Genomic DNA, 115,343 nt, shown 5'->3' with positions numbered 1-115,343 from the left:
ATAGCCAAATCAAACTGCATGCAGAATATGGTGGTGTGGTACCTGAGTTAGCATCTCGTGATCATGTGCGTAAACTTATTCCTTTGATTAATCAATTGCTTGAAGAAAGTAAAATTGAAAAATCAGAAATTGATGCGATTGCCTATACACGTGGTCCGGGCTTAATGGGTGCATTAATGACAGGCGCATTGTTTGGTCGAACTTTGGCATTTGCACTAAATAAACCAGCAATTGGTGTGCATCATATGGAAGGTCATATGTTGGCACCTTTGTTGTCTAAAACTCCGCCAGAATTTCCATTTGTTGCCTTATTGGTTTCGGGTGGGCATACCCAATTAATGGCGGCTTATGGTATTGGTCAGTATGAATTACTGGGCGAATCAATTGATGATGCGGCAGGTGAGGCTTTCGATAAAGTCGCGAAAATGATGGGTTTGCCTTATCCGGGTGGTCCTAATATTTCAAAATTGGCTGTGGAAGGTGACATCAATGCATTTGCATTCCCACGTCCAATGTTGCATCAAGGTTTAGATTTTTCATTTAGCGGCTTGAAAACTGCTGTTTCTGTGCAATTGAAAAAAGTGACAGGCGAAGGTCGTGAAGCTGATATTGCTGCATCATTCCAAGAAGCTTTGGTTGATACTTTAGTTAAAAAATCAGTGAAAGCCTTGAAACAAACAGGTTTAAAACGTTTAGTGATTGCAGGTGGTGTAAGTGCCAATAAACGTTTACGTGAACGTCTTGAAGCGGACCTAGCCAAAATACGTGCAACTGTGTTTTATGCTGAACCTGCATTGTGTACGGATAATGGTGCGATGATTGCGTTTGCTGGCTATCAACGCTTAAAAGCAGGGCAACATGATGGTTTGTCTGTTACAACGACACCGCGCTGGCCAATGACTGAGCTAAGTAATCCAAATGAAGCTTAATTACTTCTAAAACGTTAAATGCATTCAAGCAAAAAAGAACCGCAAATGCGGTTCTTTTTTTGTCTAAGAATCTAAATTTGAAAATAATTGTGCACTGCTCACTTTTCGCATAAATCCTGCGCGTTTTAAGGCCAAAGTCACCATGTTGGTATTACAGGATTGAATTCCTTCAAAATTGCCAAGATCTTCAGTAATGAGCTTCCATAAATCACTTAAATCATTACATAGGACATGCCAGAAAAATTGTGAATCTCCACTAATGCCAAATAGGCAACGGGTGTTTTTAAGTTCCGACAAGGTTTTGGCAATTTGATTTGCCGCATCAGGACGGGCTTTAATCAAAATAATAGCTTCGGATTTAAAACCCATCAAACTGGGTTCAACATCAACACGAATATTGAAAATGCCTTCTTCCAATAAATCATTTAGTAATTTCTGCGTTTTATGTTCACTGAGTTCAATTTGATCTGCCAAACTTTTAATGGATGAACGCCCATCAATCGACAGAGCCTGAATCAGTTTTAATTCAGTTTCAGTCAAGCTTCTAAAATTGACGTTTTTATCGCTTGTACCATCTAAAGCTTTGGGTTTACTGGCCCAAGTAAAGGGTTTTAACACGGCTTGTGTTTCTACGGTTTTAATATCTGGGATTTGCGTAACAAAATCATGCATCCAAACAGAAAGATCAGCGGCTTTTTCTAATCCAATTTCAAGGAAAATGTCGGCAAGTCCAGTGGTTAGAAAGACAATACGCACTTCTGGACGATTTGCAAAAAATTGCGCAACTTCTTTTTCCTTGCCAAATTTCACACTGATCCACACATGAACCGTGTAGCCCTTGTTGGCTACCACTGGATTCAACTCAATCGCGGTGCGTATAACTTGATCATCTAGCAATTTACCCAGACGTCGAGACAGCTTTTTTTCAGGGACATCACTAATCTGACTCAATTCACGCCATGATCCTCTCGGATTGGAAATAAGAGCTTTGATGCATGCAGTATCGATTTCATCGAAACTAAAAGATTCACTCATGATGATTGACTTGTCTAAAAACTAATTATAATCTTAATTTAAGTCTAGAAAATAAAATACAACCCGTATTTATGTCTAAATATTAAATGAGACGCTTATGGAAGAGTCAAAAATGCAAAACTCAATTTCCACTCAGGGAAATGTATCACAAAAGAAAGTTATTCTTGCAGGAACTGTAGGAAATGCCATTGAATGGTTCGATTGGACGATTTATGCAACTTTTGCGGTATTTTTCGCGAAACAATTTTTCCCATCAGATGATCCAACGGCATCATTGCTTGCGACCTTCGCAATTTTTGCTGTTGGTTTCTTTATGCGACCACTGGGTGGAATCGTATTGGGCATCTTTTCTGACCGCTATGGTCGAAAAGCCGCTTTAGCCGCAACCATCATCATGATGGCAGGCGGATCATTAATGATTGGTCTTTCACCAACCTATGAATCGATTGGTATTTTTGCGCCGATTATTTTGGTGTTAGCGCGATTACTTCAAGGTTTATCATTGGGCGGTGAGTTCGCCTCAGCGGCAACCTATCTTTCAGAGATGGCACCAAAACATAAACGTGGATTCTATTCGAGCTTTATGTTTTTTAGTTCAGCAATTGGTATTTTGATGGCATCAGGTCTTGCTTGGGGCTTAACTAGTTCTTTGTCTGAATCGCAAATGAGCGAATATGGATGGCGTATTCCGTTTATTTTAGGTGCGATTGGTGGCTTAGTAGGAATGTGGATTCGTAAATCAGTACCTGATAGCGAAATGACCCATAAAAAAGAATCTGTGAAAAATCCTTTGGCCGTACTGATTAAACGTCATCCGAAAGAAACGCTTCGTATTGTCGGTATTTCTATCTTAACGACATTTGCATTCTATATTTTTGTGGTTTATGTCCCGACCTATGCCATTAAAGTTTTAGGTGCAGAGCCACAAACAGCCTTTGCTGCAAATACTGTTGGCTTAATTATTTTCATGCTGTGTCAGCCTGTATTTGGCTGGCTATCAGACAAAATTGGTCGTAAACCGCAGTTGATCGTATTTGCCGTGGGATATTTAGTTTTCTTTTATCCAATCATTAAATGGATGGATGGCACTTTTGCATCTATTTTATTGGTCGAGCTTTTTGGATTGGTTTTATATGCTTTATATACAGCCATTGGCCCAGCGGTCATGTCTGAACAGTTTCCGACAGAAGTTCGAGCAGTTGGCATTGGCGCACCTTACAATTTGATGGTGGCTTTACTTGGCGGCACAACACCTTATGTACTGACTTGGCTACAAAGTATTGGTAAACAAGATTACTTCTACTTTATGGTATTGGTTGGCGCATTATTAACATTAATCACATTTATTAAAATGCCTGAAACGGCAGGAAAAGGTTTGGAAGATATAAAATGAATATTGTGAATTTATCTGCACTTGAGCTAGGTCGTCAGATTGCCTGCAAAAAGATAACTTCAGTAGAGACAGTTCAATTTTATATTGATCGAAACCAAACATTTAAACATCTAGATTGTATTTCAGAGCTATTCGAAACCGAAGCTTTGCAACAGGCAAAATATTTAGATGAGTTGCTTCAGCAAGGAACACGATTGAGTCCATTTCATGGTGTTCCAATTTTATTGAAAGATAATCTGGATGTGGCGGGTCATATCACGCATGCAGGTACGGTTTATCTCGATCAAAAAGTGCAAGCAAATTGTGCGCTGGCTGATCAGTTACAGGATTTAGGTTTTGTGATTTTAGGTAAAACCAAAATGACCGAGTTGGCATTTGGTTTGTCTGGGCAAAATCCAATGCAGGGCACACCTAAAAATCCGTGGGCAGAACAGCAATTTGCGCCGGGTGGATCTTCTTCAGGTTCAGCTGTTGCTGTTGCTTGTGGACTCAGTCCGTTGGCATTTGGTGGTGATACAGGTGGTTCGATTCGTACACCAGCAGCATTGAATGGCATATTTGGATTTAAACCTTCAGCCCATAAAATTGCCGACACGGGTGCAGTGCCTTTATCTAAAACTTTAGATACTTTAGGGCCATTTGCTCGTTTTGCAGACGACATTAGTGCATTAGTGAATTTATTGACGGATGCAAATACCGATACGGCATCAAGTGAAAATGTAATTTATGCCTTAGATGAATCTGCATTTCCATATCCGCTTGAGCCTGGAGTATTAACGCTTTGGCGCGAAGGGCTAAAACGTATTGAGTCTTTAGGGGTTGAAATTAAAAACTGGCAACCGCCTGCACATTTTGATTTTCATGATCTTTCAGATCGAACATCTGACATTATTGCCTATGAAAGTTATTTATATCATGGCGATACAGCTGAAAATGCTGAAACAACGATGTGGGAATTGGTTCGCCAACGTGTGCTACGCGGTAAGAGTATTTCACAGGAAAAATACGAGTCATTGATTGCTGAACGAACTAAATTTCAGCAATCGTTTAAAGCCTCGTTAAACGGTCAATGTTTACTGTTTCCTGTAAGTCCATTCCTTGCAGCTATATCGAGCTCAACGGATACCGAGTTTAGTCATGTGGGTGAATATACACGTCCATTTAACTATTTAGATGCACCAAGTTATGCTTTTCCGATTGCTCAGAGTGTAAGCGGCTTGCCAATGGGTATTCAGTTGGTTTCATATCAAGCGAATGATGGTGATGTGATGCATACCGTGCAGAAGATTGCCAATGGTTTAAATATTCGTTCTGTGCTGCCACCGATTTGTCAGGATTAAGAATTAACGAGTCATTTGTAATATTCAATAAAAAAGAACCGCTATTGCGGTTCTTTTTTATCTTTAGTCTGCATTAAGATTTTTTAAGTTGCTCTGACCCAATCCAATGCTTCGAAAATTGATATGCCGCACGGCCAGAACGCTGTCCGCGTCCTTGCGACCATCGTAGCGCTTCGGCACGGGCTTCTTCAGTCCAAGGCATAGATGCTTTCGCCAAATAGTGCTCAACAATTTCTAAGTAGAGCTTTTGATCCATAGGGTAGAATGACAGCCACATACCAAAGCGATCAGATAAAGAAATTTTTTCTTCAATTGCTTCTTGAGGGTGTAACTCAGTATATTGCGGGACATCAACCTTAGTAACTGGGGTATTTTCATGCATGAACTCAGGCAGTAAATGACGGCGGTTACTGGTCGCATAAATAATAAAATTAGTTGAACCCGATTGTAATGAACCATCAAGCACACTTTTTAAGCTGCGATAATTTTCATCTTCTGCATTAAATGCCAAATCATCACAATAAACGATAAATTTTTCAGGACGGTCAGCAATCAGTTGCTGAATTAATGGTAAATCGGATAAATCATCACGTTCAATTTCAATTAAACGTAACCCTTTTTCAGCATACTGAGTCAATAAGGCACGAACAATGGATGATTTTCCTGTTCCGCGTGAACCTGTCAATAAGACATCATTGGTAGGCAGACCATTTAAAAACTGTAAAGTATTTTGAATAACTTTTTCTTTTTGACGTTCAATGCCTTTTAAATCATCCAAATACATAACTTTAGGCTGATGGATGGCTTTAAGTTGTTGATCTTGCCACTTGTAAGCAATACTTGAAAAGTCGGGAGACTGTTTTAAAGCAGGAAGGTTTTGCTGTAATTGTAAAAGTACAGTAGAAAGTGTTTGCAGGATGTTGTCAGGTAAATCAATTGTTGCCATGATGATTCAGCTTGTGCAGTCTTGTTGTAGGTTGGTGTATATCATTCAGTGTACATCAAATAGGCTGCTATATTATGCAAAATATGTCAAATTTAACTGATTTTTCGGTCAGATCTACGCTATTCGAACAACGAAAAAGTTGTTATAAAGCTAGCGTAGTAAACACATAAAAATGCGCTGAGGGATAGTCATGTTGTTTAACGATTTTTCAAGAAATATTAATCCGCATCAGGCATATCGTATAAAAAAATTAAAACGTCAGCTTGAACATGCTGAATGCTATGAAGAATGGAAAAGTATCGCACTGAAAATTGATGAGCAATCGGGTGCACAAGAGTGGAAACTAGATAATTGTTCACCTTATTTTGATGCAGAAATTATTTCCCATCGCTTAAGTTTACTAAAACGTTACCGCTCGCAAAAACGTACCCGCGACCTCATGTACATTTTAAGTGAAGGGCTGACTTATGATGTAGGGAATATCGCACATCCTTTATTGTTTACAGAAGCGTATGTGGGGACCAAAAAAATTATTGAAGATTATGTAGAAGAAGTTAGTCAAAGTTTGGCTTATATCGCATCAGCCGAATGTACCTGTTTAAATGCACAGCAAAAAATTGAATTCTTTGAACAAAGTCAAAAAGCTTATGGGCAACCTGTTTTAATGTTTTCGGGTGGATCTACTCTCGGGTTGTTTCATACAGGGGTCTGCAAAGCGCTTATGGAACAAGATTTATTGCCCAAAGTGCTCTCAGGCTCAAGTGCTGGCGCAATAATGACAGGGATGTTGGGTGTTTCTAAGCCGTCAGATTTTGTAAATTTAATCAATGGACAAAACTTCTTTAGTGAAGCATTTCATTTTCGAAAATTAAGTGAGTTGATCCATGGCAATGGTGGCTTGGCAGATGTGAAGTATCTTAAAAAATTCTTGGTTGAGAATTTAGGTAATCTCACTTTTGCTGAAGCTTATAAGCAATCTGGTTTACATATTAATATTGCTGTCGCACCTTATGATGCATCGCAAGATGCAAGAATCATGAATGCCTATACCTCACCAGACTTATTGGTGTGGAGTGCTGTACTTGCATCATGTGCAGTCCCTATATTATTTCCTCCTGTTCGTTTGACCAGTAAACGCTATGATGGGCAATTAACCCCATATATGTCTGCAACACGCTGGGTAGATGGTAGTGTACGTAGTGATTTTCCTCAGGAGAAAATGGCACGCTTGTATAATATTAATTACAGCATTGCCAGTCAGGTCAATCCACACATTGTGCCGTTTATGCAAGATGATGCAGCACGTTTCCGCAAAAGTATGTTGAGTTGGCCAGAGCGCATTGTCCGTCGTCAAGGCAAGGTAATCAGTAAAGGGGTGATGGATTTTGCACGTGAGCGTGCAGGCAGTATTCCACCTGTGCGCCGCTTACTCGATCATGGTTATGGCGTAGTAGATCAACGCTACTATGGTGATGTAAACATTGTCGGTAAATACGGTTTGCGACATTATAGTTATATGCTGCAAAACCCACGCCCGTATTTATTTAAAGTCCTTCAGCGCGAAGGTGAGCGTGCAACATGGCCGAAAATAACGTTAATCGAGACACAGGCACGAATTGGCAAAACCATTCAGCATTGTCTTGAATTATTAAATTATCAAAATGAACCCAATCAGCAACATGCCGAATTTATTGCAGTTTAAGCTGCAAGAACTTCAGCAATTCAATTACATTCCAAAAGCCAAGCCGCAAAGCTTGGCTTTTGGTCGTCAGCAATATCAATTTCAAGTTGGGCAAAATCTGTATTGGCTCAAAGCACAAGTGCCAGGGATCAGTGATGCTCATTCAATCAGTTTTCAGCACGAGTTAGAACGATATAAGCAATTTGATAAGAATATAAGTTCGAAAAGCATCCTTTTGCCATTTCAAATATTTGAACTGGTTCAGTTGAAGCTTCAAGATGAACTGGTATCTCAAGTATTGATACTTCCACATGCAAGCGGTTTATTTTCAATGCCTGCAGAAACTTTACATTTAAAGCAAATAAATCACATACTTTGGCAAGCCATAGATGCTTTGGAGTTGCTGTGGCAGCAGAATTGGATTCATGCAGATCTGAAACGTGAGCATTTTGTTATATGGCAAGGGCAGTGCAAGCTCATTGATTTCGAACAGGCTATGCCGCTGCATTCTGAAACTCTGTCTACTTTAACGGCAACCCCACGATATATGGCGCCTGAACTATTTCATGGTGACGCGAAATCCTTGGCAAGCGACATCTATGCCTTAGGAATTATTTTTCTGGAATGGCTAAGTGCAGCGCGTTTACAGGCTAAAACTTATGAAGAATGGGCATATTTACATTGCCAGCGCTTAAAAGTTGAACTTCCAGCGCAATACCTTGTATTTAAAGACTTAGTCAGTGGCATGCTTTGCAAACAAAAAGAAGCAAGATTAGTGGATTTTTATCGCTTAAAAAGCTGCTTAATGACTGAATTTGTTTAAGAAAAATACAAAAAACAGCACATTGTTTTTTATTTAAACAAACGAGTGGCTTTTTTATAAAAAAGGCTTGTCATGTACAGGTGATCTCTATAATATACACAGCCATCGGGGACGTGGCGAAATTGGTAGACGCACTGGATTTAGGTTCCAGCGCCGCGAGGTGTGAGAGTTCGAGTCTCTCCGTCCCCACCACTAAATTATCAATGAATGATTTGATAATGAAGGTTACAGAGGATTGGTGTAATGGTAGCATGACGGTCTCCAAAACCGTTCGTCAAGGTTCGAGTCCTTGATCCTCTGCCAAGTTTTAAAAAGTCTGATTTATTCAGCAACCCTGTTGGGGACGTGGCGAAATTGGTAGACGCACTGGATTTAGGTTCCAGCGCCGCGAGGTGTGAGAGTTCGAGTCTCTCCGTCCCCACCACTTAATTTATTAAGTCGTAACAACAGTTTAGAACTTAAAAAGTCTGATTTATTCAGCAACCCAAGATGGGGACGTGGCGAAATTGGTAGACGCATTGGATTTAGGTTCCAGCGCCGCGAGGTGTGAGAGTTCGAGTCTCTCCGTCCCCACCATTAGATTAAGCAAGGTTTGTACCTTGCTTTTTTGTTTTTGGGGTTTGAAAATTAAAAGATTTATCACTTGATTAAATCTATGATGAATTTCAATGACAGTTTAATAGTCAGATTATGTTAATAGTAAGATTATGTGGTAATGGAATGAAGCAGGGCTAAGCCTTGCTTTTTTATTGCTTGAAATAAAGTGTAAAACTTTTAATGAAATGGATAATAAAAAGCCCGTTAGAACGGGCATTTAACATATTCAAATCAAACCGAGCTAAGTCATTTATTTCAGTTTCATTGATTCTATTTGATTGGTCGTATTAAAAGTGCAAATCAGGCTTTTAAATGATCCTCAAATTCTTCACCCAATTGCATGGCTAAAGCATTACCTGATAGGTCAACCGTTACAAGACCATATTCTTTTTTAAAACTAAAGGTGAAACCACGGTTATCTGCGAGCGTACGAACCGAGTAGCCTAATTTTTCTAACCATAGACGGAATGCAACCAAATTTTTTGCTTTAACCACTTTTTTCACGAGCGAACTCCTTATCAATCATTAAAATAATAAATAGGGGTGTCTAAATATTTTTTAAAGGGCAAAAACCTAACTTTTTAATAAAATATGAAATTTTGATGAATAAATAAACATTTTTTAAATTATAATTTTAGATAAGTTCATTTAAGGCTTTGTTTTATAGTGTAATTTGTTTAATGTAAGGAATTGTGAATATTTAAAAATTTATTTTTATTAAACGCCATATTTTGAAGTCTATAAATGTAGCGAGTATTAGTTCTATAAAATTCATCGCATCACAAACAGTTTTCTTCTCCTATTGTTTTCTTAATTTGCGACCGATGTTTGAACTGAAACGATCATAAAAGGCGACCTATAAGCCACTTGATAATGTTGGTTTGAAGTATTAAATATATTTAAAAATTAAATACTTAAATTGTAATATAAGCATTAACTCAGTGATTATCATGCGGTGTTTTTTGCTTCACATACATATTTATGTTTAATAATTTCGCGCTTAGATGTTTAGGGTTATTTCTAATTTTTAGCGTTTCATCCCCATCATTTGCAGCAAGCATCAAAAAAGATCCGTTAAATAATTTAATTGAGCAAATTTCTACTCAGGCCTCTTATTCTGTCAACAAAACTTTAAATAGATCTTTGTTAGGACGTGCCAGTTGGTATATCCAATGTGAATTTCAAGCACAAGAAAACTCTAAAATGTGTTTGATGCAAAAGAATCAGATAACCGTGATCCTTTTGAATGACGATTACAGTATTAATGTAGGTTCAGATCATGTGAAAAATTCAATTTCTGTACTACGTGTTGACCAGAACCACGTACTACAAACACGAGAGGGGTTGTACCGTGACGCGCGAAATATTATTGATCAATTTAGAAATGGTTTGATTGTCAAAACTCGATATGAATCAAATTTATATGAAGCTCCATAGTATCACGAGTTATCTTTAGTCGGTTTTGCTGATGCTTTTGACGATATGCAGATGCAGTACCAAAATTTATCAAGTGCCTCGAAGCAGCGAGCTTTATTCTAATACTGTGAATTTTCAGTCTAATGTGAACGTTTTTAAGTATGAAGGTTTCATAATGAGTTCAGTTAAAATAAATAGACCATAGCAAATGTTGATAAACCGATATGCAAACGATTGAGCAATTCGTAAAAGTGCAAATTGAACGCATGCTACAGCAGGGACAAACACCTGTAGCAGTGATGTTGGGGCATGAAGATTGGTTGATTTTTGCTGAGCAATCAAAAGTGGCCTATACGCCATTTGGTAGTGCAAGACGTTATCAGCCAGCTTTAGGTGGGTTGTTACTTGTCAGGATTGATGAAATACAGGCAGTGCGCGTAGTGACTCAAACTGAGCTAGATGCATTTGCAGCCACGAATCAAATTTTATAATTGACTACATTCAGAAGTGAGTCAGATCATTACACCATCATTTGAAGTAATGATCTTTTCTAGACAATTAGAAATTATCCTTCAACTCCCGTAAACGTTGAAACTCCTCCACACTCTCTGCACGTAGAAATGGATTAGTTTCAAGTTCAAGCGCGATTGTGCTTGGCAAAGTGCATTGACCTAACATGCGTAGGGATTCAACTTCATCAAAACGCTGTTGAATGGCAAGGTTGTCAGGCTCGACATGGCGCGCAAATTTCGCATTTGAAAGGGTATATTCATGCGTGCAATACACTTTAGTATCTGCGGGAAATGCAGCGATACGTGAAAGTGAGTGGTACATTTGTTGGAATGTGCCTTCAAAGACTCGGCCACAACCCATTGCGAACAATACGTCACCGCAAAATAGCGTTTTAATTCCATCTATAAAGTAGACGATATGTCCAAGGGTATGACCTGCGGTTTCGGTTACTTCAATATCTAAACCATGAAATTCAAAATGGCTATCATTGTCCAGAGGGATATTGATCCATGGAATGCGACTCAGTTCATTACGTGGACCATAAACTGGAATATTACGTGATTGAATCAATTCGGGTACACCACCAACATGGTCTTTATGCCAATGTGTCAGCCAGATTTGCGCCAGATTTAAACCGTGTTCTTGGCAATACGCTTCAACGAGACCAGCCTCAGTCGGGTCGACTGCAACAACATCATGACTCTCGGTATGTTCAAGGAGCCAGATGTAGTTTTGCAGATTATTTTTTACATCCAATGTATGTATTTTAAACGTCATATCCATCAATTCTGAGTTTAAAGATTAAGCTTACGTTAGCATGAAACCATTGCTTGCGTGTAATTGAAAATACACTAAATATCATCAAATCTACCTACGATATTTAGCAGCCATAGATCAGGTCAAGCAGTTGGGTTTAAATTTTTAGTCTGTTAAATTCGTTGCAGAAACAGGATCACCAATCGTATAAAAATGTCCACCCGCAACATGATGTAAACTTTTCCATTCCTCGGCGACGTCTTGGTAGAACCAATGACCGTCTCGGAAAACACGATCATCGGCATAGGCTGCGATTACTTCGCCAATAAATAAATCATGCGTCTGTTGATTATGGGGTTCAGGTATTAATTTACATAAAATCCATGCAGAGCAACCCTCAACCACTGGGATTTCAGATAGATTAAATTTAAACAATTCTACGCCGCATTGGCGGAGCTTTTCGGGCGCATCGCGTTGACTGATCATGCCAAGTGCATAAACCATTTTAAGTTGTTTGAGTGTTGGTACTTGTAATGCGAAATAACCAGAATTTTCGATAATTTCACGGGTTTTGGTGGTTTTATCGAGAACAACAGTCACCTTGGCAGGATTAAACTCCAAAGCGCATGCCCAAGCAGCGGTCATGACACCTGTAGAATGTGTATCCTGTGCAGAGACCAATACAGTCGGACCATGGTTGAGTAAGCGATATGATTTTTCAAGAGGAACGGGGCGAATATGTGCTTTCAAAATATTTCCCTTATGATCAAGTGATCAAAAAATGATGAATTTTTTAAAGATATCTGTCATAGCATATAACGTAGAAAATAATTTCCAAAGCCTTTAATTGAATTGACTAATTTCGGAGTTCAAACATGAAAATGTATCAGGTCGATGCGTTTACCCAAGAATTATTTAAAGGCAATCCAGCAGCGGTCATTGTCTTGGATGAGTGGTTGGATGAGCAGCTTATGCAAAACATTGCACTTGAAAATAACTTATCTGAAACGGCTTTTGTGAAAAAACAGGATGCTGAAAATTATCAAATACGTTGGTTTACTCCAACAACCGAGGTTGATTTTTGTGGACATGCAACCTTAGCCAGCAGTTATGTGTTATTTAAATTTTATACTCAAGCCAAACAGATACAATTTCATGTTAAAAATTTAGGAATCTTTACTGTTCAACAAGCCGCTGATGGAAAAATTTTAATGAATTTTCCAGTTCGTAAAGCGACATTGGTAACAGAATATCCGGACGAATTGACTCAAGCTCTGTCACAACCATTTAAAAATGTGTATTTGAATGCTCAAGCATATATCGTTGAGTATGCTTCTGCGCAGCAGGTTTTGGATGAAAAACCAAATTTTGAAATATTAAAACGCTTGGGTAAAATCCGTACTGCAATCACTGCACTAGGTGCAATCATTGATGTTGCAATTACTGCACAAGGGGCTGAATATGATTGTATTTCCCGATATTTTGCACCCGGCAATGGCATTAATGAAGACCCAGTTACAGGTTCTATTCATACGGGTATCGTGCCAATTTGGGCAGAAAAATTGAATAAAAACGAAATTTTGGCTTATCAAGCTTCAGAGCGTGGTGGTGTACTTCACTGTGTAATGCAAGAAAATGATCGTATTGAAATTTCAGGTTATGGTCGTTTGTATATGCAAGCTGAGATTGTTATCGAATAATGCAACCATCATTCACATGCTGCGATACAAAGCAGCATGATTTTTAATAAAAAGTAACTATCAATCAATAACGTGTACGCATAAAATCAAGTGCGATCAACATCGAAATATCGCGTCATTTCGATGCAATAAATATAGGACAAATGAATTACATGCGTATTAAACACCTCACGCTTTCACTTTTTTTTGCGGGCTTAAGTACTTCAATTTTTGCACAACCTGTTTTAGTCAAAACTGAGCAAGCGATTGATGAATATAAATTAGACAATGGTTTTCGCGTAATTTTGGCGCAAAATAATAAAGAAAGTAAGGTCTTTATGAATACGGTGTATTTTACCGGTTCACTTAATGATCCTGAAGGTAAAGGTGGTTTAGCACATTTATTAGAACATCTGGCATTTAAAGGCACGGAGAATGTCAAAGGAGATGAGTTTCAGCGTCGTTTAGACCAATTCACGCTCATGACCAATGCCAGTACCAATTATTATTCAACCAAATATACCAACGTGATTCGCCCTGAGCAGTCTGCAATTGATCAAGTTTTACTGCTTGAAGCAGAGCGTATGGATAAATTGGTACTACAAGAAAAATTTGTCCCAACAGAAATTGATATTGTAAAACGGGAGCGTGAAATACGTTTAGATCAACCGTTTTCAGTTTTGATTGACCAAGTTTGGAAATCTGCTTATGGCAACCAATATTTGGGTCGTTTACCGATTGGTGATTTAAAAGAACTTCAATCTATTAACATGAAAGAGCTGAATCAGTTTTATCGCACTTGGTATGCACCGAATAATGCGGTCATGGTGATTTCAGGTAAGTTCGATAAGGCTGCAGTTTTAAAGCAAATTGATAGCCAATTTAGCCCCATTGCTTCGCGCCAAATTCCAGCACAGCCTAAAGTTCCTCAGTTAGACTCTTCAAAAATAAAACAACGTGAATTTACCGTACATAAGGGCAGTGATTTAGCCAAATTCAATATCTATTTAAATGGTTCAAATGAGTCCATTAAAACTGCATTAGCGGTTTCGCCAACCTTGTTTACCTTACAACCAAGTGGACATTTGTATCAAAGCATTGTGGAAACGGGTACAGCGACAAATGTTCAGGCATCAACATGGTTAGACAAAGACTTTAATTTGGTCTTTATGGGTGCAATTTATGGACCAAATCAAGATGCGAAGAAGGTGTCTGATAGTCTGAATAAGGGGGTAGAACAAGCCAAAGGATTTGATGAAACAGAACTGAATCGTGTGAAAAGTTTGACCCGTAATATGGCAGACAATATTAAAAATAATGCAGCAGCTTTAGGTGATCGTTTAAGTGATTATACCGTGGCATACAATGGTGATTGGGCGCAGTATTTCCATGATTTAGATAAAGTTCAGAAGTTGAATGTCACTGATTTAAATAAAATTTATAAAGAGTTTTTGACGCCTGAACATCGAGTGATTGGTAATATTTTGCCAACACCTGAAGATCAAAAGAAAGCACAGCAACAAGCAGAAGCCGCTAAAAAACCTGCTGAAACTTTAGCACAACAAGCTCAAGCAGAAGAGCCGTTAAAAGATGCAAGTATTTATCGTGCCGAAGTAAAGCAATATGTCGATGAATCGAAGCAATATTTAAATCAAAAAGAAAAGCAAATTCAACGTGGCAAGTTTAAAAATGGCATTCAATACGCGCTTTTCCCTACACAAACACGTGATGATAAAACCTATGCCACTATTGCGCTTGATTTTGGTACTGCAGAAAGCTTAATGAATAAAGGTGAGCTTTTGGACTTAACTGCTTACCTAATGCTACGTGCTTCTAAAGACCAAAGTTTGCAACAAATAGCAGATAAAATTATTGATGTCGGTGGTGGCGCAACGGTCAGTGCCAATGGCAATGGTTTAAGCATTAATGTTGTGGCACGCAAAGAAAAATTTGCTGAGTTCTTGAAATATGTCATTGATGTTGTGAAAGCACCCGCTTTTGAACAGTCACAATTCGATTTGATTAAATCGCAAAGTTTGTCCAGTTTAGACCGTCCTTATACTGAGCCAGACACTGTTGCAGCTATGACTTTATCGCGCTTAGTTGAGATTTATCAACCGGGTGATATTCGTTATCACTTTGAGCCTGAACTTGTTAAAAAAGAATTGAATGCTGCGACACGAGATCAAGTGCAGCAGCTGTATCAAAAGTTCTTTAAAACTCAGCATGCGCAAATTGCGGTGACCGGTGATTTTGATGCGAAGCAAATTCAAAAATTATTGAAAAATGAATTTTCGGATTGGAAAACCCAAGAACCGTATCAACGCTTAGACTCAAAATTTACTCAATATCCGGCACAAAAAGTGCATGCACTTTCTGAACAACGTGAATTTGGTAATTACCAAGCGATTATGACTTTCCCTGTTGGTGTAGAAAATGCAGATTCGCCAGCATTGCAGGTATTCCGCCATATCCTCGGTGATTCGCAACTATCATCTCGTCTTGCACAAGAATTGCGTGAAAAAAATGCGTTGGTCTATGGTTTTAGTGCCAATGTAGATTTTGATGAATGGGAAAATTCGGGTGTACTCAGCATCGGCGCGAATTATACTGCGGGCAAATCTGCACAAGTTTCTCAAACAGTGCATCAAGTTCTAGAAACATTGTTGAAAAATGGGGTAACAGAACAAGAAGTTGAAGCTGCGAAAGCCAGCATTTTGAAAAAGCGTTTAACCGTTTTAGAAGATGATCGTCGTATTCATAGTCTGTTAATTCCACAATTGGAAAAAGGTCGTGATATGAATTTCCGTGAAAAACGTGATCAAAATATTGCCGCACTGAGCAAAGCCGATGTTGATGTAGCGATTCGCAAATACATCAAGCTTGATCAATTGGTTGAAGTGATGTCTGATCAATACGGACAAGCGCCGAAAAGCAACTCAAAATAATTGTGGATGTAAAATCAAAAAATCCTCCATATGGAGGATTTTTTTATGCATTTCTTTCAATCAATGTTGGTTGATTTGACTCAATATTGATAAATAACAGCGGAATTAAAGTCGATAAAATTGACGTGCATTTTGTTGGAAAACCAATTGCAATGCATCTGGATCATAACTCACCACTGCATCTGAAAAGGCATCAATAATATTGACGAGTGTTGTGCTGACACTGTCCATTGGGAAGTTAGAGCCAAACATCACACGATATTTGCCGAAGCATTCTAATGCATGGCGAATTAATGGTAGGGAAAGGTCAAACACTTGCTGTTTGGATGCCAATTTTTTCTGTTTATGAAATTGATGACCTAAAACAGGCATAAATAAACCTGACATTTTAGTGTAGACATTAGGGCAGCTTGCAAGTTCAGCCAAATCATCTTTCCAGCGGAAAATGATGTTATCTCGTGAAGTCTGAGTCAGCCCTGTATGGGAGCCAACTTCGCCAAAGGCACCCACAGGTGTACCAAAATGATCGAGTACAATTGAAGTCTCAGGAAATGCTCTCGCCAATGCAGTCACATCGCGGATTTGGTCTGAATAAACCCAAGCATCAAAACTTAAATTCATTTGTGCCAAAGCTTCAAAGCCTTTCATAAATTTTTTATTGGTATACAAATGTGGCTCATTTGCCCAAGCATGAATTTTAGGGTCTTCATGCACTGCGGCCATTCTACGAATACCGCGAAAATGTGGTGACGCTTGTTTATGTAGTTTGAGGATTTTCTTAAAGCTGCTGTCGCAGGGGTCTGCTGTCCCGATAATGCCGCCTAGTTTTACGGTACTTTCATTAAATGGTAATGACTCAATAAAGCGAGTTTCTCCGACAACGCCTTTACCTTTGTGGTCATGCCAACTTGCTTCAATATGGATAATCTGTTCAATATCGTATTCACCTGCATCTTGCTTATAATTTTCAGGTAAATAAGGTGCAGTCACATGCGTCGTTAAACCCACGGTATCAATTAAATCTTGAGGTTTAACCATGCGCACCATTTTATCCAGCAAATAAGGGTGTTTGCCGAGAAGTTTGACGGCCAGTGATGCTGCATGTGGGGTGTTATATGGATCCCATTGATGGATGTGTGAATCGACGATGGAGAAATCGAGTTGCTGCATGACTATCCTTGAACTATATCCATATGTATATAAGAAGATTATTGTATTTGTTAATGAAAAGGGAAGGTGTATTTCAAAATTCGACGAAATGCATACCAATGCCCATGAATGAAATATTAAATCAAAGCGTCATTGAATAAAAGTTCTTAAGAAAAAAGCCCCGAAGGGCTTTTATTAATGCTTGTGGTCATGGTCATGCTTATTGGCATGGAACTCTTCGTTATGACGGAAGCGTAGGTAGTTTTCAAACTGTTCGCAGTATTCATCATAATTATCTTCGAGCATCATTTGAAATTGCTGAAGAATATACGACATAACTTGGTCTTTGGCTTCACGCATCTCTTTACCATCTTTAAAGCCGTTAGCAGCAACCCAAGTATTGAAACGGGCAGTACCAAAGAGCATTGCAGCACTGACTTGACCACGAATTTCGGTTGGTTTAACCGCTGAGCCTTTTTCTAGACGACAAAATTCATTGGCTTGCTTAATAAATTCATCAGCACGTTCAAAGAAAGCAGCATTTAACGCTTCTTCTTCGGTTACATCAGTAGCTTCAATCTTTTGAACCATGAATGAGTCCTAACTTAAAAATCTAATCCCGTATTATAGGCAAAGCCTTGCAGAAACTAAACCTTTCACTTAATCTAAAAATAGCCTAAGTCTAAATTTGGAACAACCGATGCAAGATGCAATTGCGGTACAGAGTTTGAAAAGTGATATCGCTCAACTTAGGCAGAATGTTTGGCCACCAGCAAATCTTGCCAATGTCGAAGGCTTGCCTATTTATTACGGCACTCAATCTGAAGTTGCTGAATATTATGCGCAGTGGACAGGGCTGATTGAGCGTGCACAAGAATTGTTTCAACCGTTTATGGAAGATGAGGTACTCGATGCAATTCATTTGCCGAGTCATCTTAATCTACCCTTATTTTATTTTCATGTAGATCGGATACGCATTAATAAAACCCGTGCAAAAGAATCGAAAACATTTCGTGGCATTGCGAGTTTGATGGAAAAGTGCGGTCAATTTGAACCCGACCAAATCCAATCAATGCGTCTGTGGCTTGATAGTGATGATACGGCAGCACTGGTTGCGCATCGTGAATTTATTGATTTAAGAACTTACGTGTTTCAACACGGCGAAAGTGATTACACCCGCACCCGATTTTATGTCAACGGGATTGTATTGAGTGTGGAAAATGATTTTGAATTGGTAGATGCGCGTGACAAGCCGAGAAAGGCACGTAGTGATAGCTACAGTGATCCACTAGCAGATAACAAAACATGGAAAATTTTTGGAAAATATCGTTAAGTTATAAAAGAAACATAAGCAAAAATATCAGCTAAATTTGATGGAAGTTACCTTCAAATTTAGCTTTTTACTCTTGGTCTTTATTTATCTAGGTCAAATAATTTTCAATAATCTTTAAACAATAAGAGATATGCGTTATTTACATGGGTGAATTCGAATTTCACCTAATTCCATTACGCTAATATAGCCATCGACTGGGATAAAATTGTCGCTTTGACTGGATAGGGTTAGACATTCGCCAGCCTTGACACTAGACAGTAGTTTCCCTTGAGCATGATTTAAGTTCAAACTATAAATACTTAAATTCCCTTCATTGGTTTTGATTTGATAGGACTCTTGACCATAATCTTCTGGGTTGTTTCTAAGTACTTTAAAAGTGTGTTGTGCTAAGTCTAGGTTCTGGTTAGATGGCGTTTGAATTTCCGCTGAGGTGGAGGTAGTACGCCTAATTTCAGTATTCTGTACAGGTTTGTGTTGTTCGCTACAGGCAATAAGCAACATGGCAGAAGTACAGCCCAAAATGATCAGAAAATGCTGTGGTGAAATAAAAGCAGGTATGTGTCTCTTTATCATGGAACCACCCTGAACAATCTGTTTCAGATACCATATTTTAAGAGTTTTTTCGGATAAAACAAAAAAATAGCTTCTCAAAATATTTCAAAGCGAAACCTATGAATGACGTGGGTTCCAATGTCTTGAGAGTAGATTTGAAGATAAATGTATGAAAGTTTTAAAAAATGAATTATTTAATGATATTTAAATAAAAGGGGCTTAAGGATGAGCCCCTTTATCAATGATGAGTCTATTGAATCAAATTAATTATTTGATGAGCTTGCGGCTGACCAAGAACTGTTCAGTAGCATCCAGTAAACGTTCCGCATAAACCTCTTGTTTCGCTGTAAGCCAACCCAATACAAACCAATCACTCGCTTCAAGTTCAGTTTGTTGAATATATTGGGCAGAAGAAGAGAGTACTTGGTATTCCTGAGCAGCTAGCTGCGCATCATTCAAGGCCTTACTATATTTCTGTAAGTTTTTAACATCGTAAATTGAAGTCAAAATTGGAAAGCTAAATTTAAGTTCTTGAATGCGAATTGATAGCGTATCGAGGCTGTCAAAATTACTGATGTCTGCATCGGTTAATGCTTCTTGCAAGGCCTTATATTGGTTTTGCAGCGTGGTTTGCGCATACCATTTAAAGTCATGTTGTTGAGTCGCATCTTCAGTGTTCAGGCTAAACATCAACAATTCTAAATAATGATGTACGTTTTGCGTCGATTTGACTAAGTTACCTAGCTTTTCTTTGGCATACAAAATGTCTTTGGTTAAGGTTTCTGAAGTGGTTGGGTTTTGTAGAAAACCACCCAAAGTACTTTGCATATGCTCAAAATGATGCAACTGTTCAAATTGCTGTTTGAATGCACCTAATTGCATAGCCCATTTTTCAACAATATCGCTATTCCAATCTTTAAATAAAGAAATAGATAATTGCAAATGATGTAATGCTTTTTGTGCTTCCAGTATATGTTCAGATTCAGCGACACCTGCTGAAATGGCTGCAATATTGGGCAAAAGGTGCTGCATGTGCTGCGCAATCAAGATACGAAGATTTTTACTTGCAGGATCTTTTTTGCTGAGTTGACATTCTTTGGCTTCGGTCGCTGGGCTGACCGCTGACTCGATAGCCAATAGATTACCGATTTCAGCTTTACTGCGCACATCAAGCCAAAGATGGTATTTTTTCACCCACTCAAAGCAAAAGGCTAAAAGTGATTTGATTGAACCACTTTTTAGTTCAAATTCAACTTCGTGAACTTTTGTTTCCGATGTTTCCGTACGAATACAACCAACATCGAGGCTGACCTCAATTTCTGCATCTTCAAAATGAATTACGCGATAAGTCCGTAAAATATCAGTTTCAAACTGAAGCTTAAGTTGGTCTTGTTGATTGCCCAATGTATTTTTGAGGACGGTCTGTGCTTCAGGCTCAGTTGCGTAAATGGTTAAATCCAGCGGAGGTGCTTGTTCAGATTCACCAAGATCAATATTATGCTCAAAGCGTTCAATATGGCTTTTTCCAGCCGCTTTAAGGGTTTGAATCCAACGTGTGCCTTCAAGTCGCTGGCGTAATGCAGCACGGTTTTCCGCCATTTGTCGGTCTGGCGTATCGAAATATTTTGCCTTTAGTTGAATTTGTTCCGATTTTTTAGGGTCAATTGCTTTGAGTAAAGCCATACGACGTGCATCTGGAATCTGAAATTTTAATTCAACTTCAACCATTATCTATTGTCCTGAGCTGATAACTTTATGCAAAGTACATAAAGACATCGCAATTAAATTTTTTATGAAATAAAGGGTAAATCTAAAACTGATATAAAGCATATTCAATTTATAGCGTGTCGATTGTAAACAAAAAGCCCTGAGATGTAAGTCTTGACGAAGCAAGAAATCTAGAATTAATACTTAGGAATAAATCTAAAAGTCTGTTATTCAAACAAGAAACTAGATATGAAAATCTCCACATAAGTTTCAATTCTACTTGCAAAAAGGTGAAGACTTTAAAATGTGTAAAATTTAAGCTATGTTGATAGAAATCAGTTCAGGATGAACATAATGAATGCATCTATACAGCCAAAGTTCGACAACGAGCAGCAGCCAGAATTTCAACTGCCAATTCGCGATTATCCAACGTTCTATCGATTTTATTTGACTGAACATCGCAATATTATGAGCCGTCGTTTACATGCAACGGGGAGTAGTATCGGTTTGTATTTTTTCTCTCAAGCGATCTTAAAAAGGAAACCTCGTTACTTTGCCTACGGTTTACTTTCAGGATATGCCTGCGCATGGGTCGGGCATTTCATGTTTGAAAAGAACAAACCTGCAAGTTTTAAGCAACCGTTCTATAGTTTCATTTCCGACTGGCGTATGTTGTCAGATATTGTGAAGGGTAACTTAAGCTTAAAAGACCGAAATTTAGATAAAATTGATAGTTAATTAATTATTAAACAAATGGTTATATTGAGAGAATTTTATTCTTGTATTTTGGGCTAAAAAACTTGCAAATTTAGAGTGATTAGTCTAATAATTGAGTTATTGTTTAATGCAGGCGAAGTGAAATAACTGAGTTGCCGTTAAACCCAAGTTTTCCGAGCCTAGAGTGACCTTCTCTAGGCTTTTTTTATACTAGAGAGAAAATCTCCTTCATAAAAATAGGTAGACTTTTTGATGCTCTGAACGCTCCCCAAAGCGTTTCTTACCAAGCACCAAAAAGTCTAATACGATTACCACTTTTTTATTATGTAGTGTTTTTATGCGCTGTGTTTTTGTGTTCTTCTGTAGTTGTATTAAACAATTTGTATCAGTTTTGTTCTATACCTGAAAATAGGTATTTTTTGCCAAATAATGCATAAATTTCATTTATCTACTTCTCTAAGTTGGCGACTAGAAAATAAAACTGATCCTATACCGTCTTCGTGGATGAAATAATACAGTTGAGGCAACATTTCATAGACCTAATTGTTATAATAATCAAAAGTTTTTAGATGTGATTCTACTATGTGTGGTTTATACCTCATTACCAATGATGATCCATTGGAACTCCTCTTAGCAAAATTAGAAGGCGCAATGTCCAATGGTGGTATTGCTGTACTGCAATATCGACGTAAAAAAGTCGCAAAAGAAGATCAAATTTACGAAGTGGAATACATGAAGGCGATGTGTGCTGAATATGGCGTACCTTTTGTGATTAATGATGATCTTGAAATGGCGGTGAAATACGGTGTTGGTGTGCATCTTGGTCAAGAAGATGGATCAATTGTGGATGCGGTAGCACGTTTGCCTAAAACGGTATTAATTGGTCGCAGTTGTAATAATTCTCTCGAATTGGCTGAACAAGCAATTGCAGATGGTGCTAATTATGTGGCGTTTGGAGCAATTTACGCGACTGATACTAAACCAGAAGCTGGCGATATTGGGCTAGAAACTTTAAAACAGGCAAAAGCAAAGTTGAACGTGCCGATTTGTGCAATTGGTGGTTTAACAGTTGAAAATTCCAAAATTGTGATTGAGTCTGGCGCCGATTATTGTGCAGTGATCAGTGATATATTAGGACGTCCAATGAACCACATTCCTGAACGTCTAGACGAGTGGTCTGAACTTTTTAATGAAGTTGCATAATCAGCATTGTTTTTGCCATTAATTTGTTCAAAACACCTGATTTAGTATGACGAAATTTCATCGTTGGCGCTTCATAGCTGCAAAAAATGCGTAGTCGTAAACGTAGATGAATTATCATTAGACCCTAATTTAATTTGAATTATTTTTTAAGTTGAGAGCATTCATGAGCTTATCTCCAAAGCAAGAACAGTTGTTTAAACAAGCCAGTAAACACATTCCGGGTGGAGTGAACTCACCTGTGCGTGCTTTTAATGGTGTCGGTGGAACACCTGTATTTATTGAAAAAGCTCAAGGTGCTTATTTATACGACGTAGACGGCAAACGTTATGTTGACTACGTGGGTTCATGGGGCCCAATGATTTTAGGTCATGCGCAGCCAGATATTATTAAAGCAGTGCAAGAAGCTGCGGTAGATGGTTTAAGTTTCGGTGCACCAACGGTACATGAAACGACTTTGGCAGATATTATTTGCGAAATTATGTCGTCAATTGAATTGGTACGTATGACCAACTCTGGTACGGAAGCAACCATGACGGCAATCCGTCTTGCACGCGGCTATACTGGTCGTGACAAAATCGTGAAATTTGAAGGCTGTTACCATGGCCACTCAGATTCGTTATTAGTTAAAGCTGGTTCAGGCTTGTTAACGAAAGGTGAGGGTGAGGCAACTTCGGCAGGTGTTCCAGCAGACTTTGCTAAACACACTTTGACACTTCCATACAATGATATTGCTATGCTGAAAGAATGCTTCGCCAAATTCGGCTCTGAAATTGCGGGCGTGATTGTAGAGCCTGTTGCAGGCAACATGAATTTGGTGAAACCAATTGAAGGTTTCTTACAAGCCATTCGTGATGTATGTGATGAGCATGGTTCAGTTTTCATTATTGACGAAGTGATGACAGGCTTCCGTGTTGGTTTAGGGGGTGCACAAGCACATTATGGCGTGACACCTGACTTAACTACTTTAGGTAAAATCATTGGTGCAGGCTTACCCGTGGGTGCTTTTGGTGGTAAACGTGAAGTGATGGAATGCATCGCGCCGCTTGGTAAGGTATATCAAGCGGGTACATTGTCAGGCAACCCGCTTGCAATGCGTGCCGGTATCGAAATGTTTAAACATCTTCGTGTAGAAGGTTTCTATGAAACTTTAACTGAAAAATTGGCAGGCTTGCTTGCAGGTTTACAGGCTGCAGCAGATGAGGCGAGTATTCCGTTTTTTACTCAGCAAGTGGGCGGCATGTTTGGTATATATTTCACAGATCAAACTGAAATCACGGGTTTTGATTCAATTTTGAAATGTGATGTAGATGCTTTCCGTACATTCTTCCACGGTATGCTAAAACGTGGTATAAACCTTGCACCTTCAGCTTTTGAAGCAGGTTTCTTCTCAAGTGCGCATAGCGATGAAGATATTGCATTTACCATTGAAATGGCGAAAGAAGTATTTGCTGAAATGAAGTAATTTTCATTTTAATGAGTAAATTCTGATTTAGAATAAAGCCCGCAGCTTGCTGTGGGCTTTTTTGTGGTCCCATGATTAAACATGTATTGAAAAAAGGATTTTTTAAATGAAAACCAAACATTATTTAACTTTGGAAGATGCAGAATTTTTATTAAACACAGCGCATGCTTATGCTGTAGAAAATGGATTTAATGTCAGCATTGCGGTAACGGATGAGACAGGTAATTTGTTGGCGATGAAACGTATGGATGGCGCATCGCCAATGACAGCAAATTTATGCTTAGAAAAAGCCAAATGTTCAGCCATCAGTAAGCGTCCATCTAAATTGTTTGAAGATTTAATTAAAGGCGGGCAGATGGGTTTTCTAACCATGGAAAACTTTAACGGTATGCTCGAAGGCGGTGAGCCAATTCTCTATGAAGGGCAGTTGGTGGGTGCAATGGGTGTGTCTGGCGTGAAGTCTTTTCAGGATGCTGAGATTGCACAGCAGGCGATTGAGAAGTTTTTGGCGCAGGTATAAAACTTCCTTAGAGATTTGTAAGTTTAGCTTTAGTAAAAATTCTTAGTTTTATAGCCAATGATGCGTGGAACGTAAATAATCACAAAAAAGCCGTTTCAGTGCGCTGTTTACTGGAACGAATTTAGTTAAGATATTGATGCTTATAAGAAAAATTCAAGAATTTCGTATAATTGGTATTATGTTAATTTTAGAAAATCTTTAAGATTGATCTGAATGCTAAACTATTTCTACAGACACATACCGATCTTGTCCAGCCTTAAAACCAACATAAATTAAAGCAAGTGCCACGCAGGCTAAAAAGATTTCAACCTTTATAAAATGGCCCGGTGACTGATACAGCAGTCCTACCATCAACGGTCCAAAAGCACCAAATCCAAAACCGACACTTTGCACCATACTGGATAATTGTGCTGCCACATGTGTATTCTCTGAACGTAAAACAATCATGGCCATCGCAATAGAGGTTAAAGCCCCTTGTCCCAGCCCCAGGATCACCGCCCATAACCAAATTGTGTGTAAGGGTGCCATCAAACAGCCGATAAAGCCAATCACAGTCAGTAAAACCACAACGACATTAAACCATGACTGATGTGGAAGACGGGTAGCAATGACCGGAGCCAGAAAACAGGCGATAGTTTGTAAAAAGATAGAACTCGATACAATCAGGCTGGCATCAAAAACAGCAATTCCCCGATCCCTAAGGAATGGTGATAACCAGCCAAATACAGTAAATGAGTACATTGATTGGAGTACCATAAACAGCGTGACTTGCCATGCCAATTTGCATTGCCACAGACCACGAATTTTAGGAGCAATGATTTTTAGGGGGACGCTATGTTGTGGATATTGAAATAACCAGAAAAGCCAAGCCAATATCGCAGGGACTACCCATATCGCTAAAGCGCTTGACCAGTCCCCATGAAAAAATTGCTGTAAAGGGAGCGTTGTTCCTGCTGCAATAGCTGCACCTCCTAATAGAGCCATCGCATACAAACCTGACATTAGCCCAATAGATTGAGAAAAGTCCCGTTTAATCAGGCTAGGTAGTAAAACATTAATAATCGCGATTGCGCCACCGGCCAAAATCGTACCGATTAATAAACCACTAAGCTCTCCTGTTCCTCGTAAGAGAATACCGACGATAAGAACAAACATGATGATAAATATTGTTCTTTCAATTCCCAGTTTTTGTGCCAATTTCGGTGCAAAAGGTGCAAATAAACCAAGACAAAGTACAGGTAATGTGGTGATTAAACTGGCCAATCCCGAACTGAGATTCAGTGATTGTCTAATCTCCGGCATTAACGCACCAAAACTAGGAAAGATGGTCCGTAAATTAAAGGCGACCAAAATTAAACTGCATGCCCAGAAAATCAATGTCTTAGGATGGGAGTAGGATGGTGATGCTGTTGAATAAATCTCTTGTGTACTCATGCCTATTCCCTATATAAAACGCATACAATCCATATATTAAATATATATGTTAAATAATATATATTAGATTATCATATAGGTCTGAAATTAAACAATGGATGAAAGCGTGAAAGATTTAGAATTCAAGGATCATTTCTCTAAAGGTTCTGAAGGCTATGCAGCCTACCGTCCTATATATCCTATCGATTTGGTAGATGAATTAGCTTATCTATGCCCAGCGCAAAATCGTGTACTGGATTGCGGTTGTGGTACAGGGCAGCTTTCAGTGCTATTAGCAGAAAGATTTGATGAAGTCGTTGCAACAGATGCAAGTTCTGCTCAAATTGAAAAAGCCAAAAAATGGGAAGGTGTAATCTATCGAACAGCTTTAGCTGAAGATAGCGGGTTGCCAGATGAATCAGTCGATCTGATTACGGTTGCACAAGCTGCACACTGGCTGGATCTGGATCGCTTTTATCAGGAAGTGCAGCGTATTGCCCGACCCAATGCGATTTTAGCCCTCATTACTTATGGTGTTTTGCATGTAGAAGGCTCTGTCGATACGCTTATTCAACAATTCTATTATCAGACCATTGGTCCATATTGGCCTGCCGAAAGAAAACATGTTGAAGACGGATACCGAAACTTGTCTTTTCCATTTCCCGAAGTAGAGGTTCCTGAGGTCAACATGCAGGCATTTTGGAATCTAGATGAATTAATGGGCTATTTTAATACTTGGTCTGCAACAAAAGAGGCTGAAAAAGTGCTCAGTTTTAATCCAGTTGGTCAATTTAGAACAACATTATTAGCTGAATGGAAAGATCCTGCTATCAAGAAAAAAATTACCTGGCCTTTATCTATCCGAGCTGGAAAAGTAAATGCTGCATAATTTAAGGAAAAAATATGACAAACAATATTCCATCTAGCTTGACCTACACACAAGAAATTATAGTTGATGAATCCTTAACAGTTCCTCACGTCTCAACGAAATTTACTGGCTTTGCCGATATGCCACTGGTATTTGCCACAGCCTATATGGTGGGTTTTGTAGAATGGGCTTGTGTAGAAGCGCTGCATCCCTATCTTGAGCCTCAGCAACGAACGGTCGGCACACATGTCAACCTCAGTCATAGTGCTGCCACTCCAGTTGGCATGAAAGTCACTGTTGAAGTTACGTTGAAGCATATTGAAGGGAAAAAATTAACCTTTGCTGTAATATGCCGAGATGAAGTGGATGTGATTTGTGAAGGAACTCATGAGCGTTTTATTATCGATCATGAAAAATTCCTGACCCGTGTTCAAGCCAAATCAACAGCGACAAATGGGCCTTAATTAAACATTTTAGAAAGGTGAAGAATAACTTTTTAGGAACTCTAGTAAAGTTTTTGCAGCACTGCTGAGAGGTCGGTCAGATGACCAACATGCACCGACCTTTAAGGAGTCACCTTTCTGGTAAGGAAGTTTTAGTGGAATAATACCTGACTCATTTTCAAGCGCAGCCAAAGGTAAGGTAGTTATGGCCAAACCTGAACGTACAGTAGATAAAATAAGCGCTGGATTTTCTGACTCCAACACAATATTCAACGGAATGCCTAAAGTGGCTGAATGGCGTTCAAGTAAATCCCGTTGATGGTATCCAGTTGGATAGATCGCTAAAGGCTGTGTGAGTAGTTTTTCCCAAGAAATGCTTTCAGCTTTACCAAGTTGTTGATGGAGTGAGGCTGAAACACAAGCCACATTTTTTAAATCCCAGAGATATTCCGTCTCAACTTGAGGTTGTATTCCTTTATAGACAGTTAAGCCTAAATCCAAAGCTTCTTTCTTCACCAAAGTTTCAATTTCCAATGCACCTGCTTGATAAACTTTAATATGGATTTTGGGATATAACGCCATAAACTTCGGCAACACTTGAGAGAGTGCAAATTGAGTCACCATTGCTGGGGCTGCAATACGTAATTGACCAATAGAAAGATTTTCCAGATCCTTGAGTTCATCCTTCACATTCATTAACAAGCTCATTACGGGAGCTGCACGTTCCTTGAGAAGACGACCACTTTCTGTTAGTTCAACTTTACGGTTAGCTCGAATAAAAAGCTGTGTACCTAATTCTTTTTCTAGCTCTTTGATGCTAATACTGACCGCAGATTGAGCAACATCCAATGCATGTGCGGCAGCAGAAAAGCTACCGTTTTCAATAACGGCCATAAACACTTCAATACGACGTAGTTTTATCTTCATTTTATATGTAAGAAAAGGGTTGCATAAGTTAATTATATAATAAAATCTGATTTTTCTTTAGTTAAATCCTTCTATTAACATCATTACAGTTAAACGAAATCAATATATAAAGCCCTAATCCAAGCTCAGAGTTTCCTATAATTTCTACCATATTAATTTTAGAAAAAGTAAAAAATTATTGATATTTTAAGTAATAGTTTTTAGAATCTAAGCACAAAGGAGATGGTACTCCTCCTTACACAAACCGCCAATTCTGGCTGATGATGCCTACGTTTCCCTCAAGCAGGGTACGTAGGTGCGTGCTCTGTTTTTACAAAATGGAGCCACAATATGTTTTTCTCCCTTAAAATACCCTATCTTCCTCCTACTGCTGTACAGTAGGAGTAATCATGTATATATCTCTTTTATCAATTGCTCTTGGTTCTGTGCTTGGTGCATGGCTACGATGGGGTATTAGCCTAAAATTAAATAGCATCTTTGCAAATATTCCTTTTGGAACAGTAGTCTCTAACTTAGCTGGTGCTTTTGTCATTGGATTCGCAGTATCTTTTTTTGCAAATAGTTCAATAAACTCAAATTATAAATTATTTGTTATTACAGGATTTTGTGGTGCATTAACTACTTTTTCAACGTTCTCAATAGAAGTTGTTGGATTATTACAAAGTTCAAAATTTGGATATGCTCTTTCAACTATAGCTATACATGTCATTGGCTCATTAATATTCACTTTGCTAGGAATATTAACGCATCAAACTTTCACAAACCACTAATAATCAAAAGGAAAAATTATGAGTTTTAAAAATATACAAGCAGGTATTAATCCACCAGATGACTTTTATAGCATCATTGAAATTCCTGCAAATGCAAAACCAGTTAAATACGAAGTGAACAAAGAATATGATGCCTTATTGGTTGATCGTTTCTTAAGTACAGCTATGTCATATCCATATAATTATGGTTATATCCCGCAAACATTAAGTGAAGATGGTGACCCCTTAGATGTATTTGTAATAGCTCCACATGCTGTTGCAATAGGTGCTGTAATCCGTAGCCGACCTGTTGGCATAATGTATATGGAAGATGAAGCGGGTATTGATGCAAAAATCATTGCAGTACCTCATTCTAAGCTCACCCCTCTATATAACAATGTTAAAGATATTAGTGATCTTCCTCAGCTACAGTTAGATCAAATGAAACATTTCTTTGAACACTATAAGGACTTAGAACAAGGTAAATGGATGAAATTTAATGGCTGGGGCAATCTTGAAGAAGCTAGAGCTGAAATTTTAAAATCGATTCAGGCATATAAATAATTTAGATAAAAATGGCCTCAAATCTGAGGTCACTTTTGTCCCATTTAACATAATGGCTGTTATACGAAATGAAAAAACCTAGACTCTAGGTCTAGGCTTTAAAATTAAAAAATTATGAAACTAAATAATATAGTGATAATTCTTTAGCTTCTTATAATATTTATTATGTTGATTTTAGAAAAGCTTTGAAGCTCATTTCCTGCTTGTTTACATAAAGATAAACACCAAATTGCAATATTACAAAGTAGCATACGTTTCTTAAAGTAGCGAAAAACAAGTCCATATTGCCAAAAATTAAATCAGTAGCGAAGAGCAAAATCACGAATATGGAATGTAGGAATAAGGTTTGCTTGGTCTTATTTTTAGGTGCTGTGGCTGCATTCAAATAGCCAATGAGTGTTAGTCCTACTATCATAAGCAGGATTCCACAGATAATCACTGGGATATCATAAGCCTCGGATTTGTTAAATTCAAACAGCATTAACATAGCGCCAGCAAAAGCTGATAAACCTACAAATGAGCCTAAAAAATTTCTCAAATAATACGTCATTATCTATGTGGCCTCTTATCGTAAAGGTTTAATTTTTTCGTTTTGTGAAAGCTTGCAATTATTTTAAATATAACTCAATTATTGTACAAATACATTAGAGTGATGGCACTTTAATTTTTAATAAGACTGAATAAAAATAAACACTAAATATAGCCAGTATCTACATTAAACTATGCCTATTCTGCTTTTAAGAGTTTGTCATGCTGTACCCCATGCCCAAGAAAATCCAATTTGCACCTTCTCTATCAAAATGGCAGTTATCATCAACACAGTCAGTATTGGTACTTGTGGGATTACAAAATTTACGGGCGCAGCAGGGTATGCAAGAAACTGCTCTCATGGAAAATTTAATCCAATTGAGTAATAAAGCCAAAGCCTTGGAAATTCCAGTTGTTGATTTATTACAAGGCATGCAGCAACTTGGTGAATATGCCACAAGCCATCCACAGTTGATCTTTGCAGGTCAAATTACCCCAATGCTCAGGCAAATTCTGCCTCATTTAAACAGTGTGACTGAACAAATATGTGTAGTGGATGATGCGATATTATTAGCCAATCAAGAGCAGCATATACAATGGGTGGATAGCCTGACAACACAGGGATTTCACCACATGAATAGCTATAGTGTAACGCGACTATGGAGTTTGAGTGCACCGACTGAGTATGTGTTGTCTGCTAAAGGCATATTACTTGCAGTGGCTGAGCAGTTGGATATGGAAGCTTTAGAAATTGATCCATTGCAAGATCTACGTGGTTATGGTCTGGATTCTGTTGCTATGGTGAGTCTTGTTGGATTATGGCGCGCCAATGGTGCAAATATTCGCTATGAGGATCTTTTAGACAACCCAAACCTAAACAGCTTACTGAAAATTTTGCTGAATTCAGATTAAACTGAGTTTATTGGAATTATTTTTGTTCTAAATCGGAAAATACGTCGGGAAATAGAGCTTTGTGCATTGTAATTGTTGGCTAAGCTTTTTATCATTGCCGCCTTGTTTTTCGAGATCAGACAGGATTGAACTTTGAGTAATTTTCTAACCGAACACCTGATACATCGTGACACCGACTTTATGGTGATTCATAAACCTGCAGGTTTACTCACAGTTCCGGGAAAAACAGCAGATTTACAAGATTGTGTGATCAATCGTTTATTGAAAATCGAAGCTAAAACCCTATTGATTCATCGTCTAGATCGAGACACTTCAGGTATTTTAGTTTTCGCATTAACCCGCCAAGGACAAAACCGTATTTCACGGCAGTTCCAAGAACGTCAAACCTCGAAAACATATCAAGCTTTAGTTGCAGGAACTTTAGAAGGTGAAGGTACGGTCGATGTACCTGTGATCTATGATCCTGAACATCCACCATTACACATTGCAGATCCTGCACACAACAAACCAGCATTGACACATTGGAAAGCCACTGAACACTTTGAAATTCAGGGCAGCCCCGTGACCCGTGTTGAGTTGACTCCAATTACTGGGCGTTCACATCAACTTCGCGTGCATATGCAATATTTAGGTCATCCAATAGTCGGTGATACGCTCTATGCAACGCCTGAGCAACAACAGCTCATGCCGCGATTATGTTTACATGCTGAACGTCTGAGTTTTCTTCATCCTGAAACTGAACAAATGGTCGAATTTCATTGCCCAGTTCCGTTTTAGGAAAATCATTTAAATCCCAAAGAATTCTGCTCACTTTTTAGTGGGCTTTATGTCAAAATATATTGCTTAAAGGTCTAGATTTTTGTTCAAATAACGGTCAGAGTTTGAGCTTAAGATTTTCAGACCTAACTTGAGAAAAAAGGTGGAAAAATTGCAGCAGTTTGCTATTGGTCAACGTTGGTTATCAGATACAGAAACAGAACTGGGTTTAGGAGTTCTTATTGATGTTGATGAGCGATCGGTCAGCATATTATTCCCTAAAAGTGATGAAACTCGTGTATATGCCCGCCACAATGCACCTTTATCTCGTATCATTTTCAATGTGAATGACGAAGTCCAAGACCAAGAAGGTCAAATTTGGGTCGTTGAATCGCTTGAAGACCGCGGTGGTGTGGTGCGTTATAACGCAGTCCGCAAACATACAGATGGTACAGAAGAACGTAAATCTCTCAATGAAACGCGTATTGGCGCGAGCATTCAGTTAGCAAAACCATTAGACCGTTTACTTGCAAGCCAAGTTGACTATAAAGAATGGTACGACCTACGTATTGAAGCATTGCTATTACAAGCCAATATGAAATCAAGCCCACTTCGTGGTTTGGTTGGTTCACGAGTTGGTTTGATTCCACATCAACTTTATATCGCGCATGAAGTCGGTAAACGTTTTGCGCCACGTGTATTACTTGCCGATGAAGTTGGCTTAGGTAAGACCATTGAAGCGGGTTTGATTATTCATCAACAGCTTAAAACAGGTCGTGCTGAACGTATCCTCATTTTGGTTCCAGATTCATTGCAGTATCAATGGATGATTGAAATGCGTCGTCGTTTCAATTTGCAATTTTCATTGTTTGATTTAACCCGTACAGCATCGATTAAAGAACATGATCCAGATTTAAATCCTTTCCTAACTGAGCAATGCATTATTGCCAGTGTCGATTTGATGATCGACCATGACGACTTGCGTGAACAAGCGCTAGAAGCTGGTTTTGACTTGTTGGTAGTCGATGAAGCACATCATTTAATGTGGTCAGAAGAAGAAGGCGGAAATGACCGTTATGACCTCGTTGAAGAACTTGCTGAAAAAACACCGGGCGTATTATTGCTAACAGCGACACCTGAACAATTGGGTGTGGAAAGTCACTTTGCACGTTTACGTTTACTCGATCCACAGCGTTTTAGTTCACTTGATCGCTTCTTAGATGAAGAAGAGCAATATCATCAAACGGCTAAAATTGCTGAAGTCTTAATGTCAGATCTGCCGCTTGAAGAAGGGCATTTCGCAGCGATTGAAGCTTTGTTAGGTCATCGTATTAGTGATGATCCTGAACAGCGTTTCCGTGCTATTCACGAACTATTAGATCGTCATGGTACCGGTCGTATTTTGTTCCGTAATACCCGTGAAGCGATTCAAGGCTTCCCTGGTCGTGACTGTCAGCCAGCGCCACTTCCTGCACCAGAAAACTGGTCTAAAGACGGTAAACTACGTGAACAAATGTGGCCTGAAGAAGCGCAGCTTGATGGCTCATGGATGGAACATGACCCACGTGTAATGTGGTTAATGGAACGTCTACGCACAGACTTGAAACACAAAAAAGTATTATTAATTGCACGTAGTGGTCCAGTAGTTGAATCACTGGAAAATGTCCTTCGTTTACATGCAGGTATTCGTACTGCCATGTTCCATGAAGGCATGAGCTTGCTTGAGCGTGACCAAGCAGCAGCCTATTTTGCTGAAGAGTCTTACGGTGCTCAAATCTTGCTATGTTCAGAAATTGGCTCTGAAGGTCGTAACTTCCAGTTTGCATCTGATCTTGTGTTATTTGATTTATCTGCAAACCCAGATGTGCTCGAACAACGTATCGGTCGTTTAGATCGTATTGGTCAAGAAAACCGTATTCAAATTCATGTGCCATACCTGATTGGAACAGCACAAGAACGTATGTTCCGTTGGTATAACGAAGCGTTAAATATTTTCTGCAATATTTCACCAACTGCACAGACGTTACAGGAAAACTTTATTGTTGACCTGAAAGATTGTTTGCTTGCCGACAAAGGTCAAGTATTTGAAGATTTACTTGAAGCTGTTGGCGTGCAACGTGAAGCTTTAGAAGCTGAACTTCAAGAAGGGCGTGACCGTTTGCTTGAGTACAATTCATGTCGTCCTATCGTGGCGCAAGAAATTGTGACAGCACTTGAAGATTATGATGACAACACGACTTTGCCAATGTTTATGAAACGCTTTATGGCGTCTACAAACATTGATTTTGATGAGCAAAGTAATGGTACGGTTATCATCAAACCAACAGATCAAATGCAAGTACAAGGTTTGACACTTGATGAAGAAGGCATGACAGCGACTTTCTATCGCGATCAAGCTCAAATTCGTGAAGATGCGCAGTACTTAACGCTTGAACATCCATTCACTGAAAGTGTGATGGAAATGATCAATACCCAAAGCTTTGGTAGTACCAACGTAGCAGTGTTGAAATCTGCTGCATTACCACAAGGTTCGGTGTTAATGGAAGTTTGGTTTAAGGTAGATGTCGTTGCACCTAAAGCATTGAATCTCCCAGCAAGCTTGCCACAGCAATTAGTACGTGTATTGTTGAGTGAAAAAGGTCAAGACTTATCACAAAAAATTGCTCCTGAAATTTTACGTCCGTATTTACATCATTTAGATGGCAACAGTTGCCGCCAAGTGGTAAAAGCACGTCGTGAAATCATTGAACAACGTTATACACAGGCGCTTGAAATTGCACGTGGTGCATTGCCACAATTTAAACAGCAAGCCAAAGAAATGTATGGCAGCAAATGGCAATATGAAATTGACCGTTTGACTTACCTTAAACAATTCAATCCAAGCATCCGCGAAGATGAAATTGCACGCTTGAAAAAATTCCAACAAGAAGGTTTAAATCTTCTTGATGGTCTGGCAGTGACACCAGAAGCGATTCAAATTATGGTCGTGGTTAAGCCGTAAGTTATTCTTATTGAATAAAGCCTAAAAGCACCTTCGGGTGCTTTTTTTATGGTTGAAAAATAAAAACTCCAAAAGAACAGTAGCGAAAAATTTGAGATTATTTAGGAACTATAAAAATAATAAAGCTGAAAAAGCGTAAAGAGTGGCAATGTCCTTACAAAATGTAGCGAATTAAACTGTCACTAAAGCCGTACGGTGCTGGAGAGTTAAGGCGACTTACGCTAAAATTCCTGCGAATTTCAACACATCATCAAAAGAATATAAAAATGAAATCATTAATTACTTTAGGTAGTAAAACTTCTCATGGCGGCGTTGTCACTGAATGCGAATCATCATTTGTAATTAATGGAATTGCAGTGCACTTAAATGGTATGAAGCATTATTGTCCTAAATGCAAAACAACCGTTACTGCCATTGCTGCGGACCAAAGTACCACGGTGAAGGGGCGCGGTGTGGTGATTGCGGGTGATAAAACGACGTGTGGTGCATCTTTTCTACCGAATCAAAATATGGTCGGTTCACAGAAGTAATTAAAATACCTGACTTTCAGGTCATGCTGTTGGAGTGATTAGCACTCGTTCACTGCCTAAAATCACTTTAAGCTAGGGCAGTCATCTCCTCATTCAGCGATATTCATGAAAACAGCAATACATTTCACCCATGCAAATGGAATACCAGCAGAGAGTTACCAAAAATTTCTATCAGGTCTTGCTGTTGAATTTGATGTAAAAGCAATTCCAATGATTGGCATGGATGAGCGTTATCCGATCACTAAAGACTGGCGATATTTAGTTGATCAAGTGATTGATGATATTGAACAGCAATTCCCGCAGCAAAAAGTCGTGGGCTTAGGGCATTCTTTTGGTTCCTTAGTCACCTTAATGGCGGCTTATAAACGACCAGATTTATTTTCGCAATTACTCATTATGGATCCTCCATTTGTGATTGGTCGGTATGCCGCTATTTTTGAATTAGTGAAAAAGTTAAATCTAAAAACGATTCATAAATTCACACCATCAGGTTTAACCTTGAAACGTAAAGATCATTGGAGCGATAAAGCACAAGCTTTTGAAGCATTAAGAAATAATCGTTTATTTAAAGATTTTGATGATCAGTGTTTTCAGGATTATTTTGATTCAGGTATCCAACCTGATCTTGTGCGTGGCGGAGTGACTTTGCGAATACCTAAGTTAATCGAAGCCGAGATTTTTAAAACTGTGCCAGCATGGTGGTGGCGTACACCGCGTAAAGCACCACAGTTGCCGATTCATTTAATCACGGCAGAGCACAGCCCTTTTTATAAACAAGGTTTTCCTCAAGCCATGCAAAAAATTTATAAAATTGAATATTCAGTCCTGCAAGGTGGGCACATGTTTCCCTTAGAACAACCCGAAAAAACGGCACGATGGGTAATGGATCATTTGAATCAGCAAGGTAATTTGAAATTTGCTTCCTGATCGCTCAAAATTTTGCACAAAAAAAGAGACCTTAATGGTCTCTTTTTTAATTCCAAATACGATGAATTACCGAATCTGAGCTTCATCTAAATGACGCGCACCTTCAAGAATCATACGAATCATAATCATGGTTTGTTCAGCAACTTCTTTACGTTCTTCAGCGGGCATATCGATGACTTTAGCACCCATATTAAACACCAATTGAGTAATACCCATGGCAACGATGTCAGGGTGTGCCAACTTGCTCTGATTTAAACGCTCTAGCAAAATTAAATCTTCTTTCAACTCTTGTTGGAAGTAATTTAACTGACGCTCCACGGCATTTTTATAAGAATGTGAACCTGTGTAACCTTCACGTAGGAGTAAGCTGAGATTACCTTCATCCTCATCAAGCTGTTCAATAAAAACTTCGACTGAACTACGAATAATACTGCTTTGACGAGATGCTTTAAGACGAGCTTCATGCAAAATCTGACGTAAAACGCCACCTGCACGGTCAATCAATTCAATCGCTAATTCATCAATATCTTTAAAGTGACGATAAAAGCTATTGGGCGCAATTCCAGCCTCACGTGCAACTTCACGTAAGCTTAATGAAGAAATGCTTTTTTGTGGACCAATGAGATTAAGCGCTGCCTGAAACAGTTCTTCCTTGGTAATGGTGGCTTTTCGACCGACTGTGCGAACAGCAAGTGGTGCTTCAGCTTCTGAATGTAAATCTTCTTGGTACATATTACCCATATTTGTCTGTGCAGACTGCGTCATATTTTTCAATAGATTAAAAACATTAACATATTATAGCGTTTGCTAATAGCTTTTGTGAGAATGCATATAAAATGTACGTTTGTATATACAAATATATATACATGTGTATAATAATTAAAAACCTCCCATGAGATGTATTTGACTATGCATGTACTCGAGAAAGCGAAAAAGCCTTTAAATGCACTGAAAGACAGTGTTATAGACGTGAATGCGGTGAACTTCTGGTTACAGAAATTTAATCCTTTGTGGTCTGGAAATCAGGCTTTAGGCAAGATTGTGCAGAAGGAAAATGCAGCAAATGAGATGGTTAGCCTCACAATTCAGGTCAACCGTTTATTTAAATTTGGGCTAGCGGGTCAGCATCATCCTGTGTTTATTACAGTGAATGGTATTCGCTATGAACGTACCTATAGTTTGACTAAACTGGATGATCAGCATGTTTTGCTTACAGTTAAGAAAGTAAATGCAGGTATCGCCAGCTCATGGCTTGTTGAGCAAGCACAAGTTGAAGACATTATTGAATTCGGTCAACCTTTTGGCGATATGACTTTGGCTAAAGCGCCAAGTCCATTGCTTTTACTTGCAGCGGGCAGTGGTATTACGCCTATGCTCAGCATGTTAAAAAGCTTGAGCCAAACCAAGCAGTTTGCAGAACAACCGATTCAACTGATGTATTGGGTGAAAAATCACGTCGATGCAGCATTTAAAGCACGTTTTGAAGAGTTTGCACATCGGTATCCAAATTTCCAATATCAAATTTTCTTCACCCAAGAAGAACATGCAGATGCACGTTTAAATGAAAGTTACGCGGCGAAAATAGAAAATATTGCAGGGCATACTGTATATGCATGTGGTCCTTCAGGTTTTGTTGCACAAGCTGAAGCATTATTCGGTCATGCACAATGCTTTATGAGTGAAGCATTCAGCATGAGTACATTGGCAAATGATGAAATTGGTTTTGTAAATATTACTTTAACCAAATCGAATAAAACCGTGAGCATTCCTAAAGGCCAGTCTATTTTGGCGAGTTTGGAACAGCAAAATGTGAAGCCCGCGCATGGTTGTCGCATGGGGATTTGCAACAAGTGTGTGTGCAATAAAGCCGAAGGTGCGACCAAGAATTTATTAAATGGTGCGCAAAACGCCGAACCGGGTAATACGCTAAAAATTTGTGTGAATTCAGCACAGTCTGATCTTGTTATTGATTTATAAGGTAGAAAAATCATGAATATGCCTGTAAAAATTGAATATTTTAAAAACCCTAAAAACCGTGAACTGACTCAGACTCAATTAGATGAGCTTGCACGTGAACTCGATGCAATCAAACAAGAAGTGCTAGATGATATTGGCGAGAAAGATGCCAAGTATATCCGCCGTGTTTATTCAACTATCCGTTATTCGTCTTTGGCTGGTCGTGCGCTGTTATTTGCTGGATGGTTCCCACCAGCTTGGTTACTCGGTACAGGCTTGCTTGGCTTTGCCAAAATTATGGAAAACATGGAACTTGGTCATAATGTTATGCATGGTCAATATGACTGGATGAATGATCCAAAATTCCATGGCCCAACATATGAATGGGATATTGTTGGTACAGCAGACAACTGGCGTCAAACGCATAACTATAAGCATCATACTTATACCAACATCAAAGGTATGGATGATGACATCGGTTATGGTTTAGTGCGTCTATTCCCAGAGCAACGTTGGAAACCGGGCAATCTTTTACAGCCGCTTTACAGTATTCCGTTCTGCTTGCTTTTCCAGTGGGGTGTTGCAATTCAAAACCTTGAAATTGGTAAGGTCATATATAAGCGTAAAACGTGGAAGCAATTTGTTGAAGAGTGGAAACCAACGCAGAAGAAAATTGGTAAGCAATTCTTTAAAGATTATTTCTTCTTTCCTTTGATTGCGGGTCCTGCTGCTTTGCCTGTATTCACAGGTAACTTGGTGGCAAATGGCATTCGTAATGTTTGGACATTCAGTATTATTTTCTGTGGTCACTTTACCAAAGACGTTGAAGTGTTCCCAAAATCAGTACTACAAAATGAAAGCCGTGGTCATTGGTATATGCGCCAAATTCGTGGTTCTTCAAACCTAACAGGTTCTGAAGCGTTTCATATTTTGACAGGCCACTTAAGCCATCAAATTGAGCACCACTTATATCCAGATGTGCCTGCACGTCGTTACCGTAAAATGGCGCCAAAAGTTCAAGCAGTATGTGAAAAATATGGTTTGAATTATAACAATGCCAGCTTAGTGAAACAGTACGGCAGTGTGATTAAACGCATTGTGAAGTACGCGTTCCCATTTAAAAAATAATCTGACGTAATTTATTGAGTGATAAAAAAGCCATGCAATTGTATGGCTTTTTTATGCGAAATTTTTAGAGGTTATTTGGATGTTATTTCTTGATATGAAATTGCAGGATTTTCATGAGGTTCATGTAATTGCCTTTTTTAGCGGCACGAATGACTTGCTCAATTTCTTCTTTCGTCCACATTTGGCGTGTCGCGGAGAAAGCAAACTGTGCAAATAAAACGAATGGATTTTCGCCAAATTTAAGATTAAGGCCTTTTACATATTTTGGGGGATTGAATTGATTCATATTCTATTCCGTCTTGTAATGTTGGACCGCATAATTTTTAATTATTGTGAAAAGTAACACGGAATATATACGGAGTGAAAGTAGAAATGTATCAATATATTTATATATTAGAATGACTTAATTTTAAATGCTTGATTGTTAAATCTGGTTAAATTATTGCTGTACATTTGTCTATTTAGTCCAGCGTTGGCAGGCATTTATCTTGTCCATTCATGAAATGATGAGTAGCAAGTTCAAACATAGCAAGGTCTTCATCGCTATTACCATAAGCATAAACTTGATCATATTCTTGTAGATTAAATTGCTCTAATACACGAAGTTTCTTTTGTTCACCACTGCAGTCCACTGTTTGATATAGACCGGTAAGTTTTTGATTTTGAAAAGCGGTTTCCGTACAAATGAGGTGTACACCCAGTTTATGCGCAATAGGCTTTAAATATAGGTCAACTGAAGCAGAAACCAGCACAACTTCATGACCAAGTTGCTGATGACGTTTGAGCTGTTGATATAACGGCGGATCTAATTGGGTCATCAATTGTTCAGCATAGTTTTCAGCAAGTTTCAGTATCTTCTGCTGATCCGTTTGGCTAAACATAGCTGCATACAGGCGAGGGCGCATGGCGTGCGCTGGGTATAAATTTAAATAATAACCTTGGATCCAAGGTAATATTTTTATCCCTTGTCTTACGATATGTCGTTTTGAAAGTGAATAGAAAATAAACCCTGTGAAACTGTCTTTATTGCACAGGGTTCCATCAAAATCGAATAATGCTAGAGCTTTAAGTTTTTGATGCGGCTCATACATGTTTGATAACGTCCATTCACACGAGTAGCAAACCAATTGGTATTGTAGTCACGGCTGAGTTTTGGCCCAGAGATAACCACTTCAGGCATCATGGCATAAAACGGTTGTTTGCCTGTTTTTTCTTGATACAGTTTTTTGACCGCTTTATAGGTGAGCGTATCTTCAAAATCATCATCTTTTTCTTTTTTCAAATCTGAACGAATTTGGCGTGGAGTTGCAATAACATTATTTTCAGCAAACACTGCAATTAGTGCTGTTTCAGACTGGCTTTTTGCAGAACGTGGTGAACCATCTTTATTGTAAAGCAGTAAATCACCGTCCAAACTCAGTTCTGCTGGAGTTAAGTCATTCAGCATACTTTGAAAGGCAGCATTTCGGCTTGAATACCGTCCAGAATTATAATCGGCAAAACGGTAAATGGGTTTGTCATATTCAGCAGGATACATCATGAGACGATGGATGCCGTAATACAGCCCACCGTATTGGCTATACATGTCTGTACGAAGCGCAGCAATATTACCACCTTGACGCTTATGGTCTTTCGCATAACCAATATGAACTTGCATAGAGCCAAGTGTTGTAATTGGATTTAGTTTTTCACCAATGTCTTGACCGACCAGTTTCGCCGCACCTGTTAATGCACTGACATGATAATGTTTGGACATGTAGTCAAATATTTCACGATACAACTCATCAAGTTCACGTTCAGTTTTAACACGTCGCATCTGGCTTAAATAGTTATCTTCAGGGCTAGGCTGATTTTTTAAAACATCTTGGAAATAGCCTGCAACAGTACCACCGATACCATCGCCCAATTTGTCTTTAAACTTTTCTTCTAGACGATCTTGTACTTCTTTAACTGCTTTTTCGCCGAGTCCAGGCACTTGAGGGTCTGCGACAAAGTTAGACTCTTGGTCGACTACCGCAACAATCGTACAGACATTTTCTTTGGTGGTTGGAATACCGAGCTGATCACTAATATCATAAATATCAGTGGCCCAAGATAAACGCTCATTGACACGAGGCGGAATAGCTTTCTTAATCTGCTCAGGTTCCATGGTTGGTTCATCTTTTGACCACCATGAACCATTGCCACAGGCACTTAGTCCTATGGATAAAGCAATTACAGATAAAGATTTAAAGCTTAAAGCAGACGAAAAAGGTTTATTCATATTTTCCAAAAACTCAGCCACGAAGCGGGCAAAGAAGCTTGAGCAGTATACTATGCGAATCACAAAAGTGATGGAGTATTATGTATATTGAGAGAAATCTGCTGTCAATATTTTTTAGTGAATAAAACTTTTAAAAACAAACGATTCATGCGTAATTATTGGAAAAAAACACAGATTTAGGATTTCTATAAGGTTTATTCAATCTATTTTTCACAGATTATTAAAATCAAATGTGTATACTAAGTTAAAACCATAAACTTTTAAGGGGATTCGAATGCCAGCTAAATTTTTCAATATTTTCTTGGGGTTAATTGCACTTGTGATGATTCTTGGTGCATTGATTATCAATTTTGGTTTTGACAAACCAATGGTGGAGTATTGGATTTTGTTATTACTCCCTTGTTTTGGCGTACCTATTTTGACCTCAGTACTTATTACTAAAGATGAAAGCTTATAAGTTTAAGTTTTTGAAATAATATAGTAATTTGTTCAGACCTTAGATTTTTGACTATTTAAAAAAGCTCACTTGATAGTGGGTTTTTTTGTTGTACCAGCATATTTATTTTATAATGTTGACATGTCAAAGTATCCCCTCAAATCAAAACTGCTGATTTCTTCTGTAATTTGGTCGACTGAACAAGACTGCTATTTAATCGAAAATTCACATTTAACTGTAGATGTCCTTGCACTACAGCTCAATTTTACTGTGGACGATATTCAGGAACGTAAAGAAATATTAGGATTGAATCGGCGTAATCGTCAGCTCAATCGATTGAAATGGCGTTAGCGAAAGATTTATTTTTTGCAATAAAAAACCCACATTCAGTGGGTTTTTACAAAATAATCTAAATTATTTTGCCGCAGCTTCTGAAGCAGCAGGAGCTTCAACAGCTTCAGTCGCATCTTGAGCAACTTCAGTTGTTTGAACCTCAGATGCAGCAGCTTCAACTTTTTGTTCTTCAGCGGCAAATGCAGTAGCGGCAGCAGTAGAAATAATAGTAGCGAAAAGAACTTTATTTAAAGTTTTCATAATGTATTCATCTGTTCATTTTATGGAAGACATAATTTAATGGGTAAGTTATGTTAAAAGTGTAATAATAATTAGGGTTTATGTTTCTCAAATGTTTAGGTGGGATGCGTTAAATATCAAATTGGTTCAATAGTTTGAAGTAAATCACGATTTTGGCTTTAGTTAAAATAAATGACCATTTTAGATTATTTAAAGAGTATAAAAAAAAGAAAACCCGAATGAATCGGGAAGTGTATTTTACGTTGTTATTACAGCAAAAGATGAAACTTTTTGCTTAGCTCAAATCTATCGCTGCATTATGACGACATGATGAAAAAATACTTATTATGTACAACGGATATTGAGTTTTTCACGATAGTAGTCAATTGAGATTTGTAGGTCATTGAGCATTTTTTCTTGTGTATAGTCTTGTGATGCAAGTTGCAACATGGCTGGCATATAGTGCTTTTTATATTCGTTCGGGTAGTCCTGACATAAGATTTTAGTTTTATCATCTATTGATATATTCGGTGCATCCAGTTGATCTAAATAATACCCGATTTTTTCATCTGATTGAGTAAAAGCGATTTGTGCGGAAGATGCTGTATTGTTTTGTGTGGTTGCGGCTTCGGCAGAAGAAATCTCTTCATTGGGTTTTTGGCAAGCAGCAAGACCTAAAGTTAAGCATATGACTAATACGATTTTAATTTTTAACATTCAGTTTTCCCAGATTGCATAGCAAGCTTAATTGCATCATTGAATTAATATAGCACTTAGGTCCACAATGCTATGATTTAATTGACGAGCATATAGACATATATATGGTTAGTCATATTGAGTTAGCTACGAAATAAGCCTTAGGCATGGAAATTTCGAGTCAAAATCACTAAACTATGGGCTTGAAAATGGTGCGTTATCAATTTTCTCATTTGAATTCCAAATCTACACAGTTTAGATTCTTCGTCATGAGTTCTCATGTCGTATTGCTAAATGATTTACTCATTTTTCGCTATTCGTAATCTGTTGAACATGTATTAGTTCGTTGATCATGCAGTTTCGTTGCGAATAGGCACTCATTTTTTGCACCATATTAAGACCTAGAGGTTTACACATTGAGTCAACATCCAGTTATTCAAGAATTATTCGATCGTCCAATCGAAAGAAAACTTTGGGTGGCACCAATGGCGGGTGTAACTGACAGACCTTTTAGAACACTGTGTAAATACTTTGGCGCAGGTCATGCAGTCAGCGAAATGATGACGGCAGACAAAACTTTGCGTATGAGCAAAAAGAGTCTATATCGTGCAAATTTTGATGGTGAAATTGCACCTATTTCAGCACAAATTGCAGGTTCTGATCCTGCTGAACTTGCAGAGGCGGCACGTTATCAAGTCGCGAATGGCGCACAAATTGTTGACATTAATATGGGTTGTCCAGCCAAAAAAGTCTGTAATAAATTGGCAGGTTCAGCACTGCTCAAAGATGAAGATTTGGTTGCTCGAATTTTAGATACAGTAGTAGCTGCTGTCGACGTGCCTGTAACTTTAAAAACTCGTCTAGGATATTTGAATGGTCACGAAAATATTCTAAGGGTGGCTAAACGGGCAGAAGAGGCAGGAATTGCAGCATTATCACTGCATGGACGTACCCGCGAAGACATGTATCTCAATACCGCACGTTACAGCCTTATTAAAGAAGTGAAGTCGCTGTTGACGATTCCAGTCATTGCCAATGGTGATATCGATACACCTGAAAAAGCCAAATATGTCTTGGACTATACAGGTGCAGATGCTGTCATGATTGGACGTGCGGCCCAAGGCCGTCCATGGATTTTCCGTGAAATGGGGCATTATTTAAAAACAGGTGAGCATTTAGCAGCTCCGAGTATTACTGAAGTGCGTGATGTATTGCTTGGACATTTATCTGAGCTTTATGGTTTTTACGGTGAATATTCAGGTTGCCGAATTTCACGAAAGCATATTGCGTGGTACACCAAAGGCTTGCGCTCAAGCAACGAATTTCGTCAAAACATGTATAAAGTTGAATCTACCGCAGATCAGTTTAAAGTGGTCGAAGACTATTTTAATAATTTGCTTGAACATGGGCAAATTATGAGTGATGTACAGGTCGATCAGGTAAATTTACTTGAAACCAAATAATAGATTATCAAAAAAAAGGCCCTCAAAATGAGGGTCTTTTTATACGGCACTTCAATTAGATTTTGTATTAATTAAAACGCATTTCTAAAACCAATTGATTGATGAGATCTGTCGCTTCTAGTTCACGTATTTGTGACACATTGGTTCCTGCCCAAAATGCGCCATACGCTTGTACGCCATGTTGGCTCGCTGCCGTATGCAATTGCTTAGCTAGATCATAAGTATAAGGATACGCTGGGACAGTTGGACGGTCAGGTGTATCGATATCAGTATGCCAATTATTAATAATGCCACGTGCAGGTCGACCTGAAATGCTGGTGGTAATTTGGGTAATTGGTGAATCAAACAAAGCTTTACGGTAGGCATCATTGGCATTCGAGCTTTTACATTGTACAAATGCAGTTCCAAGTTGTACCGCATCAGCCCCCAATTCCATAATACGATAAGCCTGATGACCATTCATAATACCGCCGGCAGCTATAATTGGACATTGAATATGCTGTTTGAGCAGTTGAATTAGGTCATGTGTTTTAACACTGCTATCAAAACTTTCATTAAATATCCCGCGATGCCCGCCAGCTTCAATGCCTTGTGCAATGACAATATCAATACCAGCGGCTTCAATCATTTTAGCTTCTGCTAAATTGGTTGCAGACACCATCGTAATAATGCCAGCCTGTTTCAATGCTTGAATTTGATGTGGATGCGGTATACCAAAATGAAAGCTCACTGCCTTAGGGCGAGTTTCCAGCACCAAATTTAAGAAATGATCATTGTCTTTAAAGCTTGGATAGATGCAATTAAGTGCTTCGGGCAATTTAGCATTAAATTCTGTAAATAATGGCTTAAATTGACCTATCCAACGTGCAGCGACTTGTTCATCCAATTCAACGCTGTCATGGCAGAAAAAATTGACTTGAAAAGGATTATCAGTGAGTTCCTGAGTCTGCAAAATTTGTTTTCTTGCATTTTCAACACTACTTGCACCCAGACCAAGAGAACCTAAACCGCCTTGGTTAGATACTTCTGCTGCAAGTGCAGGGGTGGAAACACCCGCCATAGGCGCAAGTAAAATAGGATGTTTGATGCCGAGTTTTTCTAGTAAAGTCATGCGATACTCCAGTCACTTTATTTACTTTGCCGAAGCCGACTTAATTAAGCAAATAATATTCGTTATTTCGTCATTGAATACCCAAATCGACTTATAAAAAATAAAACGACACCTCATGTCGTGTTAGTGATCAACAACATGGAAATTAAACCTTAGCGTTTTAAAATAACTATTAAATATTTTTTGAATTCTAGATAACTCCCATGTCTGAACGTATCCGTGAAAAGCTGCAAATATTGGCAGATGCGGCTAAATATGATGTGTCGTGTTCTTCCAGCGGCAGCAAACGCCAAAATAAAGACAAAGGTCTAGGCAATACTGGTCATGGAATTTGTCATAGCTATACCGAAGATGGTCGCTGTGTCTCTTTGTTGAAAATCCTATTTTCAAACGTGTGTATTTTTGACTGTGCCTATTGTGTGTCACGGCGCAGCAATGACGTCAAACGAGCGGCATTTACTGTGCAGGAAGTGGTCGATTTGACCATGAATTTCTATCGTCGTAATTATATTGAAGGCTTATTTCTGAGCTCAGGAATTTTTAAATCTGCGGATTACACCATGGAGCGTATGCTACAAGTGGTGAAAAAATTACGTCTTGAAGAAAACTTTAATGGTTATATCCACCTAAAAACCATTCCAGGTGCATCGCAAGAAATCATTACCGAAGCAGGTCTGTATGTCGATCGCATGAGTATTAATTTGGAAATGCCGACTGAAGATGGCTTGAAAAAATTTGCACCTGAGAAAACCCATGCAGAAGTACAAAAAGATTTGGGCGTGGTACGTGATCGCCTGATTCAACTCAAAGATGAACGTAAAGTGATTCGTTCTGTGCCGAAATTTGTGCCTGCTGGTCAAACCACACAAATGGTGGTGGGTGCGCATCAAGAGTCAGATCGTGATGTGATTTTAATGGCGGATCGGCATTACAAAGAATTTAAGCTGAAACGTGTGTATTACTCAGGTTATATCCCGATCAATGAGGAAGAACGGGCTTTACCTGCGGTTGGTTCTGCACCGCCATTGCTGCGTGAAAATCGCTTGTATCAAAGTGATTGGCTCATGCGATTTTATGGTTTTGAAGCGACTGAATTGGTCGATGAGGAACACCCAAATTTAGAACTGGATATCGACCCGAAACTTGGCTGGGCGTTACGTCATCCTGAAGCTTTTCCTGTCGATATAAACAGGGCGGATTATCAAATGATTTTACGCGTTCCCGGAATTGGTGTGCGTTCAGCCAAGAAAATTGTGCAAGCGCGCCGCTTTGGCAAAATTCATATCGATCAGCTTAAGCGTATGGGCGTGGCATATAACCGCGCACAGCATTTTATTCGCTGTGAAGATACGCCAAAATTCATTCGTGAGCAGCAGCCTCATCAAATTCGTCAGCAAATTTTACAGAGTGGTCAATCTAAATATACGCAGCAAATCAGTCCACAACTCAATTTGGGTTTTTAAATGATTCAGGCATTGCGTATTAAGAACCATTTAGTGCATTGCTTGCATAAGTGGGTAGGATAGTTGTGTGAGTATTTATCGCTTTGATGGCACGATGACTGGATTACTTAGCTGTATATTTCGTGCTTTTCAATTTAAAGAATTTGATGTGCAGGTATCTACTGATGCAAATGTGCAAAAAGGTTTGTTTGCCGAACTGATTGATGTTACGAGTTCAGATGAGCAGGCACAGCGAGTCTGGCAAGGACTAAAACTCAAAGCTTCTGAAAGTGCATTAAAGCAGTTTTATTATGCCTTTTTGTCTGAGCAGCAAGAGTCCTTTCAGCATTGCTTTAATTTTGCGGTTTATGTATTTCAAACGCAGCGTGATGTGTCAAAAAATTATGGTCATGTTGATGTGCTGGGCATGAGCCAATGGGCCAAGCAAGTGGGGCGAGAAAAGCATCGTATGGAAGCGTTTGTGCGCTTTAAAAAATGCAAAGACGGCCTGTTTTTAAGTTTGGTCAAACCTGACTTTAATGTGCTACCGATTATAGAATGGCATTTTAAGGCACGTTATCAAGATCAGCGTTGGCTGATTTATGATGAGCAGCGAAATTACGGGATTTATTATGATTTGAAGCAGGTGCATCAGGTTAATATGGATGCGCATGTAATTGATCAGCAAATCGAAATTGGTCATAGCCAGTCTTTCAGCATTGAGTTGGATGATGAAGAGGTGCTGTATGATCAATTGTGGAAAGACTATTTCCGTAGCGTCAATATTGAAGCGCGCAAAAATATGAAACTGCATATTCAATATGTTCCCAAACGCTATTGGCGTTATATGAATGAGAAAAACCTTTAGTGGAAATTTCAGGCATAATGATCGTGCTTTTGATTGTTTTTGAGTGATGTATTGATGAAATTATTTCTTGTTGCAACTGTATTAACGACGGTGATGCTGACGGCATGTTCTGCCAATGAACAGGAAAAGAAGACTTTAAATCCACAAAGCTATCAAGTGGCAGATAGGGCAGCTTTACAACAACGCTTTGAACAGTTAAATCAAAAATTAGCTTCCGATTTTGCTCAACTCAAAAAAGTAGAGAGTCTAGCGTTTTCAGATCAGTCTGCTTTAGATGTAAATAATTTAAAAAGTTTGAATCAGCACTTTGTGGCAAGTACGGCTTTAAAGCCGTCTAAGGTCGCTTATTGCGATGTTATGAATGGCTATTTTGCAGAGATGTATCATCTCGGGCATTTTAATTTGGATAAAGTAAACGCTGTGAAATTGCCAAATGCGGGCAATGAAGATTTGAGTCAAGTGTTTGCAAATAGCGATCAGTTTTATGATTTTATTATCAACCGCTACACCACTTATAAGCAGGCACAAGAGACCATGCAATATGGTTGTAATTTAAAGGCGGCTCTAAAATAATAAGTACGAAAATGCATAAGCTTTAAATTTCAGCCATAAAAAAGCCCCTAATGAAGGGGCTTTTTTGCTTTTAACAGCCTATTCGTTTTTAACAACCTGTAAGTTTTTCAAGTTGTGGACGTTCGCCTGGGAAGAAGATTGGGCGAAGTTTAACGCCAATACCATTACCAATAAATGCGAAGATTAACCATAACCAGCCGTGTAAACTACCTGAAGCAATACCACTGAAATATGCGCCAATGTTACAACCATAGGCCAAACGTGCGCCATAACCTAATAACAAACCACCAATCACGGCAGCTAAAAGCGAGCGTTTAGGAATATTAAAGTTTGGCGCAAATTTACCCGCAAGACTTGCTGCTAAGAGTGCACCCAACATAATGCCGAAGTTCATCATTGACGTTACATCAAACCATAACGACTCAGCCAATGATTTGGCATTCGCAGGTTGCTGCCAGTAGGCCCATGAAGCCACATCAATACCCATTAGGCTGGCAGATTTTGCAGCCCAAACTGCAAGGGCAGAAGTGACACCCCAAGGACGGCCAGCAAGTGCAAGCGTTGCAAAGTTCAGTACTGTCAGGATAATGCCGCCCCACACCAATGGCCAAGGACCACGGAGGAAACGTTTCCAGCCATGATTTACACTTTGCGGCTCAACTTCGAGATTGCCATGTCGCTTTTTCTCAAAGTACACCGTTGCCGCTGCAATAATCGCGAATAGCACAAAGTTCAACAATAGAGCAGGCACGACACCTAAACTTTTTACCAAAGAAATCGGTTCAAAGTGTGGAAGATCAAACCACCATTGAATATGTGAAGTGGCAATCAAAGAGCCTGTACAGAAGAAAATGAGCGTAACAATCATACGCGCACTACCAGCACCGACGGTATACAGTGTACCTGAAGCACAGCCACCGCCGAGTTGCATGCCAATACCAAAGATAAAAGCACCAATCATCACTGACATAGAAACGGGATTGACGTTCCCTTTAACAGGGTTGCCAAAAAGTTCGCCTGCGCCTAGCGCTGGAAAGAACAGCAAGACAGCTAAAGCTAGCATGATCATTTGTGCACGTAGGCCACGACCACGACGTTCTTTAAGAAAAACGCGCCAGCTTGAGGTAAAGCCGAATGACGCATGATAAAGCGTCATACCTAAAGCACCACCCACGAGGAAAAGCAATGCTTGGTTAATACCAACGATTTGATATGCACCAATAGTACCGATAATTAAAAAAATAAAGGCCACCCAAATCGATATGTTCGATCGATTGGCTGGCGCTGCAATAATAGACATGGGAGAAAATGCGAAAAAAAGAAAGTGTTTCTATTTTACGGTTTTTATATATTGTAAAAATAAATATTGTTGAATAATCATGCAAATATTGCTGTGTATATCTGATTTAGAATATTTGTAAAATTGATAATAAAGCTTTTAAATTGTGTCTGCTTAGGATATTAAATAGGATTTACATTAAATAATGAACCAATCCAGCTCGAGAACAGCATCGCTGCAATACCCCAAAGTACAACGCGTAAACAGCCTTTAAGTAGGGAAGTACCTGCAGCATAACTGGCTAGTGCTCCTAAAATCGCCAAAGATAAAACGCCAACGCCCATCACGACTTTTTCAATATGTTGTTCAGTGCTGATCAGTATCGCTACCATTGGAAATAAGGCACCGATCGAGAATGCTGCTGCTGAAGATAAAGCGGCTTGAACAGGTTTGGCTGAGGTGTTGTCGTGAATGCCAATTTCATCTCGAGCATGGGCTTCAAGTGCATCATGCGCAGTTAATTGAACTGCTACCTCATGAGCAAGTGTTGGTTCCAAGCCCCTATGGATGTAAATTTGAGTGAGTTCTTTAAGTTCTAACTCAGGATTCTTTTGTAATTCTTTATGTTCCATATGCAAATCGGCTTTTTCGACATCTTCTTGCGATTTCACAGAAATATATTCGCCAGCTGCCATAGAAGTTGCACCAGAAATTAATCCGGCAATACAGGTTATGAGTAGGGTGTGACTAGATGCGCCGCTGGCTGCCATGCCCATAATTAAACTGGTGACTGAGATAATGCCATCATTCGCACCCAGTACAGACGCACGGAGCCAACCTGTTCTGTGCATATAGTGTGATTCTGAATGATGTGAATATGACATTATTTGCTCTTAATGAATTGTTATTAAAAAGTTTGCAATAGGGTGAACCGAATAGGGTTAAACTTCAAGTCACTTTTATACAATTTTTTCTGATATTTCAGCAATTACAGACAAAAAAAGCCCCTGAATAGGAGCTCTCTTTTGCAAAGATTATTGCTGTGCTTTTTCTTTCACATTTGCAGCACCTTGTTCAACTGCACCAGCAGTCGCAGCAGTTGCCTCTTTAGCCGCTTCTTTTGCATTGTGTGCAGCAGCTTCAGCATGTTCAGCAGCGTTGTCAGCAGCAACAGCGGTATCATGAGCAGCATTATCAACGGCAGTAGCTGTTGCAGAAGCTGCTTCAGAAGTTGCATTTGCAATATCATGGCCTGCTTGGTCAGCAGCATTTTCTATGTGTTCGCCAGTTGTAGCGCCCGTTTCAGGCGCTTTATCTTTATTACAGCCAACAAGAGCAACAGTCGCAGCTAGACCTAAAGCAACAAGTAATTTATTCATGGTGTTATTCCTCATTTTTGTTATGCCCTGTAGCAAGGGCTGAAATAATATTAGCTGAAAAAATATTCAAATATCGATCAAAAATTGTTGATTTAGTGTAATTTTTATCCATTTTGCTTTACCTTTGGAACGTTGATTTTAGTCAGGATTTAATCACTCATTTTGAATGAGGTCCTTGATAGAAGCTGCAATGAGGTAGATAAATTCACTGTCATCATGACGCCATAAATAAATTTCTTCTGTCAATTGTGTGTTTTCGGCCCGCATCAATAAATAATCACCTGCATCGTTATGTGCAATGGCAACACTATTGGCAGGGAAATCCTCGATTTCACGAATTGATTTGTTTTCTTCTACAAGATGACCCATTGTGCGCTTAATTCGTTTTATATCGCTGGTGTCTTGGAAGGGAAAAAGCCACCAAGCTTCTATTTCATCTCCTTCTTCATATTCATCAGAGTCTGACATGCTAATGCCGAATTCGCCGCCATTATCAATTTGCATTTTGGCTTTATACTGTTCCGGAAAATTGAAACCTAATTGTTCTTCAGTGGCGATAATAAATTTATAGTCTAATGGAAAGGGCATAATCGCATTCTTCATATATTTTTGTATTTATATTAATAATTTAGGCTTAGATTGAAGTCAACGTTATTTTGATTATGTTGTAGACAATAAAAAAGCCTGCAATGTGCAGGCTTTTTTAAAGAAACAACTAAAAAATTAAAGGCCAGCAGATGCTTTAAGCGCTTCAACTTTGTCAGTTTTTTCCCATGTAAATGCAGTGTCTGAACCTTCACGGCCAAAGTGACCATAAGCAGCAGTTTGCTTATACATAGGCTGGATTAGATCCAACATGCGGGTAATGCCATATGGGCGTAGGTCAAAGTGCTCACGAACCAATTGAACAATCAGTTCATCAGACACTTTACCTGTGTTGAATGTATTGATTGAAATTGACGTTGGTTCTGCTACACCAATCGCATAAGACACTTGGATTTCACATTTGTCAGCAAGACCAGCAGCCACAATATTTTTAGCAACATAACGACCAGCGTATGCAGCTGAACGGTCAACTTTCGATGGATCTTTACCAGAGAAAGCACCGCCGCCATGACGCGCCATACCGCCGTAAGTATCAACAATGATTTTACGACCTGTTAAACCACAGTCACCTACAGGGCCGCCAATGACGAATAGACCAGTTGGGTTGATGTGGAATTTAGTACCAGCATGGAACATTTCAGCAGGAATAATTTTCTTCACAATTTCTTCAATCACAGCTTCTTTCAAGTTTGCTTGAGAGATTTCTGGATCGTGCTGGGTAGAAAGTACAACAGCATCTAAGCGTACAGGTACACCATTTTCATAAGCAAACGTTACTTGGCTTTTCGCATCTGGGCGTAACCAAGGTAAAGTGCCGTCACGACGTAACTCTGCTTGCTTTTCCATTAAACGGTGAGCATATGAAATTGGGGCAGGCATTAAAACATCAGTTTCACGGCTTGCATAACCAAACATTAAGCCTTGGTCGCCAGCACCCTGATCTTCGGGTTTTTGACGGTCAACGCCTTGAGCGATTTCAGGAGATTGCTTACCGATCATGTTAATGACCGCACAAGTTGAACCATCAAAACCTAAGTCAGTATGATGATATCCAATGCCATTTACGGTATGGCGAACGATTGCTTCAAAGTCAACGTTGGCAGTTGTTGTGATTTCACCAGCAAGTACTACAGCACCTGTTTTTACAAGCGTTTCACAAGCAACCCGTGCATAAGGGTCTTCTTTTAAGATTGCATCCAAAATAGCGTCACTGATTTGGTCAGCCATTTTATCTGGATGGCCTTCGCTTACAGATTCCGAGGTAAATACAGCGTACTCGCGCATAAGTCCTATCACAGTTAAATTCAAAAGACGCAATATGTTACATCGAGATTGACTTGAGGACTAGCATCACACGACCAAAATGGGTGAATTTAATTCATTTTCATTACTTTTTAATTGATATAAGCATCTAAAAAATTGATATGAGATAACAAAGCACAAATTTTTTGAATTATGCCGCAGTATTGTCGACTTATATATTATTTCGATAATTCTACAATTGATATGGATTGATTTTGAGTTGAATGCTTTTCATTTTAATTATTTGAATAATCTTTATGGTGTCTAATTATGTGACATATTGCCCATAAATGTCACTAAAAGACGAATTTATCATTATTTAACTGGTGTAAGGTATTTATTTATAAGGTTTTTATGTGCTGGCATAAAAATTGCAAAATTTCCATATTGTTATATGGGGGTATAACTATGAAGCAGGCAGGATTCACTTTAATTGAAATCATGATTGTGGTGGCGATCATTGGAATTTTGGCGGCTATAGCAACTGTTTCTTATAATGGTTATGTCGCTCGTGCGCAGGTAGCAGAAGTTCTCGGGATGATATCTCCTTATAAATTAAAGTTAATCGAACAATATTCTGAAGAGCAATCGTGTGCAGACTTAAATATTGCACTTAATGAAAGTATCAGTACCAAATATATTGCTAAGAGTGAAATTGCTGATGTGGCAGGGACCTGCTCCGTAGTTTTTACTTTTAATGCAACAAATGTAAATTACGTACTTCGTTCAAAAAATATTTATTTCAGTATTCCAGATGGTTTAAACGGTGCTTGGAACTGTAAATCGAATGACATTTCGCAGCGTTATTTACCTGTCTCATGTCAAGGTATATAGATTAAAATGCTTTGAAAATTATCCATAAGGTTGAGTATTTTAAAGGTCTCATAATTTTAAGAAAATCCTATTTAAGAATACTTGCTTTGCATGTGATAGAAATTAAATTTAAGGGATCTGATACGGTCTGTTTCATTAATCCAATTTTTCACTTTATTTATTCCAGCACTTTTAAGTTTCGTCATCATTTGGACAGATTGAAATACTACTGTATATAAAATAAACATGGCTTCTGGGCTTGAAGTTGGGTAATTTGTGCCCAAAATACAAAAGGTGTAGGAATTATTAGCGAAATATTGCCCTTGAGGCTTTACCCATTCCGCTTTTTTTAAGACAATATGCGCATCTTTGAATTCTTATTCATCTTAATCTTTAAACCATTTGTTTGGACTCTGACCTATGACAACCCCGCTTAACGAACGTCGTATTGCAAACGCAATTCGTGTATTGGCAATGGATGCTGTGCAAAAAGCAAATTCAGGACATCCAGGTGCTCCAATGGGGATGGCAGATATTGCTGATGTGGTATGGCGTGAATTTCTAAACCACAACCCTGCAAACCCACAATGGGCGAACCGCGACCGTTTTGTATTGTCTAACGGCCATGGTTCTATGTTGCAATATGCGCTATTGCACTTAACAGGTTATGAACTTTCAATTGAAGATTTAAAATCTTTCCGTCAATTACACTCTAAAACTCCAGGTCACCCAGAACTTGGTTATGCACCTGGTATCGAAACTACCACTGGTCCATTAGGTCAAGGTATTGCCAATGCTGTTGGTTTTGCACTTGCTGAAAAAACTTTAGCAGCTCAATTCAACAAAGAAGACATTAAAGTTGTTGATCACAACACTTACTGCTTCTTGGGCGATGGTTGCTTAATGGAAGGTGTTTCACACGAAGCATGTTCATTGGCGGGTACCTTAGGTCTAGGTAAACTTATTGCTTACTATGATGACAACGGCATCTCAATTGACGGTGAAGTAGAAGGTTGGTTCTCAGACGATACAGAACAGCGTTTCCTAGCTTACGGCTGGCAAGTGCTTAAAGTTGATGGTCATGATGCTGATGCAATCCGTGCTGCAACTGTTGAAGCAAAAGCTGAAACTGCTAAACCTACATTAATTATCTGTAAAACAGTGATTGGTTTGGGCTCACCAAACAAACAAGGTAAAGAAGATTGCCACGGTGCGCCGCTAGGTAATGACGAAATTGCATTAACTCGTGAAGCTTTGGGCTGGACTGAAGGTCCATTTGAAATTCCTACAGACGTATATGCTGCATGGGATGCTAAAGCGAAAGGTACTCAATCAGAATCTGCTTGGAATGACGTATTTGCAGCATATGCAGCTAAATACCCAACTGAAGCAGCTGAATTAAAACGTCGTCTTGCTGGTGATCTTCCTGCAGACTTCGTTGCTAAAGCTGATGCTTATATTGCAGAAGTGAATGCAAAAGAAGAAACCATTGCAACACGTAAAGCAAGCCAAAATGCCATTCAAGCATTTGCACCACAACTTCCAGAAATTTTAGGTGGTTCTGCTGACCTTGCAGGTTCTAACCTGACTTTATGGAAAGGCGCGGAAGGCGTTGAATCTAATCCAGCGGGTAACTACGTTCACTACGGCGTACGTGAATTTGGTATGACTGCAATTGCGAATGGTGTAGCGCTGCATGGCGGTTTCGTTCCTTATGTTGCAACATTCTTAATGTTCATGGAATATGCGCGTAATGCAGTACGTATGTCTGCATTGATGAAACAACGTGTGATCCATGTTTATACCCATGACTCAATCGGTCTAGGTGAAGATGGTCCTACACACCAACCTGTAGAACAAATTGCCTCTTTACGTGGTACACCAAACCTAAATACATGGCGTCCATGTGACACTGTAGAAGCGTCTATTTCTTGGAAATCTGCGCTACTTCGTTCAGAAGGTCCTACAGCGTTAATCTTCTCTCGTCAAAACTTACCATTCCAAACACGTACAGCTCAGCAAATTGCTGACGTTGCGAAAGGTGGTTATGTATTGGCTGAAGAAAAAGGCGAATTAAAAGCAATCATCATTGCGACTGGTTCAGAAGTTTCATTGGCAATGGATGCTTACGCTCAACTTGACGGCGTACGTGTTGTTTCTATGCCATGTGCTGAAGAATTCGTAAAACAAGATGCGGCTTACCGTGAAGCAGTTCTTCCATCAAATATCCGCGCTCGTGTTGCTGTTGAAGCTGCACATGTAGATTACTGGTGGAAATTCGTTGGTCTTGATGGCCGCGTAATCGGTATGACGACTTACGGTGAATCTGCTCCAGCGAAAGACTTGTACAAACACTTCGGCATTACTGCTGATGCAGTTGTTGCTGCAGTGAAAGAAATTACAGCTTAATCCTTCGCGATTAACTGTAGATAAAGACGCCCCAGTAAAAGGGGCGTTTTTTATTGCTGAATTTTCCAGTGCTTAGTTTTGAACAATTCAGCGAAGTTATATAAATAACGATTTGTAACGAATGAATTAAATCAAAGGTTTAAAATTGGTTTAATTCATACAGTATTCAGTCATGGGTGAAATAAAGACCCAAGTGAGGAAATGATGAGCCTTTACGATCAGATAAATGAAGAAATTGTCTTGATGGATGCTGGTGAACAGAAGTGGATTGGTACAGACCTAGAACTTGCAGAAATGGTTGCTGTAGAACTGATGTTGCAAGATTTGCAGGAAGATAAGGTGATCAAGATACGTCGCAAAAACCATGAGAAGCATACAGGCTTAAAGCAAGTTGACCGTATTTTGGTTGAGAAGCTGTAAATCCTAAAAAGAAAAAGCCCTATAATGGGCTTTTTATAATCTAAAAAATAGTCATGAGCAATGGATAAGTAGGATAAAGATGGATGAACTGAACTGGCTTCATCATGTTTTTAAAAATATAGGATTAGAATCAAAAACGAGTAATATAAAAGCATTAGATTTTCTGTTTAGTTTTAGAAAATGTGTTGAATACATTGTCTTTTCTTTGATGATTTTATTAAACAAATTAAGATATCAAATGATTCTCATGAATTAGAGACTCTATTTGAAGATTTAAATCAATTGAATTGGAATGAAATTGATCGTTTGCAGTTTAAAGAAAGTGAATATTATTTTTTTCTTAGAATAAAAGTATTTATGTTAGGTTTAAGTCAAAATTGTGATGAGCAAGAAAACTTATATTGGCTTGAATATTTTCAAAGCAAATTTTTAGAATGTTATAACCAATAAATGTATTATGAAAAAACGATAGATCTCTTTCATAAATAAAAAATGATCGAAGCCTAATAGAGATAGGGGGAAGGATAAGCAATGACACTCGCAATTGAAATTAAGCCTTTACAAAATATCAGCAAAGAGCAGTGGATGCCGTTATGGCAGGCTTATCAAATATTTTATAACGCAAATATTCCTGAACATGTCAGTCAAAATACGTGGAATAAGTTGGTCAGTCATGATGTGCCACAGATGTATGGCTTTGCAGCGATATTAAATAATCAAGTGGTTGGTATTGTACATATCATTGAGCATGACAGTTGCTGGACCATTAAACCTTATGCCTATTTACAAGATTTATTCACCTTAGAGGAATACCGTGGTCAAGGCATTGCTCGAAAGCTGATTCAACATGTTTATGATATTGCCATGGCGCGTAAATGTGACCGCGTATATTGGCTGACACATGAAACCAATGAAATTGCAAAGTTGCTCTATGACCGTGTAGCGAAAAAGACAGGATTTATACAATATCGGATGTAAGCTCGCGTTATTTTTAAACATGAAATTTAAAAAATCGGATTTACATATTCTGCCACATAAATATTTATCGAATTTCGTAAGGACATTTATGAGATAGATATCGTTCTAAAGATGGAACAATACGTTTTATCTTTAATCCTGTATTTTCTGCAGAATTCTATAGACTTGTAAATATTCAAAAGTGAGATAAAAACATGAACTTTAAAGCATTAACAATCGGTTTGGCAGTTGCATCAGTGGCAACTTTTAGCATGGCTAAACCAGTTGCTTATCAAATTGATCCGACACACACTGCGACAGTATTCAACTGGAACCATTTTGGTTTTTCGACACCTTCAGCAAATTTTAGTGACATTCAAGGTGTGATTAATGTTGATAATGCTAAACCATCAAACTCGTCAGTAAATGTAACTATTCCATTATCAAGTCTAAATACTAACGTTAAAGCTTTAGATGAGCATTTAAAAACTGCTGATTTCTTTGATGCTGAAAAATATCCAAACATCACATTTAAAAGTACAAAAGTACAAGCAATCAGCAAAACTAAATACAAAATTACAGGTAATTTGACCATTAAAAATGTGACTAAACCTGTCGTTTTAGATGCCGTATTAAATAAACAAGCTGTTCATCCAATGACTAAAGCAGAAACAATTGGTTTTAATGCCACAACGTCATTTAACCGTTCAGCATTTGGTGTGGGCGCTTATGTGCCAAATGTAGGTGATAAAATTACTGTAAATATCACCACTGAAGCTGCTGTTCCTGCGGCGAAAGTAGCAGCCAAGTAAGTTTTATCTCCCTCAGCTGAAATAGGAAAGCACCCAAACGGGTGCTTTTTTAATATTGGAAGTTAACAATAATCTATTCTTAAATCACTATATTAGTCACGATTTAATAATAACAAAGCTCCAAAACTGATAAAGATCCCACCTGTAATCCCATCAATTTTTTTACTAATTTTTTGATAATAATGATTGATTTTCGATGCAGAGAAGACCAGTGCAACAGCAGAAAACCAGAGTAGACTCTCAACAAATACTAAAGCCAATAAAGAGCTTTGCTCAAAAATACTGACATTCGTGCTGATACCAATAGAAAATACACTGCTGAAATAAACCAAGGCTTTGGGATTTGCCATATTGGTTAGAAAGCCTTGCAGTAAAATTTTACTATGCGATTTTTGTGTAAGGTTGTTTGACGGTTCATGTACAGCAGAAATTGTACTTTTTTGAAAAGCGGATTTTAATAATTGATAGCCTAAATACAGTAAGTAGAGTCCACCTAAGATCATTAAAACTTGTTGTAGCCATGCCATTTTTTGAAAAAGGAAATGTAAGCCACTGATTGCACAAATAGACCAAACCAAAATGCTCAGTGAAATACCCAATGCTGCACACAGGGCATGGGTTCGAGATTGACGAATCGCACTTTGTGTGACAAAGAAAAAATCTGGGCCTGGGCTAATGAGTGCGAAGAAATGAATAAGGGCAATACTAAGTAAAGGTGTCATTGAAAAGGCTGATAAAGCTTAGATTGTTGTCTTTATAAACCTTTTACAATGCAATAGAAAGATTATTTGCAATCAAGTCGTTGTATAAACTGCTGTAAAATTTGTGGTACAACTTGTGCCAAAGCCGGGGCATATTGCTGACTTTCCGCGCGTAAACTAGGAATATGTATGTCAGCTTTACGCAATTCACAAGTATGCCCAATGAACCATTTTTCCATGGCATACGCTTCAGCCTCTATATGGAACTGTAAAGCGAGGATATTCTTTCCATAACTAAATGCTTGATTAGGATAGACCGTTGAGCTTGCTAAAAGAGTTGAATTTTCAGGTAGATCAAAAGTATCACCATGCCAATGTAATACAGGAACTTCTGCCAGCGGCGCTAAAATATTTTCAGTCACATTTGCAAGTTGTAACTCACTCCAGCCAATTTCTTTACTATGTCCCGCATACACTTTGGCATCGAGTGCGTGTGCAATCAATTGCGCGCCCAAACATATCCCTAAAGTGGGTAAATTATTTTCCAAACGTACTTTGAGTAAGTCTATTTCTTTTTGTAAGAATGGGTAGTCCTCAGTTTCATAAATGCCAATGGGCCCACCCAATATAATCACCAAACCTGTGTGTTGCATGGCCTTGCTGAGGTCATCAACACCGGCTTCAAAATAACGCACTCGATAACCCAATTGGTAAATCACATCTTCTAAAGATCCTAAATCTTCAAATGCGAGATGTTGAATGGCATAAATTGTATCGGGGAGCACAGTGGTCATATGGATATGGAGTTTATAAAGGTTGGAGATAAATGTAGCCTGAAAATTAGAATCTATGAAGTTAAAAATACAACTATTTACCTTAGACATTAGATTTTGAAAATAGGATTCGACGAATGAATTAAATCCTATGCTTTTTGCGCTAAATATGAGAAAAAATAAATGAAAGATATTGTAAGAAAGTCATAGAAATAAAAAAAATATTAAAAACCAATGGAAAAGCTTTAATAGATGGGTATGATGAAAACTTCGAAAATGAAGTCTGTCTATTTTCGTATTTAAAACAATATAACCATATAAATGATTTTGAAACTAAAAAATATAAGCTAGGGAACTTATATGGAGTCTAAACACAATCGAGATGCGAGCTTATTGCATGCGATACATAAAATACTTTTGAAGGAGTGGGATCCTTTAGGTATTCGACGTATACCTTCAATGCGTGATGAATATGAAGATTACTTACCCAATGTATTTAAATTAATTCGAGAAAATTCAAGTGAATCAGAGATTTTTGAATACTTATGGTGGATTGAGCAAAAGGTTTTAGAGAAAAAAGGCAAAAAAGAGCACACCCTAAAGGTGGCTAAGTTGCTGAAAGAAATAGAAAAGTAATATTTAACTTTGAATAACTAACAATAAAAAAACCGATACCTCTGTATCGGTTTTTTTATTCTACTACGCTTGTTTTAGAATTTTTTCTCAACAGTGAACATGAAACTTGGAATCGCCTCATTTATACGAGATTGATAAAGTTTTCCTGTATCACGTTCTCTTAGCACTTCTTTATAGTCGGTACTCAGAATGTTGCGCGCGTTGATCGATGCAGACCAATCTTGGTCAAAGCGTTTAGTTAAGCTTAGATCCATATTTACCCGTTCATTACTGGTACGGTTATACGGCTCATTGCTTAAAGCACGCGTATATTCAGGGGTGTAATTTAAGTTAACACTGCTGGCAATACGCCACGGTTGGTAGTTATAAGACAAACCAGCACTTGCACTATAAGGTGCAACATCACTGGCAAGTCGTTCTAAGCCATTATCTTCTTCAATTTTGGCGCGTACAGTAGAGAGCTGTGCATTCAACATAAATGAATGTCCATTTTCTGTTTGCTTCAAAGCATAACGACCTGCAATTTCAACCCCGTAAGTGGTTGCATTGTCTTGGTTGTATGGACGTTCCACATAACGACAGTTTGAATCACCTGTTTGACATGCACTACCAGAAGCATTTTCATATTGAATTGATTTTTCAATATAGTCGTTAATCTCACGGTAGAAACCCGTGATATTTACACCGCCAGCTGGGGTGTTGTAGCCTAAGGTCGTTTCATAGGCATTGATTTTTTCAGGTTTTAAGTTTGCATTACCACCGCGGTCTGGGTTATTTAAACTACCAGAGTCACTATCTGTTGATACTGAAATGGTCGGCATCAGCTGATTACTACGTGGGTTTTTATAAGCTTGGCTGAGGTTGGTTTGTAATGACCAATGTTCATCAAAATCAAAACGATGTGCCAAGACTGGACTGAGGTGTTGATCTTGATAATCGACCAGACCTGATCGATCTAACCATTCTTGGCGTACACCCAAAGTCAGTGTTTGTCTGTCGGTATATTTCCAGCTGCCTTCAACATAGGCAGCATAGGTACGTTCATCAAGGGTTTCAGTAATGTTGCTTTCAAGTTCACTCGCACGCAGGTCAGTACCAAACTTGATTTGTTTTTTTGCATCTAGTTTACGTACACCATCGTATGCAAATCCATATTCATTAATTTGTTCATCGATATAAGATTGTAGTCGAGGTGATTGGGTTAATTCGGACTCATTTTGCTGTTCAATAGATACTCGAACTTTATCCGAGTCACCCTTGTCTTTACGTTCATAGCGTGTGTTTAAACGAAAACTGTCATTTTTATCTTTTTGAACTTGAGAGCCGCTTGAGCCTTCATTTTCATTGTTGCGGTAGAACATTTCTGCAACCAGCTTTTGCTGATCATCCAGTTGATATTCCACACGTGGTGTAAGCATCTGCGAAGTTCGATCGTTTATACGCTTTTGTGACTTATTTGTGCCTGTCGCATCTTGGGTACGAGTAACTGAGGTTGAATCATTCCACATCTGGTTGCCAGATAGGCTGTAAATCCAAGGATCTGAACGACCATCCATTTGGAAATTCAAACTGGTACGTTCTTCTTCACGTGTGTTGGATTTTGCTAAACCATAGCCTGCACGAAAAGAACCACTTAAACGTGTGCCATTTAGTGGTTCTTTTAAAATAATATTAATGACAGCAGAAGACGCGACTGAAGCTTGCGCAACACTCGGTTGTTTTGTAATTTCAATGCGCTCAATCATTTCTGGTGTGATGCTATCCACGACAGACATTCCACCACGTGGACCACCTTGCACAGGTTCACCGTTGATTAAGAATACAGGTGCTCCGCCACCACGAAAACGCATGCCACCAGAGCCGCCTGCACCACGTGGGCCTTGACCTGGCATTTGGAAACCAGCTGCACGACGTAACGCATCACTTATCGACTGATCACCAAACTTTAACATTTCATCTCGAGTTACAATGGTTTTTGCAACGGCACTGATATCGGGATCTTTCGGTTTGAATGGAGCAGCAGGCACTTCAAAGGTGATGGCTTCCATTTGCTGCACATCAGATTGTGGCTGTTCTGTTGAAGTGGATACACTCTCTGCTGCCCAAACTGTAGAACTTAGAGTCAATAAGGCATAACTGAGAGTTGTTAGCTTTAATGGAGTGCGCACGCCTTGCATTATTTGGTTATCCAAATGTAATTTTGTGGCAAGATTAACCTATAAATATGGAGAAATATTGTGGAAATAAGGAGGTCGGATAAAATATTTTGGAGTATAAATCCATATAAATAATAAGTGTTTGCTGTAAATTATTAAATCAAAAATGAAATGTAATGCTTCTGTAGTTGGATATATTTAGTACCAAGTTGAATTGAAAAAACTAAATTTATTTTTAAATCCATTAATGACTATACGATGCAGCGCCTACAAAGCTCTTCAATATGATCAATTTGTTCGGTATTGAGCCATTTTTGCATTTGGGAGAAAATCCATTGCATGTCCGATAATTTTGGGGTGCCATCATCCTCAATAAAATTTCGAATAATGTGTTGAATAGCGTAATACTTTTTAACATGACGTTCATTGGAACATTCAAAACGGATAATGTCATAGTCCATTAACATCGCCCAAACTTCAGCATAATCTTCCAAATGTTTTAGTTCATTTTGTGCTTTTTTTATCGCTTGAATAAGTGCGCTTAAAGTGTTTGGGTGTTGTTGTGCCCAATCTTGAGTAAATGCTAAAACTTTGTCGGCAACTGGTGGGATGATATCTGAACTTTGCGCAATGATTTGACTAATTCCGAAAATTTCGCCTTGAGTATTCCATGGCTCACCAACACAGTAACCATCAATAGAATGATTGATCAATGCATCCACCATGAAAGGCGGCGGGACAGTGAGTAATTTTACAGATTTTGCGGTGGTTTCATCTGCGAGTGCAAGCCATTCACGTAAGCAAAAATGATGAATCGAGTGTTTAAAGACGTGGGCAAAACGAATATTTTCACCAGAATTAATGGCTTTACATATTTTGCTGGCAGCTTGCGTTGGAGTATCAATGCCAATATTTAATTTATGACTAAGCTGTTGCGATAAACTGATAAATGCGCGATTGGTACTGAGCACCAGAGGGGTTTGAAGAGGGACACCCAATTGATCTTCACCTAGAGCCGCAGCAGGCAGCATGGCAGACAAGCAATGAGCTGCATCTAAAAAACCAAAAGCCAGTCGATCTCGGAGGCTCGCCCAAGAGGCCTCTTTGATCAATTCAACATTTAAACCTTGTTGCTCAAAATATCCCTGATGATTCGCCCAGAGGATGGCCACGCAGTCGAGTAAAGGAATGTAGCCAAGCTGTAGATCGGTTTTTTCAAGTGCGGACATGGCTTATTCCTTAAATTGTGATTGTAATAGGGCTTGAGCGTCTAATAATCGTCTTGCCATTTCACCCATGGTCATACGATGGCTCATGGCATTTTTACGTAATAAACCAAAGGCTTGTTCTTCCGTTAATGAATGCATTTGAATCAGCAGCACTTTGGCTTTTTCAATGTCTTTGCGATCAGCGAGTTTGCATTTTGTCTCAGCCAAGTCATTTAACAGTTTTTTATGCTTTTTATATTGTTCAATCGAAATGTCTAGAATGCTATTGAGTCGGGTCGGGTCGATACCATCAACAATATAGGCAGTCACACCTGCATCAATCGCATTTCGGATGGTGTCTTGACTCGAATTTTTGGTGAAAAGCACAGTCGGTAAATCAAATTGAGTGACACAACTTTCAATAACATCGCGATGAGGATGTTCCATATCCAATAAAATGACATCTGCTGTAATTTGCTGTAGATAAGCCATATTTAAATGGTCAATCATCAGGCAGGCAACCACATCAAAGTCGTGCTGTAGTAATGAGGCTTTGATGAAATCAGCACGTTCTTGATCATCATCAATTAAAGCAATTCTTAGTTTTGGCATGTGAAAGCTCAGGCAGAGCAAAAAACAAATACGTATAAATAAGCCAAAGCAAATAAAGTGCCAAAATGAACTGGATATAAGCAGAATTTTTTACAGAATAAACAGGTGTTATCAGCTTGGATATTGTTGTTCCGCAATAGTGTGCACTTTCATTGTGCAATACATTTTGGGGCTGCACATAAATGACCAATTCAATTTATAAAACGGATCGGTAAATATTTTAAATAAACTGAGTTTTGACATAAGTTGCTAATTTTAAATTAATAAAATCTGTTTATTGCATTGTTGATATGATATTGGCACGAGAAATGCTTAATACATAGTGAGTCAAAGAAGACTCTAAAAATTTGTAAGACGGCCAACGACGTCCGTTCTGATCCACTCTGCAATGTGTTAGCGACATAGCAGGGTATCTAATGCGTTCAGTTCAGTCAGGAGATGGTTATGTCTTCAAATTTAAATGCTAAAAAAGCGACAAAAATAAGTCTATTTAATTTTACTTCAGCAGCAATGCGGGCCTTCCACATGAGTTGGCTCGCATTCTTTGTTTGTTTCTTTGCATGGTTTGCTTGCGCACCATTAATGCCTGTGATTGCGGGTGAATTCAATTTAACCAAAGATCAAATTGCCAATATTAATATTGCAGCCGTTGCCATCACAATTCTAGTTCGTTTAATTGTTGGGCCGCTTTGCGACAAATATGGCCCGCGTAAAACCTATACCGCTTTATTAATTATCGGCAGTATTCCTGTTTTTGGTGTAGCTTCCGCAAATAGTTATGAATCTTTTCTATTTTTCCGCTTGCTGATTGGTGCGATTGGCGCAAGTTTTGTGATTACGCAATATCACACCAGCATTATGTTTGCACCAAATGTAGTTGGAACAGCAAATGCTGCAACTGCGGGATGGGGTAATGCAGGCGGCGGCGCGACTCAAGCCCTAATGCCATTAATGCTAGGCGCTTTGGTGATGTTTGGTGTTGAGCAAGCGATGGGCTGGCGCATTGCGCTGATTGTTCCGGGTGTAATGATGCTGATTGTCGGCGCTTTATATTGGAAATTTACACAAGATTGCCCGCAAGGTGATTTTAAAGAACTGCGTGAGCAAGGCATTGCTGTTGGTTCTGATAAGAAAGGCGGTGTAGCGATATTAATGCACGCAGCACGAAATTACCGTGTATGGATTTTATTTGGTGCTTATGCTGCATGTTTTGGTATTGAAATCTTCATTCATAACATCATTGCACTTTACTACGTCGACAATTTCCAATTTGGCTTAAAAGAAGCAGGCATGGCTGCAGGGATCTTTGGCTTGTTGGCACTATTTGCTCGTGCGCTTGGTGGCATTGTTTCAGATAAAGTGGCAACTAAAAAAGGGCTGGATGGCCGTACAAAAGTCTTATTTGCCATGATCTTGCTTGAAGGGCTATTCCTGATTGTGTTCTCACAAATGCACACGCCAATTTTAGCCATCCTTGCTATGACTGTATTTGCCTTATTTACCCATATGGCGTGCGGTGCAACTTATGCCTTGGTGCCATTTATCGACCGTGATGCTTTGGGCGGTGTAGCTGGAATTATTGGTGCGGGCGGTAACGTCGGTGCAGTGGCAGCAGGTTTTTTACTCAAAGGTATGTTGGATATTCAAACGACTTTGATGGTGTTAGGCGGTTTAGTGGTGATTGCAGCAAGTTGTGTCCTGATGATTCGCTTCTCTGTCGAGCATAAAGAAAAAGAGCAACGTTTGTTTGAACAAGCGGTGAATGAACGCCGTTTGGCTGAAGCACAAAACTAAAAGCCTAAAGAATCAGCCTACATAAGCACAGAATTTGGAGAAAGAATATGAAAATTATCATGATTGGCCATGGCATGGTCGGCCATAAGTTTATCGAATCGGTTTTAGAACATGCAGGCGATGAGGTTGAAATCACTATTTTGGCGGAAGAACCTCGTTTAGCCTATGACCGTGTACATTTGACTGAATATTTCAGCGGAAAATCGGCAAAGGATTTAACGCTATGCCGCAGTGACTTTGCGGATGCTTATGGCATTGATTTACGTCTAAGCACCAAAGCTATTGAAATAGATCAAGTGAATAAAACGGTTACGACCAATCATGGTGATGTTCTTGCCTATGACAAACTGATTCTTGCTACAGGTTCTTATGCTTTTGTGCCACCGATTCCGGGTAATGAGCGAGAAAACTGTTTTGTTTACCGTACTATTGACGATTTAGATGCAATTCGCGCTGCAAGTTTAAATGCTAAAACGGGTGTGGTGATTGGTGGTGGATTACTTGGTTTAGAAGCTGCCAAAGCCTTACGCGACTTAAATTTAGAAACGCATGTTGTAGAGTTTGCGCCACGTTTAATGGCAGTACAGATTGATGATTTGGGCGGTAAAGTTTTACGTTCAAAAATTGAAAATCTAGGGGTGAAAGTTCATACGCAAAAAGCCACGTCTTGTATTGAAGATGGCGCAAATGCGAAGCATGTTATGAAGTTTGGTGATGGTTCAGAGTTAGAAACCGACATTATTTTGTTCTCAGCGGGTATTCGTCCACGTGATGAACTTGCACGTCAAAGCGGTTTATCGATTGGTGAGCGTGGCGGTATTGCTATTAATGATTACTGCCAAACCTCAAACCCAGATATTTATGCCATTGGCGAATGTGCGCTTTGGCAAAATAAAATTTATGGGTTGGTTGCACCGGGTTATGACATGGCGCGCATTGCAGCCAAACATGTGATGGAACAAAGCTGTACTGAGTTTGCAGGTGCAGATATGAGCACCAAGCTGAAATTGATGGGTGTAGATGTGGCATCCGTTGGTGATGCACATGCGATGACGCCAAATTCGCTTAGCTATTTTTATGCTGATGAAGCTGCGCAAGTATATAAAAAGATTGTGGTAGATGCCGCAAAAACCAAATTGCTCGGTGCTGTCTTGGTTGGATGTGCTAAAGAATATAACGATCTATTGCAAATGATGCTGAATGGATTGGCTGTACCAGAAAATCCTGAAAGTTTAATCATGCCGGGATTTGAGCAATCTTCTGCAAAAGCAGGTGGTAGTGGTGTGGATTTGCTGCCTGACAGCGCTACGATTTGTTCATGCAATAACGTCTCTAAGGCAGATATTTGCGAAGCGATTGCTGGCGGTTCAACATCACTTGGAGCACTTAAAAAATGCACCAAAGCTGCAAGTGCATGCGGTGGCTGTGCGCCATTAGTGACACAAGTTTTAAAATCGGAACTACAACGCCAAGGCGTAACGGTGAATAACCATCTGTGTGAGCATTTTGCTTATTCACGTCAAGAGCTGTATCACTTGGTACGGGTCAATGAAATCAAAACTTTTGATGACTTGATTCAGCAGCATGGTCATGGTCTGGGCTGTGATATCTGTAAACCAACGGCAGCTAATATTTTGGCTTCCTGTTGGAATGATTTTGTGCTGAAACCAAGTCATGCAGGCCTGCAAGACAGCAATGACTACTACTTGGGCAATATTCAAAAAGATGGTTCTTATTCTGTTGTACCACGTATGGCAGGTGGTGAAGTTACCCCAGACGGTTTAATTGCAGTGGGTCAGATTGCGAAAGAATATGGCCTATATACCAAATTAACGGGTGGTCAGCGTGTAGACATGTTGGGTGCGCAAGTACATCAATTGCCTGAAATTTGGGAAAAGTTAATTGCAGCTGGCTTTGAATCAGGGCATGCATACGGTAAGTCATTGCGGACTGTGAAATCTTGCGTTGGCAGTACTTGGTGCCGTTATGGCGTAGATGATTCAGTGGGTTTAGCGATCTTTCTTGAAAATCGGTACAAAGGACTGCGTTCACCGCATAAATTAAAAATGGCAGTGTCTGGCTGTACCCGTGAATGCGCAGAAGCACAAAGTAAAGATGTGGGCGTGATTGCCACAGAAAAAGGCTGGAACCTCTATGTATGCGGCAACGGCGGCATGAAACCACGTCATGCAGAGCTTTTAGCATCTGATTTAGACACACAAACTTTAATCAAATATATCGACCGATTCTTTATGTTTTACATCCAAACTGCGGATCGTCTACAACGGACTTCTGTGTGGCGCGACAATATGGAAGGCGGTTTAGATTATTTAAAAGATGTTGTTGTACATGATTCTTTAGGTGTCGCGGCCGAATTAGAACGTCGCATGAGCCATGTGGTCGGGACGTATCAAGATGAATGGCGCACTGCGGTTGAAGACCCAGAAGTGCGTAAACGCTTTGTCACTTTTGTGAATGCCAAAGCTGAACAGCAAAATGATCCGCATATTCAATTTGCTTCGGTGCGCGGTCAAATTCGCCCTAAAAATGAGGCAGAACGTGATGGTAGCCGTATTCCAGTGGTAGAAGCGTAAATAGAATAAGGATAATGAACATGACAATTTTAAAAGAAATGAATGAACTGGACTGGGTCGAAATCTGTGCATTAGATGATATTACGCCTAATACAGGTGTTGGAGCACTCATTGAAAATCAACAAATTGCTATTTTCCGTGTTGGTTCAGAAAAACGCGTCTATGCGCTCAGCAATCAAGACCCATTCAGCAAAGCCTTTGTAATGTCGCGCGGTATTGTGGGTGATCTACAGGGCGAACGTGTGGTGGCGTCACCTATTTATAAACAGCACTTTAGTCTAGCGACAGGGCGCTGCTTGGAAGACAAAGAGCAAAAATTGTTAGTGTTTCCAAGCAAGATTGAACAAGGCAAAGTTTTTGTCAGCCCAACCGCGCAAAAAACCTATATCACCAACAATGGATTAGCACAGGAAAAAATGAAGCTGGTGCTGATTGGTAATGGGTTGGCAGGTATGCGCTGCTTAGAAGATTTGCTGGATATGGCACCCGAACGTTATGAGATTACCGTGATTGGTGAAGAGCCTTGGGGGAATTACAACCGTATTATGCTGTCTCCAGTGCTTTCTGGTGATAAAACCATTGAAGATATTATGCTGCATCCGCCTGCGTGGTATGCAGACAAAGGCATTCATTTTATTGCTGGTGATCGGGCAGTACGCATCGACCGTCCTCGCAAACAGGTGTATACCGAAACGGGCATTGTGGTCGATTACGACCGTTTAATATTAGCCACAGGCTCAAAGCCTTTTGTACCGCCAATCTCAGGTTCAGATTTAAAAGGTGTGCTGAGTTTTCGTGATATTTACGATGTGAACACAATGCTGGATATGGCTAAACGTGCGAAAAATGCAGTCGTAATTGGCGGTGGACTGTTGGGATTAGAAGCAGCTTATGGCTTAAAACAGCGTGGTATGAATGTCACGGTATTGCATTTGATGGATCGCATTATGGACCGTCAATTGGATGCTAAAGCCAGTCATATGCTAAAAAAATCGATTGAGCAAAAGGGCATTCGTATTATTACTGAGGCCAATACCGAAAGTTTAATTGGTGAAGATGGTCATGTGAAATCTGTGCATTTAAAAGATGGCACAGTACTGGATGCAGATCTAGTGGTCTTTGCTGTGGGGATTCGTCCGAATATGGCATTGGCACAAAGTGCGGGCCTACGTTGTAACCGCGGCGTGTTGGTCAATGACACCATGCAAACTTATGACCCAAGTATTTATGCTGTTGGTGAATGTATTGAACATCGAAATCAAACTTTTGGTTTGGTTGAACCGCTTTGGGGGCAAGCTTTCATTTGTGCATCGCATTTGGCTGAGCATGGCAGCCTGACCTTCAAAGCACCGACTGTACCGACTCAGCTTAAGGTGAGTGGTTGTGATGTATTTTCAGCTGGAAACTTTGAACCATTAGATGATTTTGAAGACATTGTTTTAAATGATGAAAAACGTCAGATTTATAAACGCATTATTATTCAGAAAGATAAGGTCATCGGTGCGGTTTTATTTGGCGATACTGATGATGGTGCATGGTATTCAGAACTGATTGCAGATCAAAGCTCAATTTCGTCTATTCGAAATAAATTACTGTTTGGTAAAGATTTTGCTTTAAAGAAAGCAGGCTGATGCGTCTTTATTTTTGAAAGTTCCTTCTCCCTCAGGGAGAAGGTTAGGATGAGGGGCATTTTCATATCAATCCTCTCCCTAGCCCCCTCCTTAAAAGGAGGGGGACTTCCTTTGTGAATTAAGTCTTGATTAAAAATCGACTTATGCAAGAAATCTTTTATTAAAAATTAGTGCAACACCTTGTTAAATTTAAATATATAAGGAGCAAAGCAGAAATGAATAGTATTCCTCTTGTGGAACTGCATAGCTCCACCGCAGCAAATGTAAAAACTACACAAACCACATGTCCATATTGCGGTGTTGGATGTGGAGTAACGGCCAAAGTAACACAAACAGCTTTGGGGCAAAAAATTACGGTAGAGGGAGATTTAAATCATCCTTCTAACTATGGAAAACTATGCATTAAAGGCAGTAACTTGGCAGATACGCTTGGCTTAGAAACACGTGTTCTGCATCCAATGCTTGGGCGAAAAGCGAACCGCGTACAATCCAATTGGGAAAGCGCTATTTCCACCATCGCCAATAAATTTCAACAATGTATTGATGATTATGGCCGTGACAGTATTGCTTTTTATGTATCAGGACAGCTGCTGACTGAAGACTATTATGCGGTAAATAAATTCGTCAAAGGCTATTTAGGCACAGCCAATATTGATACCAATTCACGTCTTTGCATGTCGTCTGCAGTGGCTGCACATAAACGTGCATTTGGTGAAGACTTAGTTCCAGCGAGCTATGAAGATTTTGAACATACAGACATGGTCGTGCTGGTGGGTTCAAATACTGCTTGGTGTCATCCTGTGCTGTATCAACGCATTATGAAAGCCAAAGAGCAGCGCGACTTATTTGTTGTGGTCATTGACCCGCGTTTTACCAGTACCTGTGAAGCAGCAGATTTACATTTACCAATTTTACCTGGACAAGATGTGGCGCTGTTCAATGGCTTACTGCAATATCTCTCTAAAAATAACTATACTGATCATGCGTTTATTCAAAATTATACTGATGGTTTAGCGCAAGCTCTAGAGAGCAGCTTATCAGAATCTGAAATTGAATCTGTAGCAACGCGAACAGGTATTTCAGTTGAAAAATTACAGTTATTTTTTGAGAAATTTGCTCAGAATAACAAAGTAATGACGCTGTTTTCTATGGGGGTGAATCAGTCATCGCATGGGGTAGATAAAGGCAACAGTATTATTAATTGTCATTTGTTGACTGGAAAAATTGGCAAATTAGGTGCTGCGCCATTTTCTATGACAGGTCAGCCAAATGCTATGGGTGGCCGTGAAGTTGGTGGTCTGGCCAATATGCTGGCAAGTCATATGGATTTGGACAATCCAAGTCATCGTCAATTGGTGCAGGAATTTTGGCAAAGCCCGTACATTGCAGATTCGGTTGGGCTAAAAGCAGTCGATCTATTTCAGGCGGTGGAAAGCGGAAAAATTAAAGCCATCTGGATTATGGCGACCAATCCTGTGGTCAGCATGCCAGATGCGGATCAAATCAAACGGGCTTTAGATCAATGTGAATTGGTGGTGGTATCCGATATTTGCCAAGACACTGATACAACAGACTATGCAGATGTGCTGCTGCCAGCATTGGGCTGGGGTGAAAAAGACGGCACAGTAACCAACTCTGAAAGGCGCATCAGCCGTCAAAATGCATTTTTAGATGCGCCTGATGAGGCCAAAGCGGATTGGTGGGCTATTGCACAAGTAGCAAAAAAAATGGGCTTTTCTGGCTTTAATTATATAAATAGTCATGAGATTTTTATTGAACATGCTCAGCTTTCTAGCTATGAAAATGCATCATTAGCAGAGAGGAATGAAACCAGTCATTTTCGCTATTTTAACTTGCAATGTTTAAGTCATTTAACAGTTGAAGAATATGATGAACTCGCGCCAATCCAGTGGCCTGTTATAGATAAAAATCAAGCGGATGCTGATGTCTCAAGATTATTTCAACAAGGCGAATTTAGCCATGCCAATGGCAAAGCCAAATTTATTGCGACTAGCGCCATAGATCCTGTAAATCAAACGGATCAAGAATACCCGCTGATTTTGAATACTGGCCGAATCCGTGATCAATGGCACACCATGAGCCGCACAGGATTATCTGCAAATTTAGCCACGCACCGTGCAGAGCCTTATTGTGAGCTGCATCCAAATGATGCACTTAAATATGGCATTAAAGATGGTGAACTTATTGAGGTGCGCTCGAAGTGGGGATTATGTGTATTACGCGCACAGGTTGGAGACAATATTCGTCGTGGGCAAATCTTTGCGCCGATTCATTGGAATGATCAAGTTGCATCTGATGCCCGAATTGGCAAAGTGGTTAACCCAGTGGTGGATGCGATTTCAGGTGAGCCTGAATTTAAGCATACGCCTGTGACAATTCAGCCCTTTTATACCCAGTGGCAAGGTGTGCTGTATGTGCGTCAAGGTTTTGAGCACATTATTCAGCCCACGATTCAAAAAACGGTGTGGTGGAGCAAAGTCATGCAAGCCAAAGCAGTGCGTTTTGAGCTGGCGGATCGGCAAAAATTCAGCAGTACCACGCAGCAGCTGAAAACCCTATTGCCTTTTAATGATGAAAGCTTTGAATGGCTCAATGTGGAAGATCACTCTGCACAAATTTCACACACAGTGATACTGCAAAATGGCGTGCTAATTGCAAGTTTATATATAGCGCCAAAAGCAATGCTGCCTGACCGTGAATGGGTCGCAGGATTATTTAAACGCGAACGCCTGAGTGCCATGCATCGTAAAGCTTTATTGGCAGGACAAGCCATGTCTATGAGCAATAGCGATGGGCCATTGGTCTGCAGCTGTTTCAAAGTAGGTAAAAACCGAATTATCGCTGCTATTAAAGAAAAAAATATAAGTCATGAAAAGCAAGTCACAGCATGCCTCAAAGCAGGCGGCAACTGTGGATCATGTTTACCAGAAATTCGAGGTTTAATTAAAGCGTGTCAAACGGAGTGTGCAGAATGAGAACAAATCGCAAAACTGTAACTTATCCTAAAACTGACTTGGTGATCCTTGCTGGTGGTCAAGCACGGCGTATGAATGGCATCAACAAGCTGCTGCAAAAATTTGACGATGAAATTCAGCTATTGAAAATTCATCAGCAGCTCAAACCGCGTGTAGAACAGGTCTGGATCAATAGCCATCGAGATCATTCCATTTATAAAAGGCTCATCCCATCTATTCAATTTTATCAAGATGATGAGTCAGGTTTTCAAGGACCCTTGATGGGGATGAAAAGTGCATGGACGAATGTACAGTCCGATTATGTGCTCTTCGTACCCTGTGATGTAACTTATATTCCTCAAAAGGTAATTTCACGGCTGCATCAAGCCATGCAGCGCCATCCACGCTGTGAAGTGGCTGTAGCAGAAATAAATGGCAAAGCTCTGTATCCATTTTGCTTGCTTAAAAGAAGCAGTTTGCCTGTGTTAATGGCATGTCTTGAACAAAAAGAGCTCAGTTTAAAAGGCTGTTTTGCACAAATGCACATGCAAGTGGCGAGTTTTAAAAATAATGCACTCTTTTTTCACAGTATTAATTCGTTTGATGAACTTCAGCAGCATCAACAATTGCATTGTCTTTAAATTTGTCCTGCTTTTGGGCGTTGAATAGAATCAAATTTAAGATCGCACTTATTTTAAGCGGAATTTTGAATTTAGAGCGGCGTAAAGCAGATATTCATCAAAAAAATAATGAGACTGCGCAAAGTTGGAACATTTATTGCTCTTTGATCTACAAGTAACCTGAAAACAAATAGGGCGTGAAGTGCCGTGATGTTTTTTGTATAGAACAGTGACGCGGCATTTTAGGTAATGGAACTAACGATGAACAGTAAGGCATATTTAGAGCGAGAAAATCTGTTCCCTGCATTTCAAGATCAATTTGGCAGGATAAAGCGAAAGCTGCGCATTTCGGTAACAGACCGATGTAATTTTAAATGTGTCTATTGTATGCCTGAGCATCCTGAATGGATGAAAAAGCATGATTTGCTGAGCTTTGAAGAGCTATACAGTTTCTGCGAATTTATGGTGAAACATGGCGTTGAGCAAATCCGCATTACAGGCGGTGAACCGCTTATGCGTCAGGGTGTTGTTCATTTTATTAAACAACTCCAAGCCTTACGTGCCTATGGTTTACAGCGTATTTCCATGACCTCCAATGGCCATTATTTAAAACAGTATACGCAAGCTTTAAAACAAGCGGGTTTGGATGATCTAAACATTAGTCTGGATAGTTTGAATCCAACTCAATTTGAAGCACTCACCCAAAAATCATTAGAGCCCGTTCTAGATGGTATATATGCCGCTAAAGAAGCGGGATTGAACATAAAAATTAATACGGTGCTGATTAAAGGTTTAAACGAAGACCAAATAATTCCATTGGTGAAATGGGCACATGCCCAGCAATTTGAACCGCGTTTTATTGAGTTTATGCCACTTGATGGTGAACAAAATTGGTCGGCAGATGCTGTCGTCACTGAGCAAGAAATCTTAGACGTATTAAAAACGGAATATTCCGTACAAGTTTTACAGGGGCATGGTGCTGCACCTGCACGGAGCTATATGGTTAATGGTATGCCCATTGGCATTATTTCAACCATCAGTAATTCATTTTGTGGCACTTGCGATCGCTTACGATTAAATGCACAAGGTGAATTTTTTAATTGCTTGTTTTCGACTCAAGGTATTCCGTTAAAAGCATTGATTCAAGCTCAAATGAACAGTGCAAATTCCCAAAATTCTGTTCTAAAAGAATTTCTTAGTCCATATATTTGGCACAAAGAACAAGGCTTTCATGCCATTCAAGAAAAACAAAATAGTACGCTGAATTCTAAGCCGAATAAGCGAAAAATCAGCATGTATATGATTGGAGGTTAAGATGCCGCAGATTGAAATTAAGGTTCAAGGCTTTGGTGCAGTAGAGCGGGCATTGCCGCAAGACTTAAGTGTATTTTGCGAACTCAGCAGCCCAATTTCAGATGTGCTGAAACAGGTGCAGATTGATTATCCAGAAGCAGAGCAAGCCATTGAGCGCTGTGCCTGTGCGATTGGTGAAGATATTGTTTTAAGAAATAAACAGCTCTATCAGGATACGCAGTTGGTGCTGCTATCTCCAGTGGCAGGAGGCTGAAATGGAACTTAAGAATTTCTCACGCATTCAAAGTCATGCTTTTGGACAAGATATTTTTGATGGTATTCAATACTTTCCAGAATGCGGTGGCATTGGTGTTTTTATTGGCACAGTGCGTAATCATCATGAAGGTAAAGCCGTTAAGGCACTGAAATACACTTCATATGCACCTGTCGCTGAAAAAATGATTCGTCAAATTGAACAGGAGATTCAGCATAAACACGGCGTTTCCTATGTACGGGTCGTGCATCGAATTGGGGCTTTAGAAATAGGTGAAACTGCAATTATTGCCATGGCCTATGCGCCGCACCGCAGAGAAGCTTTTGCCGCATGTGAAGAAGCAGTAGAACGTGTAAAACACGAGGTGCCTGTCTGGAAAGAAGAATTTTACTTAGATGGTACCAGTCAATATGTTGAAGGCTGTTGCATCCGTTCAGATCATGTTCATCAGCATAGTAATAATCATAACCATCAGTCTTGCGGTCATGAACATACATCTGAAGATCAGCTGATTCAAAAGACGGTTCAGTTAAATGCCAATATCTATCAATGGCATCTTTAATTGCATCAAATTTAAAGAAAATTATTCATAAAATTTTAAACATGCGGGAACAATGTAATGAAAAATGTAGGGATGAAAGCGGAAAGTTACCGTACAGCAATTGCAACAGGCATATTGCATGCACCGCCTCATTGCATTGAACTACTGCGAAATGGCAATACCGAAAAAGGCGATGCGCTGAAGACTGCTCGAATTGCTGGAATTTTAGGTGCAAAGCGTACAGATGAATTGATTCCGTTATGCCATCCACTGCCAATTTACCGCGCAGATGTGGAATACGAACTATTTGATGCACACGTTGTCATTACAGCAGTGGTTGAAACTATTGGACCAACTGGGGTAGAGATGGAAGCGCTTACCGCAGTCAGTCTTGCAGGATTAACTCTTTACGACATGTTGAAACCGCACTGTGAGCCAGAAGATTTGTGTCTTGATCAAGTGAAGTTGCAAAAGAAAAAGGGTGGAAAATCTCACTACAGCCGCGTGTTAAAAGAACCGTTGGCGGCATCAGTCATTGTATTGTCAGATACTGTGGCTGCTGGCAAAAAGCCAGATACGGCTGGGCAAAATGTATTGGAAATTTTACAGGAAGCCAATTTTAGCAATATTCATTATCAAGTGATTGCAGATAGTCCTGAGCAGCTTTTGGCATTGATAGAACAGCAGAAGAATCAATATCCACTTATTTTGACCGTTGGTGGAACTGGTCTTGGTCCGAAAGATTTAACCGTAGAAACCATTCAGCCTTTATTAAAGCGCGAGATTCCTGGTTTGATGGAAGCCACTCGTAGTTTTGGGCAAAAACGCACGCCTTATGCCGCCTTAAGCCGCGGCGTTGCGGGCTATATTGACAGCAGTTTAGTGATGACTTTACCGGGTAGTCGTCAAGGTGCAAAAGAGTCTTTAATCGCAGTATTGCCAGCCTTGGTGCATTTGTTTGATGTGCAGAAAAATATTCCGCATGCGGGAGGTTATCAATGAATAAAGCCATAGATCATCAGCACTTAAAGACTGAACAGGCAAATACTCAACATGGTGGCTGCGGAGCTGAAAAAGGCTTAATTAGTATTGATCAGGCCCTAGCACTGATGGTTGAAAATACGCAGGCCTTAGCTGTTGAAACTTTGCCTTTGAACTTAGCGCTAAACAGGTATATATCAGAAGATATTTATTCAAATATCAACCTGCCACTATTTTCTCAAAGCGCTGTAGATGGTTACGCACTGTGCTCGAATTCAGCTATTTCAGCACAAAGCCGTTTTGAACTCATTGGAGAAATCCGTGCAGGTCAAAATACAGAAATTACCCTAAACGAAGGACAGGCGCTGCGGATTTTTACTGGAGCAAAAATTCCAGTGGGTACAACAACCGTTGCACGTCAAGAAATTGTGCAGCTTGAAAATCAGGACATCTGCATCACTGAAAATTTAGCGCTACATGCAGACATACGTGACATGGGCGAAGAACTTGCCCTTGGACAATTATTGGCATCGGCAGGACAGAAACTGACTGTAGGCGCAATCGCATCTTTAAGTATGGCAGGAATCAAACACATTTCAGTGCAGCGATTTCCTAAAATTGCCGTGGTCATTACAGGGGATGAAGTTGCAGATACGGTTGAAGATTTAGACTCTGGAAAAATTTTTGATGCCAATGCGCCAATGATCGAGGCTTGGTTTAAAGCACAAAATCAGCAGGTAACAATGTTGCATGTTGCAGATACGGCAGAAGATGTTGCAGCCTGTTTTAAGCATCTAAAAAATGATTATGACTTAATTATTAGTACAGGCGGTGTGTCTGTTGGCGATTATGACTTTGTGCGGCCAGTGGCTTTGGCGCAGGGTTTCAAACAGATTTTTTGGAAAGTAAAACAAAAACCGGGGAAACCGATGCTTTTTGCGCAATTTCAGCGTGAAGATCAAAGCCGTTGTTCCTTACTAGGTTTACCGGGTAATCCTGCGGCAGTTTATATCGGCTTACAAATATATGTGCAAACAATGCTGCAAGCTTTACAAGCTGAGAAACAGCCTCTGCAATGGGCTACGGGCATTTTACAGCATGATTTAAAAGCCGATGCACGTGAACGCTTTTTAAGAATGCATGCCGTATTTGAGCAAGGGACTTTAAAACTCAGAAGTTTAGCCAAACAACAGTCACATATGCTCAGCAATTTAATGCATGCCAATTGCATTGTCCGAGTGCCCGCAGCTGAGGCTATTCAGGCTGGAAGTGTTTTACAAGTGTTATTTATTCAGCAATAGGAGTTGATTCAATGCGTTATTCTGTAAAATTATTGTTGGCTATCAGCTTATGTTCTCCATTGTTGCATGCAGAAACTGTAAAAATATATGCGGCTGCAAGTCTGACCAATGCAATTACAGATATTGCCAAGCAATACAAAAAGCAAAATCCAAGCACTGAAATTGTCCCTGTATTTGGTGCATCTAGCGCTTTGGCTAAACAAGTTGAAGCGGGCGCACCCAGCGATATTTATTTTTCTGCAGATCAAGATTGGATGAATTATTTGGTGCAAAAACAGAAAATTCAAAGCAATCAAGTAAAAACTCTACTGCACAATGAGCTGGTTTTAATCACTCCCATTGCCAGTAAGCAACAATTTAAAATGCAGCCGCAGTTTAATTTTGCACAATCCTTTCAAGGGCATTTATGCACGGGGCAAATGGAGTCTGTGCCTGCGGGCAAGTATGCCAAGCAGAGTCTGATTAAGTTGAATTGGCTCAATGGTTTAAATGGCAGAATTGTCGGAACGGATGATGTACGTTCAGCTTTAGCTTTTGTTGAACGCGGCGAATGTCAGGTGGGCATAGTTTATAAAACAGATGCTTTGATCAGTAAAAAAGTCAAAATTTCGGGCACTTTCCCTCGCAATAGTCACAGTCCAATCAGCTATCCAATCGCACTGACTATTCAAGGGGAAAAAAATTCTTCTGCCGTAAAGTTCAATCAGTATTTAAAACAAAGCCCGCAGGCTAAGAAAGTGTTTAGCCAGTATGGGTTTGGTTTATAGGATTTAAGATTGTGCTTAGCCCTGAAGAATGGAGCGCATTGTATTTGTCAGCCAAAGTGGCTGTTTGCGCTACGCTATTTTGTCTGCCTTTTGCAATTGCTTTGGCATGGGTGTTGGCACGTTATGAGTTTCGCTTTAAATTTGTTGCAGAAGCTCTATTGCAAATGCCGATGGTACTTCCGCCCGTGGTTTTGGGTTATCTGTTGCTCATTTTATTTGGCGCACATGGCTGGATTGGGCAATTGCTGAATCAGTTTGGCATTCAGCTGGCTTTTAATTGGAAAGGGGCAGTTTTGGCATCCATGATTGTGGCTTTTCCACTTATGGTGCAGCCCATTCGTTTGTCATTTCAAATGATTAATCGTCAATTGGAACAGGTCGCGGGTTCACTTGGGGCAAGTCCGCGGCGCGTGTTTTACAGCATCAGCCTGCCTTTGGCACTGCCGGGTATTTTGATTGGCAGTATTTTATGTTTTAGCAGAAGTTTGGGGGAATTTGGCGCAACCATTACTTTTGTAGGAAATATCCCAGATGAAACGCGCACCATACCCATTGCGATTTATTCACTGATCCAGCAGCCAGATGGGGAACATGCCGCCATGCGGTTAGTCATTCTATCGTTGATACTGGCTTTTGGCGCGTTGATTGCCAATTCATATATTTTGCAGAAATATCAGCGCAAATTGGGAGGTAAAGATGCTGCAATGTGATTTTCAATTTCAATACGATGGTTTTCATTTAAATGTGGATTTTTCATTAGAACAGCAAATCATGGGAGTGATGGGAGCATCAGGTCGGGGAAAAAGTACTTTATTGAAAAATATCGTGGGGCTATTAGCACCAAAGCAAGGTCGTATTGTCTTTAATGACAACATATTTGTAGATACAGATAAACATATATGCTTAGCCATGCATCAACGTAAAACAGCTTTAATCTTTCAAAAGGCCTTACTTTTTCCGCATTTAAATGTGCAGCAAAATTTACTGTATGGGCAACCGAATTCAAAAGAACAGCATTTAAAATTTCAGTTCAATGACATCATCGACATGTTGGATATCAAGTCTTTACTCAAACGCAAGGCACATAAACTTTCGGGAGGAGAGGCACAGCGTGTTTCTATAGGAAGAGCATTGTTATCAAATCCTAATCTTTTGTTGCTCGATGAACCTTTAACAGGACTGAATCAACAATTAAAACAGCAAATACTCAGTTATCTTCAACACATTCATCTGCATTATCATTTGCCTATGATCTATGTGACGCATCATCCTGAAGAGTTAATAACACTGACGGACAATATTTTGTATCTATAATATTTTACGAATATGCAGATTTATATTTCCTTAGTTACGTCGTATTCACACAGCACATTACGAATAAGAATAAAAGTAAGGCTTAAAGCGACAAATTTTTCGATGAAAACTTTATGAATAATAATGCTTAGGTTAAGATGAGCCATCCTTTTATGAAAGTCTTTTGAACAGCTATGCAACCTTTTGTTCTATATAACTCTGAGCAACGTAAAAAAGTAGAATTCGTACCTCGTAAAGAAGGGCATATAGATTTGTATGTGTGCGGTATGACTGTATATGACTACTGTCATATTGGGCATGCGCGAACAGTGGTTGCATTTGACTGTATTATTCGTTTTTTACGCAGCCAAGGCTGGACTGTGAAATACGTTCGTAATATCACAGATATCGACGATAAAATCATTAAACGAGCCAATGAAAATGGTGAAAGTATTTCATCGTTGACTCACCGTTTTATTGATGCAATGAATGAAGATTTTGCGAAATTAGGCTGTTTTGAACCTGACGAAGCACCAAAAGCAACTGATTATATTGATCAAATGCAAAATATGATTGGTACTTTGGTCGATAATGGAACGGCTTATCCTGCCAATAATGGCGATGTTTATTACGAAGTTGAAAAATTTACCAAATATGGTCGCCTGTCAGGTCGTAAACTTGAAGATATGCAAGCGGGTGCATCTGAACGTGTAGATGTTGAAGTCGAGAAAAAACATCCATTTGACTTTGTACTTTGGAAGCATGCCAAAGAAAACGAACCTTCATGGGCTTCACCATGGGGCAATGGTCGTCCGGGCTGGCATATCGAATGTTCAGCAATGTCGACTTGCTGCTTAGGTAATCATTTTGATATTCATGGCGGCGGTGCTGATTTAAGCTTTCCTCATCATGAAAATGAAATTGCACAGTCAGAAGCGGCAACTGGTGAACAGTATGTAAACTATTGGATGCATGCAGGTTTCATTAATGTCGACGGTGAAAAAATGTCGAAATCTCTCGGCAACTTCTTCACTATTCGTGATGTGATTGAGAAATTCCATCCAGAAGTCGTACGTTACTTCATCGTGTCATCGCATTACCGTAGTCCAGTGAACTATTCTGATGTTGCATTAAAAGAAGCGAAGAACACACTTTCACGTTTCTATCATTCATTTAAAGCATATCAACAAGTTTATGGCGAAACGCTTGTAGACACTTTAGATGATAACTTGGTTGAGCGCTTTAATGCGGCAATGCGTGATGACTTTAATACCGCAGAAGCAATTGCTGTTTTGTTTGAAGTGATTAAAGAACTCAACCGTGCTGTGAAAGATGAAAATGCTGAGCAAGCGGCCATTTACTATTCAACGCTACGTCACTTAACCAATATTCTTGGTCTGGTTCAGTGTAATGTTGATGAGTTTCTAAAATCTGATATTGGTCAAGAAGCTTTGGCTTTAACTGAAGAACAAATTGAAGATTTAATTCAACAGCGTAAAGATGCGAAAAAAGCCAAAGAATTTGCTAAAGCAGATGAGATTCGCCAATCTTTGTTGGATCAAGGAGTTGTTTTAGAAGACACACGTCAAGGTACAATTTGGCGTCGTGCTGATTAAATAAACAATTAGAATGATAGAGAGTTGACAGTTGTGTGAAATTCTCTATAATTCACCTCATTGCGGGAATAGCTCAGTTGGTAGAGCATAACCTTGCCAAGGTTGGGGTCGGGAGTTCGAGTCTCCTTTCCCGCTCCAGAATACGAAAAAATCCTTATCGAAAGATAAGGGTTTTTTTTTGTTTCAAAGATTCAAAATAACCACATTCATTACATGTGCTATGAACATTTTGAAACGTAGAACTTTGTTAGTTATGCTAAAATACTCAAAATATTCTTAAATCCTATTAAAGGTTAACTCTGCGTTTAGAGTTAGAAAGGTGTGAACACTTTGAATCCACAAAATATGCCCAATCCAGTCGATTTTCAAAAAGTCGCGTTAGAAACATTACGTATAGAAGAACAAGCGTTACAGGTTTTAGCGGCACAAATTGATGAACGTTTTGACCGCGCGTGTGAATACATTTTACGTTGCCGTGGTCGTTTAGTAATCACGGGTATGGGTAAATCCGGGCATATTGGTCGTAAAATGGCGGCCACATTTGCATCAACGGGTACACCATCATTCTTTATGCATCCGGGTGAAGCCGGTCATGGTGACTTGGGGATGTTGGTCAGTGGAGATGTGCTGATTGCAATTTCAAACTCAGGTAAGAGTGATGAAATTATGATGTTAATGCCACTGATTAAGCATCTTGAAATCCCGCTTATTACCATTAGTGGTGATGATAAAGGCCCAATGCCTCAAAATGCAGATGTCGCATTAACATTAGGGAATATTCAAGAAGCATGTCCACTGGGTTTAGCCCCAACCTCAAGTACTACAGCAACACTCGCACTGGGTGATGCACTTGCAGTAGCGTTACTTGATGCACGTGGATTTACCTCAGATGATTTTGCACGATCTCATCCTGCTGGTGCACTTGGTAAACGTCTGCTTTTACATGTAAAACACTTAATGCACACAGGTGCAGACCTACCTAAAGTTTCACCAGATACTCCGATGAATAAAGTACTGTATGAAATTTCGGATAAGCGTTTAGGTTTAACCACTGTTGTCGATGCAGATGACAAACTATTGGGTATTTTCACTGATGGTGATTTACGTCGTTTGATCGATAAACAGCAAGGTTTCGATGTGAATTTGAAAGTGTCAGAGGTGATGATTCAACATCCACTGACGATTTCTGAAGAAGCACGCGCGGTCGTTGCGCTTGAACGTATGAACGAAAAGAAAATTACACAATTTGTAGTTGTTGATGATGCAAATAAAGTCATTGGTATTATCAGCATGCATGATCTAATTCAGGCTGGGGTAAATTAAGAAAATGGCATCGTATGTATTGCTAGAACAAGCACGTCACGTAGAAGCACTGGTTCTGGATGTAGATGGAATTTTAAGTGATGGCTTTGTCACCTTAACCAACACAGGTGATGAAATTAAGTCATTTGATATCCGTGACGGACTTGGTATGAAACTCGTACAAAAAGCGGGTATTAAAGTCATTATTATTACGGGTCGTAAAAGTAATATTGTTGAAAAGCGCATGTCAGACCTTGGTGTTGACTTGGTTTTCCAAGGCCGTGAAGATAAAGGTGTTGCTTTAACTGAAGCGTGTGCTCAGTTTGGTATTGATCCTTCAGATTGTTTGTACATGGGGGATGATTGGCCAGATCTTTCAGCATTTGCAATTGCGGGGATGAAAGTCACAGTACCAAATGGACATTTAGAAGTTCGTCGTCGTGCTGACCTTGTTACCCAAGCGATGGGTGGACGCGGTGCAGTTCGTGAAATCTGCGATATGCTTTTAGTTTCTAAAGGTGTATATCAGGAACTACTTGAAAAATATGCAAGTGCACCTTATTAATATTTTAATGATGCAATCATTGGGTCGAATCTCCGCTTATGGATACTAAAGTTTTATATGTGACAGCTGTGTTGATCGCAGCAATAAGCGGTGGTTACTACTATTTCGGTGGGAAAAGTAACAAGCTTCAGGCGGATTCGTCTAAAAGTATGACTTATTCTGCTGAGAAAATTAATCTGACCCAGACGGATGAGCAGGGTAAATTAAGTGTGAGAGCAAAAGTTGATCGTCTAGAGCAAGATTTGCAAAAGCAGACTTCACATTTAGTGAACTTACATGCATCTACTTATAAAGATGGTGTAGTCGATGCAACTTTCTTTGCTAAACAAGCAAAAGGAATCGACGACAATGAAAAAGTGATCCTCAGTGATCAAGTGGTTGCAACAAAATTAATGCGTGATGGAAAAATGGAGTTCCATACACAGGAACTGACCGCATTTCCAAAACGTAAAGAAATTGAAACAGATAAAACTGTTACAGTGCTATCGCCTCAAGCAGAATTTGTCAGCCAAGGCTTAAAAGCAAATTTAAATGACGGACAATACGAATTTTTTAATATTCGAGGAAAGTATGAACCATAATCTTAATCGAACAACTCCTAAAACTTTCCTAAAACGCGCAGCGCTACTCGGTTCACTGGCGTTATGCTCAGTTGCGGCATTTGCTTTACCTTCTGACCGTAATCAACCCATTTCATTGGTTGCGGATCGTGCAACATTCAATGAAAAAACGGGTATTACGACTTATACCGGTAATGTCATTATTGAACAGGGCACAATGAAGCTTCAAGCGAACTCTATTGTGGCAAACCTAAACAGCAAAAAAGAAATTAGTACCATTACTGCTACAGGTGGCCCAGCACATTTCCAGCAAAAAACGGATCCCGCTAAGGGGCCGGCAAAAGGTCAAGCGCAGAAAATTGTATACAATGCTGACACAGGTATTATTACCATGACTGGTAATGCATTGTTGCAGCAAGATGGTGCGAGTATTCGCGGTAACACGTTGAAATACAGCATGAATAAAGGTGATATTGTTGCTGAAGGCACACCAAATAAAACAGGTTCAGATAGTGGTCGTGTGAAAATTGTGATTCCACCATCAAGCACAAAATCCTTCCCAGGAGCACGTGATTAATGCAAGAAACGCCAAAAGTACAGACGCTGTGCATTAAGCATTTAGCTAAAAACTATAGTAAACGTTGGGTGGTAAAGGATGTTTCCTTTAGCATGCAGAGTGGTCAAATTGTCGGTTTGCTTGGACCAAATGGTGCAGGTAAAACCACCAGTTTTTATATGGTTGTTGGCTTGGTACGTATGGACAAAGGCGAGATTCATCTTGATGATCTTGATATGTCTGATCTGGCAATGCATGAACGTGCACGTAAAGGGATTGGCTATTTACCACAGGAAGCGTCTATCTTTAGAAAATTGACGATTGCTGAAAATATCATGTCGATTTTAGAAACACGTAAAGATCTCAATAAGCAGCAACGTCAGCAACGTTTAACTGAATTATTAGCAGACTTTAAAATTACTCACATTAAAGATTCTTTGGGTATGAGTGTTTCTGGTGGTGAACGTCGACGTGCTGAAATTGCGCGTGCTTTGGCTGCCGATCCTAAATTTATGTTACTCGATGAACCGTTTGCAGGGGTCGACCCGATTTCGGTGGGTGACATTAAAGACATTATTCGTACGCTAAAAGACCGTGGTATTGGTGTGTTAATTACCGATCATAATGTACGTGAAACTTTGGCTATTTGTGAACATGCCTATATTGTCAATGAAGGTTCTGTGATTGCAGAAGGTACACCAGCAGAGGTCCTTGCGGATGAAACGGTGCGTCAAGTCTATTTAGGCGATGACTTCACCGTTTAAATATCTAAAAATAAGAAATTTCCCGCTGATTGATGCTAGTTTCATTTAGCGGGTTTATGTTATTGTCTGATGTGACAAAAACTGACCGCTTAATCTAAAAAACTAACAAGAATTGAGTATACTTTAAACTAATAATATGACTTGCCCAAATCATGCAATTACGAAATATATGTGGTCTAGTAAATGGGCGTGTACTAATCAATAAGAGCAATATTTTTTGTATTTTATTGCTACCATTTTCAATTGGTTTAGTGCATGCGGCAGATACCCGTACTACACAAGGAACCATCCAGAAGACATTAGATAAGATATTTTTACCTAATAAGCCCAAGCCTTCCGCTGAAAAAATTGACATCACTTCGCTCAGTAAATTTAATCTAGATACTTCTCGGGTACAAGAAATGCCTGCGGTGTCGTATGGTCAAACGCAAACAGGTCGATATAACCCAAATGCTGTTGCCAAGAATATAAGTTTTATTGATGCAATTCATATTGCACTGCAGCGTCGACCTGAAATTACCCAAAGTATTGCTTCCGTTGCATCGCAAAATGCAAATATTGATATTGCAAATGCTGCGTATTATCCGCAAGTGACGGGTGGATTAGGAACTGCGGATTTAACCAAGGGTGAACGCGGTCGTCAGTTGGTTTCCTTAAATGCAACTCAAATGCTCTATGACTTTGGAAAAACTAAAAGTTCGGTCGACATTGAAGAAGCTAAAATGTTGCAAGAACAAGCCAATGTTTTGGTGAATTTAGATGAAGTTTCATATGATGTTGCCAATGCCATCATTAATATCAAACGCTATCAAGAAATTACCAATATTGCTCATCAACAAATTGCGGGTATTAGTCGAATTGCTGAAATTGCAAACTTACGTGCAACGGCGGGTATTAGTAGTCAAGCAGATCCAATTCAAGCCAAATCAAATTTAGAAGCAGCTGAATCAAATTTAATTGCGCAAGAAACCCAGCTTAAACAGTATCAACAGCGCTTAAGAACATTACTCGGTTTTGATGTGTCGCAAGTTAATTGGGTCATTCCAGATCGTATTCTCACCGCAGCTGAATTATATCAAGATCCTGATTTTAAAATGATCCCAAGTATGATGCAGGCACAAGTAGGTGTGGAAATTGCGAAACTGCAAAAGAAACAATCAAAGTTAAGTGCTTATCCAACTTTGAATGTCGTTGGTAGTTTAAGCCAAGCTGTGAATGGACGTAATCCGAATAACAATGAAGATGATGGAATGTATAGCTCCATTATGCTTGAAGCTAAAAGTAACTTATATCAAGGTGGTGCAGTTGCGGCACAAACGCGTGCAGCGAGCTTTGCAGAAGAAGCTGCGAAAGCACAAGTGAATACGGTTTATTTGGATGTTATTGATCAAGTCAGAATGATTCGTGAGCAAATTGAAAATAAAAAACGACAAATGTCTGTATTAGTGCAACGCCGTGAAACCACAGTAAGAACCAAAGAACTATATCAAGAACAATATAAATTAGGTACACGAACGGTTGTTGATTTACTGAATGCCGAGCAAGCCATTCACAGTGCAGCTCAAGAAATTGTGTCTTCACAATATGATATTTACGCAGCGCTAGCGCAATACATTCAAGTTACAGGTCGTTCAAGAAATATTTACGAACTTAATAATATAGCTATTCAGGGGTTTGAAGTTCAGCCATGAGTAATACAATAAATTATCAGCCTTGGCTTCAAGCGGTTCTGAATATTGCCAAGCATTATCGAATTGAACCCTCCGAAGAGCGTATCCGCTTGCAACTGGATTGGGATCAACATAAAAACGCCGATGAACTCATTGCTGTCATGGCACGTCAAATTGGCTTAAGCGTTCGTAAGAATAAGTATGACATTAACTTACTTAATCCATGGCGTTTACCTGTACTGGTTGAATTTATCAATGGTGAAGTTGGTGTAGTTGAACGTATTGATGTTGATGGAAATGCTAGTGTTCAGCTCAGTGGTGATGAGGGCTTATCACAAGTTTTTTCACTTGAACGTTTAAGCCATGGTGTCAGAAATATCTACATTCTGCGTCCAGAATCATCGGTTCCTGATGCTCGTGTTGACGAGTATATTAAACCGTTTGAAAAAAATTGGTTCTGGTCGATTGTACTTAAAGATTGGAAGCGATATATCGATATCATGTTTGCCTCATTAATGGCAAACATTTTGGCACTAGCAACGATTTTGTTCTCCATGAACGTATATGACCGTGTAATTCCATCACAGTCTGTGCCGACACTGTGGGTGCTGGCGAGCGGTGTGCTGATTGCAGCAATTTTCGAATTTACTTTACGCGTGTCACGTATTTATCTATCTGATATTATTGGTAAACGTGCAGACTTGAAAATTTCAGATCGAGTTTTTGGTCATGCACTACGTATTAAAAATAGCGAACGTTCAAAATCGACGGGGACTTTTATCTCACAAATTCGTGAGTTAGAAGGGGTTCGTGAAATGGTGACATCGACGACAGTCACTGCGATTGCCGATTTACCATTTTTCTTCTTATTCCTGTTCATCTTCTGGTTAATTGGTGGAAACCTGTTCTGGGTCATGTTGCTGGTTGTGCCATTAATGGTGATTCCAGGCATCCTCGCACAAAAACCTTTAGCGCAATTGGCACAAATGGGCATGCGTGAGTCTGCAATTCGTAATGCTTTATTGGTTGAATCTGTGCAAGGTATGGAAGATATTAAATTATTACGTGCCGAATCACGCTTCCAAAATCAGTGGAACCACATGAATGAAGTGTCAGCGGATGTCAGCATGCGCCAACGTAAAATAGTGGGACTAATGTCGGCATGGACACAAAAAATTCAAGGTTTAACCTTTGCAATCGTCGTGTTAGTGGGATGTTTTGCCGTGATGAAAGGTGAAATGACCACAGGTGCGTTGGTTGCTTGTTCCATTTTATCATCACGTATGCTCGCACCAATTTCTGCGCTTGCGGGCGTGCTGGGTCGTTTGCAACAAGCAAAAGTTGCTAAAAATGGTCTTGATGAATTGATGAAAAAACCAGTGGATCAACCAGATTATTCACATCTGATTCATAAACCAGCCATTCATGGTAACTATGAATTAAATGGCGTGTCATTTAAATATGGTGAAGATGATCCGAGACCAAGCCTGTTAATTTCAAAACTTGAAATTAAAGCTGGCGAAAAGATTGCGATTTTAGGACGTAACGGTGCAGGTAAGTCGACTTTATTACAGCTTCTTTCAGGCATGCAAACACCTGTTCAAGGCAAAATTAAACTTGATGGCATTGAGCTATCACTGATTGACCCCGCGGACGTACGTCGTGATATGGGCTTGCTCAATCAAAATGCACAGCTGTTTTATGGTTCAATCCGTGAAAATTTAACTTTGGGTGCGCCACTGGCAACAGATGCTCAGCTTATTGAAGTTTTAAAAATTACGGGTGCAATCAATTTTGTGCAAGAGAAGAAAGAAGGCTTAGATCACATCATTTTAGAAGGTGGTGTTGGTTTCTCTGGTGGACAGCGTCAAGCTTTATTACTTGCACGTTTATTGATTCGTCAGCCTAATATTCTACTCCTCGATGAACCGACTGCTGCAATTGATGATGTATCAGAAAAGCAATTGATTGATCATCTTAAAGGCTATTTACAGAACCGTACTATGGTTGTGGCAACGCATCGCCGTGCAGTGCTTGAACTGGTCGATCGAATTATTGTGGTGAATGAAGGGAAGATTGTCATGGATGGACCGCGCGATCAGATTCTGAATCAGAATGCGCAGAAACGTTCGGTTGAGGCATAAGTCATGAGCGAAAATAAACAAGAAATACAGCGTTCGAATAAGGTGAGTTTTAAAGAACCGCCTTTGCCTAAAACCAGCTTAATTATTTGGATCATTACCATTGGTTTAGCGATTTTACTTATTTGGGCGTGGTTATTTAAATTAGAAGAAGTTTCAACAGGTACAGGTAAAGTCATTCCGTCTTCGAAGGAGCAGATTGTTCAGTCCCTTGAAGGCGGTATTTTGACTAAGCTGAACGTCAAAGAGGGGCAAATTGTTGAACAAGGTCAAGTGCTGGCTCAGCTGGACCCCACACGTTTTGAATCTAATGTCGGTGAAACCGAGTCATTACTTGTTGCATCACGCGCGACTGCAGCACGTTTACGAGCAGAAGTGAATGGAACACCACTCAGCTTTCCTGAAGATGTACGTAAAGTGCCGGGTTTGGTGAATGAAGAAACTGCTTTGTATCATTCACGTCGTGCAAATTTAGATGAATCCGTTGCTGGCTTAAAACAAGCTTTGGTCTTGGTTCAACAAGAACTCGCAATGACTGAGCCTTTGGTGGCTAAAGGAGCGGCGAGTGAAGTTGAAGTGCTGCGCTTAAAGCGTTCTGCAAATGACTTACAAAATCAGCTGAATGATGTACGTAACCAATACTTGGTTAAAGCGCGTGAAGAACTGTCCAAAGCCAATACTGATGTTGAGTCACAACAACAAGTGGTTCGTGGTAAGTCCGATACTTTGAGTCGTACAGTATTCAAATCACCGGTCCGTGGTGTAGTGAAAGAAATTGATGTAATGACTTTGGGGGGAGTTATTCCACAAAATGGTAAGCTCATGACCATTGTGCCACTCGATGAACAATTACTCGTTGAAGCGCGTATTTCACCAAGGGATATTGCGTTTATTCGTCCGGGGCAAGAAGCTTTGGTGAAAATTACAGCCTATGATTACTCTATTTATGGTGGCTTAAAAGGGAAAGTAACTGTAATTTCGCCAGATACATTACGTGATGAAGTGAAGCAAGATCAATTCTATTATCGCGTGTATATTCGTACTGATAGTGACAAACTCACCAATAAAGATGGTAAGAGTTACAGTATTACTCCAGGTATGGTCGCAACAGTAGATATTCGCACTGGCTCGAAAACGGTACTTGAATACTTAATTAAACCGTTTAACAAGGCGCGTGAAGCACTGCGAGAACGTTAATTTTCAATATATTTTCAATATAGAAAGCCTCCATTTTGGAGGTTTTTTTATATCTCTAAGTGATTCAAATATCGTTATAATAACGGTTGAATAAGGATTGATTGACGTTATGCCATTTACACTTGCTGCACAGGTTAGTTTTGAAGAAGACATTAAGAAAAGTCGCTTTCAAGCTATCGCAGTTCCTGTTGAAAATGAGCAGGCAGTAAAAGACTTTTTAGAAAGCAACAAAGATCTTTCAACCACACATCAATGTTGGGCATGGAAGATTGGTCATACAGTACGTTTTAATGATGATGGAGAGCCATCAGGTACTGCGGGAAGACCTATTCTTGCGACCATAGAAGGCAATGAGTTGACCAACGTCCTAGTCTTGGTCAATAGATGGTATGGTGGCGTTAAATTAGGCACAGGTGGTCTAGTGCGGGCTTATGGTGGCTGTGCAGGGCAATGTCTTTTATTGGCTGAAAAAATAGAGCTGATCGAGAAGAAAAAAGTCCATTTTGCATGTCAATTTAATGAATGGGCGATCTTTCAATATGAGCTAGGTCAACACAATATCGAATATTTAGAAGAATATACAGCGCTAGGTGTGCGTGTAGAGGCATCTTTGCAAATACATCAAATTGAACCATTAAAGCTGAAAATTCAAGATATCACCCGTGGACGTGAAAAGCTGCATATGATTGAGGAAGACGACCATGAGTGAGGTTGATCCGTTATTAAAATATCGCGAGCAGCATAAACATCGTTTAAATTATATGCCATGGTTATATTGGTCACTTAAACCGAAAAATCGGGGATGGGCTGAAGCATGGCAGCAAGAATATCAAGACTATTTACAAGCCATGGAAACCGTGGAAATTGGCAAAAACTGTTTTATTTCGCCTTTGGCCCATATCTTTGCAGAACCTGGTCGTAAAATTGTGATTGGTGACAACAGTTTTATTGCCGCGGATTGTACCTTACATGGACCTTTAGATATTGGTAGTGAAGTCGCAATCAATCATCATTGCATTTTAGATGGTGGTCGTGTCGGGATTAAATTACATGACCAAGTCCGTATAGCGGCGTATTGTCATCTTTATGCATTTGATCATGGCGTGGATTTGGAAATGCCAATCTACCAACAGCCTGTTCGTTCGCAAGGCATTGAAATTGAGAAAGATGTTTGGCTAGGTGCACATGTGGGTATTAAAGATGGTATTCATATTGGCGCACATGCGGTCGTGGGGATGAATAGTATGGTCACGAAGAATATTGAAGCCCGCAGTATCGTCGCAGGTAATCCAGCAAAATTTATACGTTATCGTGACTAAATCAACATTATTCGATCAAAAAATCACTTTTCTGCTTACACAAATGCGTGCACTCTGAAACAGAGTTGTGTTAAGTTAAAAATAACAAACAACTTTTATAGCCAAGCAATAAAAATACGAGGGCTAATCATGAAACGAGTTATCGCATGTATCGACTCTTCTCCATGCATTAATGCGCTAGCAGATGCGGCTGCTTGGGTGGCTAAACAAACCCATCGTGAACTGGTATTGCTTCAAGTACTTGACTATTATCCTGCAAGTTATCACCTTGGTGAAATTAGTGGCGTCATTGGTTTTGAAAGCAATGCAATGTTGCTGAAAGAACTGGCGGAACTTGAGCAAAAGCAAAGCGAATTGGCTTTAGACTATAGCAATAATTTGCTCAAGCACATTTCGGAAATGATTGAGACAAAGCACGGTATCAAGGTTTCTTTGATTCAAGAAAAGGGCGACTTTTTAGAACAAAGTTTTAATGTGCTTAAATCTGACGATATTGCACTCATTGGTCGCGTGGGTGAACGTTCAGCAGAGCGTAATAAACCACTGGGTAGTAATGTTGAAAACTTCATTCGTGGTGCAAGTTGTACTGTAATGACAGTAGGACCAACATTTAAGCCACCAACGCGTTTTATCTTTGCTTACGAATATTCACCTACATGTGTAGATTTAATGAAACGGGTCGGGCAAAGTGATTTGCTTCGTCTACTGCAATGTCATTTGGTTTACGTCGGTGATCATCCTCAAATTTTAGATGATCCTAAAAAATATTTGACCAATGCTGGATTGGATGTCATTACTGAATATCGATATGGTGATGTAGCAGAGAATATATTAGATTATCAACAAGAACACGCCATTCAACTTATTGTGCTGGGTGCATTTAGCCACAGCAAGATTCATCAATTTTTCTTAGGTAGCATTGCAACCAGTATCTTTAGGAATTCGGCAGTACCACTACTTGTAGTGAAATAAGAACATGTATTGGAAAATGAAGTGGGGCATTTAAGGCAAAACAATTCAAACTAAAGTCTAGGTTTTGTTTTTAAAATAACCAGAGTTATCCTCATATATTGTGGATAACTCTGTGCGCAACAACTGTAAATTATTGTTTTTTAATAAAAATATCGAGTTGATTAATTTTTATACCTGATGATATGTTTATACAAACTTAAATAATTTAGATTATTTAACAATCGCAATGGCAAAACCATCATGACCTTTACAGCCAACTGTTTGTAAAGCGGTACAAGATAAAATACGTGGGTTATTTTGCATCGCTTTAAACATATCACGGATACCTTCAATGCTTGGTTTATGATTCTCTGGATTGAGAATATCACCCGCACGAATCACATTATCAAGAACAATGACTGTGCCTGAATGCGAAAGGTTCAAGCTTAATTCAAGATATTCAGGATAGCTTTGTTTATCTGCATCGACAAAAATGAAATCGAATGGTTCAGTATCTTCTGGCAGTTCGCGAAGGATATCAGCCGCACGTCCACATTTTAGATCAATGGTTTGCGGAAGCTTTGCATTGTCGATATTTTCTTGACCCAAAGCAGCATGTGTATCACGGCCTTCGATCGTAAGAATATAGCCATCTTCAGGCAGGGCACGTGCTAGCCACATCGTACTATATGCCGCGAAAGTTCCAAGCTCTAATACACGTTTGCAATTATTCATTTGAATTAACATTTGCAGCAGCATACCTTGGTTTGCTGCTACCGCAAGATGATCAGGGAAACCGCGTTCATCTGTATGTTTGAGTGTTTGCGTGAGAATTGGATCTTCCGGGATTAAATGTGAATCGATGTAAGCATCAATGTCTGTCCACATTTGTTGCATGTTCTAGTACCTCATTTTCGATGCAAGCATTTTAAACCTTTCCGCTGTTAGCGCAATTTATTGTTCAGTATTTGTCTTTTTTATGCACAAAAAAGACCTCTGAAGAGGTCTGATCATTACATTGTAATGATTTAGTAATTACACATAGAAGAGCGACTTGAGTGATCAGGTCCCCAAGTACGATAACCTTGGGTATCAATATGAATTTGACCCGTTGCATATAAGCCAAGCCCCATATTCAAAGCCTGACCGTGTTGAGACCAGAATTGGCATAAACGGAATTTGGTATTTTCAATATACGAATAGTCTTCTGGCTGCGGGTATGCAGGTCCAATTCGGAAATCAATCGCTGAATTAAACAGATGGCGTGAAGAGCTTGCACCACCAGCACATTGGTTCAATGGTAAATCACGGTAGACAGAAGTCACTTCGAAATCCGTCAAAATATTTGCAGCGACTAAGTACTTAAATACACGTAAGGTTGCTACCTGATTTTGCCAAAGCTCACGATTTGGCACCATATATTCAGAACGTCCGCATTTTTGCCAGTCGCGTGCGGTTCGCATTAGTTCGAATGAAGGAATGATGTTACCGACACCATTTTTTTCAAGAAAAACTTCATATTCACGAACACGACGTAAATTATCGACTGATGCAACCCATGAGTTATAAGCATAAGGTACAACTTTAGGTGCGACATGGCGTGTCGTTGTAACTTTTTCTTGAGGAATGTAAATACGTTTACCGTCGGGAGTTGTAATAGTATGGCCTTGTTTTTGTGGAGATGTGGTACATCCAACAAAAACAATAGGGAGTATTGCAACGGACAATAATCCCTTTATTAAATGCTTCATTATAGAAATCAATTATTTATAAACTAGCAGTATTTTAATCCAAAATGCGTGAGAAAATTTGAATAAATTGCAATGAAATGTGTGCTTTCAGTATAAAAAAAGACCAGCAGGTGCTGATCTTTTAGTGAAAATGCTAAATTACTTTTCAAGGTATTGTAATTTATCAGTTTTACCATTCCATTCTTCACGATCAGCAGGTTGATCGCCAATTTGAGTAATGTTAGGCCATTTTTGTGAAAGTTCAGTATTAAGTTCAATAAATACTTCTTGACCTTCTGGTAACTCATCTTCAGAGAAAATGGCATTTGCAGGACACTCAGGCTCACAAAGTGCGCAATCGATACATTCGTCTGGATTAATCACAAGGAAGTTAGGACCTTCGTAGAAACAGTCAACAGGGCAAACTTCTACGCAATCTTGATATTTACATTTAATACAGTTTTCAGTGACAACAAAGGTCATGGCGACAGCTACCTAAAAAATATGGTTCTAATAACTAATAGTGTATTTTAGGCAAAAAATAGCACAACTAACAATTCCTTTTATTGATAATTATTATATGCACCGCTGTTAAAATCGCTAAAAACTGAACAATTTATGTAAAAAGGTAGGTTAATGAGAATCATACGCAAATAGTGTCTAAATTGCATGGATTTATTTCAAATATATTTAGAAATATATCGTTCTTTAAACGCTGCCTAGAAGCACCATATAACCGACATTTTCTAGCGCATTGATGTGAATTTTCAAAACGATACAGATGCTGAGTTAAAAAAGATGTGAAAAAAAGCGCCTACCTATTAGATAAGCGCTTTATTCGCTGGATAATCTATTAAGCTTTCAGTAAGTCTTTTAAAGCATAGAGCTGTTGTAATGCTTCTCTAGGCGTTAAATTATCGACATCTAACTCATTTAATGCATTTAAAGCAGGGGAGTCTTTCTCAACTTCAATGACACGTTCAACGATTTCAGGGGCAGATATTTCTGCAAATAGATCAGTTTGAACGGCTGTATTGAGTTGCTGCTTTTGTTGCGTCTCTAATATTCTCAGACGATTTTGTGCTTCTTTGATAACTGCAGCTGGAATGCCAGCAAGTTTTGCCACTTGTAGACCATGACTTTGACTGGCAGGACCTTGTTGTACTTTATGGAGCAAAATGAGGTTGCCATTGAGTTCGCGTGCAGTCACATGGAAGTTATCAATATTGGCATCTTTACCTAATTCAGTCAGTTCAAAATAGTGTGTGGCAAAGAGACATAAACATTTAATACGACGTGTTAAATCGAGCACACACGCCCAAGCGAGTGACAAGCCATCGTAGGTGCTGGTGCCTCGACCAACCTCATCCATCAAGACTAATGATTGATTTGTAGCATGATGCAAAATTTGTGAGGTTTCGGTCATTTCTACCATAAAGGTCGATTTACCTGTAGATAAATCATCAGCCGAGCCAATACGTGTAAAGATACGGTCAATCGGACCAAGTAGTGCAGACTGAGCAGGCACAAAGCTACCACAGTAGGCTAGCAGGGTGATTAACGCAGTTTGACGCATAAAGGTGGATTTACCACCCATATTTGGCCCTGTAATAATGGCCATACGATGATTAAACTCTAAAGTCGTATCGTTTGGAGTGAAGGCGGTTTTACTGAGTGACTCTACAACAGGGTGACGCCCGCCTTTAATTTTAATGCCAACTTCAGGGCTATATTCTGGACGTGTCCAGTTGCGTAAGCGGGCTTGATGGGCAAAATTGGCCATAAGATCAATTTGTGCAATCGCTGCGCTCATCATTTGTAAGTTACCAATATCGGCACGTAACTCATCTAACAGCATTTCAAATAACATTTTTTCGCGTGCTAGTGCACGAGATTCACTTGAAAGTACTTTGTCTTCAAACGCTTTAAGTTCTGGTGTGATATATCGCTCTGCATTTTTGAGCGTTTGACGACGTATGTAATGATCAGGTGCTTGTTCAGCTTGTGCACGTGTTAATTCAATATAATAGCCGCTAACCCGGTTAAAGCCGATTTTTAAGGTCGAAATACCTGTGTTTTCACGCTCTTGAATCTCAAGGTCGATGAGGAATTGACCTGCATGATCACGGATTTTACGTAGTTCATCCAGTTCTGCATCGAAGCCTTCTGCAATGACATTGCCATCACGCAGTAAGACTGGTGGGTTTTCAACAATTGCTGACATTAAGCGTTCATGTAGTCCATGAAAATCGCCCATTTCATCATTTAACTGAGCAACTAATTTAGACTGATGGGCTTGAATGATCGGCTCAAGGGCATGACGTAGGTATGGAATTTGCGCACAGGTTTGACGTAACTGAACAAGGTCGCGTGGACGAGCACTGCCTAGTGCGACACGTGACAATACTCGTTCAATATCGCCAATTTCTTTGAGCACTAGACGTACAGGTGCTTCATGATAACCTTGTAACATCGCTTGTGAAGCATCTAATCGCGCATCTAGCATCGCTGTATCACGTAGCGGCTGCATGAGGGTGCGACTGAGTAAACGTCCGCCCATCGCTGTTTGACAGTCATTTATAAGCTGGAATAACGATGTACCATGCTCAAACAATGGATCAATCAACTCTAGGTTGCGACGTGTTACAGGATCTAATGCAACAAAGTCAGTACTTTGTTCAAGTTGGATACTCCGAATATGTGGCAACGCCGTTTTTTGTGTGACTTTGGCGTAGTGAATTAACGCTGCCGCCGCCGCTTTTGCTAGTGGTAAATGGTCAATTCCAAAGCCCGCCAGTGTGGACACTGCGAACTGATCGCATAGCGTTTTTTGTGCATTGTTGAGGTTGAAATCGACATTTGGACGTTTGGTTACAGGGCAATCCAATTGGCGCTTTATCTGCTCCACGATATTTGGATCAATCAGATCTTCATCTATAAGAATTTCGCTTGGCATTAAGCGCGAAAGTTCTATCGCCAGCTGCTCAAGCTGATAATCCATTTGTTGAACTTTGAAAATGCCAGCACTTAAATCCAGTAGAGCAATACCAATTTGATTTTGTTGTAAGCAAATTGCGACTAAGTTTGAACTTTGATGTGAAGCAATCAACGCATCGTCAGTTAAAGTCCCAGGCGTAATAATACGTACAATGCCACGCTCTACAGGGCCTTTTCCTGTCACTTCACCAATCTGTTCACAGATGACAACGGTTTCGCCTTTTTTGACGAGGCGAGCCAAATAACCTTCCGCAGCATGATAGGGCACGCCAGCCATTGGAATGGGTTCGCCATTGGCTTTACCACGATGCGTGAGTGTAATTCCTAAAAGTTTGGCTGCTTTATGTGCATCTTCAAAAAATAACTCATAAAAGTCACCCATACGGTAGAACATCAATGAATGCGGGTTTTGCATTTTCACTGACATGTACTGTTGCATCATCGGTGTTAGGGTAGACAGATCAACTTTGGAATTATCAACTTGCATTAAATGAAATACCTTAAAAAATATCTTAAATCAAAGATTTTAGGATGTGTATTTTACGATTCGCTGTTATTTCAGAACGGCAAAATTTTGAAATTTGTTTTTGATTATGATGTGAACTTCATAAAATTTCGCCAAGAATACGTAAAATAAATACGGCTATGATTCTAGCAAAAAAAGACACAACAAAAAGCCAGAAAACGTTTGTATGCATGTAAAAAAGACGCTCATTGCCAGCGAGTCATCAGTAATGGAAGTCAGATTAAAATATACACTTAGTAAGTCGATTATTTTTAAATAACTTTTTTGTCTGCTAGAGTTGCTTTAATCATAGAAGGGGAAATGTAGAACTGATTTCGACCATTTTCTTTGGCATGATATAGCGCAGTATCAGCACTACGAATAAACTGATCAAGGTTAATGGACTCATCTGGAATGATACTTGCAGCACCAATACTGATAGTGACAAAGTCAGAAATATTGCTGTCTGGATGTAATAATTTTAAATTTTGCACCCGATGAATTAAATAAGCAGCCAGCGAACTAATTTCATTATCATCAACCATCGGAAAGAGCAGTAAAAATTCCTCGCCACCATAACGTGCTGCAAGTTCACCACTTCGATTGGTAATCATCTTGAGTTCTTTTGCGATGGTTTTTAAACATAAATCGCCAGCTTGATGACCTAATTGATCATTATAATTTTTAAAAAAATCGATATCGACCATCAAAATACTGAAGGGTTGCTTATGACGTAAAGCATAGCGCCACTGTTGTTCCAATACCTGTGACAAATGTCGACGATTTGCAAGCCCAGTGAGTGAGTCCTGTTCCGAAAGTAATTTAAGCTGTTCGGATTGTTGCAGCATTTCAAATTGATTCAATTCAATTATGCAGTTCTGTAAATAATTCTCTCTATGTTGCCGATCAATGGCATACGCCATAGCCATGCCCAAAAAACTGGTATAGGTATAAGTACGATTTAAAAAGTTCCAATCAATGTTGAAATTAAACAATTTTGTAATCAGAAATCCAATTAATCCGCCAAACCAAACCGCGAGCATTGCCTGATAAAAACGCATGCCAATAAAGCCGTAAATGATCACGACGGCATACATCATAGCTGCATATAATAAGACATCATTACTGTTATCTGAGAGTGAGGTGACGATGATAAATGAAATGGCTACAGCGATGGTTGAACCGATTCCAGTATATAAATCAAAATATTGGTTAAATTTTTTATAAAATGAGAGCAGCCATGTACATAGAATAATTACCCCAACCCAAAGATATAAAAACGACCATAAAATCGAAATACGGCTTGTTGGGATAAGGTGATAAATGCCATAACTCAAGAGTGCATAGAGTATAAAAATGATGATCCCGCGAAATCGAAATTCATAAGCGGCTTCATTTTGATACTGTTGACGATAAATTGGCTCTAAATTTTTAGTGAAATAAACCCTATTTAATTTATTGCGAATAAGATTGTCAATTTCTTGTCTACTGAGAAGTCTAGAGCCCTTTAATTTCATAGTGTCGTACTCACTTTGTTGCACCTAGTGAATTCGTAAATTGTTAAACTTGTTTTATAATTAAATGTATTTATTATTAATAATATAAGTTCTAATAAAATTAACAAGTACTATTGTTGTTTAAAAATAATAACTTATTTAATTTTTATGTGAATATTTTATTATTTAATCTTCAAATCTATTGTTAGAAGCTAAAAAACCGATTTTTAAATCGGTTTTTTAGCTGAAGTCATTTGTTTATTTGGACTTAGGGTTTATACAGTCCCAATTCCGTAAGGTGTAAACGTAATATGCGACGAAGTTCCAAGACCGCTTCTGGGGTTTCTTGAATGGAATGCCCACCTTTGATGATTTTCTCTGAAACCGCACCATCTAAATGTGCACTGCTATAAGAAACGATATCATCTGAAATGTGGTTTTTATCCTGACTGTTGGTGTTATTTCCCATAATGGAATGGAACTTGAGGCCCTTACGCGGTTGAATATCTTCCGTTAGTGCAATAAATTTTGATTTATAACTTAAGTCGCTAGGACCATTTTGAATCAAGCCGTGATCAATTTCTTTAAACAAATCCTTTAAATCTTCTTCTTGAGTCAGTACATCTCCCATTGCAGACAGGAAGGCACCTGGGAGCTTAATAATTTTACGCGCTGCCTTGGTAAACCAACGGTCAGCATATTCAGTACCGCGATGGGGTGCAGCAAGGAAAATAGCACGACTAAAATTAGGAATATCATCAATTTCCATGCGTTCTTTAACGACAGGGATACCTCGATATTGACCTATTTGTCGAGAGTTCATCATTTTGAGCGCATTTTGAGTGATGTCCGCCTGACTAACCAATAAGCGGGCAATGATTCCACCCATACTATGTCCAATGAGCACTGCGTCTTTTTTTGCAGGTGCATTATTGCTGACTTTATTAAAACTTTGAGTCAGCAATGCGTAAATTTGGAATCGACTCTCAATAATTGGCATGTTGGTTGAATAAAACACCTGCCAAACTTGATAATGCTCACGTAAAACGGGGTCCCCCATAATATCATTGGTTAAGCGAATCCATGCTTCTGGACTACTTGCTAATCCATGTATAAGCACAATGATTTTTTTATTTGGATTGTAAGGCTCAAGCATATACAAGTGGGGCATCGTCAGCTTTTCATCACGATCGATTAAGGATAAATATGCTGATTTACCAAGATTATTTTGAGCAAGCCACAATCCATAAGGAGCAGAGAAGTTTGCTGCAAGTGCATAATCTTTATTCGCAATTTTTACTTGTTCATATTTATAAGGATCGTAGGCTTTAATCTGAAATGATTTGCTGTTTAAAATGTCTTCGACACTACTTGCTGCAATAGGTTCTGCTGTAAGCGTTGCAGCTAAATAGCGTGCTTGATGGATATTGGGGTTAGTTCCAGAGGGATATTTATAAGCTAAAGGGTTGATAATATATTTGGTTGTACTATTTTGCTCAGTATGTTCGGGTAATACCACGAGGAATTCAGAACCAAAACCATCTCTTCGGGTGATTGAACGTAAGCCTGAAAAGTTCAGGTTATAAGTAGACATCAATTGTTCAATATTACGATTCTTGAGTTCAGGATAATGGCTAAAATCAATTTGGTAAGTTGTCTGTCCGACTTTTATCTGTTGTGCGACTTCTTGTGGTTTGTAACGTAATGTATAACTACTTACAAGTTTAGCAATGCCTTGGTTATAGAAATCACGGATTTGAACTTGTCGGTTGTCAAAGATTCGATCTGCGGGCGCACGTTTGGTTTTGAACATATAGGCGTAGCTATAGCGAATACTTTTATCGAGTAAAGTTAATTGTTGATCTAAACATTGATGATAATTTTCTTGCTCGAGCTTTTGTTTTTCTTCAGATTTTCGACTGCTGAGCAGACTCACTTTACATGCAGATGAAGATTCAAGTTCAATCGCTTTGGCTAAATACAACTCACTGGCTGTCGAAAGCAATTGCTCATCTTGTATCTGCGGAATTTGCTGTAAATCCTGCACACATTCTTGCGGATTATCCATACAGCCTTTCGCTTCACGTCCTGTCATAGACAGTACATTTAAGCTGGCTTCACTGAGTTTATTGCGTGAGAGAATACTTTCACGTTCATTTGCAATAGAGACGTTTAATTTTTGGTTTTTGACACTGACGACCTGACATCCACTGAGCAGACTCGTGCTGAAGATTCCAAGGAGCAGTATTGTTTTAATATTTGGCTGCATAAAATGGTCGCAAGATGAGAGCTAATATTTGCAAATCATACGATATTTGTCAGGATTTTCAATTCACTTAAAATGAAAAAAGACCGTTTAAACGGTCTTTTTCGGCTTCATGACTGAATAATTAAATTATGATGCTGCTTTTGGTGGATTAAGCACTTGCCATACATTCCAACGACCTTGTTTTTCAATTTCTTGAATTAAACGATCAGCAACTTCGCCTTCTTGTGGGTATTTTACTTTGTAGTTTTTAAGTACTTGAATAGCATTCTTTTTCTGTTCCATTGCAATGTAGTTGTTTGCAGCAGAAAGATATGCTTCTTGAACGCCCGCTTTCATTGCTTTGTCTAGGTAAGGAATAGCTTCACGTTGACCGCCACCTTCAGACAAACCAAATCCAAACCAGAAGTTTGCTTCAGCATCATCTTGATTGATTTTAAGAATACGCTGAGCATAAGTTAAAGATTTAGTGGTATATACCGAACCTAAGTCAAGGTTACGTGCCATAACGCTGGCTTTGAATGCACGAACCAAGACATCAAATGATGCATTGTCTTTCGATGCTAAGGTATCAAGCTGTTGTGTCACTTCTTTGAGTTTAAGTTCAAACCCTTTACGCTCTTGACGTTGAACAAAGCGAGGTGGGTAATGACGTGCTTTACCTTCAACCAATTGTAGGAAATCGTCAATTTCAGTAATGTCGATTTCATTGTCAGCAGCTAAAGTCGCAAATTTCATTGTGCGTACTTTGTTGTTGACTGTTGGAATAATTAGACGGTTTTCTTCAAGGGTGATTTTTTGAGTTGGATCTGTTGGGCTGGTGACAACCATTTTAGTCACAGGTTGCGCTGCCGCTTTTTGTAGATTGAGTTCAAATGGAGGCGGTGCATCATAGTTAAATGGGTTTAAAGCATAGAATGGCGGAGTAAGCTCTGGTTCTACGAAAATCATTGCATCTTTTGGTGCATTTGTTTTAGTTGGGGCGCTTCCACAAGCGGCAAGGGTTAAAGCAATACAAGCAATTGCCAAGGGCTTAAGCGTCATAAAAATCTTCCGTTAATTTATTTTATACAATAGTGCATGTTGGTCAGTCTAAAAAATCTCTGAACAACATGCAAGTGACACAACAGTTATTATGATTGCTTTTGGTTAAGCTTTTGACTGATTGCTCTGTGCTTCGCATTCACGACGCACATCTTCGATAATTTTAAGTTCTTCTTGGCTAAAAGGTTGCTCATTGAGCTGCTGCTTTTTAAAGGTTGGATCAAGCAGTGATAAACGCTGACACAAATTATTCATACGTTTTTCATTCAACTGAATACGGTCAAGCAACACTCGCATACCTTCTAACATTGGATCAGTTTGATCTTGAGTTGCGGCGTAAGCTTGGAAGCCAATACTTTCAGCATAATTGCGGCGGCTTGATTCTACTTCATCTTTTGGCTTGTCTTTACTAATGAAGCGAGCAGGGTTACCCACCGCAGTGGTATCAGCAGGAACTTCTTTGGTGACAACGGCATTGGAGCCAACTTTTGCATTTTTACCCACGGTAAATGGTCCAAGAATTTTTGCACCAGCGCCAACTACGACACCATCTTCCAAAGTTGGATGACGTTTGCCTTTATTCCAAGTAGTGCCACCTAAGGTCACACCATGATATAAAGTGACGTCATCCCCAATTTCCGCTGTTTCACCAATCACGACACCCATGCCATGATCGATGAAAAAGCGACGACCAATTTTAGCACCAGGGTGGATTTCAATGCCTGTAGCAAAGCGACTAAAAGAAGACAATAGGCGGGCTGAGCCTTTACACTCTTTTTTCCAAAGTTCATGAGCCATGCGATGCATGATCAGTGCATGAATTCCAGGATAAGTAGTTAAGACTTCGAGTGTATTTCGTGCAGCAGGATCGCGCGCGAATACAGCCTGTATATCTTCTTGGAGCTGCTTAAGCATTTGATTGATCCTCATTGTCTTTAGATTTTTTCCATGTTCCGTTATTCATCGCCTGTACTCGGCTAAAAATGCCACGCAATAAGTGGTATTCCATACGATCTAATTGTATACGTCCAAATAGACGACGCAAGCGCAAAGGTAACAATCTTGGATTTTTTGGATCCATAAATTCAATTTCTGCCAACATTTTTTCAATATGCGGGTAAAACTGTTCCATCATTTCATGAGTGACTAAGGGTTCATCCCATTGCATGTCGATGTCGTCAGTCACATGCATAGTTGCATCAGGGTTGGCAGTTAACTCGGTCATGCCTAGTGCTGCCATACGCATTTCATAGCAAATTACCTGAATGGCTTGCGCGACATTCAAAACGCCATAGTCCGTATTGACTGGAATGGTGACATGATAATTAGCCATCGCCAATTCTTCATTGGTTAAACCACGGTCTTCACGGCCAAACACCACAGCAACTTCTTGTTGGCTTTCACATACTGCTTTTAGTGACATTTCCGCAGCAGGGCGTGCATCAAGTAATGGCCAAGGAATAGTGCGACTACGTGCACTGGTACCAAAGACAATATGACAGTCTTTAATCGCATCTTCGAGTGTTTCAACAATTTCGATTTGTTCGATTAAATCCACTGCACCCGCAGCCAAAGCATTGATATCTGGATGTGGGTAAGTCTTAGGTGCAACGAGTACCAGTTTAGAAAGTCCCATGGTTTTCATGGCACGTAATGCACTACCAATATTTGCGGGTAATGTGGTATTGACCATGACAATACGCACATGGGAGAGATGTGCTGAAACCGCAGCATTGTCAGCTTGATTCATGTTGATTCCAAAATTATGTATTTAAAAGTGAGGCTCAAACATAGCGTTGAACCTTAAGAAAATTGACCTGCTTCTGCTTGGTAAAGATCCATTGCATCATCCATGCTCATACCTTCAGGCGGAGGTGGAACTTGAGCTGGTATTGATGCTTGCTCATAAGTAACCGCCTTGGCTGCTTTGGATTTGACATGATATTCAATGTGCAATGATTCTTTACCAAAATAGTCACGCAGTTTAGACAGTAATTCATCGAGTGGCGCTACTTTCCAGTTGAGTCCTAGATGAATATCTGCAGTTGCATATGGATAATCGACAAAAAGCTGTACTGGAATATGACTACACATATCGACATTACAGAAGGGAAGAAGAATATTTTGAATATCGCGAGATAAAGTTTTACTAAAATGATCTGGTGTTAGCTTAATTTGAATTGCATTCGCACGTTTTTGACGAATTTCATTCAAGCTAAACGCTTTGGTTAAGCGACCCATCGGGCGGTCAAAACCTTCACGTTCATAAATTTCACCTTCAATCACCACTACTTTTTCATTTTGAATGATGTCTTTAAAGCGATTGAAGCGTTCATGGTTGGCTGAAACTTCAATACGTGCAGTACCATCATCCAGTGTCACCATCATACGGTTCGGGAAGTTGGCTACATCGACCACCAAACCTGCAAACACAGTCGTTACACCACGACGTGTTGGGGTGAGTTCATTGATACGCTGCGAAACGAAGGCTTTAAGTTCAGGACGATAAACATCAATCGGGTGACCCGTTAAATAAAGTCCTAAAGTATCTTTTTCACCTTTTAGACGGACTTCGTCCGACCACGGTTTAACAGGTTTGGCTGGCTTGCGTTGAACTTCTTCAACTTCACCAAATAAATCCATCATACCTGTTTCGCGATTGGTTCTCGCTTGGTCCGCTGCTTGAACTGCTTCTGGCAGTTGCGCCATCAAGTCGGCACGTTCTAAACCAAGGCAATCTAATGCACCACCACGAATCAACGCTTCTAAAGTACGCTTATTGATTTTTTTCAGGTCAATACGGTGGCAGAAATCAAATAAATCTTTATATGGACCATCGTGAATACGCGAATCAATCACCGATTGCATTGCGGCTTCACCCACACCTTTAATTGCACCTAAACCATACACGATGGTTTTAGGATCACTGGCATGGAAATTATAAAGTGACATATTGACCGAAGGGGGCAAGACTTCTAATCCATTGATACGGCAGTCGTCAATGATGAACACGACGTTGTCAGTGTTCTGCATTTCCGAGGTCATGACCGCAGACATAAATTCAGCAGGATAATGTGCTTTTAACCAAGCCGTTTGATAAGCAACAAGGGCATAGGCTGCTGCATGCGATTTGTTAAAACCGTAGCCTGCAAATTTTTCCATATAGTCAAAGATATGGTTGGCAGTATCGGCATCGATACCTTTGAGAGCTGCACCTTCAGTGAAGGTTTGGCGCTGCTTAACCATTTCTTCGACTTTCTTTTTACCCATGGCACGACGAAGTAAATCTGCACCACCCAAGCTATAGCCTGCACAGAACTGCGCTGCCTGCATTACCTGTTCTTGGTACACCATAATGCCGTAAGTTGGTTCAAGTACACTTTCCAATAATGGGTGCAAGTACTCAAACTCGCCACCGTGCATACGGAAAATGAAGTCTGGAATTAGGTCCATCGGGCCTGGACGGTACAAGGATACGAAGGCAATAATTTCTTCGAACTTACTTGGGCGTGCCTCTTTCAGCATTTTTTTCATGCCGACGGATTCAAACTGGAATACCGCTGTAGTATTCGCATCTGCGAACACTGCATAAGCAGCTTTATCATCCAGAGGAATCAGAGAAATGTCGACAGTCGTTGTGATGTCAGGACGGGCATTAATATGCTTAATGGCATCTTCAATTACCGTTAAGTTACGTAAGCCCAAGAAGTCGAATTTAACCAGACCCGCTGCTTCAACGTCATCTTTATCGAACTGTGCAACACGGTTGGTACCATCAGCATCACATAGGACAGCCGAATAGTCAGTTAACTTGGTTGGTGCAATAACCACACCACCAGCATGTTTACCTGTGTTACGGGTAATGCCTTCAAGTTTGAGTGCCATTTCCCAAATTTCTGCTGCATCGTCGTTATCTGGGTTAGATGGGTTGGTAACAATGTCTTTAAGCTGCGGTTCCGCTTCAATAGATTCTTCCAAGGTTAAACCTAAAGGTTTAGTTGGAATCATTTTAGAAATACGGTCAGCCAAACCATAAGATTTACCCAAGACACGGGCTACGTCGCGAATTGCACCTTTAGCTGCCATGGTACCGAATGTAGCAATCTGAGACACAGCATCACGACCATAGGTACGTGCGACATAGTCAATCACACGGTCACGACCTGCGATACAGAAATCGACGTCAAAGTCGGGCATGGATACACGTTCTGGGTTTAAGAAACGTTCGAACAGCAGGTCATAACGGAGAGGGTCAAGGTCGGTAATTTTTAAGCTATACGCAACCAATGAACCTGCACCTGAACCACGACCTGGCCCTACAGGTACACCATTTCCTTTGGACCATTGGATGAAGTCCATGACAATCAGAAAGTAACCAGGGAACTGCATACTCAGAATGATGCCAACTTCATAGGCGAGTCGCTCATCATAAGGCTTGCGTATCTCGGGCCAATCATCTCCACGTTGTTCAACAGGGTATAAATGTTCCAGACGTTCTTCTAACCCAACTTGAGATAAATGCTCAAAGTAAGTATCGATGGTATGACCTTCAGGAATTGGATAATCCGGTAAGTCATGGAAGCCTAAGCGCAGTGAAACGTTACATCGTCGTGCAATATGGTAAGTATTTTCAATAGCTGTAGGAATGTCTGAAAACAGCTCAGTCATTTCTTCAGCTGTTTTGAAATACTGTTCTGGAGTGTGATTTTTCGGGCGTCGATTATCACCAAGGACATAACCGTCTGCAATACACACACGTGCTTCGTGCGCTTCATAATCTTCTTTGGTAACGAAATGCACATCATTATGTGCCACAACACCAATATTGAATTTTTTCGCCAGTTGGACTGCTTCGTGAATGAAGTCTTCTTCACCGGGACGGTCTGTACGTGTTAAGGATAAGTAAACGCGGTTGCCAAACTTTTCCACCCATTCAGCAAGCAGTGGCTCAGCTTTTTGTGGATTGGATGAGCAAAGCATTTTGCCCACATCACTGTGCATGCCGAGTAGCACAATTAAGTCTTCGTGCTGATTTAAAATCCAGTCTTTTTGTACACAAGGGATATCCAATTGTTGACCTGAAATAAAGCCTTCTGAAACTAACTCTGTCAGACTCCGCCAACCCTTATTTGACATCGAGAGCAAGGTAACTTTGTGCTCTGCATCGTTTAAACGCAGGGTAGAACCTAAAATAGGTTTAATGCCCTTATCAATCGCTTTACGATAAAACTTCACTGCTGCGTGTAAGTTAGATAAGTCAGTAATGGCTAAAGCAGGCATATCATCTGCGGCTGCAGCTTTTACAAGATCAGGTATACGTACAATAGATTCGGTGACTGAAAATTCTGTAAAAATACCAAGATGTACAAAGTGCATAGATGAGTCCCTGCGAAAACAGCTGATTATTTTAGCACGCTCTACGATGAAACTTGCGTTTATTGCTGAGCTTTATGCAGTTTTATAAGTTCACTGTTTACGCAATAAACGCTTGAGTTTGAGATGTGATTAGCAGGCAACACCTTGATTAATTAAAAATGAGCTTAATTTTCCTTTTTTGAAGTTAAACGCTATATTGCCGATATAAGGTAAATCGTAATTTTGCTGCTCTTTCAAAATGGATTGAGCGACTTTAGGCGGAAGTAAAATGACATAGGCAACCTCATTGGGATTGGCTGATTTTGCGCTCATTGGAAAATCTTTTTGGAATTGCTGAAAAGTGTATTGGTGAGTAATGATGGTCTGTCCAATTTGAATTTTATCTTGTATTTTCGATGCATTGTTCCATTCCATCCAAACAGCGCCTTTGGTTTGACCTAATTGGGCGAAGCTGCTTTTATTTTTATAAAATTTATCGCTTTTAATTTGTGGATTGTCCTCAGCATAGATTTCAAACCTTAAATCTTTACCATTCGTTGTTACACTATATTCAGTATTGCCCGTACATTCAGAATATTCATATTTTAACTTCACTGGATTTTTGCTTATTAGGGCATCAGCTTTTGAGGCAGCTAGGGGTGAGGCTAAATCGATGCCATTGACTTTAACGCTGGTGACATGATCATAGCCTGCAATCGATGCCGAAGCTGTAGTGTGAATAATCGAACTAATAATGATTGTTGAAAATAAAGAATGAGTGAAGCGCATAGCTGTCCTTTTAGAATTTTGTGTTGTATTGACTGTAATCAGTTGTTGGATTGGATGTACGTCTTTGAAGTTGTTGATTAATAATTTGAATCAAATGTAGAGCTTCATCTTTGCTGATTGATTCTGCAAAACTTGATGTTTGATCTGCATGTAAAATTAGAATTTTACCCAAAGGTTGTTGATCTATATGTCCATCAAAAGCGTTGAGTTTAATCTCTGAAATTTGATGAGTTGCAATATTTTGAGCTTTGCCCAGACTCATGATTGAATGCTGGATCTTGAGCTGCTGATCTTTAATTGTTAGACGTTCTTTGTCAAAAAGCATTTTGACAAGACTCTTTATGGTGCTAATTCCACCTGCTGTCCAAATGAGTAACCACACGCTATTAAATGTGTTGAGTTGATAATTTGAGTTGATGAAGTTAATCACGGCATTGTATTCAAAATATGCCCAAGCTATGAGCCATAGAAAAGTGAACAAGACAATAAAGTAATTTATCTTTTGAGGAATTGAGATTGTGAGGCCATTAAAGTCGTGTTGAATCGAAGCTTGGCTATTTTTATCAGTCATATAAAATTCTTTTTAAAAATTACATAAAAGTGAATAGTTGTTTTAAGTCAAAATTATAAAATATTATGCTCAAAATAAAACCCTCAGTAGAGGGTTTTATTGAGGCGCTTTGAATAGGTCTTAACGTAATTTAGATAACCAATCACCAAGACTTTGAACAATTTGCACCAAAATCAATAATACGATAACGGTCATAATCACAACGCTACTATCAAAACGCTGATAACCATAAGAAATCGCTAAGTCACCAATACCACCTGCGCCGACTGCACCCGCCATAGCCGTTGCACCAATCAAGCTGATCGTTGCAGTGGTTAAGTTTAAAATCAGAGAGCTACGTGACTCAGGTAAAACAAACTTAGTGATGATCTGCATTGGAGATGCACCCATCGCTTGGGCAGATTCAATAATCCCATCATTTACTTCAAGTAAAGAAGTTTCGATTAAACGACCAATATAAGGACCTACATAAATGGTGAGCGGAACAATCGCTGCCCAAGTACCAATTGAAGTGCCTACAATGACTTTGGTCAAAGGAATGACAGCAATCAATAAGATAATAAATGGCAATGAACGTAGCGCATTTACGATAGGGTTTAAGCCATGATAGATCACTCGGTTTGGCAAAATGCCTTGAGGGCGAGAGACATACAGAATCACAGCTTGAATAAAGCCCCAAATACAGCCAAATAACATGGCAAAGAACACCATGTGAAAAGTTTCTTGTAGGGCAGTGACAAACTGATCCATCGAGAGAGAGCTTTTCCAAAATGGCGCAGTGATTTGAGTCAGCCATTGAACGATTAAATCTCTCATTGCTGAACTCCTGCTTGTGTCACTTCAACGCCATTTTGCTCAAGGAAAGCCACCGATTGCTGAATCAATGCTGCATCACCTAAAAGCTGTACAAACATTTGTCCAATTACAGCGCCATTAATTTCAGTCATATTGGCGAATAAAATATTCAAGCTAATATCAAACTGTTTAATGACTGATTGCACCACGGTTTCTTGCGCAGAACTGCCAAGGAATTTTAAGCAATAGATACTGTTATGATTTTTATTTTCTAAGTTATTCAAAATGTTAACTGGTAACTGTTGTTGTAGCACAGTTTGAATGAAATTCTTGGTGGTGTTTTGCTGCGGCTTACTAAAGATCTCAAGCGTTGAACCATGTTCAATTACTTTGCCTTGTTCCATAACGGCAACAAAATCACAAACAGATTCAATGACATCCATTTCATGGGTCACCATGACAATGGTAATACCTTGTTCTCGGTTGATTTTTTTAAGCAGTGATAAAACAGATTTTGTGGTTTGCGGGTCAAGGGCAGATGTCGCTTCATCACAGAGTAAAATTTTAGGATGATTTGCCAGTGCACGAGCAATACCGACACGTTGTTTTTGCCCACCAGATAACTCATCTGGAAAGGCATTTTTTTTATGTTTAAGGTCAATAAATTCTAATAATTCATCTAAACGCTTTTGACGCTCAGCTTTAGATACACCTAATAATTTCAAAGGCATTTCAATGTTTTGTGCAACTGTTTTAGTTTGCAGCAAATTGAAGTGCTGGAAAATCATACCAATGTTGGTGCGTTCTTGACGAAGCTCGCTCGAATTTAAAGCCGTAAAATCTTTATCATTGATAATGATCTGACCTTCGCTAGGGCGCTCCAGCAAATTGATTAAACGGATTAAGGTACTTTTGCCTGCACCACTGTAGCCAATAAGACCGAAAATACAGCCATCTGGAATGTCCAGATTAATCTGATCCAGTGCTGTTACGGTTTGGCCTTTAAGCTCAAAATGCTTGGAGATATTTTTAAATTGGATCATAGCGTCAAAAAAGGTTCAAAAATGAAAAAACAGGCAAAGTAAACTTTGCCTGTTTATTTGAAGAAATTATATTACTATTTTGCTTCAGTGAGGTAGCTTGTTGGCTTATTTACATCAATTTTAGTGCCACCGAAGTGTTCATCAATATAAGCTTTCACAGCAGGAGTGTGGTAAAGCGCACCCACTTTTTGTAATACAGGATCGTTTTGACGGTCAGCTGCAACAGCAAGAATGTTGACATTCATTTTAGTGCTTTGGTCGATTGGCTCGTAGTACACCGCATCTTTAAGCACATTTAAACCGCCTTCCATTGCAAGCGTATTACCCAAAACAATTGCATCTACTTCGTCTTTTACACGAACCGCAGTCGCCATTTGAATTGGTTTGATCACGATTTTTTTCGCGTTCTCAGTTACATCTGCAGTTGTGCCTTGTACGTCATCAAAACCAGCTTTAAGTTTAATTAAGCCAGCAGATTGAAGTAGTAATAATGCACGAGACTCGTTTGCGCCATCATTTGGAATTGCAATGGTTGCACCAGTTTTGAACTCATCAAGCTTTTTAACTTTGCTTGAATAGATACCCATTGGTTCTAAGTAAGTCGTCGAAAGCGGTGCAATTTTATCTTTATTGTTGTCGTTAAACGCAACCATGTATGCATACGATTGGAATGCATTCACATCAATTTCTTTGTTGGCTACAGCTGTGTTCATAGACACATAATCTGTGAAGTTTTTCACTTCAAGTTTAATGCCAGCTTCCTTTGTTTCAGGAAGTGCAGCGATATAGCGCCAAATGTCAGCATCGGAGCCTGTAGATGCCATTGTTACTGTTTTAACTTCAGCAGTATCTGTTGATTTTGTAGCATCAGTAGCAGGTGCTTCTTGTTTGCCACAGCCAGACAAACCAACTGATAGACCTAAAACAAGACCAAGGAGCTTTTTCATGTGTTCATCCCAGATAAATTTAACATTATTTTAAATTTATCAATGTGAATAGAGAGATTATTTCTGTTTAAATCTGTACATCTGACTTTAAAGAGAGTCATATTTCGATGCAAGACGATATCGGTTTCATTAAGTCACTTTATTGGCACGAAAAATTGTCTATTTCAGAATCTAAGGACTTAACTATGAGTGATATCAAAAAGTTAGTGCGATCATAACAAGTTTTTTTTATGCAATATAGTGATTAAAAGATTGCTGGTTATATTTATTAATGCTTAAGTCAAAAGGGTTTCTGCTAAAACAGTTTTAAAAACAATATATTGTGTTTATTAAGTTTGAAATTTCTCGTATTTTTATAGGTTTAAGTTCTATATAAGATTTTCTACAATCTAAAGCTGAAAATTGGATATAAATTGGAATACAGTTAAAACTTCGGTTTTCCAACGAGTGATCATTCAGTATAAAAATTTTGGTTTTATTTCTGCAAAAAAATAATTGATTAACAATAAAGTAATCGATTTGAATCATACTTTTTAGCTAAGACTGTATATTTATGAACGTTAATTTTCAGTGCAGATTTGCGTGCATAGGCAATCCTCTCATAAATAAATCATTTAGAATTTTTTTAAAATAATGTATAAAAAACAAACAAAATATTATTGCTAAGAATATTAAAGCAAACGAACTTTAAATAGAGATATATCATGTCTAAACAATTTGATTTTGTTTCAGTCACCAAAAAACCAACGATTCATTACGGTGGGCGTTCAGTAAGTCATGTGTTGCAAATGGAAGATGGAACCAAGAAAACCATAGGTGTCTTTTTACCATCGGAACAGCCATTGGTTTTTGAAGCACATGTGAATGAACGTTTGGAAATTATATCGGGTCAATGTTTGGTACAAATTGCGGATTAGCCTGAATATCAAATGTTTAGTACTGGCGAATCTTTTTCGGTGAAGGAAGGATGTGTTTTTAAAATACATGCTAAAGATGTTGTGGATTATGTTTGTCATTTTGAATAAAAACTCGCATCTAGCGAGTCTTTTTAATTGGTAGCTATCTCATGTAATGAGATAAAATTAAGTAATTTGATGTGCAATTGAGCGTTAACCTATAGCTTTAGGGTATTCAGCACCATAAAAACCACTTTTGGCAAAGCTCCAATGCTTTTGCTTATACTTCTGCAAAGCACATGATTACAAGCGGTGATGATAGTACTATTCACAAGTACTTTCACCTGCATGGAATACTTTGCATCAGCAAAAAGGGATATGTAGATAGTCACTACGCTGTATTTCATACAGGACGTGTTTATTTAAGGGGTGATTTGAAGGTACAAGCGGGTGATTAAACTCACAGACTTTTTGCATACCAATTTTTTGCATCACGTGTTCAGAGGGTTTATTTAAACACGCTGTAAATGAAATGACTCTGTCTAATCTTAAATTGCGGAAAGCATGTTTAAGAACAGCTTTTGCACCTTCTGTGGCATAACCTTGATGCCAATATTGAGGCAGTAAGCGCCAACCAATTTCGGGAGCATCTGCGATTTCAAACTCAGGTGGATGGATGTGTAAACCAATAAAGCCAATAAATTCGCCTGTGGCTTTTAGATCAACGGCGTATAAACCCCAACCGCGGGTTTCGATTGCATCTTTTAAGCGTTGCAGAAATGCAGTGGTTTCCTCAGCATTGAGCTTTTTAAGGAAGTAGCGCATGACATCGCCATCTGTGCACATTTGGATAAAAGGTGCAGTGTCAGAGTCTTGCCATTGGCGGAGGATAAGGCGAGGGGTTCTAATAGTCTGTGTCATAAAATAATGTTTCAGTATTAATTGCTTATATCATTTTGTTGGATAATATTTGACGCTGAAATAACCCAACTGTTGAGGAAGGTACAAAGTTCTAAATATATGTGCTGAATTGACTCGTTATTGGTTTTACATTGGATTAAATCATCATAAATAATGATATGGGAGTATAAAGAGCCTTCTTGTATGTAATTACCTACATCATGGAGATATTCTGAAAGAAAAATTAAATTGTGAAGATGGTATTCATATTGATGATCAAAAGTTATAGGCAACTTCTTTTGGACATATTCTTCTAAGATGGAAAAAGCGATATTTCCTGTATTGATATTTAATAATTGGGGATTAAGTTCAATAAAATATTTCTCAATTTTATCTGCCGATTCCATAAAACAGA

General features: G+C 39.3%; 108 protein-coding genes, 5 tRNA genes, 2 pseudogenes and 1 riboswitch (2 of these 116 cut by a window edge). Of the genes and pseudogenes, 69 read left to right on the top strand and 46 right to left on the bottom strand.

Annotated features, from left to right (window positions below):
- Positions 1 to 929 carry the 3' portion of a tRNA (adenosine(37)-N6)-threonylcarbamoyltransferase complex transferase subunit TsaD gene (gene tsaD / locus B9T33_RS04845; protein WP_086177821.1) on the top strand. Its footprint begins 88 nt before the window's first position, so only the last 929 of its 1,017 coding nucleotides appear in the window; the start codon falls outside the window, past its left edge; it ends in the stop codon at positions 927 to 929.
- Positions 930 to 992: 63 nt separating this feature from the next.
- On the opposite strand, the gene B9T33_RS04840 is transcribed toward tsaD, so the two are convergent.
- Complete coding sequence (locus B9T33_RS04840) at positions 993 to 1,964, bottom strand: Lrp/AsnC family transcriptional regulator (protein WP_086177820.1); 972 nt, start codon at positions 1,962 to 1,964, stop codon at positions 993 to 995.
- A 97-nt stretch (positions 1,965 to 2,061) separates the two neighbouring features.
- Here B9T33_RS04840 and B9T33_RS04835 point away from each other — a divergent pair, with 97 nt between their 5' ends.
- Both B9T33_RS04835 and B9T33_RS04830 read left to right on the top strand, forming a co-directional pair.
- Positions 2,062 to 3,357: an MFS transporter gene (locus B9T33_RS04835; RefSeq protein WP_086177819.1), complete on the top strand. Its 1,296-nt coding sequence runs from the start codon at positions 2,062 to 2,064 to the stop codon at positions 3,355 to 3,357.
- The gene (locus B9T33_RS04830) at positions 3,354 to 4,697 is read left to right on the top strand and encodes an amidase (RefSeq protein ID WP_086177818.1); all 1,344 of its coding nucleotides are present in this window, start codon (positions 3,354 to 3,356) and stop codon (positions 4,695 to 4,697) included. Before B9T33_RS04835 ends, B9T33_RS04830 begins: the two co-directional genes overlap by 4 nt.
- Before the next feature lie 73 nt (positions 4,698 to 4,770).
- Here B9T33_RS04830 and B9T33_RS04825 read toward each other — a convergent pair whose 3' ends face one another.
- Entirely contained in the window at positions 4,771 to 5,643 is an 873-nt protein-coding gene (locus tag B9T33_RS04825; protein ID WP_086177817.1) for an ATP-binding protein, read from the bottom strand.
- A gap of 190 nt (positions 5,644 to 5,833) precedes the next feature.
- On the opposite strand from B9T33_RS04825, the gene B9T33_RS04820 reads away from it, so the two are divergent.
- The 6 genes from B9T33_RS04820 (at position 5,834) to B9T33_RS04795 (ending at position 8,723) form a co-directional block, all read left to right on the top strand.
- Positions 5,834 to 7,345, top strand: a complete 1,512-nt coding sequence (locus tag B9T33_RS04820; RefSeq protein ID WP_086177816.1) for a DUF3336 domain-containing protein — start codon at positions 5,834 to 5,836, stop codon at positions 7,343 to 7,345.
- Complete coding sequence (locus B9T33_RS04815) at positions 7,323 to 8,147, top strand: protein kinase domain-containing protein (protein ID WP_228145782.1); 825 nt, start codon at positions 7,323 to 7,325, stop codon at positions 8,145 to 8,147. The genes B9T33_RS04820 and B9T33_RS04815 overlap by 23 nt, the downstream gene beginning before the upstream one ends.
- Before the next feature lie 107 nt (positions 8,148 to 8,254).
- Positions 8,255 to 8,339: transfer RNA gene (locus B9T33_RS04810), tRNA-Leu, on the top strand.
- Between the two features lie 37 nt (positions 8,340 to 8,376).
- Positions 8,377 to 8,450: transfer RNA gene (locus B9T33_RS04805), tRNA-Trp, on the top strand.
- A 36-nt stretch (positions 8,451 to 8,486) separates the two neighbouring features.
- A tRNA-Leu gene (locus B9T33_RS04800) sits at positions 8,487 to 8,571 on the top strand.
- A 67-nt stretch (positions 8,572 to 8,638) separates the two neighbouring features.
- A tRNA-Leu gene (locus tag B9T33_RS04795) sits at positions 8,639 to 8,723 on the top strand.
- 321 nt (positions 8,724 to 9,044) lie between these two features.
- On the opposite strand, the gene B9T33_RS04790 is transcribed toward B9T33_RS04795, so the two are convergent.
- Positions 9,045 to 9,248 (bottom strand): hypothetical protein, encoded by a 204-nt coding sequence (locus B9T33_RS04790; protein WP_078188846.1) that lies wholly within the window; start codon positions 9,246 to 9,248, stop codon positions 9,045 to 9,047.
- 708 nt (positions 9,249 to 9,956) lie between these two features.
- Here B9T33_RS04790 and B9T33_RS16345 point away from each other — a divergent pair.
- Entirely contained in the window at positions 9,957 to 10,181 is a 225-nt protein-coding gene (locus B9T33_RS16345) for a hypothetical protein (RefSeq protein WP_171263572.1), read from the top strand.
- 203 nt (positions 10,182 to 10,384) lie between these two features.
- The gene (locus B9T33_RS04780; RefSeq protein WP_086177813.1) at positions 10,385 to 10,651 is read left to right on the top strand and encodes a hypothetical protein; all 267 of its coding nucleotides are present in this window, start codon (positions 10,385 to 10,387) and stop codon (positions 10,649 to 10,651) included.
- A gap of 67 nt (positions 10,652 to 10,718) precedes the next feature.
- Here B9T33_RS04780 and gloB read toward each other — a convergent pair whose 3' ends face one another.
- Positions 10,719 to 11,450: a hydroxyacylglutathione hydrolase gene (gloB, locus tag B9T33_RS04775; protein WP_086177873.1), complete on the bottom strand. Its 732-nt coding sequence runs from the start codon at positions 11,448 to 11,450 to the stop codon at positions 10,719 to 10,721.
- A gap of 144 nt (positions 11,451 to 11,594) precedes the next feature.
- Positions 11,595 to 12,182 carry a flavin reductase family protein gene (locus tag B9T33_RS04770; protein WP_086177812.1) on the bottom strand — a complete coding sequence of 196 codons (588 nt, stop codon included), beginning with the start codon at positions 12,180 to 12,182 and terminating at the stop codon, positions 11,595 to 11,597.
- A 122-nt stretch (positions 12,183 to 12,304) separates the two neighbouring features.
- On the opposite strand from B9T33_RS04770, the gene B9T33_RS04765 reads away from it, so the two are divergent.
- The gene (locus B9T33_RS04765) at positions 12,305 to 13,129 is read left to right on the top strand and encodes a PhzF family phenazine biosynthesis protein (protein WP_086177811.1); all 825 of its coding nucleotides are present in this window, start codon (positions 12,305 to 12,307) and stop codon (positions 13,127 to 13,129) included.
- Positions 13,130 to 13,281: 152 nt separating this feature from the next.
- Entirely contained in the window at positions 13,282 to 16,056 is a 2,775-nt protein-coding gene (locus B9T33_RS04760) for a M16 family metallopeptidase (protein WP_086177810.1), read from the top strand.
- A 105-nt stretch (positions 16,057 to 16,161) separates the two neighbouring features.
- Here B9T33_RS04760 and B9T33_RS04755 read toward each other — a convergent pair whose 3' ends face one another.
- Both B9T33_RS04755 and B9T33_RS04750 read right to left on the bottom strand, forming a co-directional pair.
- Positions 16,162 to 17,226, bottom strand: a complete 1,065-nt coding sequence (locus tag B9T33_RS04755; protein ID WP_086177809.1) for an amidohydrolase family protein — start codon at positions 17,224 to 17,226, stop codon at positions 16,162 to 16,164.
- A 174-nt stretch (positions 17,227 to 17,400) separates the two neighbouring features.
- Positions 17,401 to 17,796 (bottom strand): DUF3144 domain-containing protein, encoded by a 396-nt coding sequence (locus B9T33_RS04750; protein WP_086177808.1) that lies wholly within the window; start codon positions 17,794 to 17,796, stop codon positions 17,401 to 17,403.
- A gap of 109 nt (positions 17,797 to 17,905) precedes the next feature.
- Here B9T33_RS04750 and B9T33_RS04745 point away from each other — a divergent pair, with 109 nt between their 5' ends.
- The gene (locus B9T33_RS04745) at positions 17,906 to 18,538 is read left to right on the top strand and encodes a hypothetical protein (protein WP_086177807.1); all 633 of its coding nucleotides are present in this window, start codon (positions 17,906 to 17,908) and stop codon (positions 18,536 to 18,538) included.
- A 135-nt stretch (positions 18,539 to 18,673) separates the two neighbouring features.
- On the opposite strand, the gene B9T33_RS04740 is transcribed toward B9T33_RS04745, so the two are convergent.
- Both B9T33_RS04740 and B9T33_RS04735 read right to left on the bottom strand, forming a co-directional pair.
- A complete protein-coding gene (locus B9T33_RS04740; RefSeq protein WP_143223993.1) occupies positions 18,674 to 19,111 on the bottom strand; it encodes a hypothetical protein in 438 nt (145 codons plus the stop codon).
- 246 nt (positions 19,112 to 19,357) lie between these two features.
- Positions 19,358 to 20,818 (bottom strand): CYTH domain-containing protein, encoded by a 1,461-nt coding sequence (locus B9T33_RS04735; RefSeq protein ID WP_086177805.1) that lies wholly within the window; start codon positions 20,816 to 20,818, stop codon positions 19,358 to 19,360.
- 333 nt (positions 20,819 to 21,151) lie between these two features.
- Here B9T33_RS04735 and B9T33_RS04730 point away from each other — a divergent pair, with 333 nt between their 5' ends.
- The 4 genes from B9T33_RS04730 to B9T33_RS04715 all read left to right on the top strand — a co-directional run bounded on the left by B9T33_RS04730 (position 21,152) and on the right by B9T33_RS04715 (position 24,699).
- Positions 21,152 to 21,535 carry a DUF962 domain-containing protein gene (locus B9T33_RS04730; protein WP_086177804.1) on the top strand — a complete coding sequence of 128 codons (384 nt, stop codon included), beginning with the start codon at positions 21,152 to 21,154 and terminating at the stop codon, positions 21,533 to 21,535.
- 561 nt (positions 21,536 to 22,096) lie between these two features.
- A complete protein-coding gene (thiE, locus tag B9T33_RS04725; protein WP_086177803.1) occupies positions 22,097 to 22,717 on the top strand; it encodes a thiamine phosphate synthase in 621 nt (206 codons plus the stop codon).
- Between the two features lie 163 nt (positions 22,718 to 22,880).
- Complete coding sequence (hemL, locus tag B9T33_RS04720) at positions 22,881 to 24,179, top strand: glutamate-1-semialdehyde 2,1-aminomutase (RefSeq protein WP_086177802.1); 1,299 nt, start codon at positions 22,881 to 22,883, stop codon at positions 24,177 to 24,179.
- Between the two features lie 106 nt (positions 24,180 to 24,285).
- Positions 24,286 to 24,699 carry a GlcG/HbpS family heme-binding protein gene (locus B9T33_RS04715; protein ID WP_086177801.1) on the top strand — a complete coding sequence of 138 codons (414 nt, stop codon included), beginning with the start codon at positions 24,286 to 24,288 and terminating at the stop codon, positions 24,697 to 24,699.
- A gap of 216 nt (positions 24,700 to 24,915) precedes the next feature.
- Here the strand turns inward: B9T33_RS04715 and B9T33_RS04710 are convergent, their stop codons facing one another.
- On the bottom strand, positions 24,916 to 26,133 hold the full coding sequence (locus B9T33_RS04710) for a CynX/NimT family MFS transporter (protein ID WP_086177800.1): 1,218 nt from the start codon (positions 26,131 to 26,133) through the stop codon (positions 24,916 to 24,918).
- A gap of 106 nt (positions 26,134 to 26,239) precedes the next feature.
- On the opposite strand from B9T33_RS04710, the gene B9T33_RS04705 reads away from it, so the two are divergent.
- On the top strand, positions 26,240 to 27,001 hold the full coding sequence (locus tag B9T33_RS04705; protein WP_228145785.1) for a class I SAM-dependent methyltransferase: 762 nt from the start codon (positions 26,240 to 26,242) through the stop codon (positions 26,999 to 27,001).
- A 14-nt stretch (positions 27,002 to 27,015) separates the two neighbouring features.
- Entirely contained in the window at positions 27,016 to 27,444 is a 429-nt protein-coding gene (locus B9T33_RS04700) for a thioesterase family protein (RefSeq protein ID WP_086177798.1), read from the top strand.
- Between the two features lie 9 nt (positions 27,445 to 27,453).
- On the opposite strand, the gene B9T33_RS04695 is transcribed toward B9T33_RS04700, so the two are convergent.
- On the bottom strand, positions 27,454 to 28,350 hold the full coding sequence (locus tag B9T33_RS04695) for a LysR family transcriptional regulator (protein ID WP_086177797.1): 897 nt from the start codon (positions 28,348 to 28,350) through the stop codon (positions 27,454 to 27,456).
- Between the two features lie 209 nt (positions 28,351 to 28,559).
- A riboswitch (Fluoride riboswitch) is annotated at positions 28,560 to 28,627 on the top strand.
- 112 nt (positions 28,628 to 28,739) lie between these two features.
- On the opposite strand from B9T33_RS04695, the gene crcB reads away from it, so the two are divergent.
- Together crcB and ppa are read left to right on the top strand one after the other, a co-directional pair.
- Positions 28,740 to 29,120 (top strand): fluoride efflux transporter CrcB, encoded by a 381-nt coding sequence (gene crcB, locus B9T33_RS04690; RefSeq protein WP_086177796.1) that lies wholly within the window; start codon positions 28,740 to 28,742, stop codon positions 29,118 to 29,120.
- A gap of 18 nt (positions 29,121 to 29,138) precedes the next feature.
- Complete coding sequence (gene ppa / locus B9T33_RS04685) at positions 29,139 to 29,663, top strand: inorganic diphosphatase (RefSeq protein ID WP_086177795.1); 525 nt, start codon at positions 29,139 to 29,141, stop codon at positions 29,661 to 29,663.
- Between the two features lie 163 nt (positions 29,664 to 29,826).
- Here ppa and B9T33_RS04680 read toward each other — a convergent pair whose 3' ends face one another.
- Positions 29,827 to 30,213: a hypothetical protein gene (locus tag B9T33_RS04680; RefSeq protein ID WP_086177794.1), complete on the bottom strand. Its 387-nt coding sequence runs from the start codon at positions 30,211 to 30,213 to the stop codon at positions 29,827 to 29,829.
- 200 nt (positions 30,214 to 30,413) lie between these two features.
- Here B9T33_RS04680 and B9T33_RS04675 point away from each other — a divergent pair, with 200 nt between their 5' ends.
- From B9T33_RS04675 to B9T33_RS04655, 5 genes are all read left to right on the top strand, one after another.
- Positions 30,414 to 31,103, top strand: coding sequence for a phosphopantetheine-binding protein (locus B9T33_RS04675; RefSeq protein ID WP_086177793.1), 690 nt, complete (start codon positions 30,414 to 30,416; stop codon positions 31,101 to 31,103).
- A gap of 132 nt (positions 31,104 to 31,235) precedes the next feature.
- The gene (locus B9T33_RS04670; protein WP_086177792.1) at positions 31,236 to 31,880 is read left to right on the top strand and encodes an RluA family pseudouridine synthase; all 645 of its coding nucleotides are present in this window, start codon (positions 31,236 to 31,238) and stop codon (positions 31,878 to 31,880) included.
- A gap of 142 nt (positions 31,881 to 32,022) precedes the next feature.
- Entirely contained in the window at positions 32,023 to 34,860 is a 2,838-nt protein-coding gene (gene rapA / locus B9T33_RS04665) for an RNA polymerase-associated protein RapA (protein ID WP_086177791.1), read from the top strand.
- A 266-nt stretch (positions 34,861 to 35,126) separates the two neighbouring features.
- Positions 35,127 to 35,390 (top strand): PAAR domain-containing protein, encoded by a 264-nt coding sequence (locus tag B9T33_RS04660; RefSeq protein WP_086177790.1) that lies wholly within the window; start codon positions 35,127 to 35,129, stop codon positions 35,388 to 35,390.
- Between the two features lie 105 nt (positions 35,391 to 35,495).
- Entirely contained in the window at positions 35,496 to 36,317 is an 822-nt protein-coding gene (locus B9T33_RS04655; protein WP_086177789.1) for an alpha/beta fold hydrolase, read from the top strand.
- A 66-nt stretch (positions 36,318 to 36,383) separates the two neighbouring features.
- Here the strand turns inward: B9T33_RS04655 and fabR are convergent, their stop codons facing one another.
- Positions 36,384 to 37,082 (bottom strand): HTH-type transcriptional repressor FabR, encoded by a 699-nt coding sequence (gene fabR, locus B9T33_RS04650; protein WP_086177788.1) that lies wholly within the window; start codon positions 37,080 to 37,082, stop codon positions 36,384 to 36,386.
- A gap of 144 nt (positions 37,083 to 37,226) precedes the next feature.
- Here fabR and B9T33_RS04645 point away from each other — a divergent pair, with 144 nt between their 5' ends.
- Entirely contained in the window at positions 37,227 to 38,294 is a 1,068-nt protein-coding gene (locus tag B9T33_RS04645; RefSeq protein WP_086177787.1) for a ferredoxin reductase, read from the top strand.
- A 12-nt stretch (positions 38,295 to 38,306) separates the two neighbouring features.
- Positions 38,307 to 39,401 (top strand): fatty acid desaturase family protein, encoded by a 1,095-nt coding sequence (locus B9T33_RS04640; RefSeq protein WP_086177786.1) that lies wholly within the window; start codon positions 38,307 to 38,309, stop codon positions 39,399 to 39,401.
- Between the two features lie 82 nt (positions 39,402 to 39,483).
- Here the strand turns inward: B9T33_RS04640 and B9T33_RS04635 are convergent, their stop codons facing one another.
- From B9T33_RS04635 to B9T33_RS04625, 3 genes are all read right to left on the bottom strand, one after another.
- Positions 39,484 to 39,687: a hypothetical protein gene (locus B9T33_RS04635; protein ID WP_086177785.1), complete on the bottom strand. Its 204-nt coding sequence runs from the start codon at positions 39,685 to 39,687 to the stop codon at positions 39,484 to 39,486.
- A 175-nt stretch (positions 39,688 to 39,862) separates the two neighbouring features.
- Positions 39,863 to 40,492 carry an HAD family hydrolase gene (locus B9T33_RS04630; RefSeq protein ID WP_086177784.1) on the bottom strand — a complete coding sequence of 210 codons (630 nt, stop codon included), beginning with the start codon at positions 40,490 to 40,492 and terminating at the stop codon, positions 39,863 to 39,865.
- Positions 40,459 to 41,664: a DUF1615 domain-containing protein gene (locus B9T33_RS04625; protein WP_086177783.1), complete on the bottom strand. Its 1,206-nt coding sequence runs from the start codon at positions 41,662 to 41,664 to the stop codon at positions 40,459 to 40,461. The genes B9T33_RS04630 and B9T33_RS04625 overlap by 34 nt, the downstream gene beginning before the upstream one ends.
- Before the next feature lie 274 nt (positions 41,665 to 41,938).
- Between B9T33_RS04625 and B9T33_RS04620 the strand changes: the two genes are divergently transcribed.
- Positions 41,939 to 42,121 (top strand): hypothetical protein, encoded by a 183-nt coding sequence (locus B9T33_RS04620; protein WP_086177782.1) that lies wholly within the window; start codon positions 41,939 to 41,941, stop codon positions 42,119 to 42,121.
- A 120-nt stretch (positions 42,122 to 42,241) separates the two neighbouring features.
- The gene (locus tag B9T33_RS04615; RefSeq protein ID WP_086177872.1) at positions 42,242 to 42,451 is read left to right on the top strand and encodes a hypothetical protein; all 210 of its coding nucleotides are present in this window, start codon (positions 42,242 to 42,244) and stop codon (positions 42,449 to 42,451) included.
- Positions 42,452 to 42,514: 63 nt separating this feature from the next.
- Here the strand turns inward: B9T33_RS04615 and B9T33_RS04610 are convergent, their stop codons facing one another.
- Positions 42,515 to 42,694 carry a hypothetical protein gene (locus B9T33_RS04610; RefSeq protein ID WP_086177781.1) on the bottom strand — a complete coding sequence of 60 codons (180 nt, stop codon included), beginning with the start codon at positions 42,692 to 42,694 and terminating at the stop codon, positions 42,515 to 42,517.
- 324 nt (positions 42,695 to 43,018) lie between these two features.
- Complete coding sequence (locus tag B9T33_RS04605) at positions 43,019 to 43,390, bottom strand: hypothetical protein (RefSeq protein ID WP_086177780.1); 372 nt, start codon at positions 43,388 to 43,390, stop codon at positions 43,019 to 43,021.
- A gap of 437 nt (positions 43,391 to 43,827) precedes the next feature.
- On the opposite strand from B9T33_RS04605, the gene dusB reads away from it, so the two are divergent.
- Positions 43,828 to 44,832 (top strand): tRNA dihydrouridine synthase DusB, encoded by a 1,005-nt coding sequence (dusB, locus tag B9T33_RS04600; protein WP_265733590.1) that lies wholly within the window; start codon positions 43,828 to 43,830, stop codon positions 44,830 to 44,832.
- Positions 44,833 to 44,899: 67 nt separating this feature from the next.
- Here the strand turns inward: dusB and B9T33_RS04595 are convergent, their stop codons facing one another.
- A complete protein-coding gene (locus B9T33_RS04595; RefSeq protein WP_086177778.1) occupies positions 44,900 to 45,943 on the bottom strand; it encodes an NAD(P)H-dependent flavin oxidoreductase in 1,044 nt (347 codons plus the stop codon).
- A gap of 203 nt (positions 45,944 to 46,146) precedes the next feature.
- Between B9T33_RS04595 and B9T33_RS04590 the strand changes: the two genes are divergently transcribed.
- The 3 genes from B9T33_RS04590 (at position 46,147) to B9T33_RS04580 (ending at position 48,826) form a co-directional block, all read left to right on the top strand.
- Positions 46,147 to 47,406: a putative DNA modification/repair radical SAM protein gene (locus tag B9T33_RS04590; RefSeq protein ID WP_086177777.1), complete on the top strand. Its 1,260-nt coding sequence runs from the start codon at positions 46,147 to 46,149 to the stop codon at positions 47,404 to 47,406.
- A 67-nt stretch (positions 47,407 to 47,473) separates the two neighbouring features.
- Positions 47,474 to 48,253: a TIGR03915 family putative DNA repair protein gene (locus B9T33_RS04585; RefSeq protein ID WP_086177776.1), complete on the top strand. Its 780-nt coding sequence runs from the start codon at positions 47,474 to 47,476 to the stop codon at positions 48,251 to 48,253.
- Between the two features lie 54 nt (positions 48,254 to 48,307).
- Positions 48,308 to 48,826 carry a hypothetical protein gene (locus B9T33_RS04580; protein ID WP_086177775.1) on the top strand — a complete coding sequence of 173 codons (519 nt, stop codon included), beginning with the start codon at positions 48,308 to 48,310 and terminating at the stop codon, positions 48,824 to 48,826.
- Between the two features lie 88 nt (positions 48,827 to 48,914).
- Here the strand turns inward: B9T33_RS04580 and B9T33_RS04575 are convergent, their stop codons facing one another.
- The 5 genes from B9T33_RS04575 to metK all read right to left on the bottom strand — a co-directional run bounded on the left by B9T33_RS04575 (position 48,915) and on the right by metK (position 53,374).
- Positions 48,915 to 50,126 (bottom strand): YeeE/YedE family protein, encoded by a 1,212-nt coding sequence (locus tag B9T33_RS04575; protein WP_086177774.1) that lies wholly within the window; start codon positions 50,124 to 50,126, stop codon positions 48,915 to 48,917.
- 161 nt (positions 50,127 to 50,287) lie between these two features.
- Complete coding sequence (locus tag B9T33_RS04570) at positions 50,288 to 50,989, bottom strand: VIT1/CCC1 transporter family protein (RefSeq protein ID WP_086177773.1); 702 nt, start codon at positions 50,987 to 50,989, stop codon at positions 50,288 to 50,290.
- A 150-nt stretch (positions 50,990 to 51,139) separates the two neighbouring features.
- The gene (locus tag B9T33_RS04565; RefSeq protein WP_086177772.1) at positions 51,140 to 51,484 is read right to left on the bottom strand and encodes a hypothetical protein; all 345 of its coding nucleotides are present in this window, start codon (positions 51,482 to 51,484) and stop codon (positions 51,140 to 51,142) included.
- Between the two features lie 153 nt (positions 51,485 to 51,637).
- Positions 51,638 to 52,072, bottom strand: coding sequence for an SMI1/KNR4 family protein (locus B9T33_RS04560; protein WP_171263571.1), 435 nt, complete (start codon positions 52,070 to 52,072; stop codon positions 51,638 to 51,640).
- A 135-nt stretch (positions 52,073 to 52,207) separates the two neighbouring features.
- Entirely contained in the window at positions 52,208 to 53,374 is a 1,167-nt protein-coding gene (gene metK / locus B9T33_RS04555; protein ID WP_086177770.1) for a methionine adenosyltransferase, read from the bottom strand.
- Positions 53,375 to 53,800: 426 nt separating this feature from the next.
- On the opposite strand from metK, the pseudogene B9T33_RS16670 reads away from it, so the two are divergent.
- The 6 genes and pseudogenes from B9T33_RS16670 to B9T33_RS04530 all read left to right on the top strand — a co-directional run.
- Positions 53,801 to 53,882 (top strand): annotated as a pseudogene (locus B9T33_RS16670) (prepilin-type N-terminal cleavage/methylation domain-containing protein); the annotation flags it as partial.
- Positions 53,883 to 53,929: 47 nt separating this feature from the next.
- The gene (locus tag B9T33_RS04550) at positions 53,930 to 54,226 is read left to right on the top strand and encodes a pilin (protein ID WP_228145784.1); all 297 of its coding nucleotides are present in this window, start codon (positions 53,930 to 53,932) and stop codon (positions 54,224 to 54,226) included.
- A gap of 399 nt (positions 54,227 to 54,625) precedes the next feature.
- Positions 54,626 to 56,614, top strand: coding sequence for a transketolase (tkt, locus tag B9T33_RS04545; protein ID WP_086177768.1), 1,989 nt, complete (start codon positions 54,626 to 54,628; stop codon positions 56,612 to 56,614).
- A 204-nt stretch (positions 56,615 to 56,818) separates the two neighbouring features.
- Positions 56,819 to 57,034: a hypothetical protein gene (locus B9T33_RS04540; protein ID WP_086177767.1), complete on the top strand. Its 216-nt coding sequence runs from the start codon at positions 56,819 to 56,821 to the stop codon at positions 57,032 to 57,034.
- 531 nt (positions 57,035 to 57,565) lie between these two features.
- Positions 57,566 to 58,012, top strand: a complete 447-nt coding sequence (locus tag B9T33_RS04535; protein WP_086177766.1) for a GNAT family N-acetyltransferase — start codon at positions 57,566 to 57,568, stop codon at positions 58,010 to 58,012.
- Between the two features lie 194 nt (positions 58,013 to 58,206).
- Complete coding sequence (locus tag B9T33_RS04530) at positions 58,207 to 58,803, top strand: YceI family protein (protein ID WP_086177765.1); 597 nt, start codon at positions 58,207 to 58,209, stop codon at positions 58,801 to 58,803.
- Between the two features lie 92 nt (positions 58,804 to 58,895).
- Here B9T33_RS04530 and B9T33_RS04525 read toward each other — a convergent pair whose 3' ends face one another.
- Both B9T33_RS04525 and B9T33_RS04520 read right to left on the bottom strand, forming a co-directional pair.
- The gene (locus B9T33_RS04525) at positions 58,896 to 59,525 is read right to left on the bottom strand and encodes a LysE family transporter (RefSeq protein WP_086177764.1); all 630 of its coding nucleotides are present in this window, start codon (positions 59,523 to 59,525) and stop codon (positions 58,896 to 58,898) included.
- 62 nt (positions 59,526 to 59,587) lie between these two features.
- Positions 59,588 to 60,298 (bottom strand): glutamine amidotransferase, encoded by a 711-nt coding sequence (locus B9T33_RS04520; protein WP_086177763.1) that lies wholly within the window; start codon positions 60,296 to 60,298, stop codon positions 59,588 to 59,590.
- Positions 60,299 to 60,637: 339 nt separating this feature from the next.
- Between B9T33_RS04520 and B9T33_RS04515 the strand changes: the two genes are divergently transcribed.
- On the top strand, positions 60,638 to 60,913 hold the full coding sequence (locus B9T33_RS04515) for a hypothetical protein (RefSeq protein WP_086177762.1): 276 nt from the start codon (positions 60,638 to 60,640) through the stop codon (positions 60,911 to 60,913).
- A gap of 74 nt (positions 60,914 to 60,987) precedes the next feature.
- On the opposite strand, the gene B9T33_RS04510 is transcribed toward B9T33_RS04515, so the two are convergent.
- From B9T33_RS04510 to B9T33_RS04500, 3 genes are all read right to left on the bottom strand, one after another.
- Entirely contained in the window at positions 60,988 to 63,090 is a 2,103-nt protein-coding gene (locus B9T33_RS04510) for a TonB-dependent receptor plug domain-containing protein (RefSeq protein WP_086177761.1), read from the bottom strand.
- Positions 63,091 to 63,320: 230 nt separating this feature from the next.
- Positions 63,321 to 64,298: an ABC transporter substrate-binding protein gene (locus B9T33_RS04505; protein ID WP_086177760.1), complete on the bottom strand. Its 978-nt coding sequence runs from the start codon at positions 64,296 to 64,298 to the stop codon at positions 63,321 to 63,323.
- A gap of 3 nt (positions 64,299 to 64,301) precedes the next feature.
- Positions 64,302 to 64,889 (bottom strand): ANTAR domain-containing response regulator, encoded by a 588-nt coding sequence (locus tag B9T33_RS04500; RefSeq protein ID WP_086177759.1) that lies wholly within the window; start codon positions 64,887 to 64,889, stop codon positions 64,302 to 64,304.
- A 444-nt stretch (positions 64,890 to 65,333) separates the two neighbouring features.
- Between B9T33_RS04500 and B9T33_RS04495 the strand changes: the two genes are divergently transcribed.
- From B9T33_RS04495 to B9T33_RS04370, 26 genes are all read left to right on the top strand, one after another.
- Positions 65,334 to 66,683, top strand: a complete 1,350-nt coding sequence (locus B9T33_RS04495; RefSeq protein WP_086177758.1) for an MFS transporter — start codon at positions 65,334 to 65,336, stop codon at positions 66,681 to 66,683.
- Between the two features lie 47 nt (positions 66,684 to 66,730).
- A complete protein-coding gene (nirB, locus tag B9T33_RS04490; RefSeq protein ID WP_086177757.1) occupies positions 66,731 to 69,277 on the top strand; it encodes a nitrite reductase large subunit NirB in 2,547 nt (848 codons plus the stop codon).
- Positions 69,278 to 69,297: 20 nt separating this feature from the next.
- Positions 69,298 to 70,908: a nitrite reductase small subunit NirD gene (nirD, locus tag B9T33_RS04485; RefSeq protein WP_086177756.1), complete on the top strand. Its 1,611-nt coding sequence runs from the start codon at positions 69,298 to 69,300 to the stop codon at positions 70,906 to 70,908.
- Between the two features lie 215 nt (positions 70,909 to 71,123).
- Positions 71,124 to 73,904, top strand: coding sequence for a nitrate reductase (locus B9T33_RS04480; protein ID WP_086177755.1), 2,781 nt, complete (start codon positions 71,124 to 71,126; stop codon positions 73,902 to 73,904).
- Positions 73,901 to 74,524 (top strand): molybdenum cofactor guanylyltransferase, encoded by a 624-nt coding sequence (gene mobA, locus B9T33_RS04475; protein WP_086177754.1) that lies wholly within the window; start codon positions 73,901 to 73,903, stop codon positions 74,522 to 74,524. Before B9T33_RS04480 ends, mobA begins: the two co-directional genes overlap by 4 nt.
- A 240-nt stretch (positions 74,525 to 74,764) precedes the next feature.
- Positions 74,765 to 75,817 (top strand): GTP 3',8-cyclase MoaA, encoded by a 1,053-nt coding sequence (moaA, locus tag B9T33_RS04470; protein ID WP_086177753.1) that lies wholly within the window; start codon positions 74,765 to 74,767, stop codon positions 75,815 to 75,817.
- A 1-nt stretch (position 75,818) separates the two neighbouring features.
- A complete protein-coding gene (locus B9T33_RS04465; protein ID WP_086177752.1) occupies positions 75,819 to 76,070 on the top strand; it encodes a MoaD/ThiS family protein in 252 nt (83 codons plus the stop codon).
- 1 nt (position 76,071) lies between these two features.
- Positions 76,072 to 76,632, top strand: coding sequence for a molybdenum cofactor biosynthesis protein MoaE (locus B9T33_RS04460; RefSeq protein ID WP_086177751.1), 561 nt, complete (start codon positions 76,072 to 76,074; stop codon positions 76,630 to 76,632).
- 57 nt (positions 76,633 to 76,689) lie between these two features.
- On the top strand, positions 76,690 to 77,613 hold the full coding sequence (gene moaCB, locus B9T33_RS04455) for a bifunctional molybdenum cofactor biosynthesis protein MoaC/MoaB (protein WP_086177750.1): 924 nt from the start codon (positions 76,690 to 76,692) through the stop codon (positions 77,611 to 77,613).
- Positions 77,610 to 78,893, top strand: a complete 1,284-nt coding sequence (locus tag B9T33_RS04450; protein ID WP_086177749.1) for a molybdopterin molybdotransferase MoeA — start codon at positions 77,610 to 77,612, stop codon at positions 78,891 to 78,893. The genes moaCB and B9T33_RS04450 overlap by 4 nt, the downstream gene beginning before the upstream one ends.
- Positions 78,894 to 78,904: 11 nt before the next feature.
- A complete protein-coding gene (gene modA, locus B9T33_RS04445) occupies positions 78,905 to 79,660 on the top strand; it encodes a molybdate ABC transporter substrate-binding protein (protein WP_086177748.1) in 756 nt (251 codons plus the stop codon).
- A gap of 11 nt (positions 79,661 to 79,671) precedes the next feature.
- On the top strand, positions 79,672 to 80,370 hold the full coding sequence (modB, locus tag B9T33_RS04440; protein WP_086177747.1) for a molybdate ABC transporter permease subunit: 699 nt from the start codon (positions 79,672 to 79,674) through the stop codon (positions 80,368 to 80,370).
- A complete protein-coding gene (locus B9T33_RS04435) occupies positions 80,357 to 80,974 on the top strand; it encodes an ATP-binding cassette domain-containing protein (protein WP_086177746.1) in 618 nt (205 codons plus the stop codon). Before modB ends, B9T33_RS04435 begins: the two co-directional genes overlap by 14 nt.
- Positions 80,975 to 81,147: 173 nt before the next feature.
- Positions 81,148 to 82,569: a cysteine--tRNA ligase gene (gene cysS / locus B9T33_RS04430; protein ID WP_086177745.1), complete on the top strand. Its 1,422-nt coding sequence runs from the start codon at positions 81,148 to 81,150 to the stop codon at positions 82,567 to 82,569.
- A 62-nt stretch (positions 82,570 to 82,631) separates the two neighbouring features.
- A tRNA-Gly gene (locus B9T33_RS04425) sits at positions 82,632 to 82,707 on the top strand.
- A 207-nt stretch (positions 82,708 to 82,914) separates the two neighbouring features.
- Complete coding sequence (locus B9T33_RS04420) at positions 82,915 to 83,892, top strand: KpsF/GutQ family sugar-phosphate isomerase (RefSeq protein ID WP_086177744.1); 978 nt, start codon at positions 82,915 to 82,917, stop codon at positions 83,890 to 83,892.
- Between the two features lie 4 nt (positions 83,893 to 83,896).
- Positions 83,897 to 84,436, top strand: a complete 540-nt coding sequence (locus tag B9T33_RS04415) for a KdsC family phosphatase (RefSeq protein WP_086177743.1) — start codon at positions 83,897 to 83,899, stop codon at positions 84,434 to 84,436.
- 38 nt (positions 84,437 to 84,474) lie between these two features.
- Positions 84,475 to 85,017: an LPS export ABC transporter periplasmic protein LptC gene (lptC, locus tag B9T33_RS04410; RefSeq protein WP_086177742.1), complete on the top strand. Its 543-nt coding sequence runs from the start codon at positions 84,475 to 84,477 to the stop codon at positions 85,015 to 85,017.
- Positions 85,007 to 85,573, top strand: a complete 567-nt coding sequence (gene lptA, locus B9T33_RS04405; RefSeq protein WP_086177741.1) for a lipopolysaccharide transport periplasmic protein LptA — start codon at positions 85,007 to 85,009, stop codon at positions 85,571 to 85,573. Before lptC ends, lptA begins: the two co-directional genes overlap by 11 nt.
- Complete coding sequence (gene lptB / locus B9T33_RS04400) at positions 85,573 to 86,316, top strand: LPS export ABC transporter ATP-binding protein (protein ID WP_086177740.1); 744 nt, start codon at positions 85,573 to 85,575, stop codon at positions 86,314 to 86,316. Before lptA ends, lptB begins: the two co-directional genes overlap by 1 nt.
- A 152-nt stretch (positions 86,317 to 86,468) precedes the next feature.
- Entirely contained in the window at positions 86,469 to 88,007 is a 1,539-nt protein-coding gene (locus B9T33_RS04395; protein WP_086177739.1) for a TolC family outer membrane protein, read from the top strand.
- Positions 88,004 to 90,130 carry a type I secretion system permease/ATPase gene (locus B9T33_RS04390; RefSeq protein ID WP_086177738.1) on the top strand — a complete coding sequence of 709 codons (2,127 nt, stop codon included), beginning with the start codon at positions 88,004 to 88,006 and terminating at the stop codon, positions 90,128 to 90,130. The genes B9T33_RS04395 and B9T33_RS04390 overlap by 4 nt, the downstream gene beginning before the upstream one ends.
- Positions 90,131 to 90,133: 3 nt before the next feature.
- The gene (locus B9T33_RS04385) at positions 90,134 to 91,324 is read left to right on the top strand and encodes an HlyD family type I secretion periplasmic adaptor subunit (protein ID WP_086177737.1); all 1,191 of its coding nucleotides are present in this window, start codon (positions 90,134 to 90,136) and stop codon (positions 91,322 to 91,324) included.
- 109 nt (positions 91,325 to 91,433) lie between these two features.
- Entirely contained in the window at positions 91,434 to 92,033 is a 600-nt protein-coding gene (locus B9T33_RS04380; protein ID WP_086177736.1) for an IMPACT family protein, read from the top strand.
- Complete coding sequence (locus B9T33_RS04375; RefSeq protein ID WP_086177735.1) at positions 92,026 to 92,643, top strand: acyltransferase; 618 nt, start codon at positions 92,026 to 92,028, stop codon at positions 92,641 to 92,643. The genes B9T33_RS04380 and B9T33_RS04375 overlap by 8 nt, the downstream gene beginning before the upstream one ends.
- A 129-nt stretch (positions 92,644 to 92,772) precedes the next feature.
- Entirely contained in the window at positions 92,773 to 93,615 is an 843-nt protein-coding gene (locus B9T33_RS04370) for a universal stress protein (RefSeq protein ID WP_086177734.1), read from the top strand.
- Between the two features lie 210 nt (positions 93,616 to 93,825).
- Here B9T33_RS04370 and B9T33_RS04365 read toward each other — a convergent pair whose 3' ends face one another.
- From B9T33_RS04365 to B9T33_RS04295, 15 genes are all read right to left on the bottom strand, one after another.
- Positions 93,826 to 94,491, bottom strand: coding sequence for an O-methyltransferase (locus B9T33_RS04365; protein WP_086177733.1), 666 nt, complete (start codon positions 94,489 to 94,491; stop codon positions 93,826 to 93,828).
- Positions 94,492 to 94,622: 131 nt separating this feature from the next.
- Entirely contained in the window at positions 94,623 to 95,345 is a 723-nt protein-coding gene (locus B9T33_RS04360) for a D-Ala-D-Ala carboxypeptidase family metallohydrolase (RefSeq protein WP_086177732.1), read from the bottom strand.
- A gap of 138 nt (positions 95,346 to 95,483) precedes the next feature.
- Positions 95,484 to 95,807: a ferredoxin FdxA gene (gene fdxA / locus B9T33_RS04355; protein WP_053580096.1), complete on the bottom strand. Its 324-nt coding sequence runs from the start codon at positions 95,805 to 95,807 to the stop codon at positions 95,484 to 95,486.
- A 370-nt stretch (positions 95,808 to 96,177) separates the two neighbouring features.
- Positions 96,178 to 98,808: a DNA mismatch repair protein MutS gene (gene mutS, locus B9T33_RS04350; protein WP_086177731.1), complete on the bottom strand. Its 2,631-nt coding sequence runs from the start codon at positions 98,806 to 98,808 to the stop codon at positions 96,178 to 96,180.
- A 290-nt stretch (positions 98,809 to 99,098) separates the two neighbouring features.
- Complete coding sequence (locus tag B9T33_RS04345) at positions 99,099 to 100,343, bottom strand: GGDEF domain-containing protein (protein ID WP_086177730.1); 1,245 nt, start codon at positions 100,341 to 100,343, stop codon at positions 99,099 to 99,101.
- Between the two features lie 247 nt (positions 100,344 to 100,590).
- Positions 100,591 to 102,591, bottom strand: coding sequence for an esterase/lipase family protein (locus B9T33_RS04340; RefSeq protein WP_086177729.1), 2,001 nt, complete (start codon positions 102,589 to 102,591; stop codon positions 100,591 to 100,593).
- 126 nt (positions 102,592 to 102,717) lie between these two features.
- Positions 102,718 to 103,632, bottom strand: coding sequence for an ABUW_2363 family tetratricopeptide repeat lipoprotein (locus B9T33_RS04335; protein WP_086177728.1), 915 nt, complete (start codon positions 103,630 to 103,632; stop codon positions 102,718 to 102,720).
- 105 nt (positions 103,633 to 103,737) lie between these two features.
- Positions 103,738 to 104,547, bottom strand: a complete 810-nt coding sequence (cysE, locus tag B9T33_RS04330) for a serine O-acetyltransferase (RefSeq protein ID WP_086177727.1) — start codon at positions 104,545 to 104,547, stop codon at positions 103,738 to 103,740.
- A complete protein-coding gene (locus tag B9T33_RS04325) occupies positions 104,540 to 105,382 on the bottom strand; it encodes an RNA methyltransferase (RefSeq protein WP_086177726.1) in 843 nt (280 codons plus the stop codon). Before B9T33_RS04325 ends, cysE begins: the two co-directional genes overlap by 8 nt.
- Positions 105,383 to 105,435: 53 nt before the next feature.
- On the bottom strand, positions 105,436 to 109,008 hold the full coding sequence (dnaE, locus tag B9T33_RS04320; protein ID WP_086177725.1) for a DNA polymerase III subunit alpha: 3,573 nt from the start codon (positions 109,006 to 109,008) through the stop codon (positions 105,436 to 105,438).
- Between the two features lie 129 nt (positions 109,009 to 109,137).
- Positions 109,138 to 109,776, bottom strand: a complete 639-nt coding sequence (locus B9T33_RS04315; RefSeq protein ID WP_086177724.1) for a hypothetical protein — start codon at positions 109,774 to 109,776, stop codon at positions 109,138 to 109,140.
- Positions 109,777 to 109,786: 10 nt separating this feature from the next.
- Positions 109,787 to 110,347, bottom strand: coding sequence for a hypothetical protein (locus B9T33_RS04310; protein WP_086177723.1), 561 nt, complete (start codon positions 110,345 to 110,347; stop codon positions 109,787 to 109,789).
- Between the two features lie 120 nt (positions 110,348 to 110,467).
- Positions 110,468 to 111,163: a methionine ABC transporter permease gene (locus B9T33_RS04305; RefSeq protein ID WP_078193550.1), complete on the bottom strand. Its 696-nt coding sequence runs from the start codon at positions 111,161 to 111,163 to the stop codon at positions 110,468 to 110,470.
- Complete coding sequence (locus B9T33_RS04300) at positions 111,160 to 112,185, bottom strand: methionine ABC transporter ATP-binding protein (protein ID WP_086177722.1); 1,026 nt, start codon at positions 112,183 to 112,185, stop codon at positions 111,160 to 111,162. Before B9T33_RS04300 ends, B9T33_RS04305 begins: the two co-directional genes overlap by 4 nt.
- 74 nt (positions 112,186 to 112,259) lie before the next feature.
- A complete protein-coding gene (locus tag B9T33_RS04295; RefSeq protein ID WP_086177721.1) occupies positions 112,260 to 113,132 on the bottom strand; it encodes a MetQ/NlpA family ABC transporter substrate-binding protein in 873 nt (290 codons plus the stop codon).
- A gap of 704 nt (positions 113,133 to 113,836) precedes the next feature.
- Between B9T33_RS04295 and B9T33_RS04290 the strand changes: the two are divergent.
- Positions 113,837 to 114,157 (top strand): annotated as a pseudogene (locus B9T33_RS04290) (pyrimidine/purine nucleoside phosphorylase).
- 234 nt (positions 114,158 to 114,391) lie between these two features.
- On the opposite strand, the gene B9T33_RS04285 reads toward B9T33_RS04290, so the two are convergent.
- Together B9T33_RS04285 and B9T33_RS04280 are read right to left on the bottom strand one after the other, a co-directional pair.
- Positions 114,392 to 114,949, bottom strand: coding sequence for a GNAT family N-acetyltransferase (locus tag B9T33_RS04285; RefSeq protein ID WP_086177720.1), 558 nt, complete (start codon positions 114,947 to 114,949; stop codon positions 114,392 to 114,394).
- Between the two features lie 17 nt (positions 114,950 to 114,966).
- Positions 114,967 to 115,343, bottom strand: the 3' portion of a protein-coding gene (locus B9T33_RS04280; RefSeq protein WP_086177719.1) for a hypothetical protein. It continues 127 nt past the right edge of the window; only the last 377 of its 504 coding nucleotides appear in the window; its start codon lies off the right edge, out of view — the gene reads right to left on this strand; its stop codon occupies positions 114,967 to 114,969.

Source organism: Acinetobacter sp. ANC 5054, from assembly GCF_002135295.1.
Taxonomy (GTDB): domain Bacteria; phylum Pseudomonadota; class Gammaproteobacteria; order Pseudomonadales; family Moraxellaceae; genus Acinetobacter.
This window is presented reverse-complemented; position numbering and strand designations above follow the sequence as displayed.

Bases quoted from the DNA above. Each gene is read 5' to 3' on its own strand.
- B9T33_RS04840 (WP_086177820.1), bottom strand. From the start codon at position 1,964: ATGAGTGAATCTTTTAGTTTCGATGAAATCGATACTGCATGCATCAAA.
- B9T33_RS04835 (WP_086177819.1), top strand. From the start codon at position 2,062: ATGGAAGAGTCAAAAATGCAAAACTCAATTTCCACTCAGGGAAATGTA.
- B9T33_RS04830 (WP_086177818.1), top strand. From the start codon at position 3,354: ATGAATATTGTGAATTTATCTGCACTTGAGCTAGGTCGTCAGATTGCC.
- B9T33_RS04825 (WP_086177817.1), bottom strand. From the start codon at position 5,643: ATGGCAACAATTGATTTACCTGACAACATCCTGCAAACACTTTCTACT.
- B9T33_RS04820 (WP_086177816.1), top strand. From the start codon at position 5,834: ATGTTGTTTAACGATTTTTCAAGAAATATTAATCCGCATCAGGCATAT.
- B9T33_RS04815 (WP_228145782.1), top strand. From the start codon at position 7,323: ATGCCGAATTTATTGCAGTTTAAGCTGCAAGAACTTCAGCAATTCAAT.
- B9T33_RS16345 (WP_171263572.1), top strand. From the start codon at position 9,957: ATGCAAAAGAATCAGATAACCGTGATCCTTTTGAATGACGATTACAGT.
- B9T33_RS04780 (WP_086177813.1), top strand. From the start codon at position 10,385: ATGCAAACGATTGAGCAATTCGTAAAAGTGCAAATTGAACGCATGCTA.
- gloB (WP_086177873.1), bottom strand. From the start codon at position 11,450: ATGACGTTTAAAATACATACATTGGATGTAAAAAATAATCTGCAAAAC.
- B9T33_RS04765 (WP_086177811.1), top strand. From the start codon at position 12,305: ATGAAAATGTATCAGGTCGATGCGTTTACCCAAGAATTATTTAAAGGC.
- B9T33_RS04760 (WP_086177810.1), top strand. From the start codon at position 13,282: ATGCGTATTAAACACCTCACGCTTTCACTTTTTTTTGCGGGCTTAAGT.
- B9T33_RS04755 (WP_086177809.1), bottom strand. From the start codon at position 17,226: ATGCAGCAACTCGATTTCTCCATCGTCGATTCACACATCCATCAATGG.
- B9T33_RS04750 (WP_086177808.1), bottom strand. From the start codon at position 17,796: ATGGTTCAAAAGATTGAAGCTACTGATGTAACCGAAGAAGAAGCGTTA.
- B9T33_RS04745 (WP_086177807.1), top strand. From the start codon at position 17,906: ATGCAAGATGCAATTGCGGTACAGAGTTTGAAAAGTGATATCGCTCAA.
- B9T33_RS04740 (WP_143223993.1), bottom strand. From the start codon at position 19,111: ATGATAAAGAGACACATACCTGCTTTTATTTCACCACAGCATTTTCTG.
- B9T33_RS04735 (WP_086177805.1), bottom strand. From the start codon at position 20,818: ATGGTTGAAGTTGAATTAAAATTTCAGATTCCAGATGCACGTCGTATG.
- B9T33_RS04730 (WP_086177804.1), top strand. From the start codon at position 21,152: ATGAATGCATCTATACAGCCAAAGTTCGACAACGAGCAGCAGCCAGAA.
- thiE (WP_086177803.1), top strand. From the start codon at position 22,097: ATGTGTGGTTTATACCTCATTACCAATGATGATCCATTGGAACTCCTC.
- hemL (WP_086177802.1), top strand. From the start codon at position 22,881: ATGAGCTTATCTCCAAAGCAAGAACAGTTGTTTAAACAAGCCAGTAAA.
- B9T33_RS04715 (WP_086177801.1), top strand. From the start codon at position 24,286: ATGAAAACCAAACATTATTTAACTTTGGAAGATGCAGAATTTTTATTA.
- B9T33_RS04710 (WP_086177800.1), bottom strand. From the start codon at position 26,133: ATGAGTACACAAGAGATTTATTCAACAGCATCACCATCCTACTCCCAT.
- B9T33_RS04700 (WP_086177798.1), top strand. From the start codon at position 27,016: ATGACAAACAATATTCCATCTAGCTTGACCTACACACAAGAAATTATA.
- B9T33_RS04695 (WP_086177797.1), bottom strand. From the start codon at position 28,350: ATGAAGATAAAACTACGTCGTATTGAAGTGTTTATGGCCGTTATTGAA.
- crcB (WP_086177796.1), top strand. From the start codon at position 28,740: ATGTATATATCTCTTTTATCAATTGCTCTTGGTTCTGTGCTTGGTGCA.
- ppa (WP_086177795.1), top strand. From the start codon at position 29,139: ATGAGTTTTAAAAATATACAAGCAGGTATTAATCCACCAGATGACTTT.
- B9T33_RS04680 (WP_086177794.1), bottom strand. From the start codon at position 30,213: ATGACGTATTATTTGAGAAATTTTTTAGGCTCATTTGTAGGTTTATCA.
- B9T33_RS04675 (WP_086177793.1), top strand. From the start codon at position 30,414: ATGCTGTACCCCATGCCCAAGAAAATCCAATTTGCACCTTCTCTATCA.
- B9T33_RS04660 (WP_086177790.1), top strand. From the start codon at position 35,127: ATGAAATCATTAATTACTTTAGGTAGTAAAACTTCTCATGGCGGCGTT.
- B9T33_RS04655 (WP_086177789.1), top strand. From the start codon at position 35,496: ATGAAAACAGCAATACATTTCACCCATGCAAATGGAATACCAGCAGAG.
- fabR (WP_086177788.1), bottom strand. From the start codon at position 37,082: ATGACGCAGTCTGCACAGACAAATATGGGTAATATGTACCAAGAAGAT.
- B9T33_RS04645 (WP_086177787.1), top strand. From the start codon at position 37,227: ATGCATGTACTCGAGAAAGCGAAAAAGCCTTTAAATGCACTGAAAGAC.
- B9T33_RS04640 (WP_086177786.1), top strand. From the start codon at position 38,307: ATGAATATGCCTGTAAAAATTGAATATTTTAAAAACCCTAAAAACCGT.
- B9T33_RS04635 (WP_086177785.1), bottom strand. From the start codon at position 39,687: ATGAATCAATTCAATCCCCCAAAATATGTAAAAGGCCTTAATCTTAAA.
- B9T33_RS04630 (WP_086177784.1), bottom strand. From the start codon at position 40,492: ATGTATGAGCCGCATCAAAAACTTAAAGCTCTAGCATTATTCGATTTT.
- B9T33_RS04625 (WP_086177783.1), bottom strand. From the start codon at position 41,664: ATGAATAAACCTTTTTCGTCTGCTTTAAGCTTTAAATCTTTATCTGTA.
- B9T33_RS04620 (WP_086177782.1), top strand. From the start codon at position 41,939: ATGCCAGCTAAATTTTTCAATATTTTCTTGGGGTTAATTGCACTTGTG.
- B9T33_RS04615 (WP_086177872.1), top strand. From the start codon at position 42,242: ATGTCAAAGTATCCCCTCAAATCAAAACTGCTGATTTCTTCTGTAATT.
- B9T33_RS04610 (WP_086177781.1), bottom strand. From the start codon at position 42,694: ATGAAAACTTTAAATAAAGTTCTTTTCGCTACTATTATTTCTACTGCT.
- B9T33_RS04605 (WP_086177780.1), bottom strand. From the start codon at position 43,390: ATGTTAAAAATTAAAATCGTATTAGTCATATGCTTAACTTTAGGTCTT.
- B9T33_RS04595 (WP_086177778.1), bottom strand. From the start codon at position 45,943: ATGACTTTACTAGAAAAACTCGGCATCAAACATCCTATTTTACTTGCG.
- B9T33_RS04590 (WP_086177777.1), top strand. From the start codon at position 46,147: ATGTCTGAACGTATCCGTGAAAAGCTGCAAATATTGGCAGATGCGGCT.
- B9T33_RS04580 (WP_086177775.1), top strand. From the start codon at position 48,308: ATGAAATTATTTCTTGTTGCAACTGTATTAACGACGGTGATGCTGACG.
- B9T33_RS04575 (WP_086177774.1), bottom strand. From the start codon at position 50,126: ATGTCTATTATTGCAGCGCCAGCCAATCGATCGAACATATCGATTTGG.
- B9T33_RS04570 (WP_086177773.1), bottom strand. From the start codon at position 50,989: ATGTCATATTCACATCATTCAGAATCACACTATATGCACAGAACAGGT.
- B9T33_RS04565 (WP_086177772.1), bottom strand. From the start codon at position 51,484: ATGAATAAATTACTTGTTGCTTTAGGTCTAGCTGCGACTGTTGCTCTT.
- B9T33_RS04560 (WP_171263571.1), bottom strand. From the start codon at position 52,072: ATGCCCTTTCCATTAGACTATAAATTTATTATCGCCACTGAAGAACAA.
- metK (WP_086177770.1), bottom strand. From the start codon at position 53,374: ATGCGCGAGTACGCTGTATTTACCTCGGAATCTGTAAGCGAAGGCCAT.
- B9T33_RS04550 (WP_228145784.1), top strand. From the start codon at position 53,930: ATGATATCTCCTTATAAATTAAAGTTAATCGAACAATATTCTGAAGAG.
- tkt (WP_086177768.1), top strand. From the start codon at position 54,626: ATGACAACCCCGCTTAACGAACGTCGTATTGCAAACGCAATTCGTGTA.
- B9T33_RS04540 (WP_086177767.1), top strand. From the start codon at position 56,819: ATGAGCCTTTACGATCAGATAAATGAAGAAATTGTCTTGATGGATGCT.
- B9T33_RS04535 (WP_086177766.1), top strand. From the start codon at position 57,566: ATGACACTCGCAATTGAAATTAAGCCTTTACAAAATATCAGCAAAGAG.
- B9T33_RS04530 (WP_086177765.1), top strand. From the start codon at position 58,207: ATGAACTTTAAAGCATTAACAATCGGTTTGGCAGTTGCATCAGTGGCA.
- B9T33_RS04525 (WP_086177764.1), bottom strand. From the start codon at position 59,525: ATGACACCTTTACTTAGTATTGCCCTTATTCATTTCTTCGCACTCATT.
- B9T33_RS04520 (WP_086177763.1), bottom strand. From the start codon at position 60,298: ATGACCACTGTGCTCCCCGATACAATTTATGCCATTCAACATCTCGCA.
- B9T33_RS04515 (WP_086177762.1), top strand. From the start codon at position 60,638: ATGGAGTCTAAACACAATCGAGATGCGAGCTTATTGCATGCGATACAT.
- B9T33_RS04510 (WP_086177761.1), bottom strand. From the start codon at position 63,090: ATGCAAGGCGTGCGCACTCCATTAAAGCTAACAACTCTCAGTTATGCC.
- B9T33_RS04505 (WP_086177760.1), bottom strand. From the start codon at position 64,298: ATGTCCGCACTTGAAAAAACCGATCTACAGCTTGGCTACATTCCTTTA.
- B9T33_RS04500 (WP_086177759.1), bottom strand. From the start codon at position 64,889: ATGCCAAAACTAAGAATTGCTTTAATTGATGATGATCAAGAACGTGCT.
- B9T33_RS04495 (WP_086177758.1), top strand. From the start codon at position 65,334: ATGTCTTCAAATTTAAATGCTAAAAAAGCGACAAAAATAAGTCTATTT.
- nirB (WP_086177757.1), top strand. From the start codon at position 66,731: ATGAAAATTATCATGATTGGCCATGGCATGGTCGGCCATAAGTTTATC.
- nirD (WP_086177756.1), top strand. From the start codon at position 69,298: ATGACAATTTTAAAAGAAATGAATGAACTGGACTGGGTCGAAATCTGT.
- B9T33_RS04480 (WP_086177755.1), top strand. From the start codon at position 71,124: ATGAATAGTATTCCTCTTGTGGAACTGCATAGCTCCACCGCAGCAAAT.
- mobA (WP_086177754.1), top strand. From the start codon at position 73,901: ATGAGAACAAATCGCAAAACTGTAACTTATCCTAAAACTGACTTGGTG.
- moaA (WP_086177753.1), top strand. From the start codon at position 74,765: ATGAACAGTAAGGCATATTTAGAGCGAGAAAATCTGTTCCCTGCATTT.
- B9T33_RS04465 (WP_086177752.1), top strand. From the start codon at position 75,819: ATGCCGCAGATTGAAATTAAGGTTCAAGGCTTTGGTGCAGTAGAGCGG.
- B9T33_RS04460 (WP_086177751.1), top strand. From the start codon at position 76,072: ATGGAACTTAAGAATTTCTCACGCATTCAAAGTCATGCTTTTGGACAA.
- moaCB (WP_086177750.1), top strand. From the start codon at position 76,690: ATGAAAAATGTAGGGATGAAAGCGGAAAGTTACCGTACAGCAATTGCA.
- B9T33_RS04450 (WP_086177749.1), top strand. From the start codon at position 77,610: ATGAATAAAGCCATAGATCATCAGCACTTAAAGACTGAACAGGCAAAT.
- modA (WP_086177748.1), top strand. From the start codon at position 78,905: ATGCGTTATTCTGTAAAATTATTGTTGGCTATCAGCTTATGTTCTCCA.
- B9T33_RS04435 (WP_086177746.1), top strand. From the start codon at position 80,357: ATGCTGCAATGTGATTTTCAATTTCAATACGATGGTTTTCATTTAAAT.
- cysS (WP_086177745.1), top strand. From the start codon at position 81,148: ATGCAACCTTTTGTTCTATATAACTCTGAGCAACGTAAAAAAGTAGAA.
- B9T33_RS04420 (WP_086177744.1), top strand. From the start codon at position 82,915: ATGCCCAATCCAGTCGATTTTCAAAAAGTCGCGTTAGAAACATTACGT.
- B9T33_RS04415 (WP_086177743.1), top strand. From the start codon at position 83,897: ATGGCATCGTATGTATTGCTAGAACAAGCACGTCACGTAGAAGCACTG.
- lptC (WP_086177742.1), top strand. From the start codon at position 84,475: ATGGATACTAAAGTTTTATATGTGACAGCTGTGTTGATCGCAGCAATA.
- lptA (WP_086177741.1), top strand. From the start codon at position 85,007: ATGAACCATAATCTTAATCGAACAACTCCTAAAACTTTCCTAAAACGC.
- lptB (WP_086177740.1), top strand. From the start codon at position 85,573: ATGCAAGAAACGCCAAAAGTACAGACGCTGTGCATTAAGCATTTAGCT.
- B9T33_RS04395 (WP_086177739.1), top strand. From the start codon at position 86,469: ATGCAATTACGAAATATATGTGGTCTAGTAAATGGGCGTGTACTAATC.
- B9T33_RS04390 (WP_086177738.1), top strand. From the start codon at position 88,004: ATGAGTAATACAATAAATTATCAGCCTTGGCTTCAAGCGGTTCTGAAT.
- B9T33_RS04385 (WP_086177737.1), top strand. From the start codon at position 90,134: ATGAGCGAAAATAAACAAGAAATACAGCGTTCGAATAAGGTGAGTTTT.
- B9T33_RS04380 (WP_086177736.1), top strand. From the start codon at position 91,434: ATGCCATTTACACTTGCTGCACAGGTTAGTTTTGAAGAAGACATTAAG.
- B9T33_RS04375 (WP_086177735.1), top strand. From the start codon at position 92,026: ATGAGTGAGGTTGATCCGTTATTAAAATATCGCGAGCAGCATAAACAT.
- B9T33_RS04370 (WP_086177734.1), top strand. From the start codon at position 92,773: ATGAAACGAGTTATCGCATGTATCGACTCTTCTCCATGCATTAATGCG.
- B9T33_RS04365 (WP_086177733.1), bottom strand. From the start codon at position 94,491: ATGCAACAAATGTGGACAGACATTGATGCTTACATCGATTCACATTTA.
- B9T33_RS04360 (WP_086177732.1), bottom strand. From the start codon at position 95,345: ATGAAGCATTTAATAAAGGGATTATTGTCCGTTGCAATACTCCCTATT.
- fdxA (WP_053580096.1), bottom strand. From the start codon at position 95,807: ATGACCTTTGTTGTCACTGAAAACTGTATTAAATGTAAATATCAAGAT.
- mutS (WP_086177731.1), bottom strand. From the start codon at position 98,808: ATGCAAGTTGATAATTCCAAAGTTGATCTGTCTACCCTAACACCGATG.
- B9T33_RS04345 (WP_086177730.1), bottom strand. From the start codon at position 100,343: ATGAAATTAAAGGGCTCTAGACTTCTCAGTAGACAAGAAATTGACAAT.
- B9T33_RS04340 (WP_086177729.1), bottom strand. From the start codon at position 102,591: ATGCAGCCAAATATTAAAACAATACTGCTCCTTGGAATCTTCAGCACG.
- B9T33_RS04335 (WP_086177728.1), bottom strand. From the start codon at position 103,632: ATGACGCTTAAGCCCTTGGCAATTGCTTGTATTGCTTTAACCCTTGCC.
- cysE (WP_086177727.1), bottom strand. From the start codon at position 104,547: ATGCTTAAGCAGCTCCAAGAAGATATACAGGCTGTATTCGCGCGCGAT.
- B9T33_RS04325 (WP_086177726.1), bottom strand. From the start codon at position 105,382: ATGAATCAAGCTGACAATGCTGCGGTTTCAGCACATCTCTCCCATGTG.
- dnaE (WP_086177725.1), bottom strand. From the start codon at position 109,008: ATGCACTTTGTACATCTTGGTATTTTTACAGAATTTTCAGTCACCGAA.
- B9T33_RS04315 (WP_086177724.1), bottom strand. From the start codon at position 109,776: ATGCGCTTCACTCATTCTTTATTTTCAACAATCATTATTAGTTCGATT.
- B9T33_RS04310 (WP_086177723.1), bottom strand. From the start codon at position 110,347: ATGACTGATAAAAATAGCCAAGCTTCGATTCAACACGACTTTAATGGC.
- B9T33_RS04305 (WP_078193550.1), bottom strand. From the start codon at position 111,163: ATGAGAGATTTAATCGTTCAATGGCTGACTCAAATCACTGCGCCATTT.
- B9T33_RS04300 (WP_086177722.1), bottom strand. From the start codon at position 112,185: ATGATCCAATTTAAAAATATCTCCAAGCATTTTGAGCTTAAAGGCCAA.
- B9T33_RS04295 (WP_086177721.1), bottom strand. From the start codon at position 113,132: ATGAAAAAGCTCCTTGGTCTTGTTTTAGGTCTATCAGTTGGTTTGTCT.
- B9T33_RS04285 (WP_086177720.1), bottom strand. From the start codon at position 114,949: ATGACACAGACTATTAGAACCCCTCGCCTTATCCTCCGCCAATGGCAA.